At 65.7% G+C, this 115,343-nt stretch carries 108 protein-coding genes and 4 tRNA genes (1 of these 112 only partly in view); 34 read left to right on the top strand and 78 right to left on the bottom strand.

Going from position 1 to position 115,343, the window contains the following annotated elements; all coding sequences use genetic code 11:
• Positions 1 to 50: 50 nt before the first annotated feature.
• Both AB0J47_RS03720 and AB0J47_RS03715 read right to left on the bottom strand, forming a co-directional pair.
• Positions 51 to 1,652 carry a hypothetical protein gene (locus AB0J47_RS03720; protein ID WP_364340136.1) on the bottom strand — a complete coding sequence of 534 codons (1,602 nt, stop codon included), beginning with the start codon at positions 1,650 to 1,652 and terminating at the stop codon, positions 51 to 53.
• On the bottom strand, positions 1,649 to 1,978 hold the full coding sequence (locus AB0J47_RS03715; protein ID WP_364340134.1) for a type VII secretion target: 330 nt from the start codon (positions 1,976 to 1,978) through the stop codon (positions 1,649 to 1,651). The genes AB0J47_RS03720 and AB0J47_RS03715 overlap by 4 nt, the downstream gene beginning before the upstream one ends.
• Positions 1,979 to 2,224: 246 nt before the next feature.
• Between AB0J47_RS03715 and AB0J47_RS03710 the strand changes: the two genes are divergently transcribed.
• The 4 genes from AB0J47_RS03710 to AB0J47_RS03695 all read left to right on the top strand — a co-directional run bounded on the left by AB0J47_RS03710 (position 2,225) and on the right by AB0J47_RS03695 (position 7,365).
• Positions 2,225 to 3,229, top strand: a complete 1,005-nt coding sequence (locus AB0J47_RS03710) for an NAD-dependent epimerase/dehydratase family protein (RefSeq protein ID WP_364340132.1) — start codon at positions 2,225 to 2,227, stop codon at positions 3,227 to 3,229.
• A gap of 31 nt (positions 3,230 to 3,260) precedes the next feature.
• On the top strand, positions 3,261 to 4,277 hold the full coding sequence (locus AB0J47_RS03705) for an Rv2578c family radical SAM protein (RefSeq protein ID WP_364340129.1): 1,017 nt from the start codon (positions 3,261 to 3,263) through the stop codon (positions 4,275 to 4,277).
• Positions 4,278 to 4,360: 83 nt separating this feature from the next.
• A complete protein-coding gene (locus AB0J47_RS03700; RefSeq protein WP_364340126.1) occupies positions 4,361 to 6,286 on the top strand; it encodes a 2-oxoacid:acceptor oxidoreductase subunit alpha in 1,926 nt (641 codons plus the stop codon).
• A complete protein-coding gene (locus AB0J47_RS03695) occupies positions 6,286 to 7,365 on the top strand; it encodes a 2-oxoacid:ferredoxin oxidoreductase subunit beta (protein WP_364340124.1) in 1,080 nt (359 codons plus the stop codon). The genes AB0J47_RS03700 and AB0J47_RS03695 overlap by 1 nt, the downstream gene beginning before the upstream one ends.
• Here AB0J47_RS03695 and AB0J47_RS03690 read toward each other — a convergent pair.
• A complete protein-coding gene (locus AB0J47_RS03690) occupies positions 7,358 to 7,804 on the bottom strand; it encodes a MarR family transcriptional regulator (protein WP_364340122.1) in 447 nt (148 codons plus the stop codon). The genes AB0J47_RS03695 and AB0J47_RS03690 overlap by 8 nt on opposite strands.
• A gap of 58 nt (positions 7,805 to 7,862) precedes the next feature.
• On the opposite strand from AB0J47_RS03690, the gene AB0J47_RS03685 reads away from it, so the two are divergent.
• A complete protein-coding gene (locus AB0J47_RS03685; RefSeq protein WP_364340120.1) occupies positions 7,863 to 8,258 on the top strand; it encodes a hypothetical protein in 396 nt (131 codons plus the stop codon).
• Between the two features lie 20 nt (positions 8,259 to 8,278).
• Here AB0J47_RS03685 and AB0J47_RS03680 read toward each other — a convergent pair whose 3' ends face one another.
• The 3 genes from AB0J47_RS03680 to hisS all read right to left on the bottom strand — a co-directional run bounded on the left by AB0J47_RS03680 (position 8,279) and on the right by hisS (position 11,612).
• Positions 8,279 to 9,286: a malate dehydrogenase gene (locus tag AB0J47_RS03680; RefSeq protein ID WP_364340118.1), complete on the bottom strand. Its 1,008-nt coding sequence runs from the start codon at positions 9,284 to 9,286 to the stop codon at positions 8,279 to 8,281.
• A gap of 349 nt (positions 9,287 to 9,635) precedes the next feature.
• Positions 9,636 to 10,292 carry a hypothetical protein gene (locus AB0J47_RS03675; RefSeq protein ID WP_364340116.1) on the bottom strand — a complete coding sequence of 219 codons (657 nt, stop codon included), beginning with the start codon at positions 10,290 to 10,292 and terminating at the stop codon, positions 9,636 to 9,638.
• A 42-nt stretch (positions 10,293 to 10,334) separates the two neighbouring features.
• The gene (gene hisS, locus AB0J47_RS03670) at positions 10,335 to 11,612 is read right to left on the bottom strand and encodes a histidine--tRNA ligase (protein ID WP_364340114.1); all 1,278 of its coding nucleotides are present in this window, start codon (positions 11,610 to 11,612) and stop codon (positions 10,335 to 10,337) included.
• A 195-nt stretch (positions 11,613 to 11,807) separates the two neighbouring features.
• On the opposite strand from hisS, the gene AB0J47_RS03665 reads away from it, so the two are divergent.
• On the top strand, positions 11,808 to 12,623 hold the full coding sequence (locus AB0J47_RS03665; RefSeq protein WP_364340112.1) for a peptidylprolyl isomerase: 816 nt from the start codon (positions 11,808 to 11,810) through the stop codon (positions 12,621 to 12,623).
• 415 nt (positions 12,624 to 13,038) lie between these two features.
• Positions 13,039 to 13,593 (top strand): hypothetical protein, encoded by a 555-nt coding sequence (locus tag AB0J47_RS03660; RefSeq protein WP_364340110.1) that lies wholly within the window; start codon positions 13,039 to 13,041, stop codon positions 13,591 to 13,593.
• Between the two features lie 63 nt (positions 13,594 to 13,656).
• On the opposite strand, the gene AB0J47_RS03655 is transcribed toward AB0J47_RS03660, so the two are convergent.
• The 19 genes from AB0J47_RS03655 to AB0J47_RS03565 all read right to left on the bottom strand — a co-directional run bounded on the left by AB0J47_RS03655 (position 13,657) and on the right by AB0J47_RS03565 (position 35,231).
• Positions 13,657 to 14,043, bottom strand: coding sequence for a DUF4913 domain-containing protein (locus AB0J47_RS03655; protein WP_364340108.1), 387 nt, complete (start codon positions 14,041 to 14,043; stop codon positions 13,657 to 13,659).
• A 73-nt stretch (positions 14,044 to 14,116) separates the two neighbouring features.
• Positions 14,117 to 15,940, bottom strand: coding sequence for a TraM recognition domain-containing protein (locus tag AB0J47_RS03650; protein WP_364340106.1), 1,824 nt, complete (start codon positions 15,938 to 15,940; stop codon positions 14,117 to 14,119).
• Between the two features lie 48 nt (positions 15,941 to 15,988).
• Positions 15,989 to 16,711: a hypothetical protein gene (locus AB0J47_RS03645; protein WP_364340104.1), complete on the bottom strand. Its 723-nt coding sequence runs from the start codon at positions 16,709 to 16,711 to the stop codon at positions 15,989 to 15,991.
• On the bottom strand, positions 16,708 to 18,366 hold the full coding sequence (locus AB0J47_RS03640) for a peptidoglycan DD-metalloendopeptidase family protein (RefSeq protein ID WP_364340102.1): 1,659 nt from the start codon (positions 18,364 to 18,366) through the stop codon (positions 16,708 to 16,710). Before AB0J47_RS03640 ends, AB0J47_RS03645 begins: the two co-directional genes overlap by 4 nt.
• A 70-nt stretch (positions 18,367 to 18,436) precedes the next feature.
• A complete protein-coding gene (locus tag AB0J47_RS03635) occupies positions 18,437 to 18,745 on the bottom strand; it encodes a transposase (protein ID WP_364340100.1) in 309 nt (102 codons plus the stop codon).
• A 124-nt stretch (positions 18,746 to 18,869) separates the two neighbouring features.
• Entirely contained in the window at positions 18,870 to 21,176 is a 2,307-nt protein-coding gene (locus tag AB0J47_RS03630; RefSeq protein WP_364340098.1) for a hypothetical protein, read from the bottom strand.
• Positions 21,177 to 21,183: 7 nt separating this feature from the next.
• A complete protein-coding gene (locus AB0J47_RS03625) occupies positions 21,184 to 22,680 on the bottom strand; it encodes an SCO6880 family protein (protein WP_364340096.1) in 1,497 nt (498 codons plus the stop codon).
• Positions 22,677 to 24,158, bottom strand: coding sequence for a hypothetical protein (locus AB0J47_RS03620; protein ID WP_364340094.1), 1,482 nt, complete (start codon positions 24,156 to 24,158; stop codon positions 22,677 to 22,679). Before AB0J47_RS03620 ends, AB0J47_RS03625 begins: the two co-directional genes overlap by 4 nt.
• Positions 24,152 to 25,009 (bottom strand): hypothetical protein, encoded by an 858-nt coding sequence (locus AB0J47_RS03615; protein ID WP_364340092.1) that lies wholly within the window; start codon positions 25,007 to 25,009, stop codon positions 24,152 to 24,154. The genes AB0J47_RS03620 and AB0J47_RS03615 overlap by 7 nt, the downstream gene beginning before the upstream one ends.
• Positions 25,003 to 25,818: a hypothetical protein gene (locus AB0J47_RS03610; protein ID WP_364340090.1), complete on the bottom strand. Its 816-nt coding sequence runs from the start codon at positions 25,816 to 25,818 to the stop codon at positions 25,003 to 25,005. The genes AB0J47_RS03615 and AB0J47_RS03610 overlap by 7 nt, the downstream gene beginning before the upstream one ends.
• Positions 25,819 to 25,891: 73 nt before the next feature.
• A complete protein-coding gene (locus AB0J47_RS03605) occupies positions 25,892 to 26,551 on the bottom strand; it encodes a hypothetical protein (RefSeq protein WP_364340088.1) in 660 nt (219 codons plus the stop codon).
• Positions 26,552 to 26,574: 23 nt separating this feature from the next.
• Entirely contained in the window at positions 26,575 to 26,850 is a 276-nt protein-coding gene (locus tag AB0J47_RS03600; protein ID WP_245567243.1) for a hypothetical protein, read from the bottom strand.
• 8 nt (positions 26,851 to 26,858) lie between these two features.
• Complete coding sequence (locus AB0J47_RS03595; RefSeq protein WP_040692318.1) at positions 26,859 to 27,155, bottom strand: hypothetical protein; 297 nt, start codon at positions 27,153 to 27,155, stop codon at positions 26,859 to 26,861.
• Positions 27,156 to 27,180: 25 nt separating this feature from the next.
• Complete coding sequence (locus tag AB0J47_RS03590) at positions 27,181 to 27,822, bottom strand: DUF6668 family protein (protein ID WP_364340085.1); 642 nt, start codon at positions 27,820 to 27,822, stop codon at positions 27,181 to 27,183.
• Entirely contained in the window at positions 27,819 to 28,694 is an 876-nt protein-coding gene (locus AB0J47_RS03585; protein ID WP_364340083.1) for a hypothetical protein, read from the bottom strand. Before AB0J47_RS03585 ends, AB0J47_RS03590 begins: the two co-directional genes overlap by 4 nt.
• A gap of 19 nt (positions 28,695 to 28,713) precedes the next feature.
• Positions 28,714 to 29,652 (bottom strand): hypothetical protein, encoded by a 939-nt coding sequence (locus AB0J47_RS03580; protein WP_364340082.1) that lies wholly within the window; start codon positions 29,650 to 29,652, stop codon positions 28,714 to 28,716.
• Positions 29,653 to 29,702: 50 nt separating this feature from the next.
• Positions 29,703 to 31,328 (bottom strand): cutinase family protein, encoded by a 1,626-nt coding sequence (locus tag AB0J47_RS03575; RefSeq protein WP_364340080.1) that lies wholly within the window; start codon positions 31,326 to 31,328, stop codon positions 29,703 to 29,705.
• A gap of 331 nt (positions 31,329 to 31,659) precedes the next feature.
• Positions 31,660 to 34,065, bottom strand: a complete 2,406-nt coding sequence (locus AB0J47_RS03570) for a RelA/SpoT family protein (RefSeq protein ID WP_364340078.1) — start codon at positions 34,063 to 34,065, stop codon at positions 31,660 to 31,662.
• Between the two features lie 194 nt (positions 34,066 to 34,259).
• Positions 34,260 to 35,231 (bottom strand): alkaline phosphatase family protein, encoded by a 972-nt coding sequence (locus AB0J47_RS03565; RefSeq protein ID WP_364340076.1) that lies wholly within the window; start codon positions 35,229 to 35,231, stop codon positions 34,260 to 34,262.
• Positions 35,232 to 35,451: 220 nt separating this feature from the next.
• On the opposite strand from AB0J47_RS03565, the gene AB0J47_RS03560 reads away from it, so the two are divergent.
• Entirely contained in the window at positions 35,452 to 35,784 is a 333-nt protein-coding gene (locus tag AB0J47_RS03560; protein WP_364340074.1) for a YnfA family protein, read from the top strand.
• A 33-nt stretch (positions 35,785 to 35,817) separates the two neighbouring features.
• Here AB0J47_RS03560 and AB0J47_RS03555 read toward each other — a convergent pair whose 3' ends face one another.
• The 5 genes from AB0J47_RS03555 to AB0J47_RS03535 all read right to left on the bottom strand — a co-directional run bounded on the left by AB0J47_RS03555 (position 35,818) and on the right by AB0J47_RS03535 (position 41,585).
• On the bottom strand, positions 35,818 to 36,444 hold the full coding sequence (locus tag AB0J47_RS03555; protein WP_364340072.1) for an NUDIX hydrolase: 627 nt from the start codon (positions 36,442 to 36,444) through the stop codon (positions 35,818 to 35,820).
• A gap of 229 nt (positions 36,445 to 36,673) precedes the next feature.
• Positions 36,674 to 37,927, bottom strand: coding sequence for an adenylosuccinate synthetase (locus AB0J47_RS03550; RefSeq protein ID WP_364340070.1), 1,254 nt, complete (start codon positions 37,925 to 37,927; stop codon positions 36,674 to 36,676).
• A gap of 213 nt (positions 37,928 to 38,140) precedes the next feature.
• Positions 38,141 to 39,091 carry a hypothetical protein gene (locus AB0J47_RS03545; RefSeq protein WP_364340068.1) on the bottom strand — a complete coding sequence of 317 codons (951 nt, stop codon included), beginning with the start codon at positions 39,089 to 39,091 and terminating at the stop codon, positions 38,141 to 38,143.
• A 102-nt stretch (positions 39,092 to 39,193) separates the two neighbouring features.
• Positions 39,194 to 40,153, bottom strand: coding sequence for an acyl-ACP desaturase (locus AB0J47_RS03540; RefSeq protein WP_364340066.1), 960 nt, complete (start codon positions 40,151 to 40,153; stop codon positions 39,194 to 39,196).
• Positions 40,154 to 40,334: 181 nt separating this feature from the next.
• Positions 40,335 to 41,585: an alpha/beta fold hydrolase gene (locus AB0J47_RS03535; protein ID WP_364340064.1), complete on the bottom strand. Its 1,251-nt coding sequence runs from the start codon at positions 41,583 to 41,585 to the stop codon at positions 40,335 to 40,337.
• A gap of 81 nt (positions 41,586 to 41,666) precedes the next feature.
• Here AB0J47_RS03535 and AB0J47_RS03530 point away from each other — a divergent pair, with 81 nt between their 5' ends.
• Positions 41,667 to 42,206 (top strand): helix-turn-helix domain-containing protein, encoded by a 540-nt coding sequence (locus AB0J47_RS03530; RefSeq protein WP_364340062.1) that lies wholly within the window; start codon positions 41,667 to 41,669, stop codon positions 42,204 to 42,206.
• 34 nt (positions 42,207 to 42,240) lie between these two features.
• Here the strand turns inward: AB0J47_RS03530 and AB0J47_RS03525 are convergent, their stop codons facing one another.
• The 4 genes from AB0J47_RS03525 to AB0J47_RS03510 all read right to left on the bottom strand — a co-directional run bounded on the left by AB0J47_RS03525 (position 42,241) and on the right by AB0J47_RS03510 (position 45,864).
• Complete coding sequence (locus AB0J47_RS03525; protein WP_364340702.1) at positions 42,241 to 42,600, bottom strand: DUF4345 domain-containing protein; 360 nt, start codon at positions 42,598 to 42,600, stop codon at positions 42,241 to 42,243.
• A gap of 78 nt (positions 42,601 to 42,678) precedes the next feature.
• Entirely contained in the window at positions 42,679 to 43,950 is a 1,272-nt protein-coding gene (locus AB0J47_RS03520; protein WP_364340060.1) for a hypothetical protein, read from the bottom strand.
• Positions 43,951 to 44,029: 79 nt separating this feature from the next.
• Positions 44,030 to 45,328, bottom strand: a complete 1,299-nt coding sequence (locus tag AB0J47_RS03515; RefSeq protein WP_364340058.1) for a hypothetical protein — start codon at positions 45,326 to 45,328, stop codon at positions 44,030 to 44,032.
• A gap of 35 nt (positions 45,329 to 45,363) precedes the next feature.
• Positions 45,364 to 45,864 (bottom strand): helix-turn-helix domain-containing protein, encoded by a 501-nt coding sequence (locus AB0J47_RS03510; protein WP_364340056.1) that lies wholly within the window; start codon positions 45,862 to 45,864, stop codon positions 45,364 to 45,366.
• 80 nt (positions 45,865 to 45,944) lie between these two features.
• On the opposite strand from AB0J47_RS03510, the gene AB0J47_RS03505 reads away from it, so the two are divergent.
• Positions 45,945 to 46,376, top strand: a complete 432-nt coding sequence (locus AB0J47_RS03505; protein WP_364340054.1) for a nuclear transport factor 2 family protein — start codon at positions 45,945 to 45,947, stop codon at positions 46,374 to 46,376.
• On the opposite strand, the gene AB0J47_RS03500 is transcribed toward AB0J47_RS03505, so the two are convergent.
• The 7 genes from AB0J47_RS03500 to AB0J47_RS03470 form a co-directional block, all read right to left on the bottom strand.
• Positions 46,347 to 47,927, bottom strand: coding sequence for an ABC-F family ATP-binding cassette domain-containing protein (locus tag AB0J47_RS03500; protein ID WP_364340052.1), 1,581 nt, complete (start codon positions 47,925 to 47,927; stop codon positions 46,347 to 46,349). The genes AB0J47_RS03505 and AB0J47_RS03500 overlap by 30 nt on opposite strands.
• 227 nt (positions 47,928 to 48,154) lie before the next feature.
• Complete coding sequence (locus tag AB0J47_RS03495) at positions 48,155 to 48,727, bottom strand: adenine phosphoribosyltransferase (RefSeq protein WP_364340050.1); 573 nt, start codon at positions 48,725 to 48,727, stop codon at positions 48,155 to 48,157.
• A gap of 37 nt (positions 48,728 to 48,764) precedes the next feature.
• Positions 48,765 to 50,468 carry an ABC transporter substrate-binding protein gene (locus AB0J47_RS03490; protein ID WP_364340048.1) on the bottom strand — a complete coding sequence of 568 codons (1,704 nt, stop codon included), beginning with the start codon at positions 50,466 to 50,468 and terminating at the stop codon, positions 48,765 to 48,767.
• 24 nt (positions 50,469 to 50,492) lie between these two features.
• Positions 50,493 to 51,743: a protein translocase subunit SecF gene (gene secF, locus AB0J47_RS03485; protein ID WP_364340046.1), complete on the bottom strand. Its 1,251-nt coding sequence runs from the start codon at positions 51,741 to 51,743 to the stop codon at positions 50,493 to 50,495.
• Positions 51,740 to 53,473 (bottom strand): protein translocase subunit SecD, encoded by a 1,734-nt coding sequence (gene secD / locus AB0J47_RS03480; protein WP_364340044.1) that lies wholly within the window; start codon positions 53,471 to 53,473, stop codon positions 51,740 to 51,742. Before secD ends, secF begins: the two co-directional genes overlap by 4 nt.
• Before the next feature lie 151 nt (positions 53,474 to 53,624).
• Positions 53,625 to 53,972 carry a preprotein translocase subunit YajC gene (gene yajC / locus AB0J47_RS03475; protein WP_364340042.1) on the bottom strand — a complete coding sequence of 116 codons (348 nt, stop codon included), beginning with the start codon at positions 53,970 to 53,972 and terminating at the stop codon, positions 53,625 to 53,627.
• Positions 53,973 to 54,153: 181 nt separating this feature from the next.
• Entirely contained in the window at positions 54,154 to 55,644 is a 1,491-nt protein-coding gene (locus AB0J47_RS03470) for an NAD(P)/FAD-dependent oxidoreductase (protein WP_364340040.1), read from the bottom strand.
• Between the two features lie 97 nt (positions 55,645 to 55,741).
• Between AB0J47_RS03470 and AB0J47_RS03465 the strand changes: the two genes are divergently transcribed.
• Both AB0J47_RS03465 and AB0J47_RS03460 read left to right on the top strand, forming a co-directional pair.
• Positions 55,742 to 56,392, top strand: coding sequence for a TetR/AcrR family transcriptional regulator (locus tag AB0J47_RS03465; RefSeq protein ID WP_364340038.1), 651 nt, complete (start codon positions 55,742 to 55,744; stop codon positions 56,390 to 56,392).
• A 150-nt stretch (positions 56,393 to 56,542) separates the two neighbouring features.
• Positions 56,543 to 57,115 carry a DivIVA domain-containing protein gene (locus AB0J47_RS03460; RefSeq protein ID WP_364340035.1) on the top strand — a complete coding sequence of 191 codons (573 nt, stop codon included), beginning with the start codon at positions 56,543 to 56,545 and terminating at the stop codon, positions 57,113 to 57,115.
• A gap of 113 nt (positions 57,116 to 57,228) precedes the next feature.
• On the opposite strand, the gene ruvB is transcribed toward AB0J47_RS03460, so the two are convergent.
• From ruvB to AB0J47_RS03440, 4 genes are all read right to left on the bottom strand, one after another.
• A complete protein-coding gene (ruvB, locus tag AB0J47_RS03455; RefSeq protein WP_364340032.1) occupies positions 57,229 to 58,314 on the bottom strand; it encodes a Holliday junction branch migration DNA helicase RuvB in 1,086 nt (361 codons plus the stop codon).
• A 6-nt stretch (positions 58,315 to 58,320) separates the two neighbouring features.
• A complete protein-coding gene (gene ruvA / locus AB0J47_RS03450; protein WP_364340029.1) occupies positions 58,321 to 58,926 on the bottom strand; it encodes a Holliday junction branch migration protein RuvA in 606 nt (201 codons plus the stop codon).
• Positions 58,923 to 59,492, bottom strand: coding sequence for a crossover junction endodeoxyribonuclease RuvC (ruvC, locus tag AB0J47_RS03445; protein ID WP_364340027.1), 570 nt, complete (start codon positions 59,490 to 59,492; stop codon positions 58,923 to 58,925). Before ruvC ends, ruvA begins: the two co-directional genes overlap by 4 nt.
• A gap of 94 nt (positions 59,493 to 59,586) precedes the next feature.
• Positions 59,587 to 60,072, bottom strand: coding sequence for an MmpS family transport accessory protein (locus AB0J47_RS03440; protein WP_364340025.1), 486 nt, complete (start codon positions 60,070 to 60,072; stop codon positions 59,587 to 59,589).
• 177 nt (positions 60,073 to 60,249) lie between these two features.
• Between AB0J47_RS03440 and AB0J47_RS03435 the strand changes: the two genes are divergently transcribed.
• A complete protein-coding gene (locus AB0J47_RS03435) occupies positions 60,250 to 61,719 on the top strand; it encodes an alpha/beta hydrolase-fold protein (protein ID WP_364340022.1) in 1,470 nt (489 codons plus the stop codon).
• Positions 61,720 to 61,753: 34 nt separating this feature from the next.
• On the opposite strand, the gene AB0J47_RS03430 is transcribed toward AB0J47_RS03435, so the two are convergent.
• Positions 61,754 to 62,749 carry a helix-turn-helix domain-containing protein gene (locus AB0J47_RS03430; protein ID WP_364340020.1) on the bottom strand — a complete coding sequence of 332 codons (996 nt, stop codon included), beginning with the start codon at positions 62,747 to 62,749 and terminating at the stop codon, positions 61,754 to 61,756.
• A 28-nt stretch (positions 62,750 to 62,777) separates the two neighbouring features.
• Here AB0J47_RS03430 and AB0J47_RS03425 point away from each other — a divergent pair, with 28 nt between their 5' ends.
• Positions 62,778 to 63,770 (top strand): NADP-dependent oxidoreductase, encoded by a 993-nt coding sequence (locus AB0J47_RS03425; RefSeq protein ID WP_364340018.1) that lies wholly within the window; start codon positions 62,778 to 62,780, stop codon positions 63,768 to 63,770.
• Positions 63,771 to 63,777: 7 nt separating this feature from the next.
• On the opposite strand, the gene AB0J47_RS03420 is transcribed toward AB0J47_RS03425, so the two are convergent.
• Entirely contained in the window at positions 63,778 to 64,029 is a 252-nt protein-coding gene (locus AB0J47_RS03420) for a hypothetical protein (protein ID WP_364340016.1), read from the bottom strand.
• 316 nt (positions 64,030 to 64,345) lie between these two features.
• On the opposite strand from AB0J47_RS03420, the gene AB0J47_RS03415 reads away from it, so the two are divergent.
• Positions 64,346 to 64,552: a DUF5988 family protein gene (locus AB0J47_RS03415; RefSeq protein ID WP_364340014.1), complete on the top strand. Its 207-nt coding sequence runs from the start codon at positions 64,346 to 64,348 to the stop codon at positions 64,550 to 64,552.
• A gap of 184 nt (positions 64,553 to 64,736) precedes the next feature.
• On the opposite strand, the gene AB0J47_RS03410 is transcribed toward AB0J47_RS03415, so the two are convergent.
• The 4 genes from AB0J47_RS03410 to AB0J47_RS03395 form a co-directional block, all read right to left on the bottom strand.
• Positions 64,737 to 65,492: a YebC/PmpR family DNA-binding transcriptional regulator gene (locus AB0J47_RS03410; protein WP_364340011.1), complete on the bottom strand. Its 756-nt coding sequence runs from the start codon at positions 65,490 to 65,492 to the stop codon at positions 64,737 to 64,739.
• 113 nt (positions 65,493 to 65,605) lie between these two features.
• Entirely contained in the window at positions 65,606 to 66,256 is a 651-nt protein-coding gene (gene pdxT / locus AB0J47_RS03405) for a pyridoxal 5'-phosphate synthase glutaminase subunit PdxT (RefSeq protein ID WP_364340009.1), read from the bottom strand.
• A gap of 203 nt (positions 66,257 to 66,459) precedes the next feature.
• Positions 66,460 to 66,696 (bottom strand): hypothetical protein, encoded by a 237-nt coding sequence (locus tag AB0J47_RS03400; protein WP_364340007.1) that lies wholly within the window; start codon positions 66,694 to 66,696, stop codon positions 66,460 to 66,462.
• Between the two features lie 139 nt (positions 66,697 to 66,835).
• Positions 66,836 to 67,657, bottom strand: coding sequence for an acyl-CoA thioesterase II (locus tag AB0J47_RS03395; protein WP_364340005.1), 822 nt, complete (start codon positions 67,655 to 67,657; stop codon positions 66,836 to 66,838).
• 110 nt (positions 67,658 to 67,767) lie between these two features.
• On the opposite strand from AB0J47_RS03395, the gene AB0J47_RS03390 reads away from it, so the two are divergent.
• A complete protein-coding gene (locus AB0J47_RS03390) occupies positions 67,768 to 68,394 on the top strand; it encodes a hypothetical protein (protein ID WP_364340003.1) in 627 nt (208 codons plus the stop codon).
• A gap of 288 nt (positions 68,395 to 68,682) precedes the next feature.
• Here the strand turns inward: AB0J47_RS03390 and AB0J47_RS03385 are convergent, their stop codons facing one another.
• The 14 genes from AB0J47_RS03385 to AB0J47_RS03320 form a co-directional block, all read right to left on the bottom strand.
• The gene (locus AB0J47_RS03385; RefSeq protein WP_364340001.1) at positions 68,683 to 69,177 is read right to left on the bottom strand and encodes a hypothetical protein; all 495 of its coding nucleotides are present in this window, start codon (positions 69,175 to 69,177) and stop codon (positions 68,683 to 68,685) included.
• A 233-nt stretch (positions 69,178 to 69,410) separates the two neighbouring features.
• Complete coding sequence (pdxS, locus tag AB0J47_RS03380; RefSeq protein ID WP_040692437.1) at positions 69,411 to 70,313, bottom strand: pyridoxal 5'-phosphate synthase lyase subunit PdxS; 903 nt, start codon at positions 70,311 to 70,313, stop codon at positions 69,411 to 69,413.
• Between the two features lie 218 nt (positions 70,314 to 70,531).
• The gene (locus tag AB0J47_RS03375; protein ID WP_364339999.1) at positions 70,532 to 70,705 is read right to left on the bottom strand and encodes a hypothetical protein; all 174 of its coding nucleotides are present in this window, start codon (positions 70,703 to 70,705) and stop codon (positions 70,532 to 70,534) included.
• Positions 70,706 to 70,896: 191 nt separating this feature from the next.
• On the bottom strand, positions 70,897 to 71,940 hold the full coding sequence (locus AB0J47_RS03370; RefSeq protein ID WP_364340700.1) for an NUDIX domain-containing protein: 1,044 nt from the start codon (positions 71,938 to 71,940) through the stop codon (positions 70,897 to 70,899).
• 28 nt (positions 71,941 to 71,968) lie between these two features.
• Positions 71,969 to 73,093: a glycosyltransferase family 4 protein gene (locus AB0J47_RS03365; RefSeq protein ID WP_364339997.1), complete on the bottom strand. Its 1,125-nt coding sequence runs from the start codon at positions 73,091 to 73,093 to the stop codon at positions 71,969 to 71,971.
• Entirely contained in the window at positions 73,090 to 74,088 is a 999-nt protein-coding gene (locus AB0J47_RS03360; RefSeq protein ID WP_364339995.1) for a phosphatidylinositol mannoside acyltransferase, read from the bottom strand. Before AB0J47_RS03360 ends, AB0J47_RS03365 begins: the two co-directional genes overlap by 4 nt.
• A gap of 76 nt (positions 74,089 to 74,164) precedes the next feature.
• Positions 74,165 to 74,848: a phosphatidylinositol phosphate synthase gene (gene pgsA, locus AB0J47_RS03355; RefSeq protein WP_364339993.1), complete on the bottom strand. Its 684-nt coding sequence runs from the start codon at positions 74,846 to 74,848 to the stop codon at positions 74,165 to 74,167.
• Between the two features lies 1 nt (position 74,849).
• Positions 74,850 to 75,449, bottom strand: coding sequence for an HIT domain-containing protein (locus AB0J47_RS03350; RefSeq protein ID WP_364339991.1), 600 nt, complete (start codon positions 75,447 to 75,449; stop codon positions 74,850 to 74,852).
• Positions 75,450 to 75,520: 71 nt separating this feature from the next.
• On the bottom strand, positions 75,521 to 77,572 hold the full coding sequence (thrS, locus tag AB0J47_RS03345) for a threonine--tRNA ligase (protein WP_364339989.1): 2,052 nt from the start codon (positions 77,570 to 77,572) through the stop codon (positions 75,521 to 75,523).
• 296 nt (positions 77,573 to 77,868) lie between these two features.
• Positions 77,869 to 78,540, bottom strand: a complete 672-nt coding sequence (locus tag AB0J47_RS03340; RefSeq protein WP_364339987.1) for a (2Fe-2S)-binding protein — start codon at positions 78,538 to 78,540, stop codon at positions 77,869 to 77,871.
• Complete coding sequence (locus AB0J47_RS03335; protein WP_364339984.1) at positions 78,537 to 78,962, bottom strand: TIGR02611 family protein; 426 nt, start codon at positions 78,960 to 78,962, stop codon at positions 78,537 to 78,539. Before AB0J47_RS03335 ends, AB0J47_RS03340 begins: the two co-directional genes overlap by 4 nt.
• Positions 78,963 to 79,032: 70 nt before the next feature.
• Positions 79,033 to 81,288 carry a bifunctional SulP family inorganic anion transporter/carbonic anhydrase gene (locus AB0J47_RS03330; protein ID WP_364339982.1) on the bottom strand — a complete coding sequence of 752 codons (2,256 nt, stop codon included), beginning with the start codon at positions 81,286 to 81,288 and terminating at the stop codon, positions 79,033 to 79,035.
• 280 nt (positions 81,289 to 81,568) lie between these two features.
• Complete coding sequence (locus AB0J47_RS03325; RefSeq protein WP_364339981.1) at positions 81,569 to 83,833, bottom strand: bifunctional SulP family inorganic anion transporter/carbonic anhydrase; 2,265 nt, start codon at positions 83,831 to 83,833, stop codon at positions 81,569 to 81,571.
• Between the two features lie 355 nt (positions 83,834 to 84,188).
• Positions 84,189 to 84,260: transfer RNA gene (locus AB0J47_RS03320), tRNA-Val, on the bottom strand.
• Positions 84,261 to 84,707: 447 nt separating this feature from the next.
• Between AB0J47_RS03320 and AB0J47_RS03315 the strand changes: the two genes are divergently transcribed.
• The 3 genes from AB0J47_RS03315 to AB0J47_RS03305 all read left to right on the top strand — a co-directional run bounded on the left by AB0J47_RS03315 (position 84,708) and on the right by AB0J47_RS03305 (position 84,971).
• A tRNA-Gly gene (locus AB0J47_RS03315) sits at positions 84,708 to 84,780 on the top strand.
• 44 nt (positions 84,781 to 84,824) lie between these two features.
• Positions 84,825 to 84,895, top strand: a tRNA-Cys gene (locus AB0J47_RS03310).
• 1 nt (position 84,896) lies between these two features.
• Positions 84,897 to 84,971: transfer RNA gene (locus tag AB0J47_RS03305), tRNA-Val, on the top strand.
• Positions 84,972 to 85,023: 52 nt separating this feature from the next.
• On the opposite strand, the gene AB0J47_RS03300 is transcribed toward AB0J47_RS03305, so the two are convergent.
• Positions 85,024 to 85,698, bottom strand: a complete 675-nt coding sequence (locus AB0J47_RS03300) for a phosphodiesterase (RefSeq protein WP_364339979.1) — start codon at positions 85,696 to 85,698, stop codon at positions 85,024 to 85,026.
• Positions 85,699 to 85,899: 201 nt separating this feature from the next.
• Positions 85,900 to 86,511, bottom strand: coding sequence for a TetR/AcrR family transcriptional regulator (locus AB0J47_RS03295; RefSeq protein ID WP_364339977.1), 612 nt, complete (start codon positions 86,509 to 86,511; stop codon positions 85,900 to 85,902).
• Positions 86,512 to 86,589: 78 nt separating this feature from the next.
• Between AB0J47_RS03295 and AB0J47_RS03290 the strand changes: the two genes are divergently transcribed.
• The 5 genes from AB0J47_RS03290 (at position 86,590) to AB0J47_RS03270 (ending at position 91,597) form a co-directional block, all read left to right on the top strand.
• Entirely contained in the window at positions 86,590 to 87,600 is a 1,011-nt protein-coding gene (locus tag AB0J47_RS03290) for a GlxA family transcriptional regulator (protein WP_364339975.1), read from the top strand.
• 93 nt (positions 87,601 to 87,693) lie between these two features.
• Positions 87,694 to 88,416 (top strand): alpha/beta hydrolase, encoded by a 723-nt coding sequence (locus AB0J47_RS03285; RefSeq protein WP_364339973.1) that lies wholly within the window; start codon positions 87,694 to 87,696, stop codon positions 88,414 to 88,416.
• Between the two features lie 27 nt (positions 88,417 to 88,443).
• The gene (locus AB0J47_RS03280; RefSeq protein ID WP_364339971.1) at positions 88,444 to 89,409 is read left to right on the top strand and encodes an alpha/beta hydrolase; all 966 of its coding nucleotides are present in this window, start codon (positions 88,444 to 88,446) and stop codon (positions 89,407 to 89,409) included.
• Between the two features lie 35 nt (positions 89,410 to 89,444).
• Positions 89,445 to 90,152, top strand: a complete 708-nt coding sequence (locus AB0J47_RS03275) for an alpha/beta hydrolase (protein WP_364339969.1) — start codon at positions 89,445 to 89,447, stop codon at positions 90,150 to 90,152.
• Between the two features lie 233 nt (positions 90,153 to 90,385).
• Entirely contained in the window at positions 90,386 to 91,597 is a 1,212-nt protein-coding gene (locus AB0J47_RS03270; protein WP_364339966.1) for a sigma factor-like helix-turn-helix DNA-binding protein, read from the top strand.
• Between the two features lie 6 nt (positions 91,598 to 91,603).
• On the opposite strand, the gene AB0J47_RS03265 is transcribed toward AB0J47_RS03270, so the two are convergent.
• A complete protein-coding gene (locus AB0J47_RS03265) occupies positions 91,604 to 92,587 on the bottom strand; it encodes a hypothetical protein (RefSeq protein WP_364339964.1) in 984 nt (327 codons plus the stop codon).
• A gap of 389 nt (positions 92,588 to 92,976) precedes the next feature.
• Here AB0J47_RS03265 and AB0J47_RS03260 point away from each other — a divergent pair, with 389 nt between their 5' ends.
• A complete protein-coding gene (locus AB0J47_RS03260; RefSeq protein WP_364339962.1) occupies positions 92,977 to 94,176 on the top strand; it encodes a hypothetical protein in 1,200 nt (399 codons plus the stop codon).
• Positions 94,177 to 94,181: 5 nt separating this feature from the next.
• On the opposite strand, the gene AB0J47_RS03255 is transcribed toward AB0J47_RS03260, so the two are convergent.
• The 4 genes from AB0J47_RS03255 to AB0J47_RS03240 form a co-directional block, all read right to left on the bottom strand.
• Positions 94,182 to 95,132, bottom strand: a complete 951-nt coding sequence (locus tag AB0J47_RS03255; RefSeq protein WP_364339960.1) for a LysR family transcriptional regulator — start codon at positions 95,130 to 95,132, stop codon at positions 94,182 to 94,184.
• Between the two features lie 368 nt (positions 95,133 to 95,500).
• Positions 95,501 to 97,024, bottom strand: a complete 1,524-nt coding sequence (locus tag AB0J47_RS03250) for an NAD(P)/FAD-dependent oxidoreductase (RefSeq protein WP_364339958.1) — start codon at positions 97,022 to 97,024, stop codon at positions 95,501 to 95,503.
• 51 nt (positions 97,025 to 97,075) lie between these two features.
• Complete coding sequence (locus tag AB0J47_RS03245) at positions 97,076 to 98,392, bottom strand: cytochrome P450 (RefSeq protein ID WP_364339956.1); 1,317 nt, start codon at positions 98,390 to 98,392, stop codon at positions 97,076 to 97,078.
• A 144-nt stretch (positions 98,393 to 98,536) separates the two neighbouring features.
• Positions 98,537 to 99,766 carry a cytochrome P450 gene (locus tag AB0J47_RS03240; protein ID WP_364339954.1) on the bottom strand — a complete coding sequence of 410 codons (1,230 nt, stop codon included), beginning with the start codon at positions 99,764 to 99,766 and terminating at the stop codon, positions 98,537 to 98,539.
• 197 nt (positions 99,767 to 99,963) lie between these two features.
• On the opposite strand from AB0J47_RS03240, the gene AB0J47_RS03235 reads away from it, so the two are divergent.
• Entirely contained in the window at positions 99,964 to 101,190 is a 1,227-nt protein-coding gene (locus AB0J47_RS03235; RefSeq protein WP_364339952.1) for an MFS transporter, read from the top strand.
• Between the two features lie 5 nt (positions 101,191 to 101,195).
• Complete coding sequence (locus AB0J47_RS03230; protein ID WP_364340698.1) at positions 101,196 to 101,726, top strand: GNAT family N-acetyltransferase; 531 nt, start codon at positions 101,196 to 101,198, stop codon at positions 101,724 to 101,726.
• 5 nt (positions 101,727 to 101,731) lie between these two features.
• Here the strand turns inward: AB0J47_RS03230 and AB0J47_RS03225 are convergent, their stop codons facing one another.
• Positions 101,732 to 102,484, bottom strand: a complete 753-nt coding sequence (locus AB0J47_RS03225) for an alpha/beta fold hydrolase (protein WP_364339950.1) — start codon at positions 102,482 to 102,484, stop codon at positions 101,732 to 101,734.
• Positions 102,485 to 102,597: 113 nt separating this feature from the next.
• Here AB0J47_RS03225 and AB0J47_RS03220 point away from each other — a divergent pair, with 113 nt between their 5' ends.
• The 3 genes from AB0J47_RS03220 to AB0J47_RS03210 all read left to right on the top strand — a co-directional run bounded on the left by AB0J47_RS03220 (position 102,598) and on the right by AB0J47_RS03210 (position 104,855).
• Complete coding sequence (locus AB0J47_RS03220) at positions 102,598 to 103,485, top strand: ABC transporter ATP-binding protein (protein WP_364339948.1); 888 nt, start codon at positions 102,598 to 102,600, stop codon at positions 103,483 to 103,485.
• Between the two features lie 41 nt (positions 103,486 to 103,526).
• Entirely contained in the window at positions 103,527 to 104,291 is a 765-nt protein-coding gene (locus AB0J47_RS03215) for an ABC transporter permease subunit (RefSeq protein ID WP_364339946.1), read from the top strand.
• 75 nt (positions 104,292 to 104,366) lie between these two features.
• Entirely contained in the window at positions 104,367 to 104,855 is a 489-nt protein-coding gene (locus AB0J47_RS03210; RefSeq protein WP_364339944.1) for a MarR family transcriptional regulator, read from the top strand.
• Here AB0J47_RS03210 and AB0J47_RS03205 read toward each other — a convergent pair.
• Entirely contained in the window at positions 104,852 to 105,646 is a 795-nt protein-coding gene (locus AB0J47_RS03205) for a tyrosine-protein phosphatase (protein ID WP_364339943.1), read from the bottom strand. The two genes, AB0J47_RS03210 and AB0J47_RS03205, sit on opposite strands and share 4 nt — an antisense overlap.
• A 105-nt stretch (positions 105,647 to 105,751) precedes the next feature.
• Positions 105,752 to 106,768 carry a cell division protein ZapE gene (zapE, locus tag AB0J47_RS03200; RefSeq protein ID WP_364339941.1) on the bottom strand — a complete coding sequence of 339 codons (1,017 nt, stop codon included), beginning with the start codon at positions 106,766 to 106,768 and terminating at the stop codon, positions 105,752 to 105,754.
• A 35-nt stretch (positions 106,769 to 106,803) separates the two neighbouring features.
• Between zapE and AB0J47_RS03195 the strand changes: the two genes are divergently transcribed.
• The 4 genes from AB0J47_RS03195 (at position 106,804) to msrB (ending at position 111,129) form a co-directional block, all read left to right on the top strand.
• Positions 106,804 to 107,565 (top strand): pyrimidine reductase family protein, encoded by a 762-nt coding sequence (locus AB0J47_RS03195; RefSeq protein ID WP_364339939.1) that lies wholly within the window; start codon positions 106,804 to 106,806, stop codon positions 107,563 to 107,565.
• A 32-nt stretch (positions 107,566 to 107,597) separates the two neighbouring features.
• Entirely contained in the window at positions 107,598 to 109,154 is a 1,557-nt protein-coding gene (locus AB0J47_RS03190; protein WP_364339937.1) for an alpha/beta hydrolase, read from the top strand.
• 137 nt (positions 109,155 to 109,291) lie between these two features.
• Positions 109,292 to 110,638: a glycosyltransferase family 87 protein gene (locus AB0J47_RS03185; protein WP_364339935.1), complete on the top strand. Its 1,347-nt coding sequence runs from the start codon at positions 109,292 to 109,294 to the stop codon at positions 110,636 to 110,638.
• A 47-nt stretch (positions 110,639 to 110,685) separates the two neighbouring features.
• A complete protein-coding gene (msrB, locus tag AB0J47_RS03180) occupies positions 110,686 to 111,129 on the top strand; it encodes a peptide-methionine (R)-S-oxide reductase MsrB (RefSeq protein WP_364339933.1) in 444 nt (147 codons plus the stop codon).
• Positions 111,130 to 111,218: 89 nt separating this feature from the next.
• On the opposite strand, the gene hemQ is transcribed toward msrB, so the two are convergent.
• The 3 genes from hemQ to AB0J47_RS03165 all read right to left on the bottom strand — a co-directional run.
• Positions 111,219 to 111,914: a hydrogen peroxide-dependent heme synthase gene (gene hemQ / locus AB0J47_RS03175; protein ID WP_364339931.1), complete on the bottom strand. Its 696-nt coding sequence runs from the start codon at positions 111,912 to 111,914 to the stop codon at positions 111,219 to 111,221.
• A gap of 608 nt (positions 111,915 to 112,522) precedes the next feature.
• Positions 112,523 to 113,884: a protoporphyrinogen oxidase gene (locus AB0J47_RS03170; RefSeq protein ID WP_364339929.1), complete on the bottom strand. Its 1,362-nt coding sequence runs from the start codon at positions 113,882 to 113,884 to the stop codon at positions 112,523 to 112,525.
• A 90-nt stretch (positions 113,885 to 113,974) separates the two neighbouring features.
• Positions 113,975 to 115,343, bottom strand: the 3' portion of a protein-coding gene (locus AB0J47_RS03165) for a long-chain fatty acid--CoA ligase (RefSeq protein ID WP_364339927.1). 167 nt of this gene lie beyond the right edge of the window; 1,369 of the gene's 1,536 nt are visible here — the last part of the coding sequence; its start codon lies beyond the right edge, outside the window; its stop codon occupies positions 113,975 to 113,977.

Raw genomic sequence — 115,343 nt, 5'->3', positions numbered from 1 at the left:
ACCAGTGCCCCCACTCGAAGACGAGCGGGGGCACTGGAGAACGTTGTCGACTAGAACTGGTCCTGTTCGTAGTCCGAGCTGACCAGCTCATCCGGGTGAGTCGCGCCGATGACATCCGGGGTGGACTCACCGAGCGGGCCAGTGAGGTCGTCGTTGCCGGTGCGGCTGTGGTACGGGTCCACATTCCGCGAGTGCTCGTCGTCACTGCCGCCGCGTTGGCCGGTGGCACCGGGGCTGCCGCCCATGAAGGAGTTCCCGGTGCCCGCCGCGCCGGTCGAGGTACCCGTGCCCACGGATGTGCCGGACAGGCCCGAGACCCGGCTGATGGGCGAAACAGAGCTGCCCGGCGTGCCGGTCACCTTCTGCGTCGATGGCGAGCCCGAGGAGCTCGGCGAGCCGGAATGGCTTCCGATGCCGGTGATGCCCGAACTCCCCGAGGTGGTGTGCCCGGTATTGAACGATGCCGCCGTGGTGGACGTGCTCGGCGAACCGGAGGTGCTGGAACCGTCCAACAGGCCGGCAGCATTGGTCGACGCATCCTGCGCGACCGACTGCGCCTGTTCCATGATCGGCTCACCGATGTTCTGCATGACCGCCTGAGCGACCTCCTGCGGCGCGGGCAAACCGCTGGCCCCGAGCAACTGATTCACCAGACCGGTCAGCTCGGCCGTCTTCCCCGCCAGATCACCACGGGTGGCATTGGCGACCGCGACGGCCGAGCCCAGATGTTCGGTCGCCGTCGCGATGAGTGCGGCCTGACCGGGCGGCGTCAGCGCCACCGGCACGAGTGCGGTTGCCTGCGTGGCGAATTCGCTCGCGATGCCGAGCAGCTGCGCATTGCCCTGCTGCACCACCGCGGCGGCGCGCTGGGTGAGTTCGGAGATATCGATACCGCGCTGACTGGTGTCCTGTCCCTGGGTCTGCGCGGTATTGCTCGCGGCCTGCGCCTCCCGGGAGGATTGGCCTTGCCAGAGCTGCTCGACGGTCTGCAGGCCGCCCTTGCCGACCGATACCGCGGCCTCGATGATCTTCGATGATTGACTGAGAATCGCGGTCGGGTCGAAGGCTCCGATGACGCCGGTGCCGAAGCTGTTGAGCAGCTCGAGGATCGGCTGGAACAGCGTGTCGATGCCGGGAATTCCGGGAATCGACAGCCCCTGCATCAGAGCCGCGACCGGATCGGATGGAATATTCGTCGCCGCCGCGGCCGCGGCCGCCCCCTGGTTACTCGCCCCGCCGAGCGCACTGCTCACCGCACTCTGCGCCTGCTGCGCCGCCTGCAACACCGGAGCGGCCGCATGGCTGATCGCGGCCTGTGCATCGGTAAGTGCCTGCGACACATCGGGCGGCACCGCACCGGACAGAATCGCGCTCGCGTCCGGCGTCGAATTGCCGTTGAGCCCCGGCATGCCCGTAGGTATGGTCCCCAGCTGCGGCGATTCCTCGGTGATCTTGCGTGCGAGCACGAATTCGGGCGCCTCGATCGGCGGCAGATCCGCGGGCAACTGCGGTAGCGACAGATCGCTCAATCCCTGCGACGCGTTCTGCAGCGCGTCGACCGCGGTGTTCTGCGTCGCGATCACGGCCTCTTCGATCGCCACGCTCTGGTCGGGTGCGATCACGCCGGTCGAGCCGGTATCCATCGGCTTCATACCCCGCCCCCGACCTGGTTGGTGATCGCGCTCAGTACGCCCGCATTGCCGGAGTCGGTGGTGTCGAATGCGGCGGCCGCGGTGAACGCGGACTTCGAGAGCTTGTCGTATTTGGCCGACAGCTCATTGATGTCCTTGGCCTGCAATACCTGCGCAGCGGCGAACGCCAACAGATAGTCGGCGCCGATCAGACCGAATACCGGCGTGAGCGCGGCAACGTTCTGCACGGCATCGAAATCGGCCGCACCCGCGATCTCGCCAGCGACCCCGGCATTAGTCGCCGCGAATGCTCGGACCGCATCGGTTTCCACCGAGAGATCAGCCATCGAGTTGCACCCCCCAAATCGTCGTGAACTGCAGTTCAGTGTTCATAGCGTCGATCAACATCTACTCCCTGCCCGCCCCGGCAGCTCGGCTGCGATCGGGCCCCTGCGCAGCTGCGAGGTGGTACTTGCGCCGCTGCGGTTGCGCTCAATATAGCCGACCCCACCGGCAAGTTTCGAGCCCAACGCAGCCACCCGACGGAACTGGAACATGTTGCAAATTAGAACAAGTTCTATATTCTCGATCGCATGAAGGTCGCAGTGACCGGCGCAGCCGGCTACCTTGGCACGAATCTGCTCAGCCTGCTGGTCGAACGAGGACACGAGGTCACAGCAATCGATCGCGTCGTTCCGCAGCAACGGACGGACCCGAACGTCACCTGGGTCTCCGGCAATGTGCTCGATCCGGAATCCATGCGCTCCGTGCTCGCGGGCGCGGAGATCGTCTACCACCTCGTCGCCGTGATCACCCTGGCCGAGCAGCACGACCTCGCCTGGAAGGTCAATACCGAAGGCGTTCGCGTCGTCGCCGAGGCGGCACTGGATCTGGGCGTGCGCCGCATGGTGCACGCGAGTTCCATCCACGCCTTTAACCAGTACACCTGCGGCGGTCGCATCGATGAGTCCTCGGTGCGCTCGACCGATCCCAGCCTGCCGGTCTACGACCGCTCCAAATGGGCGGGCGAGATCGAACTGCGCAAGGTGATCGAGCAGGGCCTGGACGCGGTGATCTGCAATCCCACCGGCGTCTTCGGGCCGCTCGACTACGGCACCCCACTGTCCAGGATCAACCGCACCCTCAAGGACGCAGCGCGCGGCCGGGTGCCCGCGATGATCGGCGGCGGCTTCGACCTGGTCGACGTCCGCGATGTCGCGAAAGGCCTGATCCTGGCCGGGGAGCGGGGCCGGACCGGCGAGAACTACCTGCTCGGCGGTTCGATGATCTCCATGCTCGACCTGTGCCGCATCGCGGCGGAATGCGGCGGCAAGAAGGGGCCGAAGTTCTCGATCTCCCCCAAGGTGGTCAACGGTTTGATTCCGGTGTTGGCACCGATGGGCAAACTGTTCAAGACCGACATCGTTTCCAAGGCCGCACTCGGCGCGCTGGTCTCCGCCCCGATCGTCGACCACGGCAAGGCGGAGCGCGAAATCGGTTATCAGCCAAGGCCCATCGAGGAGACCGTGCGCGATCTGGTGACCTTCTTCGCCGATCCGAAGCAGCTCACCGCACCCGACGCCCGACAGATTGCTTGACACCGCTTAGAACACATGTTCGACTGATGGGGTGCGGTGGCAAAGCCAAACCCTGGATGCCGACGACGGCGCCCTGCCCGGTCTCGACCGGGCAGGTTTCGTGCGCACCGTGCAGACCCCCGAATTCGAGGGCATCACGTTTCACGAGGTGCTGTGCAAGAGCGCGCTGAACAAGATGCCGGAGGCGTCGAATCTACCGTTCCATTGGACGATCAATCCGATGCGCGGCTGTTCACACGCCTGCCGCTACTGTTTCGCGCGACCCACCCATGAGTATCTGGATCTGGACGCAGGGCGGGATTTCGATTCCCAGATCGTGGTGAAGACCAATATCGCCGCGGTGCTACGCAAGGAACTCGGCCGCCGGTCCTGGCATCATGAACCAGTCGCGCTGGGCACCAATACCGATCCGTATCAACGTGCCGAGGGCCGATATCGATTGATGCCCGGCATCATTCGCGCGCTGACCGATTCCGGCACATCGTTCTCCATTCTCACCAAGGGCACGCTGCTGCGCCGGGATCTGCCGCTGCTCACCGCGGCGGCGCGCCAGGTCCGGGTGGGCATCGCCGTCTCCATCGCCATCCTGGACATGGATCTACACCGCAGCCTGGAATCCGGTACGCCATCGCCCAAGGCGCGGCTGGAGATGGTGCGGGCGCTGGCCGATGCCGGGTTCGAGGTGAATGTGATGGTCGCGCCGGTGATTCCATATCTCACCGACAGCCGCGCCCACCTGGACGCGCTGTTCGGTGCGATCGCCGAGGCCGGGGCGGTATCGGTGGTCGCATTCCCGATGCATCTGCGCGGGGCCACCCGTGGCTGGTTCCTGAGCTGGCTGGCCGAGGCGCATCCCGCTCTGGTGCGGCGGTATCGCCAGCTCTATGGCCGCGGCGCCTATGTGACGCCGGAATATGCGTCCTGGCTACGCGAGCGGGTGCAGCCACTGCTCCAGCGACACGGCCTCATCCGCGAGCACACCCCGGAACCGCAGACACAACTGTCGACGCCGCTGCCCAACGACACGCAGCTGGCGCTCTTCGCGTAAAGCATTTCACAAACAATTCCCGCACACGGCGGAGTAGGTTGGCCAATGGCACCTCCCATCGGACGAGGAAGTGAAGCAGGCATATGGTTTCCGACCAAAGTGATGTCGGCACAGCGAAATTGGAAAAGGTCGTAATTCGGTTCGCCGGGGACTCCGGTGACGGAATGCAGCTCACCGGTGATCGCTTCACGCATGAGGCGGCCGCATTCGGCAACGACCTCGCCACCCAGCCCAACTTCCCGGCCGAAATCCGGGCGCCACAGGGCACGCTGCCCGGCGTCTCGTCCTTCCAGATCCAGATCGCCGACTATGACATCTTGACCGCGGGCGATCAGCCCGACGTACTGGTCGCGATGAATCCGGCCGCGCTGAAGTCCAATCTGGAGGATCTGCCGCGCGGCGCCACGGTGATCGTGAACACCGACGAGTTCACCAAACGCAATCTCGGCAAGGTCGGCTACACGACCGATCCGCTCGACGACGACACGCTGAGCGATTTCGTGGTCCACCGCGTGCCGATGACCTCGATCACCCTGGGCGCGACCGAGCCGACCGGTGTCGGCAAAAAGGACGGTCAGCGCGCGAAGAATATGTTCGCACTCGGCCTGCTGTCCTGGATGTACGGTCGGCCGATCGGCGGCACCGAACGCTTCCTGCGCGAGAAGTTCGCCGCGAAGCCCGATATCGCCGAGGCGAATCTGCTCGCCTTCCGCGCTGGCTGGAACTATGGCGAGACCACCGAAAGCTTCGCAACCACCTTCGAGGTGGCCCCGGCCAAACTGCCGCCCGGCACCTACCGCCAGATAACCGGCAATACCGCGCTCGCCTACGGCCTCGTCGCCGCGGGACAATTGTCCGGGTTGCCGGTGTTTCTCGGCACCTATCCGATCACGCCCGCCTCCGACATCCTGCACGAACTCAGTAAGCACAAGAACTTCGGCGTCACCACCTTCCAGGCCGAGGACGAGATCGCGGGCATCGGCGCGGCCCTCGGCGCTTCGCTCGGCGGCGCGCTCGGCGTCACGAGTACCTCTGGCCCCGGGCTGGCGCTCAAGAGCGAAACCATCGGGCTCGCGGTGATGACGGAACTGCCGTTAGTGATCGTCGACGTACAGCGCGGCGGCCCCTCCACCGGACTACCGACCAAGACCGAACAGGCCGATCTGCTGCAGGCGCTCTACGGCCGCAACGGGGAATCACCGGTCGCCGTACTCGCGCCGCGCTCGCCCGCCGACTGCTTCGCCACCGCGGTGGAGGCGGCGCGCATCGCCCTCACCTATCGCACACCGGTGCTGTTGCTCTCCGACGGCTCGATCGCCAATGGTTCTGAGCCATGGTCGATTCCGCGGGTGGCCGAACTGGAGCCGATCGATCCGCGCTTCGAACCCGAGGCCGAAGAGGGCACACCGTTCCAGCCCTACTCCCGTGACCCCGACACTCTCGCCAGGCCGCTCGCCGTGCCAGGCACCGCCGGTCGCGCGCATCGGATCGGCGGACTGGAGAAAGCCGACGGCAGCGGCAATATCTCCTATGAGCCGGGCAATCACGAATTGATGGTTCGCCTGCGGCAGGCCAAGATCGACGGCATCACCGTCCCCGATCTCGAGGTCGACGATCCGGACGGGCGGGCCGACTTGCTGCTGATCGGCTGGGGCAGTTCCTTCGGCCCGATCGGCGAGGCGTGTCGGCGCGCCCGCCGGCGCGGTGTCCCGGTCGCGCAGGCGCATCTGCGATATCTGAATCCATTGCCCGCCAATCTCGGTGCCGTACTGCGCAGCTACCCGACGGTGATCGCGCCGGAAATGAACGGCGGCCAGCTCGCCATGCTGCTGCGGGCGAAGTATCTGGTGGATGTGCAACCGTGGACGAAGATCGCGGGCACGGCATTCTCCGCGCAGGAACTCGTCGGGGTCATCGATGCGGCACTGGACGGGTCGATCGGGGATATGGAACACGATAAGGCCTTCGCGGCACGGGCGCGGGCCACGTACTCGACTGGGGGTAACTGATGACCATCGTCGAAACCTCGCTCGTCGGAACCGATCTGGGTCTCACCGGACTCTCCGGGGTGCCGTCCGCGGACGGGCCGCAGAAGGTCAAGGACTTCACCTCCGACCAGGAGGTGCGCTGGTGCCCCGGCTGCGGTGACTACGTGATCCTGGCGACCGTGCGCGGCTTCCTCGCTGAACTCGGGTTGCGCAGGGAAAACCTGATGTTCGTCTCCGGGATCGGCTGCTCGAGCCGGTTCCCGTACTACCTCGAGGCCTACGGCATCCACTCCATCCACGGCCGTGCGCCCGCCATCGCGACCGGACTCGCGGTGACCCGGCCGGATCTGTCGGTGTGGGTGGTGACCGGTGACGGTGACGCGCTGTCGATCGGCGGCAACCACCTGATCCATGCCCTGCGCCGCAATGTGAATATGACGATCCTGCTGTTCAACAATCGGATCTACGGACTCACCAAGGGCCAGTACTCCCCCACTTCGGAAGAGGGCAAGATCACCAAGTCGACACCGATGGGCTCGGTCGACCATCCGTTCAACACGCTCTCGGTCGCGCTCGGCGCGGAAGCCAGCTTCGCAGCGCGCGCACTGGATTCCGATCGCGCGGGTCTCACCGAGGTGCTACGCGCCGCGGCCGAACATCGCGGGACCTCGTTCGTGGAGATTCTGCAGGACTGCCCGATCTTCAACGACGGTTCCTTCGATGTGCTGCGCAAGGGTGATGCCGAATCCCGCCTCATCCCGCTGCACCAGGGTGAGCCGATCCGTTTCGGCGCTGATGGCGAATTCGCCGTGGTGCGTGCCGGTTTCGGGCTCGAGGTGGTGCGCACCGACGAGGTCGACGAGTCCGAGATCATCGTGCACGACGCCTACACCGACAATCCCGAGTACGCCTACGCGCTCTCGCGCCTGTCCGACCAGGACCTCGGGCACGTGGTCACCGGCATCTTCCGTAATGTCACCCGTCCCACCTATGACGATGCCGTCCGCACCCAAACCGCGATGGCGCGGGAACGCAAACCGGTACAAGCGGATTCGCTGCAATCCCTTCTCAACGGTTCGGAAACCTGGACCATCAGCTAGGCAAACCCAGCCGATCGGCGAGCGTGCCGAGGACACGATGTAGGTCGGCACGCTCGGCCGCGGTGAGGTCCGCGGTGGTCTCGGCGTCGATCGCCTGCGCGACGTCGAGGCATTTGCGTAGTAGTGCGCGGCCGTGGGAGGTCATGCTCAGGTTCTGACGGCGGCGATCCTCCGGGTCCCGTAACCGTTCGATAGCTCCGAGGGACTCGAGGTGGTCGGCCAGCGCGACGACCAGACTCGGCGCGACGCGCAGTATCCGTGCCATCTCCATCTGCGATGTCGGTCCGTTGGCCGCCAACACATTCAGCATCCCGGCATGCTTCGGCTTCAGCCCGAGTCTCGACACATCGGCGCTGAAGCGATCGGTCAGGAACGCACCCAGCAGGCCGAGCCGGAAGGTGATGGTCTCCGGCAGCTTTTCCGCCTTGACGTTCTTCATAGCCAGCATAATACTGTTCCTGAACCATTCAGAGTGTGAATGATTTAGGGAGTGAAAGATGCAGTACCAGAATCTCAGCAGATCCGCGATCATTGTCAATGCGATCGGCGCGGGCGCCGCCGTGGCATTCAGCGTCGCGGCACTTGTCGATCCGACCCTCGCGATATCCGGCAGCGCGGACTCGCCCGGTCTCGATCTCTATGCCCAGGCCTACGCGGCCCGCGCGATCCCGCTGGGTGCCGCGCTGCTGTTCAGCCTGGCCAGCCGCAGCAAGCGGGCTCTCCTACCGCTGCTGACCGTCTCCGGCGCGGTACAGCTCAGTGACCTCGCCATCGGAGCCACGCAGGGAATTCCGGGCATGGTGGTCGGCGGCAGCGTGCTTGCGCTCATTCATCTCGCCACCGCGGGTCAGTTGGCCCTCGACAGGAGTCGCTCCGCCCCAGTCGCAGCCTGAGCTAGGAGTTCGGGCATGAGTCAGACGTGCTTGGCGAATCCGAGGTCGATGACGGCATCGCGTTCCTGTTCGAGTTCGGCGACGTTGGCGTCGATGCGGGCCCGGGAGAATTCGTCGAGCTCCAGGCCCTGGACGATCGAGTATTCGCCGCCCGCGCAGGTGACGGGAAACGAGGTGATGAGACCTTCGGGGGCACCGTAGGAGCCGTCGGAGGGGACGGCCATGGAGGTCCAGTCGTCGGCGTGGGTGCCGAGGGACCAGTCGTGGATGTGGTCTATGGCGGCGCTGGCCGCGCTGGCGGCCGAAGAGGCGCCGCGGGCCTGGATGATGGCGGTGCCACGCTGTTGGACGGTGGGGATGAAGTCCTGGCGCACCCAGGCCTGGTCAACGAGGTCGAGGGCGGGGCGGCCCGCGATGGTGGCGTGGGCGATATCCGGATACTGGGTCGCGGAGTGGTTGCCCCAGATGGCGACGCGGGCGATATCGGCGGCGGGCGCGCCGGTCTTCTTGGCCAGCTGCGCGATGGCGCGGTTGTGGTCGAGGCGGGTCATCGCGGTGAAACGCTCGGCCGGGACGTCCGGGGCATTGCTCATGGCGATGAAGGCGTTGGTATTGGCCGGATTTCCGACCACGAGCACCTTGACGTCGTCGGCTGCGCTGGCGTTGATCGCCTGGCCCTGTTCGGTGAAGATCGGGCCATTGGCGGCCAGCAGGTCCGAACGCTCCATCCCCGCGGTGCGCGGCCGGGCACCGACCAGCAGCGCGACATTCGCGCCCGCGAACCCGACCCACGGATCGTCACTGATATCGATCGACTCGAGCAGCGGGAACGCACCGTCCTCGAGCTCCATCGCCACACCCTCCAGCGATGCCACCGCAGCCGGAATCTCCAGCAACCGCAGCCGTACCGGCGTCTCGGATCCCAGCAGCGCCCCGGACGCGATTCGGAACAGCAGACCGTAGGCGATCTGCCCCGCACCTCCGGTCACGGCTACGGTCACGGGCGCGGTCCGAGCAGCGGTGCTCACCAGAAACTCCTTGCGATAGACGGACACTCGATCCCCACCCTAACGACTCTCACGGCCCCCGAACCGCAGTGGTGAGCTACGCGACAATCACCTCGCCATACCCATCCAACCACCCCAGCTAACGACAAGCTTCCCGTCAGCACCGCGGCCCCGACCGACCATCCCCACCTGGGAGCCCCTGACCGTTGGGCGCTGAGCCGCCACATCGAAGTCCGTACCGAGATTCGGGCATCCACAACGGGTACGATCCCGACAGCGGGCGCGAATGTTCAGCGCAGCACGCAACCGCGCATCGCATGCGATCTCACATTGCACGCCGATTCACGTGTCGCGCAACGCGTCTCGCGCATCAGCACAGCCCCGCGACTTCCTGATCGGTCAGGACGATGGGCGAAATGTAGTCCTTCGCCCGGGCCAGCCGAACCGCGCGGTACAAAGGTCGCTCCTCCAGTCCGGCATCTCGGGCTTCGGCGCGCAGTTGATGGACGAGCATGGTCGAAACCGCTACGGCCGCGGCGAGTTCGCTCGCGGCCAGTGCGTCGGCCAGTTTGCGGAGGCCGAGGAGGTGGAGTTCGCGGCCGCTGCCCGCGTCGGTGTACATCGCCAGCGGGATGACCTGTGAGTCTGCGCCTGCGGTCACCCGCACGACGATGCGGCTCAAACGGGCCGGATAAATGAGGATTTCGACGCCGTTGGCGGCCGCGATATCGACCCGACGCTCGCCGATCACCCGCCGCGCGTGAATCGTGGTCCCGGCCAACCACATCCGTCGCCGCCGCAGCGCTATGGCATAGGCGACGGTGGGTGCACCGACGACGAGACCGATCGCGATCGCGATCGACCACGGCACCAGCAGCGCCGCGAGCAATGCGGCACCGATACCCACGCCTGCCGCGGCGAGGGCCAGTCGCCGCAGCATGGGTGCGTAGGTTTCTGGTGCGACGAGATCGAGTCCGACCGTCGGAACCGGTTGGGCTGCGCCGGGATTCGTGGGTTCTACAGGCACGGCTGCCCGTTCGTCTTGGTGCGGGTGTACCCCGGCACCGTACTACTCGCCCGTGCGCAACGCGGCGGCGACGGCGGCCACCGTCTCGTCCAGTGGGATCTGACGCTGGTCACCGGTGGCCATATCCTTCAGGCCGATGGTGCTCTCGGCCAGGTCACGGTCACCGAGGACCAGAGTGAATCTGGCACCGGACTTATCCGCGGCCTTCAGCGACCCCTTGACGCCCCGACCGCCATAGGCCAGATCGACCCGAATGCCCGCCGCCCGCAGCTGTGCCGCGAGTACGACCAAACGCTGCTTGGCCGCATCGCCCAGTGATACGCCGTAGACCTCGCATCGCGCCGGATCGCCCGCCGACTTGCCCTCGGCCCGCAGCGCCAGAATGGTGCGGTCAACTCCGAGCCCGAATCCGATGCCGGACAACGGTTGTCCGCCCAACTCGGCCATCAACCCGTCATAGCGTCCGCCGCCGCCGATACCCGACTGCGCCCCGAGCCCGTCGTGCACGAATTCGAAGGTCGTCTTCGTGTAGTAGTCCAGGCCGCGCACCATCCGCGGGTTCACTACATAAGCCACGCCGAGCGCGTCCAGATATCCGAGCACCTGCTCGAAGTGCGTCTTCGCCGACTCCGACAGGTGATCGATCATCAGCGGCGCATTCGCGGTCATCTCGCGGACCTCGGGTCGCTTGTCGTCGAGCACCCGCAGCGGATTCAGCTGTGCCCGCCGTTTGGTCTCCTCATCTAGCGGCAGCCCGAAAAGAAACTCCTGCAACAGCTCTCGATACTGCGGGCGACAGGTCTCGTCACCGAGCGAGGTGATCTCCAGCCGGAAACCATCGAGCCCGAGTCCGCGATATCCGGCGTCGGCGATCGCGATCACCTCGGCATCCAACGCCGGATCATCGATACCGATCGCCTCGACGCCGACCTGCTGCAGCTGTCGGTACCGACCGGCCTGCGGGCGCTCATAGCGAAAGAACGGACCCGAGTACACGAGCTTCACCGGCAGTTGGCCCCGGTCGAGTCCGTGTTCGATGACCGCGCGCATGACGCCCGCAGTGCCCTCCGGTCGCAACGTGACACTACGATCGCCGCGGTCGGCGAAGGTATACATCTCCTTGGTCACCACATCGGTGGATTCACCGACGCCCCGCGCGAACAACGCGGTGTCCTCGAAGATCGGCAGCTCCACATGCCCGTACCCGGCGAGTCGGGCGGCGCGGATCAAGCCGTCGCGCACCGCGACGAACTCGGCCGAACCGGGTGGCACGTAATCCGGAACCCCCTTCGGGGCGGAGAAGCTGCTGGTCTTGGTCACGATGGTCCAGTTTCCACCACTATGACCCGTCAAGTCCAACCGGTTTGCCGCCGCTCGCGGCTGCATGTAGGTCGCTCGAAAGGATCAGCCGGTTTTGTACAGCGTCACGACTGGTCGAAATGGCCTGCTGAGCAGTCTCAGGAATAGATGGCACAATCCTGTGCCGTACGTAACGGATACGGGAGGAACGTGGTAGTGCCGAGCAACGAACAGCGACGGGCAGCGGCGAAACGCAAGCTGGAACGCCAGCTGGCCAACCGGGCCGATCAGGCGCGCAAGCGCAAGCGACTCATGATCGCCGGATCGGCGCTCGGCGTGGTGGTCGTGGCGGCGGCTGCCGTCGGCGTCTACTTCTTGACCAAGAGTGACGACAAGCCCGCGGCCATCAGCTGCGACTATCGCGATAGTCAGAAGCCCGCCGATAAGCAGGTGAACAAGCCGCGTACCAGCGGCATCGAGAACACCGGCGACAACGCGAGCCTCAGCGTCAGTATGGAGACCACTCAGGGCCCCATCGGCCTGACCCTGGACAACGCCAAGGCGCCGTGCACCGTGAACAGCTTCGCCAGCCTGGGCGGTCAGGGCTACTTCGACAACACCATCTGCCACCGCATGACCGCGGACGAGGGCCTGAAAGTGCTGCAGTGCGGTGACCCGACCGGCACCGGCACGGGCGGTCCGGGCTACCAGTTCGACAACGAGTACCCGACCAATCGCTACAACCCCGCCGACCCCGCATTGCAGCAGCCCATGGATTACAAGCGCGGCGCGCTCGCCATGGCCAATGCGGGACCGGATCCCGTCACCGGCGGCGGCACCAACGGTAGTCAGTTCTTCATCGTCTACGGAGATTCGCAGCTGCCGCCGAACTACACCATCTTCGGCACCGTCGATCCGGACAGCATGGGCACGCTGGACAAGATCGCCGCTGGCGGTCAGGACAACTCCAATGGCCAGGGCGACGGCAAGCCCAACCTCCCGGTAACCATCCAGTCGGTCCGTATCGACTGAAGCGACACGCCCGATCCGGATACTCGTTTCGTTCGAACCCACTGCGCACAATGAGCCCGGGCCCATTCCGGAACAAGCGAGGGTAGGCGACCCTAATCGTTCGGTAAGGTTGCGCTAAGACCGGAGATCCTCCGAAGCTTTCCCCTACCCGCCGGAATTGTGCGATATATGCTGTTAAGCGGCACGGCCACACGGTTGGTGCCGAGCTTTCTCGGGTAATCTCGAATGAAGGAGAACGCGTAGCGTAGTCATCCCTGACCGGACGATCCCCACCGGGAATGCCACGAGACGAGTCCTCTGGGTGTCCACGTTTGCAGGCGGGGCACCGCCATGGCGCACTACAGTTCGCCGTGGCGGCGTCCGTGACGAAGCACCACAACAACCATAGTGATCACTGCAGCATCGGGGAGCAGCCATGTCCGAGGAACTGGACGACATCGGCCGGGAAACCGCGGCCATGATGAGGACAATGTTGCAGCTAGCGACCCTTGTCGCACTGCGGACCCGCGAGCGTGGTCAGAAAGAAGCCGAAGCCCGCGTCAAGATCACCGAGGCCCGCATCAAGGAAGCCCGGGAACTTCAGATCCGTGAGGCTCGTGACGCCAAGGCGAAAGACCCACGCAATCTCGAACTGGCTCGCATGGTCGAGAAATCGGTTCCGGCCAAAGGTATTTCGTTGGAGAAGGATCGGTTCTCGGCACAGGCCGAAGCGAGCCGAATGGCCGCGACGGCGTCGGCTCAATCCAAACCGCTCGTTCGTTACGACTCCCAGGAACGTCGGCAGGCGATCGCGGCGCATCTCGCCCGGATCGGTATCGCACCGGAACTGGCGGCGGTGCGAATGCTCATCGAGGTAGGCCAGGGGCAACCGCCCGAAGAAGCGGTACGCATTCGCGACGAAGCCGCCCGCGCGGCCGCCGGCCGAGGTCGGGAACAAGACGCACGCGGTTTGGAACGCGTCCGACAGTAGCCGAAGCCCCGAACCGAAAACGCCCGCTGAAATCAGCGGGCGTTTCGACGTTTTCGGCTCTTCTCAGATGCGGAAGTCGCCGACGGTCGGATCGCCGAACAGCCCCTGGGCCGGGGACTTCAGCGGCAGCGGGCTCAGCATGTCCTTGTGACCGTTGCGGACACTGCAGTACTTGAACGGTCCACGGGGATCGAAGAGTTTGGTCATATGCGGATCGGCGTGATCGAGGAACCAGATGCTCAATCCGGTGCTCGGCTCGAGTCGGTAATGCTCCCATGCGCGCCAGAGCGCATCTAGTCGCGCCACCGCCTCGGCATGCTTCCACCACTCCGGGCACCACACCGTTTCACTGATGTCGGTGACCTGACGCCGGTACACCAGGCTGAGATAGTTCTCGACGAACTCCACCACATTGGTGTAGATCATGGGCTGTTCCTGCTGTTCGGTCACAGCTGCACCTCACTGGCGCTCGGCTCCGCTGCGACCGATGGTGCTGTGCTCATGGCTCGCTCGCTCCGCTCGCTCACAGTGGCCGGACCTCCTCGATTTGACCGTATTCGGGTGGCGGAGCAGCCTTGGTCAGGTTTGGCGAGCCGAGCAGGTCGGCGATCTCGGTCTTACGCCCCGGAAGATGGTGCGAGATCGACTTCTTCACATCGTCAGCGTAGTCGCCCTCCCACCAGGGGACGGTACGCACGAGCACCGCGGGCTGGCCGGAGGTGAACACGATCGCGCGGCCCTGCGGCAGCGTCGCCAGCGCGTTCACGGTGAACGTCTTGGACGAGCCGAGTGAACGCGAATAGCTCTTGCCGCCTTTGGATTCCGAGACCGAGGACGAGATCGCGTCGTATTCGCCGATCGCCTCGGAGCGGTCGCGCAGGAAGTTCATATCGTCGACGCCCGGACCGAGCACCTTGATATTGGCCGCCGACCACAGCGCCAGCATGCCGTCATCACCCCAACAGCGCGCACCCTGTGCCCAGGACTGCAGCACGGTCATTACCACGATGCCGCGCGAGCCGAAGTGGCTGTACTGCTTGGGCAAATCCTTCCAGCGCACCACATTCGCCGCCTCGTCCAGGACCGCGAGCATCGGGATCGGCAGCCGTCCGCCGGGCGAATGCGTGGCCTTGCGCATCGCCACATCGACTACCGCCTCGGTGAGCGCACTGACCAGCGGCGCCGCCGAACCGCGGCCCTCCAGCGAGAGGCTGTACAGCGTGCCGTTGTTCTCGATGAATTCGAGTTCGTCGAACTGCATGCGGTTGTCGCCCGGCAGGATCCACGGGTGCACATTGGACAGCTGCAGGCAGCGGATCATTTTCTTCGCGGTGCCGAAAATGCCGCTCTTGGTGCGCGGATCGGCGTTGTACTGCATTGCCAGACCCGAGGCGGTGTAATGCTTGCTCGCATTGCGCAGCAGCTCGATGGGCTCGGCGTCGTTGGGGTTGGTCACCCAATCCCAGACCTGGACGATCGGGCGGCCACCGAGCGCTGCCGCCAGGAACAGTCCGGCGAGCAGATCCTCGGCCTCCGGATCGAAGAACACATCGCCCTTGGCATCGGAACCGTTGTCCGCGTCGGCGAAGTGTCCGGCCAGCCGCGCGGCCCGCATCTCCGCACCGTCGTGGTAGGCGTCCACCCACGTCAGTGGATCCCAGAACCAGGTGGGCTCCTCCCCCGCGACACCCTGCGGATCGAAGACGAAGGTGCGACTTCCCTTGGCCTCGCGCACATCTCGGGTCGCGTCCACCACATCGCGCTTATTCGAGGTAGCCAGTACCGGGCCGATCGCGGTCAGGATGGCCGGAATCACCCGGGAGGTCGATTTGCCCTGTCGCGGACCCCAGATGTCCAGGTGCAGATCCTCATAGGAGCCGTAGAGCATCACCCCGTCGGCGATGCCGATGCCGATCGGCACGCCCGGGCTGTCGTTATAGCCGAGGCGCACTCCGAGCATTTCGGCCTTCGCCCGCACCCCCGCCTCGGTGAGCGATTTGATGGCACTGCCGCTTCCCATCACGTCGGCCTTGTCGTCCACGGCGAGCCGACCGACCGACCGGCGTGCGGCGAGCCGCTTGCGCACCACCACATAGGCCACGATCGCCGCGATCACGACAAGCACGATCACCGTGGAAGCGCGCGGCCAGTGCAATTTTCCCCTGACCAGATCGGCGACGATCGCGATCGGGTTGATGGGAATGTCCTGCGGGGTGACAGCCATCGCGTTGCCGAGATGCAAGGCGATCCACAGGGTTCCGAGAGTCGCGAAACCGGCGTAGATCATGTAGAGGGCGATATCGGGTCCGACCACGGCCGGATCCTGCACCTTCTTCTTTTTCGCCATGTCTGCCTCCTGTTAGGACCTAGCTATGTGATTGTCGCTGGTGCGAGATCAGCGGAAGGCGTCGAGCCGCCAACCTTCCGATGTGCGCACCACGGTCGCGATGACCGTCGCGGGCGGCAGGGATTCCTTGCGCCCGTTCGGGTAAACGACCGTTTGCTCGATCCCGATCTTGAACTGTTGCACATTCGGATCGGCGCTCGCGGGCGGACGCTCCCCCGATGCGAAGGCGAAGGCATCGATATGTGCCTGCGCTTTGGCCCAGTCCGCCCACTGCAGAGTCGCTTTCGGTGTCTCGATCCCGGCCGGCGTGCTGTCCAGCATGCGGACCAGACTGGGGCCCAGCCATTTCCGCGCACGCGACAGCGATGCACCCTGCGCCTCGGTAGCGGGCTGCCAGGAATAGATCTCCTTCAGCGCGGCCACCGCGACGCCGTCGGGCGTCACCGGATCGGGTGCGGGCACACCCTCCAGCAATCGGGTCGTGGACGTGGGCGGCTGCGGCGCACCGGAACCCGACTCCCGATCCGAGCTGGCGCACCCCGCACCCGACATCGCGACGCTCACCACCAGCATCACCACCAGTTTCGCGCGTGCAGTGTTCGATTTGCGGCGTTCGCGGGCCCCTTGGTGCTCACGCTCCGCTACCGCCTCCGGGTCCGTCGCTCGCGCCGCCGTGTTATTCCAGGCTAGCCGCCGGGACCGACACTTGTGCGGTCCAATCACCGCACATGCTTCGGCGTGTTCGTCCGCCGGGGTATCGGTTGTCCTCACAGCACCCTCCTCCCGCGGCCGTCACCCGGCACCGCGACCTCGGTCACGCCACTGGAACGGCCGGACGCGGCGGGCACGGATTGGACCATTCTGCCGTTGCCTGAATAGATTCCGACCTCGGAGGGGCCGCGCGGGCCGAATGAGCTGAACACCAGATCACCCGGTTGCAGCTTGCTCAGTGAGACCTCGACGCCCGCCTCCCACTGCTGTTCGGCCGTACGCGGCAACGTCACGGTGCCCGACGATGCCGCGAACACCGCCGCCGAAGTGAGGCCGGGACCGTCCATACCGCCGCCGCTCGGTCCCTGCGGGCCACCGCCACCCCAGACGTACGGCGTGCCGATCCATTGCTGGGCCGCCTGGAGGACCTGGACGCCGCCCGCACCCTCCTGCGGGGTGAAGCGGCCATTGGAACCCTGCGCGCGGTATTGCGGTTCCATCGCAAGGATATTCGCGACGTAGGGCTGGGTCTCGGCGTAGTGCGCGGCCACCCGGTTCGGCATACCGCCGGAGGCGAGCACCGCGCCCTCACCGGCGTTGTAGGCGGCCAGGGTCAGTGCGACCACATCGCCCTGCACGCGGCCCTCGGACTCCCACGCCATGATCTTGTGCGCGATCGCGCACATATAGCGGCCCTGACCGATGATCGCGTCGCCGTCGTCCCATACGCTCGCGACACCATTGCCGTCGGCATCGATGACATAGGGCTGACCGTCATCGGGATCGATGCTGGCCGCGGTGCCGGGCAGGAACTGGGCCAGACCCTGCGCGCCAGCGGGCGAGGCGGCCCCGCGCCGGAATCCGGACTCCTGCCTGCCCTGCGCGGCCAGCAGCGACGGGGTGATCTGCGGGCAGATGGAACCCGCACGGCGATACCAGATTTCGAGTTCCTGCGGCACCTTGCCTGCGGCCAGCGCACCGCCCGCGGTACCGAAGCCACGACTGCACCGCGGATCGGACGAAAAGGCCTGCGCACCACCGACATCCGGAGTCGGCGCGCCATCGAGCCAGGGCAGCGGGTCGATTTGCCGACCGCCGGTGAAGCGTCCGCCGGGCACGATCTCGAAATGCAGGTGGGGGCCGCTGGATTCGCCCGCCGAGCCGACCTGCGCGATGGGCTGACCGGCCACGACGCTATCGCCGACGTGCACATGCACGCCGCTGTCCCACATATGGCCGTACACGGCCGAATAGGATCGGCCGTTGGTATCGACGGAATCGACGACGATCCAGTTGCCGAAACCCGAAGCGGGACCGGCCGCTACGACACGTCCGTCGGAGACCGAGTAGATGGTGGTGCCGTCGGCCGCGGCGAAGTCGACGCCCTTATGGCTGCCGCCGCGCGCGCCGAATACGTCCGACACGGTGAAGGTGCCTGCGACCAGCGGCAGTGTGCGGCGGATCGGGCCGACGCCTGCGGCCAGCGACGGTGCACCGGTAGCCGTCGAATGGGCTTGGGTGGCAGTCGGATTGCCGGTCGTACGCATGGGAGTCGGCGAGCCCGCGACCCGGGAATTACCCGGCGTGTATCCGCCGAGCGGCGCCAACACACTCGACGATACGATCACCGAGGTGCCCTCACAGGCGTCGTCCACGGCGGGCATCACGATCACCACCACCAGCGTCATCAGCGCGAGTACGCTCCCCAGCGCCACGTACAGGAGGGTCCGCCCGTTCACCGCATCCCCGGCAGCGCCGAACAACCGCGGACCGAACCGAACACGTTCACCTCTGCCGCCGAGATTCGTTGAGCGTGTCGGCCAGGGTGCGGTTCATCTCCGCGGCGGCGGCCAATTGTTGTTGTAGCAGTGCGACTTTGCGGCGCAGCGCCGTCGCGTCCAGGCGCTCCAGACTCGGTCCCTCGGCGGCACGCACCCAGTTGCGCACCGAGTTGGTATGCACGCCGATCTGCTCGGCGACCACCCGGCAGGCCTCCGATTCGCTGCTTAGTTTGCCGGTAAGTGCGATCACCTGCTCGACCGCGGCCCTGCGCACTTCCGGCGACACTCTCCGATAGGACCGGTGCGGCATCATGCGCCCCACCTCCCGCAGCCGTCCGCCGTTGTCGAAAGCTGTGCTGTTTCGAGCGACCTGCGAGCAGTCGCAAGCGGCGTTGTTTCGAGCGACCTGCCAGCAGTCGCAAGCGGTGCGAGCCCCCTCATGCGGCACTCCCACTGGGGGAATCGCCACCACGCGAAGTCGACTCGGTGAACTCGGAGAAGCGCTGGTTGGTTTCGTGGATCCCACTCTCCTTCTCGGACAAGGTGAATTCCATATGGAACGGGATACCGGGGCGACGATCCTCACCGATCTTCAGCAGGAATTTGCCGGTACCCGGCGGTGACGGCCGCAGCTGACCGGGTTTGAGCGCCTCGCCCGTCAGCGCTTGCGGTGCGGACCATCCGGTCACCATCTCCTCCTCGGCGGATGTGAACGGAACCACGCTGTCCAGGCGTTTGATCTCCTCGCCGGGCAGCGCGCCGAATATCTTGGCGCGCGCGCGTTCGAGGAAGCCGAGCGCCTTCGCGATGGCGGCTTCCGATCCCAGTGCTTGCAGGTCCTTGATGGTGTGGCTGATCATGATCAGCGCGGTGGCGATGGTGCGCTGCAGACGGGTCAGCTCATCGACCCGGTCGACCATGAAGTCGCCGAGACCGAGCACCTGCCACAGCTCGTCCATCACCACCTGGAAATAGCGCTGCGGGCCGAGTTTCGCATCGGCGAGCACATGCGCGGCCTCCACCGAGGCGAAACCGTCGGCCCAGCAGGCCAGCATCACGGCGGCCTTGAGTTTCTTATCGCCGGTGGGGATGTGGGATACGTCGATGCAGACCGCGACCGCGCTGGTATCGATCGGAACGGTGGTCTGCCCGTTGAAGATCGCGCCGAACGGGCCCTGGGTCAACGCGCGCAGCGAGCGGCGCAGGCCCTTGATGGCGACCTGGTATTCGTTCGGATCGTCGGCGCCCGCATCGAGCTGCAATTCGTCACCACCGGCGACGATTACCTCGAGCAGATTCTCCATGATGGGCGGTTGGTCGGGCGTGTAGCCGCTGCCCGGTCGGTAGAGGATGCGCAGTGCGGTGGCGATCAGCGTCTCCTCGTAGTCGCGCACCCGCGCGCCGCGCACGAGCTCGACCAGACCGGCGATGAGCGTGACCTGGCGAGCGCGCAGATCCTGCAGCACCTGAAGTTGCAGTGCCGGAAGCTCGTCCAACATCGGCACGACCGAACCGAGCACACCAGCGGCGAGCGGGTTGAGCTTGCCATGACCGTAACCGAGGTCGATTACCTGGCCGCCGACCAGTTCGACCAACTTGCGGTAGTCCGGTTTCACGTCGGCCAGGATCAGCGGGGTGATGCCCTGTGCGATACCGCCGAGCACGATCCGGCGCACCAGCGAGGACTTACCGAAACCGTTGAGCCCCAGAACGAAAAGGCTGGGCGCGGTGATGAAGCTGCCGCGCAGAAACCAGTTCATCGGGTCGAAGCAGACCGGGGCACCGGTATGCAGATGAGAACCGAGCGGGGTGCCGATCAACGGCGCACCCGCGCCGACCGACCATGGCCACAGACCGGCCACCTGGGCGGTGGTGGCCCGGTATTCGACCGGGCGACCGACGACGTTCATCCGCCCGCCGCCGGGACCCATATAGCCGCGATCGGTGAGTTGGGCTGTGCTGCGATCGAATCCGTCCTCGAAGACCTGTTCGGCGCGGGCGGCGTAATTGCGGCGGCGGATATCGTCGGTACGGATCCTAAAGGTTGCGAAGGCCGCCCGCAGACCGGTGCCCTCCCGGCTGATCTGCTCGAGTTTGGCCCTCGTCGCATCGTCGAGTAGCGGTGGACCGGACTGTTTACGCTTGTCCGACCTGGCCTTCGCGCGACGCGCGGCCTTGTCCCTCTGCGGGGTGCCCATGGCGCGATCGGCGGTGTAGTCGATCTTGGCCGCGCGCTGTGCCTCGCGACTCGTCCGCGAGCCATTGCGTTCCGGTCGTGCCACGCGTTCCCCCCGTACCGATCGTTGCGGTGCGCCATCGCGCGGGCGAGCGGTCCTGGCGCCGTCGAGACGGCCACGCTCGGCCGAATTCCGTTCACTGCGGCTGTTTTCGGACCTGGTGCGTCCGCGATCAGGGTGCGGCCGATCGGCACGGCCACCGTCCGCGGTTGCGGCGCCGGGCCGCGCCCGTCGTTCGGCCGCATCGCGCGACGATCGCCGCTCCCGATCGGACGTTTCGCCGAAACCGGTCCGCTCGCCGCCGCTCACTCGCGCCGGGTCCCGCGCGGATCGCCGATCCCGGTCGGGCATCTCCTCGATGCCCGAGCGCTCGCCCCGGCCCCCGGTGGGCCGCTGAGCGCCTCCGTCCGCGGGCCGCTCCCACGCCGCGTCCTCGGGGCGCCGCTTGCGCCGCACCGGCGTATCGTCCCGTTCTCGCACGGGTGGTGGCTCGTACTCACCTGCCATGTATTGCTCACCCCGCCAAGGCTTTCGGAATTGTCGCGTGCTCCGGCAGGATCACCCCGCAGCCGAGCGAGGCCGCGAAGGCCGCCGCCTGGTAGCGGTAGCACCGCCGGATCTTCAACCGCGCCTGTGTGGACAGGTCGCGGGTAATGGCTTCGATGCGCGGCAGATCGCCGCGCAGGGGCTCGGTGATGGTCACCAGCGCCCCGAAGCGGGTCACACCGTGACCCCGGGCTTGTTCCTCACGGGCCTGCTGGGTGGCACCCACCCGCAGGGTCGCGGCCGCCGAGACGACACCGCGTTCACTCTGCTGGGCCACCAGCGCGTTCTTGAAATCGTCGTCGACGATTTCGGCGGCGTCGGCGGCCGAATGCGGACGGTACACGATAGCGATACGCTTGCGCGGCACTTCGGGATTCGGCGCGAGCAACCGCTGCAGTACCCGCTCGTCCACCGCGCCCTCGGGTGCGGCGTCCATCTCCCAGGTGACCGAGCGGCCGCCATCGTGCACCAGATGATCCCACTTCTCGTCGTGCGAGACCGGCCCGGCATCGGCCCAATCCAGCCCGTGCCCTTCGGGTTCGCCCGCGGCGACCTCGAGATCGGCCTGCGAGGCCGGATCGTAGCTGCGCCGGATGAACGAAATGACCTCATCGGCCGACATCGGCTGGGCGCGCACCCCGGCCTCGGCCATCGCGGCACAGATACCGGGGAGCCTGCGCCCGATCTCGACGGCCTCCTCGGCCGGATTCTTGCGGCGCTCGGCGGTGGTCGCCTTGAAGGTGATCGCGACGCGCGGCAGCAGCTGCACCCGTTCCTGCGGCAGCTCGGTGGCGAGTTCGTACATCACCTGCTGCGCCAGCTCCGGCGCTTCCGGGCGGGTGATCGTGGAAACCTCGGTGAGCAGCCGGTTACCCGTCTCGGGCACGGTATCGATCACCGGGACGACGGCGACGATGTCACTGGTCTGGCCGACCGAGGCGAGGAAGGTGCCCCAGGCCGAGACCCAGCGGTCGATGACCGGCTGATCCACCGCCTCGTGCCCCTGCGGCCAGGCCCGCAAAACCACTGTGTACTGGGCGAATTGCGGTAGGTGGATCATGCCGAAGCTGTAGCCGCCCGCGTCGATGCCCTCGTAGAGCTTCGAGGGCGCGAGCAGACCGGGTAGCCGCGTGACACCGCCAGGAATCCGCGAGAACCGGCCACCGCGGTACACATGCTCACCGCGGTTGCGTGAGCGCATCCAGTTGAACATCATCAATCCGTTCTCATATCCGGAGCGGCCCCCCGTCCGCCACACCAGAGGAACCATCACGACCACTCCGGTGCCGCCCACGATCAGACCCCACTTGAAACCGCCGACCATGGCACAGATCAGGGCCGTGATCACGACGACAAAGCCGATGACGGTCTCTTCCCAGCGCAGACCGAAAAGGCCTGCGCTGCGCGGCTTCTGCCACAGTCCGTACGAGCGCCGCTCGTAGGTATCGCTCGTCGTCATCGTCATCGCGGAATGGTGCTCCTCCCGAGGTCGGGCGAACGGTTCGCCCAACGGTCGCCCGCCACATCGCCCATGGCGTCATCGGCACGGTTCAGCGGGGACGTCGCGGCGCGGGCCGCACCGATCGCACCCACCGCCCTCGACGCACCGGACGGTACTCCCGAGCCGCCCTGTGGGACGGAGGCGCGCGGTGGTGCGCCCGCCGCGCCGCCGCCACCACCGCCGCCGCGTGGCGGCGCCGGACGCGGAGCGCCGCCACCACCGCCGCGGCCACCGGAGCCGCCAGGCGGGCGTGGTCCCGCGGATGTGCCGCTGACGTACCCCGCCGAACCCGGTGCGGCTCCCCTGACCGAGACTGCCTTGGTGCCCACCGCGCCGAGCGCCATGGCGCCGACGACTGCGCCACCGGCCGCGGTGAGACCGGAACCACCGCTACCCACGATCGCGACCGCGGGCGTGACCAACCGCATCAGCGCGGGCAGCACGAAGGCGACACTGCACAGCAGCACGATTGCGACCAACATCCGTTGTGCCTGTTCGCCTTCCGGCAGCCCGCCGGTATCGGTCAGCGAATCCACATGGCCCGCGGTGGTGAACGCGATCATGTAGACGATGGCGGCCACCGGCTTCCAGAGCATGAACGCGATGATCCAGCCGATCAGCTTCTGATACGACTGCTTGCCGATATTCATCCCGGATGCGGCCGCGGCCAACGGCAGCACACCCGCCGCGATGATCAGCAGACCCTGACGCACGATGGCGAGCACGATCTGTGCCAGCGAGCCGAGCAGTCCGACGATCGCGATGATCAACACCAGCCCCGGCGAGAATGCCTGCAGCTTACTGGTTTTCACCATCAACTCGGCCAGATCCTTGGCATTGCCATTGGTCGAATCGTTGATGATCCACTCGGAGAAGCGATCCGAGGCCTGTGTGCCCGCGACGATGACGGCGCCGAGCATCCAGGAGCTGAAAACCACCCGCGTGAACATGCGGAACGATTCGGCCGCCTCGTTCATGACGGCGCCGCGTCTGGCCTCGGCCAATCTGGCGCCGGACAAGATCACCGAGGCTATGAGCAGCAATATCTGCGCTTGGTAGGTGTAGTCGTTGATCTTGACGAACAATGAACCCGAATCGCTGGCCGCCTCATTGGGGACCTTCATCCAGAAGGTCAGCGCAAGCATGATCGCCTCGCCGAGGCCGTTCATCAGCGAATCCACGACCTTGCCGAAGGTCGAATCCCAGGCCTTGTCCTTGACCGCGTTCGCGGCGCTGCCCGGGTGCGAGGCGGCATTGCCCGCCTTGCACGCGGCCGATGCGGCGTCACCGAGCGAGAAGCCGGGCAGACCGACGTTGTCGAGCGTGTCGTGCAATTCGTTGCACGTATCGTCGAATCCGTAAGTCTGACCGTATGCCACCGTCGGTGTCGCGATCATGACAGTGAAGATGACCGCGAGGATCGTGACAACGCGCCTCACCATTTTGTCCACCCATCGATCGAGTCGATCGTCTCGAGTGGCTGTGCATCACTCGTGGACGACTTGAGTTTCCAACCACCATCGAGCCAGAGCACATTCAGTCTCATGGCTACCCAGCTGCGCCCGCCGTGCAGGAAATCACGGGTCTTGCGGGCGATACGTACCACAGCGAAATCGTCACCATAGCTTTCGATTCGGAATGCGTCGGAGGCGAACAACAACGGTTTGATGTTGTCGGGTAGTTCATTGGGGATCTTGCCGTCGGCGATCTTTCGGTCGCGATCGGCCTGCTCCTGGTCGGACAGGATCACCAACTGCTGCCACAGGGCCCGGTCCGTCGGACGTGCCACGGTGCGCCAGTAGATCTGCTCGGCCGCGAGCGCGGCACCCTGCGGGGTTCGACTGAATCCGGTCGGAATGTCGTTGTCGATGCGGGTCGGGCCGTCGGTGGTCGAGAACGGGATCACCGGGCCGCTGTACACACGCTGCCAACCGCCCTGCTGACCCGTGCCGGCCGGAGTGCCGGTCAGCCAGTCGCCGTCGGCGGGCTGACGCGGCGTCACGGAATCCGAAAGTGGTTGTCCGGCAGGAATGTTCGGAATATCGAAACGATGGCCGAACGAATCCACATCGGAGCCGCTGAATCCGGCGCCGCCCGCGGAGTCGGAGGCACTGACCGGCGCACCGCCCGAACTCGTGCCGGTCTTCGATACCTGGTCACCCCCGGCAGCGTTGTCTCGCATCGCGACCACGGTCACAGCGACCGCGACGACCACGGCAAGCACTGCTCCGACGCCCAGCAGCGCGAGCGGCGAACGTTTGCCTGGACCGGATCCGGGCCCCGTGGTCACCATTTGGTCCACCCGTTCAACGACTCGACATATTCGGTCTGCGGGTTGTTCGAGGTTGCCGGCTTCAGCCGCCAGTCCCCCGCGTCCCAGATCATCACCAATCGCAAGGCCGCCCACAGCTGTTTGCCATCGACCACCTGGCCACGGGTGGCCAGCTGGATGATCGCCAGATCATCCGCATAGTTCTCGACCTTGAACGCATCCGAGGCGACGAAGTACTTGGTCACCTTCTCCGGCTGCTGTTCGGGGAGTTTATCCTGGGACAGGGCCTTGTCGTAGGCCGCGATCTGCTGGGCCGAGACGCGGACCTGGCGGACGTAGAGGTCACGGTCGGCGGGTCGGGCGTTGAGACGGTAGGTGATCTGGGCCGCCGCGAGCACCGCGCCCTGCGGGGTGTGCGAATAGCCCACGGCCAGACCGTCTTCGATGCGAGTCGGTCCGTCCGAGGTGGAGAACGGGACCGAGGCGCCGTAGACCCGCTGCCATCCATGCGGTGCGGTGGTGCCCTCGGGCGCCGCGGTCAACCAGTCCGCGTCCGTTGGCCTGCGCTGCCGGGTCGGATCCTGCGGAAGTGGTTGTCCGGCAGGGTTGTTCGGGATATCGACGCGCCTGCCGAGAATATCGACCTCGGGAGTTGCGAAGCCCTCACCGCCGGAATTGGCTGCGGCAGCGGCCTTGTCGCCACCCGAACCCGAGTCGTCCCGGCTCACGTACACGAATACGCCGACGACCACGATGAGCACCAGCACGGCAGCCGACGCGATGACACCGAAGGAGACGCGATCGCGCGCGTACGACTCCTTCTCGCTCATGACTCCGCCTCGCTGGCGCTCGGTTCCATCATGAGCGAAGCACGCTGCGACAGGATTCGCTCGCTGCGCTCGCTCATGCCGGTGCCTCCAATTTCACTATGTCCGTGGGCAATCCATCGACCGCCTCGATGGGCCGGGCGGTCGAGTCGGGATCCGGCAGTCGTAATCTCCAGTCGTTGCCGAACCATTCGACAGTGGTGTGGTTCACCGCCTTCGAGTTGTCCGAATATTCGGTATAGACGTCGACGGCGGAGGCCGCATCGGTATAGCCGGTGATCTTGTACCCGAGCACTCTGGGCGCGTATTCGGGCGCGGCCGGACCGGTGATCGCCAGTTGCACCCGGTTGACCGCCCACTCGTCTCTGGCCTTGTTCGGCACCACCTCTTGGCGGACGATATCGGCCCATTGACTATCGGCGGCCACCGACAAGCGCACCGTGTGCACGATCGCCGCCAGCGCCGCACCGGCTGGCGAATGCTCGAAACCCGTTGCGGCACCATCGGATACCTGCTTCGGCCCCTGGTCGGCACTCGGCAGTGCCACACCCTGGAACGGCTGCCACCGCATATGGGTCGGCGCGGCCGTCAGGTTGGGGCCGGAATTGCCGCCACCGCCACCGCCGCCGCAGCCGGCCGCCGCCAGCAGCAGAGCAGCACCGACCGCACCGGCGGCGGGCTTGCGGATGCCGCGCCGCCACACGCCGGATTGCTCCCGCACAACTGTGGAAATCATCCCAGGGCCGTCCCCATCCCCGTTCACGTCGGCAGGAACGCCAACGCGATCCCCGAGGCCGTGCTCGCCACCGCCGCCCCGAGCAGACTCATCAATACACCGTGCGAGGCGTCGTTCATCGCCAGATCGCTCCGGAACGCGATCCACAGGCGGCCCGCGGACACGATCATCCACGCCAGGCACACCAGCAGCACGAACCAGAGCAGCCAGTTCAGCAGCTGCATCAGCGGTTGCAACACTTCGGCGGGCATCTGCTTGTAGGCAAGCAGTTCCGCCGCCGACATTCGCACGGTAGCCATCGCGTACATCAGGTTCCGATGACGGCGTTCATGATGGTGCCCGCGCTCGTCGCGACGACGCCGCCGATCATGGCTCCGGCCACCATCTTCGGCGATTCGAGCCCACCACCGGTCCACTTCTCCCACGCGAATTTGCCACCCGCGTAGGTGATTCCGCAGATACCGGAGAGCAACACGAACCAGGTGAGGTAGCGGACCAGCTGCAGGATCTTCTCCGAGCCGGGAGGCGCTTCCGGTGTCGGGTTACCGACCTGAGCCAGCACAGTGCCGTACGTGTCCTGCACGGCAAGCAGAATCATGCTCATCGGCTGCCTTTCTTGGTTGTGATGGTCAACGCGGGCCCTCTTCGAAAGATGCACTGCTATCCAGGTTTTCGCGCACGACCGCAACAATATCGGCCCCGAGTTCCCGGATCTCGAGCGGAACTTCCTCGAGCGGGTCGATCCTCTTCTTCTTCTGCGGTATCTCATCGCCCGGGGTCCAGATCGGCAGGGACTCCGGTTCGACGAGGGTCCATTCCTCGTACCACGGAACCTGCCAGACTTGACCGGCCAGGGAGCCGACCACATCGCGATAGCGGCGGATTTCGGCGGGCATCCGGCCGGGGCGGGCCGCGACGGTGACCAGTCCGAGGACCTCGCTGGACCCGGCGAAACCCGAATGATGTTGGCGCAGCAAATCATGTGCGCGGGTAAGCCCGGCTATGGTCTCGCGGGCCACCAGGACAACGAAGGGCGATTCGCGGTCGAAGACGCCGGGCCAGCGGCGGCCCGAATCCGCCGCGGGCGCAAGCACACGCGCGAGGCTGCTGGCTCCGGCACCGCCGTGCACACCTAGCAGCCACCACAGCGGTGCCCGGCCGACGCCGGGTACGGGACGGTCCCAAATGGGGGCGCGACGGGACTCCGGTGGGGCGACCACACCGGCCTGGGCGGCTTCGGACTGGCGACGAAGTTTCATGGCGGCCGTCATGATGCCACTCCGGCGAGCAGCCGCCCATAAGCCCGGCGCGTCTCCGAAGCCAGCGATGCGTGGCGAACGAGTTCACCGCGCGCCAGATGCGGATCGTAGGGAATCTCCCTGATGTCGCGAACCCAGCCCGAAAGATGTTCGCGCAAATGGTCAGCAACATGGGAATCGGCGCCGGGAAGTTGGTGCGAGACAACGATTGTGGTATCGCCGACGATGCCACCGCCCTGCCCCTCGGCCGAATCGCCGAACTGGTCGTCGAGCCATTCCAGGGTCACCCGCAGCCGATTCGCGGCATCGGCGCGCGCGGGAATGGCAAGTACCAGAGCAACATCCGCGTCATCCAGCAGCGGCCGCAGTTGCCGCCCGGCAATCGGGTTGCCGCCGTCGTAGACCGCAGTGTACCCGGCGTCATAGATCGCGCGCGCGACTGTGAGATATGTGGCACGCCGACGCAACGGCGCGGCGTCGCGCCATAGCAGTCCGATGCCCGAACTCGCCTGCGACAGACACTCCTTCAACGGCGCCGGTTCATCGTTGCCACGCCCGTACAACCACGATTGCAGGCTGATCGGATGCAGATGCTCATCGGCCCCGCGCAGCGCCAGATCGCTGCCCGCCGCCGTGGCGTCCACCGCCACCGTCGAGGTGCCCGTCGTGCCGAGTTCACCGGCCAAGCCCAACGCTGTGGTCGTGGTTCCCGCACCACCGCAGCCACCGACCACCAGAATCGAACGCTGCGCCGGTTCCGCGGATTCGCTGTCTCCGCCCTTACGTCGCAGACGCACCACCGGAGCCTTCGAAGGCGCATGCCGGTCCGACGAATCACCCTCATCGGGCGCCTCGTCGAGCCAGCGGCTCCAGTCGTCTCCCATCGCTATCAGCTCTCCCTATTCATCCGGCCGCGACGCCCGCGATGAGCGTGCGACCGTCGACCACCACCGTGGTGACGGTCTGCTTGTTGTACGTGGCGGGCGCGCCGCCGGGTCGGTATTCGGTGACCTCGACCGAATACCGGTCTTCGGTGATCGTCTGGATTCGCACGCAGTGCGTGGTGCCCAGCGGAATGGTGTCGATGCCGTGCTGGATGACGGTGGCCGAGGAGATATTCGAATCCGGTGCCACCACCGCCCGGACCCGCTCGCCGGAACGTTCCACGTAGTAGGCGTATTGGAACGCCAGGATCGCACCCGGTCCGGAGTCGGCGCCGCCGGGTTCGGCACTGCGCACGATGCGGTCACCGCGTTCGGTCGGGCAATCGGCGATGCCACGGGATTGGACACTGCCCGCGGTGAATTGCATCGAGGGCACAACCGGCGCGGCGGCCCGATCACCGGAGGAGCGTAGGAGGAACAATGCGCCCGCGGCGGCCGCGGCCAACAGCAGCACAGCCACTACGAGTACCGCGAGCACCCGGGCCCGGCGCGCGGCCGGATGATTGCGCGCCTCCTGGCGCAATGCGCGCGTCACGTGGGTCGACCGTTCGCGCGGCGCATCGTCGTGGTCGTCGTCGTCCTCCGGCCACGGGAACTGTACAAGTTCGCCATCGCGCGGGCCGATGTAGTCGTCGTCGGGACCGGGGGCGCGCCCGGCCACCCAATCCGACCACCCGCCGGTGAATTCGCTGCGATTGGAGGCCAGATCGGCGGGCACTTCGTTACGCGCGCGCACCTCGTCGGGATCCTCTTCGCGGATGTAGTGCGGAAACCGGGGCGCACCGTCTTCGTCACCGGGTTCCCGCAATCCCGGCTCATCGGGGTGCGCGGCAGCTACCCCCGTCTCCGGCTCCAGCGCGCCGTACCAGCGCGACAGCTGTTTGTACGACTTCAACATTCCCCCATTCCCGCAGAGCAAGGCACAGGCATATCGGACCCTCTCTGCGATCAGTTCGTTGAGAACGGGTAGGTGTTGTTTACGGTGCCGGGTACCACGGTGGGCGGAGTCGACGTCGCGCCGCCGGATGAGGCGCCATCGGCTCCTGTCCCGAACGGAAATTGTCCCGTACCGGACGAATTCGGCGTAGTCGACGCGCCGGAACTTTCTCCGAAGAATCCGGTGTTCGATTTTGTGCTGCCACCGATAGGCACAGCTCCGCTGCCGAATTTGTCGGCCAGATCATGTGCCGCCGCGGCGAACCAGTCCGCGACGAATCGGGTGGGCGCAGCACCGGTCGCGGTGATCGCCGCGGTGCTGTAGGCGCCGTGGCGCTGCACGGTATCCCAATACCGCACCCAAGTCGTCACATTGAGCAGTTCACTGTTATCGGTGATGTTCTGTACAACCGCGTCGAATGCCTGGGTAACCAATCGGGCACCGGTCGTCGGCGGCACCAGCTGCGGAATCGCGCCCAGCAATTTCGTGCCGAACAGCAGGATTCCGGAGACCGGATCGGTTAGCCCCGCGGTCGCCAGTTGGCTGATATTGGCAGCATTGATGACCGACTTGACCACTGTCACGACCGAATTCAGTCCGATCATGCCGACCTTCAGCAGCGCCTGAAGTGCTGCGGGAATATTCAACGGCGTGCGCGGATCTGCGGCATCGGCCAGGCGCTGCGAAATCGACTTCTGCGGTGAAATAGATAAATTCGCGAGGGAGTTGCCCTGGACATCCTCGTTGACGACTTTGGCGGCAGTCTTGATCGACGTGTACGCCAGTGCCTGGGAAATCGACACCAATGACGTGATCGGGTCGCCACCACTCAACTTGGACTGTCCCGCAATAGAGGCGACTGCCTTCAGGATCGGCGCGCCCTCCGGTGCATCGCACGCGAGATCGCCTGCGGCACAGAAACTCGCGACCCGCCCGGTGAGCGCGGCGAAATTCGGGGCCTTATCGCGTTCCGGCCCGATACCGCCGCCACTCACGGGCTCCAGCGGCAGGGCCGCGATGGATGCCATCCGGTCCCCCGAAGTGCCAGGCGCGGGATCCGGGGTCGCCTTGCCCGGCGAGCCGGGAAATAGCGGCGCACCGGGATTGCGGGTCGGATCGGCGAACAAGGCGACCGCGGCGATCTTCTCGGGCGGGATCACACCGTGGCCCTGACCGACCTCCTGGGCGAACATCGAGGCCACATGCGCGCCTTGCGAATAGCCAACGATCGCCAACCGGGTCTCGGCGCAGCGGGCCGCGACATCCTGGGCCATCGAGCGCAACCGGAGCAGTCCGCCGATCACCGACTCCGCATACGACACCGTGCCACCGGCGGTCGCGCCGCCGAAGCCGGATTCGTATGGGACGTAAGCGCGGTCGACCAGACCAGGATCGGCCTCGGCCAGCATCGGCATGAAGACCGTGGACAGCATGCCGGTATCGGTGGTCGGCGCGGCATCCGGTGACGATTCGCCTGTGCCCTGAATTCCCAAGGCGTACAGTGCCGGACACGTACCGATGGTGATGTTCGTCGTCGGTCCCGCGGAATCGGATGGCTCCGCTACGGCGGCCCCTGCGGTCGCCACAGCAACGGCGAATGCGATCAGCATTCCCGAGATCCGTGCCGTGTAGTTCATCATAGCGATCCGCAATCAATTCGTGTTGCCGCTGCTAACCTAAACGCCATGAAACGCAATAGACCGTAACAGATTCCGGCTCTTACTGCGGCTCCGACGAAAGGTTTGCGCGAACCGCCGAGTGGCGCATGGCAGTTCACCGCGTGCCGTCCAGGATTCTCCGACAAGTTTCCGACGAAGGAAATCACCCCGCAACCCACCGGCGACCCTTCGATGATTCGAATCATCAACCTGGACTTCGCATTCCAGCGAACGCTGCGCCGCGCAGGCACGCAGCCGCAACCTTCCATACGGGTACGCCGGCTACGTCCAGCGAGGTTGACGCAGCGTTCTAGGTGGCCGAGGTCACCCGGTAGACGTCGTAGACGCCCTCCACATTGCGCACCACATTCAGCAAGTGGCCGAGGTGTTTCGGATCGCCCATCTCGAAGGTGAACTTGCTGATCGCGACCCGGTCACCGTGTGTGGCGACCGAGGCGGACAGGATATTCACCTTCTCGTCGGCGAGCACCTTGGTCACATCCGAGAGCAGACGGGTGCGGTCGAGTGCTTCGATCTGGATGGCGACCAGGAAGACCGAGGACGGCGACGGCGCCCACTCCACGTCGATGATGCGCTCGGCCTGTTCGCGCAGCGAACCGGCATTGGTGCAGTCGGTTCGGTGCACGCTCACCGCGCCGCCGCGGGTCACGAAGCCCATGATCTCGTCACCGGGGACCGGCGTGCAGCACTTGGCGAGCTTGGCCACCGTGCCCGATGCGCCGGGAATCAGCACCCCCGCGTCACCGGTCACGCGCTGACGGCTCGGCGTCGTCGACGGGGTGGAGCGCTCGGCGAGCTCGTTCTCGACATCACCGATGCCGCCGAGTTGCGCCATCAACCGCTGCACGACGTGATGCGCGGACACCTGATGCTCGCCGACGGCGGTGTAAAGCGTGGAGATGTCGGTGTAGTGCAGTTCGTGCGCGACGGCGGTCATCGCGTCCACGCTCATCAATCGCTGCAACGGCAGCCCGACGCGGCGGACCTCCTTGGAGATCTGCTCCTTACCGCTTTCCAGGGCCTCCTCGCGGCGTTCCTTGGCGAACCACTGCCGGATCTTGGCCTTGGCGCGCGGAGAGACCACGAAGTTCTGCCAGTCGCGGCTGGGTCCGGCGTTCTGCGCCTTCGAGGTGAATACCTCGACGACCTCACCGTTTTCGAGCTGACGTTCCAGTGCGACCAGGCGGCCGTTGACCCGCGCGCCGATGCAGCGATGCCCGACTTCGGTGTGCACGGCGTACGCGAAATCCACCGGAGTCGACTTCTGCGGCAACGTGATCACATCACCCTTCGGGGTGAAGACGAAGATTTCCGGCGACTTCAGGTCGAAGCGCAGCGACTCCAGGAATTCGGCCGGGTCGGCGGCCTCACGCTGCCAGTCGAGCAGCTGCCGCATCCACGCCATATCGTCGACTTCGGTGGAGTCGTTGGAATGCTTGCCGCGGGTCTCCTTGTAGCGCCAGTGCGCGGCGATGCCGAATTCGGCGGTGCGATGCATGTCCTGGGTGCGGATCTGCACTTCCAGCGGCTTACCGTCCGGGCCGACGACTGTGGTGTGCAGCGACTGGTAAACGCCGTAGCGCGGCTGGGCGATGTAGTCCTTGAACCGGCCCGCCATCGGCTGCCACAGCGAATGCACCACACCGACCGCCGCATAGCAGTCGCGCACCTCGTCGCACAGGATGCGGATGCCGACCAGGTCGTGGATGTCGTCGAAGTCCTTACCCTTGACGATCATCTTCTGGTAGATCGACCAGTAGTGCTTGGGGCGACCCTCGACGATCGCGTTGATCCGCGACGCCGCAAGGGTATTCACGATCTCCGCGCGCACCCGCGCCAGGTAGGTATCGCGCGAAGGTGCGCGGTCGGCGACCAAGCGCACGATCTCGTCGTACTTCTTCGGATGCAGAATCGCGAACGCGAGATCCTCGAGTTCCCATTTGACCGTGGCCATCCCCAGGCGGTGCGCCAGCGGCGCGATCACCTCCAGGGTTTCCTTGGCCTTCTTGGCCTGCTTCTCCGGTGGCAGGAAACGCATGGTGCGCATGTTGTGCAGGCGGTCGGCCACCTTGATCACCAGGACGCGAGGGTCGCGCGCCATGGCGATGATCATCTTGCGGATGGTCTCGGCCTCGGCGGCCGCGCCCAGGTTGACCTTGTCGAGTTTGGTGACGCCATCGACCAGATGCGCGACCTCGGCACCGAAGTCCTCGGTCAGCTGCTCGAGCGAGTAGCCGGTGTCCTCCACGGTGTCGTGCAGCAGTGCCGCGACCAGCGTGGTGGTGTCCATGCCGAGTTCGGCGAGGATATTCGCGACCGCGAGCGGGTGGGTGATGTACGGGTCACCGGATTTGCGGAACTGGTGGGCGTGGCGCTCGTCGGCGACGTCGAAGGCGCGCTGCAGCAGCGTGAGATTCGCCTTCGGATAGAGCTCGCGGTGCACGCTGGCCAGCGGCTCGAGCACCGGTTTGACCGCCGCGATACCGCGCTGGCCGGTCATGCGCCGGGCCAGCCGGGCGCGCACCCGCCGCGAGGCGGAGGTCGGCACCGCGGCCGCGGTCCCGGGCTGACGCGACGGTGTGGCATTGCCACTCACCTGCGGTTGCGGCGTAGTCACAGCGGGGGTGGCCGCACCATTCGACTGCGGGGCGCCTGCCGATTGCTCGACATTCGCCTCGCCCAGATGCTGAGTCATGCCACCACCTCTCCACGCCGCGATCGGACCACAGTATCCGACCGCTGCAACCGCCCAGACCACAACTTTAGTCCGCGCGCAGGTCACCTGCCCGTTCCGAGGTTGCCGAGTCGGAAATGCCCCGGTTGCGCGGGTGAATTGCGGCGCTGGCGATCGTATGCGGCGACAACGAGCGAAGCGTGCGAAAGGTGCCCCTATCGGCTGGTGAAGGGTTCGACGGGCAGGCGGATACGCGATTGTCCGTCGAAGTCCGGGTCGAGCGGGGCGTGGAAGATATCCAGCACGGTAGGGGTGATATCGGCCAGGGAGAAGCTGGAACTGATCGCGCCCGCGAGGAAGTTCGGGCCGCGGGCGATGACGAAACTGCTTGTCTCGTCGGGGGTTTGACCGCCGTGACCGCCCTTGGGCCGGTGGCCATGGTCGGTGGTGACCAGGATGGTCCAGCGTTCGGCGAGGTTGGCGCGGGCGCGGGCATCCACGGCGGCGACTATGCGGCCGACGAGGGCGTCGATGCGGGTGACGGCCTCGCGGTATTCGCTGGACGCGCCGCCGTGCTGGTGACCGGCCCGGTCGACCTGGTCGAGGTGGGTGAAGAGGAAGTCCGGGGCGTATTTGGTGATGGCGGTGACGACGCTGTCGGTGGTGGCGGCGTCGGTGGCGCTTTCGTTGTCGTCATCGGGGACGAGCGGAGTGGAGATGACGACGTCGGCGCGTGGATCGCCGCTGGCCGTCATGGTGGCGATCTGATCCCAGGTGGCGATGGACTGAGTTTTGAGGGTCGGATCGTGACGTTCGAGTCGGGTGAAAACCGTCGGATACTTCGCGAACGGGGTCGCGTCGAAATTATTGTCCACAATGCCGTGTTTGCTGCCCCAGACGCCGGTGAGCACAGTGGCCCAGGATGGGCCGGAGATGGAGATATGCGGGGCGATGGAGCTGCGGGCGAGGGTGCCTTCGGCGCTGAGCCGCAACAGGTTCGGCGCCCGCACCTCCTCGATCTTGCGGTACATCGTGCCGTCGAGCCCGATGAGGACGACCTTGTCGGCTTGGGTGGCGGCTTGCGTGCGGCCGGTGGCGAGGACGGTAGAAACGGCCGCGGCGGCAATGGCGCCGGACAACAGTTGCCTGCGTGCGAGGGGCGTGGTGGCTACGATTCGCGCGCTCATATCCCCGAACGATCCAGTACGACAGTGCCTTTCGGTAGCGCACCGAGTGGGTGTTCATGGACGTTTCATCGGTCTCGCCATCGCCGGTCGCCTTGCTGAACAACGACTGAACTTGCGATAGCCAATAACTATTCACCCTGCTCACCGGTACGTATCGGGGAGATGAACAGCAGGAACCCGGTTTACGAGGTGTAGCGGACCTGGCGGTAGGTTCTACCGCATGACGATCGCCCGGTCGCTGCTGCTGTTCGCCCTTGCCGCACTCGCCGAGATCGGCGGCGCCTGGCTGATCTGGCAGGGTTGGCGGGAACACCGCGGGCTGCTCTGGATCGCGGCGGGCGTACTCGCACTCGGTGCCTACGGCTTCGCCGCCACCTTCCAACCGGACCCGAACTTCGGCCGCATCCTGGCCGCCTACGGTGGCGTGTTCGTGGCGGGCTCCCTCGCCTGGGGCATGATCGTCGACAAATTCCACCCGGACCGCTGGGACTACCTCGGCGCCACCCTCTGCCTGCTCGGCGTAGCCGTCATCATGTACGTCCCACGCGACTGAACACCGTTGCGTGGAAGTCGTTGCAGCGGTGCGCTAATCGTCGGGGGTGAAGGCCCAGACGGCGGCGGGGCGGCCGGTGGCTTTGACGCGGCGGCGTTCGGTGGTGCGTGCCAGGCCGGGGATGGCGGCCAGGGTCCGATTCAGGTTCGCTGGGTCGGGGCGGGCGCCGAGGACGGAGGAGCTGAGTTCCACCGCGCGGGTCGCCGGGAATTCGTCGCCGGTCAGTGCTCTGGTGAAAGCCATATCCTTCCAGAGCAGACTGGCCAGCAGGCTCCGGGCGGCATCGACGATGCGGTTGTGGTCGAAGGCCAAATCGGGCACCGCATCGAACGAAACCCATTGCGCGGGCCCCTCATGCGGCTCGACCACGGCCCACATGGCAATGGACAACGTCGGCCCGCGCGGATCGCGATTCGGTTCGTCGAAGGTCACCAACTGCCCGACCGCCCCGATGGCCGCCGCTGGCACGCCCAACTTGGTATGCACCGCCCGCCGCGCCGCCGCGACCAACCGCTCGCCCCGCCCGAGCAGCACGCCCGGCAATGCCAAATGCCCGGTGAACGGCTCCATCTCCCGCGCCGCGATACCCACACTCACCTCGGCATCGTCGGCCCAGAACCGCAATGCCACCACATCGACCGAAACCACGGATTGCTCCACGCGACCCCATCCTGCCGCACTCCGGCCAGCTCGCGCGGAGTGACACTATCGAGCCGCCGTCTCGAGGTTCCCCGCAACCGAGTGCCACTCGATGCGCCATGACTCGGCGCGGACGCGAGAGCGCACGCCAGTCGCCGACTGCAACGCGTCGGGTGCCTGTGCCGCGGCGCGAGCGCAAGATTGCGCGCCGGTCACCAGCTGCCGCGCCGACAGAGCCAGCTCCCGATTGCTAGGCGGCGGCGACAACTCGGGTCGGAGTGCGGTCGCGACGGTCCGGGCCGTGGGCGGTCAGGACTATCGGGGCACCGAGTTGGCGTTCCAGCCACGGCACCGGCTCGGCTGGCACGGCTGTCAGGATCGGGTCGGCCATGGTCAATAGAGCGGTGAGGTCCCGCTGGTGGTCGAGGTTTTGCCAGCGGCCCGGTTCCAGCCGGTCGAGCATCCCGCCCGCAGTCGCGTATCCCGTTGCGGCGTAGCCGGTTCCGGGTGCGTCGAGGTGGGTGAGTGCGAGCCCGTCGATACCGCCGGAGACCTCGATGGCATAGCGGAGCAGGATGGGGTCGAGGTGGCCTCGACGGAAGTGGCCCTGGTAGGGGCCGGTGGCGTTGTGAGGCTCGGGGAAGGTCATAGTGGGGTCTTCGGTCGGGAACGGGCCTGCGCCGTGGCGGGTCATGTAGGTGCGGGTGACGCCGAGTGTGTAAGCGGGGGCGTCGATTTCGGTGAGTAGGGCGCGGGCGTTGCGCGGTTCGACGGTGGACCAGGTGGTGTGCGGATGGAAGCCGCGCCATTCGTCGAGGAGAACACCTTGTGCCCCTTCGAAAATCAGGCGACCGCGTTCCGCGAGGCGGGCGAGTTCGGTGCCGTCGACTATGCGCACGGCGGCGGCGAATTCACGGTACATATCGACCAGATCGCGGATCGCTTCATAGCGGTGGGCGCTGGGCGCGATCAACGGTCCGAAGTATGCCGCCATCGCCTGCAGCTTGGGGTACAGGACGTCGGGACGCAGGCAATCCGAGACGGTCGGTGCATCGTATTCTATTGCGTAACTGGCAGTTTCGCCGATGCCACGGCCGCAGGAACCGTGCCGCGAGGAACCCCGCGCATCTTCGCGGGCACGGTTGGCAGCGATATGGATCGGCGTCGTGAGCAATGCGCGACCGTCGATCCGCAAGAGCGACAGCGGATCCGGCACACCGAGTGCGGCCAGCTGCCGCGATTCACCGGCCAGCGCGATCGGCTCGACCAGCATGTGCCGCGAGAGCAGCGTGGGCACTCCGGAAAAAGTTCCGGACCCGAACTGTGCGAAGGTGTGATGGCGACCGTCTGCGATCACATTGTGCGCCGCCTGCGCACCGCCGTTGAACCGCACGACCGCCGATACGTCCAGTCCTGCCTCCGGCGAGCACAGCCAATCGACGGTCGCCCCCTTCCCCGCATCTCCGAATCCGAGGTCGAGCACGATGATGTGCGACTGAAGCACCTTTCGCCCCTTACCTTTCCAGTGATTCATCCGCAAGCGCAGACAGTCCGCCCCGGTGGCTCGCAGCACGGTTCGGCCTTGTGCACCGCCATCCGCGTGCCACTGCGGCGTCGGTCACCGGCCTCAACGCTGCAGATCAGCAGCGTGCCCGCGCGGTAGCCGCCCAGGGCCGAACTCGACATCGGAGCCGCAGCACTCCAACACTTGCCGGATTCAGCTCCGCCCCCGCGACAGGGCACGAATATTCGGTCCCGCCTTGACTCTCAACGCCTTTCCGACCGAATCGGCCTCCGCCACCGACCCCACATCACGCAGGTCCGCCAGTCCGGCGTGCACGTCGATGCGGTCTTCCTCCAGTCCGATGGTGAGCGCGATGAGCTCACAGACCGCGGCGGGATCGTCGAGCTTCATGAAGTTCTGGCCGAGCAATCCCCGCCAGTGCTCGGCGATCTCGGGATCGTCGAAGTAGCTCGACTGGTTCGGCAGGATGTAGTACACATGCCAGCGCTGGGCCAGTTCCCGATAGATCGATGCGACCTCGATATCGGTGCGCACGTGATCGCCGATGACGGCGCGGATATGCCGACCCGCCAGTTTCGCCTTGTTCAGTTCGTCGCCGATGATGAACAGGTAACCGCGCTTACCGCGCCGCTCCCATGCGTCGGTCGCGACATGGGTGGCCATGAAATACGCGGCTAGTTCATAGCTTTCGGACTTCTGTCCGCCGCCGCCACCCTCGAGTAGGATATTGCGCAACTGCTCGTCCATCCGGTTGTCGGATTCGAACTGCCCCACTTGCAGTGGCACGCGGTCGGTATCGGCATCGCCGATGGCGCCGAACATGATCTGTGGATCTTCCGCATAGCCCTTGCGCTGCAGGAGTCCGTGCAATTTGCCGAGCTTGTCCTGCATGATCCGCGGCACCCGTCCCATCGATCCGGTGACGTCGAACAGCACCGCGATCGGGAGCGAGTTGCCGTGCTCGGCCGAATCCCGACATTCGCGCACGGTGACGCCGAGTGGTTCGAGCGCGGGATGCGCCCGCCAATCCGAATACGGCTGCCCCCGCATCTCGGCGGTGTATCCGAAGTCGTCCAGGCCTCGACTGGCGCGGAAGGTCTTGGCCGCGCGGTAGGCGGTGTCGTCCCAGTGTCCGTATCCCATGTCATCGCTTCCTCTCGAGCTTAGTTTTAGTGTAGGAGACTAAAACTAAAATCGTCAAGAGTCCGCTGGTCGGACCAAGATCATCGATTCAGCGGAAGCCGCTCAGGCGTCCTGCCACTCGCGCTTGCGCGCCTCGCGTGCCAGTGCCCGGTCACGCTGCTCCTCGAACCTGAGCACGTCCTTGCCGAGCTGCTCCAGGAATAGGCCGAGTTCCTCGCGCGCCTGTTCACCGCGGGCACCGAAGTCATTGCGCTCGAAGATATTCCACTTGCGCAGCACCGGCGTGATGACGTCCTCGAGGTGCTGGCGCAGATCGTAGATGCCGTGTTTGGCCATCAGCACGCTATTGCGACGCCAGTCCGGCATGCCCGCACCGGGCATCTGGAAGTTGCGGATGATCGCGGAGATCGCTGCCAGCGCTTGGTCGGGCGCCAGATCGATGGCCGCACCGCAGAGGTTGCGGTAGAAGACCATGTGCAGATTCTCGTCGGCGGAAATACGCTGCAGCATCCGGTCGGCGACCGCATCGTTGCAGACCCGGCCGGTATTGCGGTGACTGACCCTGGTCGCCAGTTCTTGGAAGGTCACATAAGCGATACCAGGCAGGAATCCGTTCTCGTCCACCCCGGTCGGGTGCTGCACCCCGGCTGTCATGCAGACCATTCGCGCCTGTTCCAGCGCCACCGGGTCCACGCCTCGGGTAACAACGAGATAGTCGCGCATGACGGTTCCGTGCCGGTTCTCCTCGGCGGTCCACCGCCCCACCCAGGTGCCCCAGGCGCCGTCCTGGGAGAAGGATTCGGCGATCAGTCGGTGATAGGACGGCAGATTGTCCTCGGTCAGCAGATTGGTCACCATCGCAGCCCTGGCCAGTTCACTCAATTGGGATTGCGCTGGCTCCCAATCGATTCCGCCCATCTCGGCGAAATTGCGGCCTTGGTCCCACGGCACGTAGTCGTGCGGATGCCAGTCCTTGGCCATCGATAGGTGACGGTTGAGATTTTGTTCGGCAACGGGTTCGAGTTCGGTCAGCAACTCCAGCTGGGTCAAGGCATGTGTCACGATCTGGGTCCTGTCATCGGATCAGAGGTTCTCTTCCAGAGTGCCCCGATTGCCGGGCCGCCGAAATCCCCTACGGCGAATTCGTTTCGTCACAGGCACGAATGCTCACTACTGGTTGATCGCGAAGTCAGGCCGACACGGTATCGCCGAAGACGGCGTGTCGGGTCTGCTGTGGGCCGATCTATACCGAGGCCTCGAGCCAGCTGGCGATATCGACAATCACTTTCGGATCAACATGTTGCGCCGCCGCGTACTCCGCCGGAGTCGAGGGTCCCGCACCCGGAAAGAACAAGTGGTTATCCGAGTCGTACACCCGGATCGTCACCTCTGCCCGATCAGCCAGACCAGCCCGCCACAGCGACAAGTCGTCATCGATGGTGACCTGATAGTCCCGTCCGCCCTGCAGAATGAACATCGGCTTGCCCAATATCGCGGCGACAGCGACCGGATCGTAGTCCCGCGAATCCAACCAATACGACGCGGGCAGCCCGAGGGGTAGTTCACTGACTGGAGTCGACACCGTCAACGCACTGTCCACCAATTGCGCCTGCCGAACGATCGCCTCGATCGCGGCCTGCGCACCGGCACCACCATCGGGCTCCAACGCGGCGAGATAACGCGTGACCCGCACCGCGGACCAGTGCATCGGCGAGGCGTCACCGGCCAAGACGATCACCCCTGCCACCGTCGGTGCCGCGGCCGCGACCCGTGGCGCGACCTTCCCACCCATACTGTGCCCGAGCACGAAAACCCGATCCGTATCGACGGCCGGGTGCTCGCGCAGGACATTTACAGCCGCGACTGCATGGGGCACGTATTCATCGGTCATGGTGAAGGACGCGAGTCCCGCGACCACACCGGCATGCGCGTGGGTGATCTTGTCGAAACGCAACACCGCGATACCTCGGCTGGCCAACCCCCAGGCGATATCCGCGAGCGGCTTATTCGAACCCGTTGTCATATCGCGGTCGAAAGGTCCCCCGCCCGCCAGCAGCACAACCGCCGGACACGGCCGCGGCCGCCGCGGCAGGCTGATGGTGCCATGAACGACGAAAGGCGCCTGCCCGATCGCGACCTGCTCCTCGTCGAAGGACTCCGGGTCGGCGTAGTCGGGTGGCTGCCACGGTGCCGTGGGCGGCATCAGTTGCAGGCCGGTGAGGCGATCGGCGTCGTCGATCGTCATCCCGACCACCACCTCGCCGCGTTCGAGCCGCACGGGCACCCGCACCGCGCCGGCCTCGCTCACCGCGGCTCCCACCTCGGCCACCAATCCGTACCGATCGAGGACCGATTCCCAAGCCGCGCCCAGTTTTTCGGCCGACACCAGCGCTTGCAGTTGCGCCGCGAACATCTCGTGCACCTGCGCATACCGACCCGAGCACAAGTGCTCGACCACCTCGATGCCGGTGCGAGTAGGTGCGATCGACGACATCGAATCCTCCTGCGCTCAGGGCAATCAGCCCGGCATTGATCTCAACTTTGCGAACAATATCAGAGATGAGAACATTGCTCCATGGACCCGATGGAGCTACTCGCCCACCCGGTGCGACTGCGGATCGTGCATGCCATGTCGGGGGGCAGCGTGCTGACGACCGCCCAGCTCAGCGCCCGCATGCCCGACATCTCGAAGGCCACCGTGTACAGACACGTCGACCTGCTGGCCGAGCACGGCATCCTCGAAGTGGCCCGCGCGCAACGAGTGCGCGGCGTGGTGGAACGCGGCTATCGCCTGCGCCGCGAACGCGCCGTGGTCGATGCCGAAACCGCAACCACCGCCGACCATCGCCGGATCTTCCCGATCGCCATGGCCATCTTGCTGACCGAATTCCAGGCGTACCTGCAAAGCGATGACGCAGACCCGACCGGCGATCTGGTCGGCTATCGCCAGCATGCGGTATGGCTCAGCCACGACGAACTCACCGAGCTCATCACCGATCTGCGGGCAGCGATCCTGCCCCGACTCTCCAACGCGGCGACAGGAGACCGCGCGCCATACCTGCTGAGTCCGATCCTGTTTCCGCTGGCACAGTCACCCGAGGGCGATGCAACGTGACCGGAACGGACGATTCGGTGACGACGCCGCGAGCTCAGGAGGCCGATACCAGAGCCGCCGCGGCGACCGTCTCGACAATGCAGTAGAACCAGTTGGGGTAGAAGGCGATTCGGTCATCGAGCACCGCAGATACGATGCGGCCGAATGCCATTCCGCCGAGTGCGACACCAATGGTGATCATGATTGCGGTGCGTAGGGTTCCGTCGTGGGTTGCCGCCACCGCCAGCATCGCCGCCATAGCCAGACCGAATCCGCCGTAGACGGCCCGGATCTCGTAGCGCGCTTCGGGTTGCTCCAGGCGGATGCCGAAGGGACGGGTGAGCGCCGCAGGGGCCGCGAGGGCATAGACACCCATCGCGAAGAAGAACACGCCGACAATGGTGTTGACAGCGATGGCCAAGGGAACCTCCTGTTCGAGTCGGAAGGCCAGCATGCTCGACCGGGGCGCGCGCCCGCTTCCACAAACGTGCGGTCAGGCCCCGTTGTACTGCAGCGAGCGCCAGGCCTCGATCGCCCAATCCAATTGCTTTCCGGGCACACTGATCGTGACCAGCAGCAACTCACCATTGCGGCGGCTGGCGATCCCCTGCACTCCGACCTCCGCACCGTCCTCGGAGGGCAGCCACCATCCGTCACCGGGTCCGCCGGTCACCGGTTCGCCGCGATGTCCCGCGGTGGCGTTGGCACCGTATTGCAGCATCGCGGCTGGTGGCGGCCCGGTTTTCGGGTCGCCCACGCGCAGGATGGTGATCTCGATCTGGCGGGTGCCGTCCCAGGCCCACCACCGATCGCCGTCCCAGCCGTAGGTGAATTCGCCGGGAATCCGCAGACTCCACCCGGATACCGGTGTGGTGTGCACCGGGCGGCGGCGGTAGCCGAGCGGCTGCTGGTCCGCCGCGGCGGCGCGCTCGGGCAGATCGGCGGGCGCACCCGCCGCAAGGGTGGCCGAATCCGCAAGCAACAGTCGCAATTCGTGCCAGGCGGCCCACGGCAGCTCCAGCTCCGCGTCGAGCCGGTGCGCCTCGGCGAGCAATGCATCGGCCTGGTGTAGTGCGGGCGTGTCATCGGCGTCCGATGGTGCGCGCCATCGCACGTCGTTCCACATGATGCCCATCGCGGTATTGCGAATCGTCGGCGCGGTCCAGCGGTCCTCCCACCATGGGAAGAACGCGCGCGCCGCGGCCTCGTCACCATCGCGGACCGCCTGGAACCAGTCGCGATCGCGCGGCCCCAACCAGCTCGCGGCCAGCCCGTCGTAGTCGAAACGGTCACTGCCCAGCGACAATCCGATCGAAACCCAGGCGTCTTCCGCAGGAACCTCGGTCAGCACCGTCTCCGCGAGACCGCGGATCCACATCAGATAGTCACTTTCGACCTCGGCGCGGTCATCGCCCAATCCGAGCGGATCCTCGGTCCCCTCGTCCCACACGATGTCGAATCGCCGACCCATTTCGTGCAGCACGGCCGCCACGTGCCGGTGATAGCCCGGCCCGGCCGACGCACAACCCGCGCTCACCACCACCTGACCGTGCGCCGCACGCAGGTCGACTGGTTCGGCCGCCGGATGCAGCACGGCAAGCAGGCGATCTCCGGAGACCTCCACCGATTTCCGCAGTGGCGCGGATGTGGCGGTCCAGTCGACCCGCGCACCGGCGGGGCCGGTCCGCAACCACTCCCCCACCTGACCGAGGAAGTCCGCGGTGGGCGCGCGGCATACCCCCGCCGCGTGCAACTCGATTCCCATGGATACACATCCTTGTGTCCGCGTTCCGGCCGCGAAAGTCAGGACCCTACACCTACACTGCGGCTGTGGGACCGAATGGCTACTGCTCGACGAGCCGACGACAGCCGTCCCGCCCGCCGGGCAGACCCACCGTATCGAGCCAGCGTTCGAGTTGACCGAGCTGCCACAGATCATCGATCTCCACCAGCACCGCGAGGAACGACAGCTGGGCGGCGGTCAGCTCCGAACCGATTCCGATCGGATCCGGAAAGGCTCTGTGTAGAAAGGAAATACAGTCGTAGTGCACGGTGCTGGGATTCGCGGCCCAGGCCGCTTCGATCGCGGCGGGTAGCAGCGTCTCGAAATCAGCAACACGACCGACGAGTTCCCGGATGACATCGTGGCGCAGCCACCCGTCCTGTCCGGGCAGATGACGATCGAACCACCGGTCGATGACTTCCGGATGCTCCAGCGCGGCGAGCAATTCGTCGGTAGCGCGCTGCTCGCCGGCGAATGCTGGCGCGAGAGCGGCGCAGGTGCGCACACCGGGATGGACATCGGCGAGCAGTTGCTCCGGCCGGCCGCCGTTGAGACCGGAAATCCTTGCGGCAGTGGCGCGTTCGGCCGGATCCGACATGGTCGGCGCGATCTCGTCCACCCGCCGCAGCAACGCGACCCGCTTTTCGGCATAGGCCGGATGCGCGGTGAGTTCGATCAACGCCCGCAGCGCGGCCATGCGCACCGTCACCTCCGGATCGTCGACCAGGGGCTCGACGGCCTCGATCACGCCGGGAATAACAGCGCGACAGGCAATCTCGTCCCTGGCCCGCATAGCCGCACGGAATACGTGATCATCGATGGCCGCCAACAAGCCCGGTGGCGTCGGAACATGCTCCACCAGAAGGGCATTCGCCGGATCCGGTCCCAATTCCAGCAACCCGGCACGCCGATTCGCTTTGACGCGCTGCAGATCCTCTTCGGTTCGCCCGGGTGGATATGCCTCGGTATACAGCTGCTCATCGGAGATTCCCGAACAACATCCCTGTGCGAAGACCTCGAGGTAGTCCAGTAGCGCGACGCGCAACGGTCGCGGCCCCGGATCCCACGGCAGTATGCCCTCGACCTTCATCTCGGTGTGCGGACGAGCCAGCAGTTCGGCCACGATCGCGACGAACGGCGCGGTCGCGGAGTACACGCTGCCCTGATGCAATAGCGCGGCGTCGAGATAGCCGACCGCGTCGACACACGCCTCGGCGTCACCGTCGATCAGAGCCCGCAGGTGCGCCGGAGCATCCGCCGCCGGGCCGTAAGCATGTTCCAGCTCGACCCAATCGATATCGGCTATCGCCCGCAACACCGGATCCATCGGATTGATCATGCTGCAGCCGAGCACGTCCATCAACTCGAGCGAAACACTTGCGTTACCCGACGGATCTACGGTGCCGGTTCCAGATGATCGCCGATCAGCATGGTTCCCGGTCCGCGCCGCGCGCCGGGACCGTGCCGCCAGTAGACGTTGTCGGCGGTGAGCGGTGCGCCGCAGTCGCGGCAGACCACTACACCGGACGTCGGATGTCCGCAATCACGATGCACGACCAGCGCGGGCGGCCCCGCGGGTCCGGCGAGCCATTTATCGCCCCATGAGATGAGCATCGTGAGCACCGGATACAGATCGCGGCCCTGCTCGGTGAGCACATATTCGTGGCGCACCGGATTGGTCTGGTAGGCCCTGGCCTCGACGATCCCGTACTGCCGCAACACGTCCAGACGCGCGGTCAGGACATTGGTGGCGATTCCCAGATCGCGGCGGATGTCCTCGAACCGGTTCACCCCGACGAACAGGTCGCGCAGGATCAGCGGCGTCCACCGCTCCCCGACCACGTCGAGGGTTCGCGCGATCGAGCACACAATGTCGGACATGGCAGCTTTGGGCACCCGCCCATGGTAGTCCATTGCTTTTTGCAAGTCACTCCGATACGTTGCGAAACGACCAACTGTGAAGGGGTGATCGAAACATGTCGGATACTGTGGCGCGGTTTCGCGAGGCAACGGAGGCCAGCGATTTCGATGCGCTGATGACGACCCTGGCCCCCGATGCCGAGCTGACTTCGCCGGTCTCGGGCCGGTTGGTCTTCCGAGGTCACGACGATCTGCGCATTCTGTTGACCGCGGCGTACGGCAGCCTGGGCCGACTGCGCTGGACCGAGCACATCGGCGACGGTGCCCGCCGAGTTCTGCTCGCCGAGGCCGCCGTCGGACCATTCCGGATGACCGAGGCCATGATCCTCGAATTGGCCGCCGACGGCCGCATTCGCCGACTCGAACCGCACCTGCGGCCCTGGCTCCCACTGACCCTGCTAGCGGTGAAGCTCGGACCGCGCCTACTTCGTCATCCGGGCGTCATGCGGCGGGCACTATCACGTTTCGACCAGCCCGTCTCCAGTTAACTCGAGACGTCGGGTCACCCCGATGTCGTCGAGGAAACGGGAATCGTGGCTGACGACGATCAGTGCGCCCTCGTAGTTGGCCAGCGCCTGGGTGAGGTGGTCGAGGCTGGGCAGGTCGAGGTTATTAGTGGGCTCGTCCAGCAGTAGGAGCTTCGGGGCCGGATCGGCGATCAGGAGCATGGCCAGGGCCGCGCGCAGGCGTTCACCGCCGGACAGGGCCGCCGCCGCGACATCGGCATCGGTGCCGCGGAACAGGAAGCGGGCGAGTTGGGCTCGGATCTGTTCGGCGGCCGCGTGCGGTGCGGTCGCGGCGACATTGTCGAAGACCGTGCGCTGCTCGTCGAAGATATCGAGACGTTGCGGCAGTATGCGCCACGGCACCAGCGGCGGTTCGGCGGCGATGCGATGCAGCAGTGTGGTTTTCCCCGCGCCGTTGCGCCCGGTCAGCGCGATCCGCTCAGGACCTGAGACCCGCAATGTCACGGTCGGACCGCAAGCCAGTTCGACCTCCTCGAGATCGATGACGTCCTGGCCCGGGTAGAGCCGGGTGCCCGGTAGGTCGATCCGGATCTGTCGATCGTCGCGCAACAGATCCTCGGCCTGTTGCAGCTGTTCCTTCGCGGTGTCCAGCTTTTCGATGTGGTTATTGCGCAGCTTGCCCGCCGATACTTGCGCCGCCCGCTTGCGTGCGCCCATGACGATCTTCGGCTCGCGTTTGTTCTCGAACATCTTCTGCCCGTAGCGCGCTCGGCGATCGAGTTTGATCCGGGTCTCGACCAGTTCGCGCGCCTGTTTGCGAACATCGCTGCGGGCGTCCCGGATCGCGGCGCGCGCCACCTCCTGCTCCGATTCGATGATCCGCTCGTATTCGCTGAAATTGCCGCCGAACAAACGTAATTCACCCTGCCGCAGTTCGGCGATGGTGGACATTCGCTCCAGCAGCTCGCGGTCATGGCTGACGGTGAGTACGGTGCCGGAGAACTGGGCGACGACCTCGTAGAGGCGTTGGCGGGCAACGTGATCCAGGTTATTGGTCGGCTCGTCGAGCAGCAGCACGTCCGGATCGCGCAACAGCTCGGCGACCAGGCCGAGCAGCACCGTCTCGCCGCCGGAGAGGGTTTCCAGGCGGCGGTCCAGCTGTTCGGTCGAGTCGGCGAGGTAGTGCAGGCCAAGGCGACCGAGCAGCGCGATGGCACTCTCCTCGACATCCCACTGCGCGCCGACGATATCGAAATCGGACTCGTCGCCGATGCCGGATTCGATGCGATGCAGTGCCTTTCGCGTCTCAGCGATGCCCAGCACCGCGTCGACACGTTGACCGTCGCCGAGGCCGAGATCCTGGCGCAGATAGCCAAGCCGCCCGGTGGGCGTGATCGAACCACGCGCCGGTGTCAGCTCACCCGCGATCAGCCGCAACAGGGTGGACTTGCCCGCGCCATTGCCGCCGACCAAGCCGAGGTGGCCGGGTCCGAGCACCGCGTCCAGACCGTCGAAGACAGGGGTGCCATCGGGCCAGGAGAAAGTAAGATCGGAAAGAGACAGATTGGTCATGTAGACCCCAGAGGTTGCGCGGGAATGCGGCGCACAGGATGCGGGCCGCCCGGGTGGCTACCTCATGAGAGCAACGACATGACTCCGATCAACGGGGATAAGACCCGTCTAGATTAAACACATCCGCGGCTGTCGCGCCACTGATATTCCGATCACATGTTCTGTCCGCAACGCCGAGGCGACCGAGTAACCCACCTCGACTACCCGGTCCGCCACTAACGAGCGATCTAGACTCGCACGACCGAGCTCAATGGGTAATCGCCCTGGCGATCGCGGCCATTGAGGAAGCCCAACTCCAGAACGACTGCGGCCGCGACGATTTCGGCACCGGCGGTCTGGAACAGTTCCGCGGCGGCAGCCAAAGTGCCGCCCGTGGCCAGCACATCGTCGAGCAGCAGAATGCGCCGCCCTTTCAGATCGACACCGTCGGCCGGAATCTCGAGCGATGCGGTGCCGTACTCGAGGCTGTACTCACGCGAGATGACCGGCGGCGGCAACTTCCCGGCCTTGCGCACCGCCATGACACCGGTTCCCAGCGTCGCGGCAACGCCGGCGCCGATGATGAATCCGCGAGCATCGACGCCCGCAACCAGATCGGCATCGGGTGCGCACGCCGCGAGGCAGTCGATGACGGCCCGGAAGCCCTCCGGATCGGCGAATACCGGCGTGAGATCGGCGAAGCGGATGCCGGGAGAGGGGAAATCGTCACACCAGCGGGTCAGGCGTTCGACCAGTTCGGCCGCCTTGCCTGTCCGCTCGGCTAGGACGTCGTCCGATTCCACCGCCGCATGCTTGCTCATCGACACCTCTCCATGGTTACTCACCCACCAACACCTGTCACCGCTTCAACACCCAGCGGTCCATGTTCCAGCCAGTGCCCGCCTGGGTGGGCCCGGCTATGCCGTTGCGCAGACCGTCGCCGAACGCGATGGTGCGGGGCGTGACGAACAACGGAATGCTCGGCATCTCCGCCCACAGCAGGTTCTCGGCCTCGGTGCGCAGATTCAGCGTTGCGGTCGAGTTGTCGTCGCCCGCAAGCTGATCGGTGATCGAATCGTAGCGGCCGTTACCGAAGCGACCGAAATTGAGCCCGCTACCGGTGCGCAACGCACTGGTAGCCGCCACTCCGGTCCCGGATCCGGCCGGACCCGGGGCCGATGCGGTGCCGCCGAGGACGGCATCGACTTTGCCCTCGGTGAGCTGGGACGCAGTGAAATCGGCGGATCCGGCATCCACCACATTGATACCGGCCGGTTTGCACGCGTCCGCGATCATCTGCACGGTCTGCGTGCGCCGGTCGTCCGGCTTCACATATCCGATCCGAATTGTCGGCTTGGCCGCACCGGCGGCCGCGGCCGCCGTCGCATCACCGCCACGGTACTTGTCGGCCGCGCCGATGACGTTCGGGTAATACAGCGAATCCTGCTGCGTGATACGAGAATTCAGCACCGCGGTGCCTAGTCCGGTCTTCGGTGCGTCCTTGGCCTTGCCGAGTTTGTCGAACAGATCTTGGCGCGGCACACAAAATGCGAAACCGCGCCGCGCGTCGGCCGAGGCGAAGACTCCCGACGTACCCAGCACCAACTGCTCGACACCGCGCCCCGGCACGGTCCGAACCGAAAACCCGCCCAGATTGATGTCTTTCACCGATCCGGCGCCTATATCGACAACCCCGACCGCATTGTCACCGACCTTCGCTTTCAGATCGGCGGTCTTCGGATACACCACGATCCGCCCGGTCTCGGGCTTATTGCCCCACCAGCGCTCGTTGGCGACCAGCACCAGACCGTCCTCGGCGGAGTAGGAATCGATCCGATACGGCCCCGATGACGGGAACCGCGAAAGATCCACCTTGTCCGTGCCGATCGTCCACCCGTTGTTCCAGAAGTCGGCGATCCGCTGCAGCGACGCCTGATCACCGGATTGCACCGCCGTCACCACATTCGGCACATTCGCCACCCGAGCCGCCACATGCGCGGGCATCAACTCCCCCGCGGTGAACAGATCGCGCCACGGCAAGTAGTGATGGTCCGCGCGGAACACGACGGTGGCGTCCTTGGACCCGGGCTGACAGTCCACCCGCTCGATATCGGCGTATCCGGCGGTGCTCGCGGCATCGAAGAGCGGAACCTGGCCGCGGTCACCGGGTTTGGTATAGCGGCCACTGCGCGCGGCCCAGGCGAGCACCAGATCGTCACATGACGTCGGCACCCCGTCGGAGTACACCCCGTCCGCATTGAGCCGGTACTGCACCGTCTGCGCCTCGCCAGGCACCTCTTTCGCGGTGCCGACGTCGGTGTCGGCGACCTGCTGACCGTCCGGTCCGGTATAGAAGAACCCCGTCAACACCCGCGCGAATACCGCAGCCGAACCGCTGCTCGCACCGAGCGTGCTGCCGCCGTTATAGCTGGCGATCACCGAGTCGACGGCATAGCCGATGGAGGGCACCTGGTTCTGGCTGGAGCATCCGGCCATCACCGTGGCGGCCACGGTGCCCGCAGCCACCGCTCCGATCAGACGTGCCGCTAGCGACTGCTTCATATATGCAAACCCCTGCCGTCGGTGTCAGTGCCTGCGCTTGTTCCGCTTTCCGCTAGGACGGGCGCCCGGACGCGGAGCCTGTCCGACTTCCCGAACCGGTCGCGCACCCAATTCCCGACCGGTAGCCGCGACCGCGCGCCGCTCCGCCTCGGCTCCCGCGCGCGCCGAGGCCAGCCCGGCCCGCTTGTTGTGCACCTTCTTGCTGTGCGCCGCGACCGGCCCCCACCGCTCCTTGATCGACACCAGCAGCGGCACCGCGAAGAAGATCGACGAATACGCACCCACGATCATGCCGACCAGCTGTACCAGCGCGAGATCCTTCAGCGTGCCGACACCGAGCAGCCATACCGCGATCACGAGCATGCCGACAATCGGCAGGATGCCGATGACCGTGGTGTTGATCGATCGCATCAACGTCTGGTTCGCCGCGAGATTCGCCTGTTCGGCATAGGTGCGCCGGGTCGTATTGACCACACCGCGGGTGTTCTCCTCGACCTTGTCGAAGACGACGACATTGTCGTAGAGCACATAACCGAGGATGGTCAACAGACCGATTACCGCCGCGGGTGTCACCTCGAAGCCGACCAGGGAGTAGATGCCCGCCGTGACGATCATGTTGAAGAACAGCGAGGCGATCGCCGCGATCGACATATCCCGTTCGAAGCGGATCGCGATATAGACCATGGTGAGCGCGATGAACACGACCAGCGCGATCAACGCCTTCTTGGTGATCTGGCTACCCCAGGTCTCGCTGATCTCGGCGATGCTGATCGCATTGCGGGAAACGTTGCCGTCCTTGTCCTTCGGCTGGAAGGCGTTGAACAGCGCGGTCTGCAGCGCGTCGGTCTGAGTGGCGCTCAGTGTGTCCGAGCGCACCTGGATGGTCTCCGCAGCGCCGGATCCGACCTTCTGCACCGTCACCGGCGCGTGGCCGATGGCCTGGTTGTAGATGTCCTCGACCTTCTGCGTGGTGGCCGTGCCCGCCGCGGGCAACTGGATGCGCGATCCGCCCGCGAAGTCGATGCCGAGGGTGAATCCGCGAAGTCCGATACTCAGCAACGAGATCAGCACGAAGGCCGCGGTCAGCCCGTAGTAGAAACGCCGCCGACTGACGATCTTGAATCCGCCGGTACCGGTGTAGAGACGCTCGAAAACGCTGTGCTTGGGCGTCTCGAAATCGTTCACCTCATCGGCGAACGGCTCCAGGGTCGAGTCGGGCCCACCCGTCGCCGGCCCGCCACCCCGCATGGAATCGCTACGCGATGCTGTCCTCATCGTGCCGTCTCCTTAACCAGCGCCTCGCCGGCCCTGCGCTCCCTGGCCACTTCCTGAATCGCACCGAGCCCGTTGACCGACGGCTTCGCCCAGAACGATGAGCGGGAGGCCAGCATCATCAGCGGCGCGGTCACCAGGTACAGCACGATCACGTCGAGGACGGTGGTGATACCGAGGGTGAACGCGAAGCCCTTCACCTGACCGGCGGCCAGGATGTAGAGCACCACCGAGGCGATGAGGCTGACGGTCTTACCGGATAGGTTGGTGCGCTGGGCCCGCTGCCAACCGCGCGGCACAGCCGAACGGAAGCTGCGCCCCTCGCGCATTTCATCCTTGATGCGTTCGAAGAACACCACGAAGGAATCCGCGGTCAGACCGATACCGATGATCAGACCGGCAATACCCGCCAGGTCCAGCGTGAATCCGATCCACCTGCCGAGCAGCACGATGATGCCGTACACCGCGACACCCGAGGCGATCAGCGAGAATCCGGCCAGGAAACCGAGCATCCGGTAGTAGAGCAGGCAGTACAGCAGCACCACCGCGAGGCCGATCGCACCCGCGAGCAGACCCGCGCGCAGCGAGGACAGACCCAGCGTCGCCGAAACCGTCTCGGCCTCGGAGGTCTGGAACGACAGCGGTAGCGAACCGTACTTCAGGGTGTTCGCGAGTTCCTTGGCGCTGGCGGCGGTGAAGCTGCCGGAGATGGTGGTGCGTCCGCCCTGCTGCGGACCCGACTGCACGACCGGCGCGCTGACCACCTTCGAGTCGAGTACGAATGCGACCCGCTTGTTGATGTATTCACCCGTCAGCGTGGCCCAGGCATCGCTACCACCAGATTTGAATTCGAGGTTCACCTCATGGCGCGCCTGCTGCTGGTTGAGTCCGGAGGTGGCGTCCTTGATCTCCTGGCCATCGATGCGGCTCTTGTCCAGCAGGAAGATTTCCTTGCCGTCGGTGGAGCAGGTGACCAGCGGCAGATTCGGATCGTCGTTACCGGCGAGCGGATCGGACTTATTGCAGTCCATCGCGGCCATCGCGGCCTGCTGCACCGTGGAATCGGTGCTCTGCCTGGTCGCCTTGGCGTCGGCGATCTCCTTCTTCGCCTGTTCCTGCGGCGTCAGACCGCCGGGCGGTGCCGGCGGCGAGGTCGGGGCCTGTGCAGGGAACACGCGCGGCTGCGGGGTCGACTCCGCGGCGGGTGCGGACTCCGTGGTCGGCGCCGGCTCGGTGGTGGGCGCGGACTGGGTCGGCACGGTGCCATCCGGGTTGAGCTGGGTGGTGTCCGGAACCGTGCCCGGCGTCGCCGTCCCCGCGGTACCCGTCTGTGGCGTGGCCTTGCCGCCGACCGCGGGCACCGCCGACAGCACCGGACGGATGTAGAGCTTGGCGGTCGTCGCCAGCGCCTTGGCCTGACCACCGTCGTCACCCGGAACCGTGATCACCAGGTTGTCGCCGTCGATGACGACCTCGGAACCCGAGACACCGAGGCCGTTGACGCGGTTCTCGATGATCGTCTGCGCCCTGCGCAGGCTGTCCTGGCTGGGCTTGCTGCCGTCGGGGGTGCGCGCGGTCAACGTGACTCGGGTACCACCCTGCAGGTCGATGCCGAGCTTGGGGGTCGGGGAATGGTCACCGGCGAAGAACACCAGCGCATAGATCACGGCCAGCAGCACGGCGTAGACGCCGAGCAACCGGAGCGGATGCGCCGATCCCTGGGAAGGTGGCACAGTTCGTCATCTCCTAGGCGGAAGTCGAGGGTGGAACAGGCGGGCGCGCACGGCTGGGCACCCGGACGGATGGCCCGCGGCGATCTGGAGCGCGCGGGCTGGCCCTTTCGAGCGAGCTGCAAGAAATCGCTACGAGAGCCAGTAAAACCGATCAGTCCTTGGTCAGCCGGGTCTCGGTCTGCTGCGCGGACTCCTCGACGGAACCGGCCTCGGCCTCGTCGGTCACGGTCTCATCCGTGGTCTCGTCCTGGGTGCGCACATCGCGGATGGCCTGACGCAACCACGTGGTGATGACGTCCTCGGCGATCTCGAGATCGACCGTGGTGTCGTCGAGATCGACCACGGTTCCGTACAGACCCGACGTGGTGGTGACCTGATCGCCGACCTTCAGGCTTTCCTGCATGGTCGTGACCTTCTCGGCCTCGCGCTTCTGGCGGCGCACACCGAGGAACATGGGCACGAGCAGGGCTACCAGTAGGAGCGGAAACAGAAGTTCCATCGTCGAAGTCAGTCCCTAGTCTGTGGGTGGGAATGGGCTATTACCCCCAACAGTCTGCCAGCTCATGTCGTCACCACCACACCGGCACACCCTTGACGTCCCGGAATCCGGATCTCGAGGCATCCGAGACAGCATGAGCCCCGCGACCGAGCGACGGTCGCGGGGCTGCGCAACGGCCGTCCTAGGCGATCTTGCCGTAGGTGTAGTCGTCGAGCGGGAAGCTCACCGCCTCGCGGTGGGCATTGACGGTGCTGGTCGGGCGCAGTAGTGCGGCCTCGCCGTGCTGGTTGAAGTAGTAGCTGCGCGCGCTCGCGCAGTCGCCGCCGTAGAACACCGAGGAACCCAACTTCTCGGTGACGCGGTCCAGGAACCGAGTGTTGGCCTGCTCGGTCACCTCGAAGGTGGTCGCGCCGCGCCGGAACATCTCACCGAGCAGTCGGCCCATGTGCTTCATCTGGGCCTCGATGGTGGTGAAGTAGGACAGACCGCTGTAGGAGTACGGGCTGTTGAGGCTGAGGAAGTTCGGGAACTTCGGCACGGTGATGCCCTCGTAGGCCTGGAACCGGTTGTCGCGCCAGAACTTTCCGAGATTCACGCCGTCGCGGCCGATGATCTCGATGGCCGGGAAGTTCACATCCCAGAGGTTGAATCCGGTGGCCAGGATCAGCGTATCGATCTCGGTCTTGTGCCCGTCGGCGGTGACGATGCCGTCGGCCTCGATGTGATCGATCGAATTGGTCTCCAGCCGGACATTGGGCTGGTTGAACGTCTTGAAGTACTGATTGGAGAAGGTGGGGCGCTTGCAGCCGAAGTCGTAGTGCGGGGTGAGTTGCTTGCGAATCTTCTTATCGCGCACCTGCGCACGCAGATGCGCCTTGGCGAGTAGGCCCGCGGCCGAATTCAGCGGCTTGGCCTGCTTGAAGTGCAGCACCCCGACCACCATGAGCGCCTCGAGCAGACTGGTGTTGACCAGCCGCGCGGCCTTCTGAGTGGCGGGCACCCGCGCGAACAGCCGCTGCACCGGATCGGGAATCGCGGTGTCGATCTTCGGCACCACCCAGATCGGGGTGCGCTGGAAGACGGTGAGTTTCTCGGTCTTCTTCGCGGCCTCGGGTATCAACTGCACGGCGGTGGCGCCGGTGCCGATGATGGCGGCCTTGCGGCCGGTCAGGTCGAAATCGTCCTGCCACGCGGTGGTGTGGATGATCTTGCCCGCGAACGAATCGATGCCGGGAAACGGCGGTGTGTAGGGCTGGGAGAGGAAGCCGGTCGCGGTGAGGAGGTAACGGCCGGTGAGGGTTTCACCACCGGCGATGGAGACGACCCAGTGCTGGCGCTCCTCGTCCCAGCGGGCGCCGTCCACCACCGTTGCGAAACGCATACGGCGACGCAGGCCGTACTTGTCGGCGACGTGGGCGGCGTACTTCTTGAGCTCCTTGCCCGGCGCGAACAGACGCGTCCAATAGGGGTTGGGCTCGAAGGAATACGAGTAGGTCACCGAGGCGATATCGACCGCGAGACCCGGGTAGTGATTGACATGCCAGGTGCCGCCGAGGTCGTCCTCGCGCTCCAGAATGATGAAATTGCTCAGACCCAGCCGGTCGAGCTCGATACCCGCTCCCATGCCGCCGAATCCCGCACCGACCACGACCGCGTCGTATTGAGGCGCCACGTCGAACCTCCTACTTAAACATTCCATCGAGAATGTAGGAACCATCTCTCACAGAATGACATCTCATTCCGTTTGTGAACACCGTATCATCGGACAGGTGACGAAGCCATCCACCCGTGCGCCCCGCCCAGCGGCCGGAAATGCAATCCAGCGACGCAAGGCCGAACTGCGGCAGGAGATCATCGATACCGCCTTCGTCTGCTTCGCCGAGAAGGGCTATCACGCCACCGGAATCGCCGATATCGCCGGCGAATTGGGTATCGGCCATGGCACCTTCTACCGGTACTTCAGCAATAAGCGCGAGATCATCGACGTGGTCATCGACGATCTGGCCACCCGGATCATCGAGGCGCTCGGCACCGATAACGCGCCCGACGCCGCCACCTCCCTCGACGAATATCGCGCCCAGATAGATCGCATCGGCACCGCGCTCACCCGGATCCTGGTGGACGACCGACGGGTCGCCCAACTGCTGCTGTTCCATGCCACCGGTATCGATGACGAACTCACCGCCAGGCTCTACGGCCTGCTCGATATGGCCGATGCGCTCACCGCGGGCTATCTGTCGCACGGCGTCGAACTCGGTTATCTGCGTGCGGATCTCGATACCAAGTACACCGCCAAGGCGGTGACCGGCATGCTGCTCGCGGGCATCGTGCACGGGCTGCGCAATCCGGACGAGGCCGCAGTCCAGGCATTGAACGAGGCGATTCGACGGCTGCTGATCGACGGCGTGCGCAAAGACTGAAGTCCGGCAAATCTCCTGCGGCTACGTGAGCCGATTCCGGCTAGGGTGGGACCCGGATCGACCGGCCAACGGGGGCAACACGTGTTCGGCAGAGACCGCCTAGTTCGAAAAAACCGCATTCGACGCGAGCAGGGCAGCGACCCTGGAACAATGTCGCGGGTGACCCCCGACGACGTGAGCCGAATGCACTTCGCCATGCCACCTATGGGGCACCGCGGCTACCACGCCGATGAGGTGGACGCGTTCCTGGAACTGGTGTCGGCGACACTGGCCGGTCGGGGTGTGCTGACCGCCGACGATATCCGGCACGTCGCCTTCGATGCTCCGCGCTTCGGCGGACGCGGCTATCAGGCCGATCAGGTCGACGAATTCCTCGATCGGGTCCGCGTGGAACTGGAGTTCCGCCAGCGCGGCTCCCGCCCGGTCCCCGCCGGTGGCAACGGTTCCGGCCCCGCCGCGCTGCTCACCCCCGACGATGTGCACCGCATGCAGTTCACCCAGGCCGCTGTCGGCCGCCGCGGCTATGACACCGAAGAAGTGGATGCGTTCCTGGATCTGGTCGCCGCCACCCTCGCGCACGGCAGTCCCGGCAGTTTGACCGTCGCCGACGTCCGCGCTGTCCGCTTCACCGAGGCCCGCCTGGGCACCCGCGGCTACACCCGCGACGAAGTCGACGCCTTCCTGGATCTCGTCGTCACCGCCCTCGAAGCCAATCACCGCTGAACCGCGCTCGCGCCACAACGCAGATCAAGATCAGGTGGAATTCATGGCGGCATCGCCAAGCGACTAGCCGCCGCCACCAGTTCCACCTGATCTTGATCCGGGATTGATCCAGCTCAGTCGAAGAGGTCGAGGGTGGGGTGAGGTTCGCGGCCGCGGACTTCAATGGAACCGAAGACGAGATCGGGCGGCGGCACGAGGCCCAGGTGTTCCCAGGCGGCGGCGGTCGCGACGCGGCCGCGCGGTGTGCGCGCCACCATGCCCGCCCGGACGAGGAACGGCTCGCACACCTCTTCGACGGTCGCGGCCTCCTCCCCCACAGCGACCGCGAGGGTCGAAACACCAACGGGCCCACCACCGAAGCTGCGGACCAGCGCGCCGAGGACGGCGCGGTCGAGTCGGTCGAGGCCGAGGACATCCACGTCGTAGACCTCGAGTGCAGCCTGGGCGATGGGACGGGTGATCACGCCGTCGGCGCGAACCTCGGCATAGTCGCGGACGCGGCGCAGCAGGCGGTTGGCGATGCGGGGAGTGCCGCGGGAGCGACCCGCGATCTCGGCGGCGGCATCGCGATCGATGGTGACACCGAGAATATGGGCCGAGCGCTGCAGAATGCGCAGGAGTTCTTCGGGATCGTAGAAATCCATGTGGCCGGTGAAGCCGAAGCGGTCGCGCAGCGGTCCGGTGAGCGCACCGGAGCGGGTGGTCGCGCCGACCAGGGTGAACGGCGCGATATCGAGCGGAATCGAGGTTGCCCCAGGGCCTTTCCCGACGACCACGTCGACGCGGAAATCCTCCATGGCGAGGTAGAGCATCTCCTCGGCGGGCCGGGCGATCCGGTGGATCTCATCGATGAACAGCACATCGCCCTCGACCAGATTGCTCAGCATCGCAGCGAGATCACCCGCGCGTTCCAGCGCCGGACCGGATGTAATACGCAGTGCCGTACCGAGTTCGGCAGCAATGATCATCGCCATACTGGTCTTGCCGAGCCCGGGCGGGCCGGACAGCAGCACATGGTCCGGGGTGCCGCCACGCTGTTTGGCGCCGCGCAGCACCAGCGCGAGCTGTTCACGCACGCGCGGCTGGCCGATGAAATCGTCCAGGGACTTCGGGCGCAGATTGGCCTCGATCTCCCCGTCGGACTTCAGATAGCTCGCGCTGACCTGGGATTCGGTGTCCTGCTCGGGATCCTGATCCATCACATCTTACCGATTCTTCCCCAGCGAGCCGAGCGCCGCCCGCAGCGCCTTCGACGTATCGGCGGCGGGATTCTCGGCGAGCACCGCATCGACCGCGGGCTCGGCCTGTTTGATCGGGAATCCGAGTCCGACCAGCGCCTCGACGACCTGCTCGCGCACCGGCGTGAGCACCGGCGTCGGTGTGCTGCCGGGCGGACCGGCCTGCACCGGAACGAGATTCACCTTGTCACGCAACTCGACAACCATGCGCTCGGCGCCACGCTTACCGATGCCGGGAACCCGGGTCAGCGCCGCGACATTGCTCTCCGCCAGCGCCTTGCGCAACGCCTCGGGCTCGAGCACCGCGAGCACCGCCATGGCCAGCCGGGGGCCGACTCCGGAGACGGTCTGCAAAAGGCCGAACAGATCACGGGATTCGGTATCGGCGAATCCGAACAGCGTCATCGAATCCTCACGCACGATCATCGCCGTGAACAGCCGGGATTCCTCGCCGCGGGTCAGCGTGGACAGCGTCGCGGGGGTGACATTGAGCCGGTAGCCAACGCCCGCCGCCTCGATCACCACATGATCGAGCGCGATCTCGAGCACCTCACCGCGTACCGACGCGATCACCCGCGCACCACCTTCCGTTGTTCGGCAAGCCGCTGTGCATACCGCCGCTGGGCTTCGGCGGCACGCGCCTCGGCCTCGGCCATCCGCGCCATCAGCGGCGCCCGCCAACAATGACAGATCGCCAGGGCCAGCGCATCGGCCGCATCCGCCGGTTTCGGCGCGACCTGGAGGCCGAGAATACGCGTCACCATCGCGGTCACCTGAGCCTTGTCCGCGGTGCCGTTGCCGGTGACCGCGGCCTTCACCTCGCTGGGGGTGTGGAAGGCCACCGATATCCCCCGGCGCGCGGCCGCCAGCGCGATCACTCCGCCCGCCTGCGCGGTTCCCATCGCGGTGCGCACATTGTGCTGCGCGAATACCCGCTCGATCGCGACCGCGTCGGGTTTATGGGTATCCATCCAGTGTTCGGCGACGTCGGCGACACCCATCAGCCGGTGTGCCAGGTCCATATCCGCTGGTGTGCGCACCACGTCGACGTCGAGCGCCGTCACCTTCCGCCCCAGCCCGCCCTCGACGATGCTGAGGCCGCACCGGGTGAGTCCCGGGTCGACGCCCATCACCCGCACACGATCCCCTCTCGAAGGCACGAACAACTGTTCGAGAGTCTAGTGGACGGGCACCTACCATTCACCAACGACACGGTGGCCGTCCGGGATTCGGCTAGTTGAACGAGTGGTAGCAGCTCACATACGCGTAGGTGCCGGAGTCCGAATCCTCGACGACTACCTTGCCGTCCTGCAGGATTCGGCAGGTCACCGTGCCGCCGTTGGATCCGCTGACAGTCGCCGACACCCGGCCCGTGCGGACATATCCGGTGACGGTCACGCCCTTCGTCCACGGCAGCGGCGAATCATCCGCCTGGTTGGTGTCGAAATCGCCAGTGTTGTAGGAGATATCGGCGGTGCCGGAGCCGATGACCTCATAGGTGATCGAAGTTTCCTTCTTGGACTCCTTGTCGATCCGATAGATGACGGATCCGAATACCGCGACGCAGCCGCCGACGGTGAGCACGATCGCCAGGAAGACGCCGCCGAGGACCCATGGCCACACCGGCTTGCCCTTGGGCGGCTGCGGCGGATATCCCGGGTAGCCCGGATACCCCTGCCCCGGATAACCCGGGTACTGCGGCGGTGGTTGATAAGTCATGTGCCCCCTCCTGAATCCCTGCACGACCGGCTACTGGACTTTACCGGACACGACTGTTCGGAGACCGGTTCACCTGTGCGGTTATCGACCTGCCATCGACCAGCGTTTCCGGGGCGCCCAGGTTCATCGGAGCGAATTCACAGGCTTTCTCGAGGAACGGTCTCGACAATGCCCTAGGTGCCCGTAGTCCGTGCCCCGCTCGCCGCACCCGCGACCCCTGTGACACCGCCACCACCACCGCGGTTGCCTTCGGCGAATCTGAATCCGAACTATCAGAACGGTTTTCACCACGGCATCTCGCTGCTGCACGGCTGGCTGCCGGTGACCGTCGAATTGGTCGCGGTGGCCGCATTGATCCTGGCGGTCGGCTGGCGGACCCGGCGCTGGCGGCTGGTGCTGCTGCCGGTCTGCGTTGCACTCGGTGCGGGGGGCGCGGTGGCCGCGTGGGCATATGTGAATGATCAGGGGCTGGCCTCGGATCCGGCGCCGGTCGAGTTGTGGGCCTGTGTCGGCGTCGCGGTGGCGGCCATCGCGGTCGCCGCGCTCGGCTGGCGCAGTGCCAGGTGGTGGCGGCGCGGCGTCTCGGTGCTCGCCATTCCGTTGGCACTGTTGAGCACCGGCATCGTGCTCAATCAGTGGGTGGGCTACTACACCACCGTGCAGTCGGCGTGGAATGCGCTCACCGCGGGTCCGCTGCCGAACCAGACCGATATCGATGCGCTGCCCGGACTGCGCAATACCAATGTCAGCACCGGCAAGATCGTGCCGGTGCAAATTCCGGACGCGGCCAGCGGTTTTCCGCATCGAACCGAATATGTGTACCTGCCGCCGGCCTGGTTCGCCGGTCCGACGCCACCGACACTTCCGGTCGTGATGATGATCGGCGGCGAATTCAATACGCCCGCCGACTGGATCCGCAGCGGCCAGATCATGCCCGAGGTCGACAAGTTCACCGCCGCCAACGGCGGGCGCGCGCCGATTCTCGTCTTCGTCGATTCCAGCGGCAGTTTCAACAATGACACCGAATGCGTGAACGGTCCGCGCGGTGATGCCGCAGATCATCTGACCCGAGATGTGCCCAGTTATATCGAATCTCGGTTCGGCGCCTCCGCGGATCCGGCGAACTGGGCGGTGGTCGGCTGGTCCATGGGTGGCACCTGCGCGGTCGATCTGGCGGTCATGCATCCCGAATTGGTGCGCACCTTCGTTGATATCGCAGGCGACCTCGGTCCGGCCTCGGGCAATAAGGAACAAACGATCCGAAGGCTTTTCGGCGGCGACGCCGACCGCTGGGCCGCGTTCGATCCGCTCACCGTCATGGCCGAACACGGCCCCTACACCGGCACGGCAGGTCTGTTCGACGATCTCACCCCGCCCAAGTCCGGTCCGGGATCCCATGGCGCACATCAGCAGTCCGCAGTCGCAGAAGATGACAACGTCGGCATGGGCGGCCACGACGGAGTTTTCGACACCGGTGAGGTCGGCGCCGCCGAAAAGCTGTGCGACGCAGGGCATGCAGTCGGCATCGATTGCACCATCCACACCACCCAGGGCGGCCACACCTGGCAATTCGCCTCGGCCGCGTTCATCTCGTCGTTCCCCTGGATCGTCGCCCGCGTCGGTCTTCCGGTACCCGACGCGACCTGAAACCTGTTGCGGGGTTGATGAATCGAGTCGCCGCTCAGCCCAGCGCTTCGGCTGGCACGACCGACTCGGCGCGGAAGGTTCGGCGATAAGCCAACGGGGATATGCCGATGGAATCGTGCAGGTGTTGGCGCAGTGAGCTGCCGGTGGCGAAGCCGACTTCGCCCGCGATGCGGTCCACGGTCAAATCGGTCGATTCGAGGAGGTGGCGGGCCCGGAAGACGCGCTGTTGGATGAGCCAGCGCCCGGGGCTCATGCCGACCTCGTCACGGAAGCGGCGGGCGAAGGTGCGCTTGCTCATTCGGGCCTGGACGGCGAGATCGTCCATGGTCAAAGGCAATCGGAGGTTCTCGAGTGCCCAGTGCCGGGCGGCCGCGGTGCCCGCCGAGGTCGATGGCGGCACCGGCTGTTCGATGTATTGCGCCTGGCCGCCATCGCGCCACGGCGGCACGACGCAGCGGCGCGCCACCGTATTCGCGACCGCACTGCCGTGGTCGCGGCGCACCAAGTGCAGGCAAAGGTCGATGCCTGCCGCCGCGCCTGCCGAAGTGAGCACGTCATCGTCGTCGACGTAGAGCACATCGGTATTCAGCCGCACCCGCGGAAAGGTGCGCCGGAACAGTTCGGCCACATTCCAGTGCGTCGTCGCGGGACGACCGTCGAGCAATCCGGCGGCGGCGGTCACGAATGCCCCGGTACAGATCGACACGATGCGGGTGCCGGGACGGATGTGCGTGAACGCCGCGGCCACCGCGGGCGGCAGCGTGCCATCGAGCGTCATATCGATATCGCAGGCCGGTATCACCACGGTATCGGCGGTCGCCAGCGCCCGGCTGTCATGCTGGACGGCAATGGCGAAATCGGACCGGCTCGGCACCGGTGCGCCATCGATCGAGCAGGTGCTCACGTCGTACAGCTGCGCGACAGTACTGAAGACCCGGCTCGCAATCCCGAGCTCGAACGGATAAACCCCGTCCAATGCGAGCACGACCACCCGGTGTCGCGCCGCCTGCACATTCGAGGTAGCGACCATGGCACGATCATATCGAATATTGGCAATCATGCCATTTTCTGTGGCCGGCGTCGACGGCAGGCTGAACAACATGAACGACACCACCATGTGGGCGATCAGCCAAGACGTGATCGGCGGCCCCGAGGTCCTGACCGAAGTCGAACTGCCCATCCCGACGCCCGGGCCCGGCGAGATCCTCGTCCGGGTGCGGGCAGCCGGTCTCAACCCGACCGATTGGCGGCATCGCGGCGTCTCGGGACTCTTCCTCGGCGAACCACCCTTCGTGTTGGGTTGGGATGTATCGGGTGAAGTGGCGGCCACGGGTATCGGTGTCACCCTGTTCGAGCCGGGCGACGAGGTCTTCGGCATGCTCCCCTATCCGTACGGACACGGCGCCTTCGCCGAATACGTCGTCGGCCCCGCTCGCGCCTTCGCCCCGAAGCCGGTGAACCTGGACCACATTCAGGCCGCAGCCATACCGTTGGCCGCCCTAACCGCCTGGCAGGCCATCGTAGATACCGCGAACCTGCAAGCTGGACAACGCATCCTGATCCATGCTGCGGCGGGCGGCGTCGGACACTTCGCCGTTCAGATCGCCAAGGCGCGCGGCGCACACGTCATCGGAACTGCGAGCGCGGCCAACCACGAATTCCTCCGCGAAATCGGCGCGGACGAGACAATCGATTATCGCACAACCGATTTCACCGAGACGGTGCACGGTGTCGACGTCGTGCTGGATTCGATCGATGACCAGAACAGCCTGCGCTCCCTGCGCACGCTCCGTCCCGGCGGTCTGCTGGTCTCGCTGCGCGCCTTCGGCGCAGTCGAATTAGCTACCGAGGCAAAGCAATTGGGAGTCCGGGCAGTACGCATGCTGGTGCAGGACGATCACGCCGGAATGATCGCGCTCGCAAAACTCGCCGAATCCGGGGCATTGCGTCCGGCCGTCGCCGGGGTCTACCCGTTCGAAGAGGTGGCGAAAGCGCACGCACTCGGCGAAACCAGCCGCACTGTAGGCAAATTGGTCCTCACGGCGCCGTGAACGCGGATCAGCGCTTCTTACCGTGGTCGATCAGAATTTCGGCGCCCCACCACGTCAGGCGTCCGGCAATCGCCACGTATAGGAAGATCGCGAAGTACACCAGACTGGCGCCATAGTCGGCAGCCCAGCCGGGCATCCGGTTCACCGTGGCGAATGCGGGGATGAGCAGGATCAGTCCAGTCGCGACCGCGAGCGGGGCGAGGGTGATATTCAGGTCGGTTGAATCGCCGGGATGCTCGTCGGCAAGGGATCGACGCATGATGGCTGGTCTCTTTCTGGGCGGGACAAGTTCTCGGTGCGCAGAGCCTGATCGGGTGGCCGCGGCATTGTGTCGCAGCACTCGATTCTGTTATCAGCAATCTGACCGCAACCGTTACACCACCGCGATCGGCCCCTATGATCAGATTGCCGCACATCCAGGAAATGCCATCAGCTAATCAATAGCAATCATTGGCCGGTCAGCGAGGCGATATCAGCTACCGCCCCGGGCCGGGGCCTCGGAATCCACCCGAGACAATGCGGGCATTCGGCCACGTTCGTGGCGTGCATCACATTCGAGACATACCATCCGAAGGATGAGCAATGTTTCGAAGGCTGTCCTAGAAGGTGGGCCGAAAGACTTGCCCGCTCGCATCGTTGCGATCACGCCGCCCGGCGTCGAGCTCAAAGTCGAATACCGTGGCGGATACGAGCACTTCAAGGTCACCAATCGGGAGGCCGATACGCCCGAGGGGCGGCTGCGGGTCTACGAGTGGTCCGATCGGACACGAATCGCGGAATAACCGCCGCGCTCCGGATGCGAAAGGCACTCGGGGCGGTCCGCATCTCTGCGAACCGCCCCGCGGCGCCGATCATTGATGTCCCGCCGTCAGTCCTGTTCCAACTGGGCATCAACCTCGTCGGAGATGTCTACCATCGGATGCAGTGACGTTCTGTACGTCAAAGTGACCGATGCACCGACAAACGTCAGTCCTGCTCCAACTGGGCGCCGACCTCGTCGGAGATGTCTACGTTGGTGTAGACGTTCTGTACGTCGTCGCTGTCCTCGAGCGCGTCGACCAACTTGAATACCTTGCGCGCGCCATCGACGTCGACGGCGACCGATACCGACGGCTGGAAGCCGGATTCGGCGGAGTCGTAATCGATTCCGGCATCCTGCAGCGCCTTGCGCACCGGGAACAAATCCGATGGCTCACTGATGACCTCGAAGGACTCACCGAGGTCGTTGACCTCCTCGGCGCCAGCGTCGAGCACGGCCACCAGCACGTCGTCCTCGGACAGCCCGTTCTTCTCCAGGGTCACGATGCCCTTGCGGTGGAACAGATAGGAAACCGAACCCGGATCGGCCATATTGCCGCCATTGCGAGTCATCGCCACGCGCACCTCGCCAGCGGCGCGGTTGCGGTTGTCGGTGAGGCATTCGATCAGCACCGCGACACCATTGGGGCCGTAGCCCTCGTACATGATGGTCTGCCAGTCGGCGCCGCCGGCCTCTTCACCGCCGCCGCGCTTGCGAGCACGCTCGATGTTGTCGTTCGGAACCGACGACTTCTTCGCCTTCTGGATGGCGTCGTACAGCGTCGGATTTCCCGCGGGGTCACTGCCACCAGTGCGGGCCGCCACCTCGATGTTCTTGATCAACTTGGCGAAGAGCTTGCCGCGCTTCGCGTCGATCCCCGCCTTCTTGTGCTTGGTGGTGGCCCATTTGGAGTGGCCGCTCATTCCCTACTTCCTCCAGTCGACAGCACGTTTGATCGTGCGCACGGTACCCGCACCGGCCGGGTAGACAACTCTCTCAGCCTACTCGTCCGGTTACGGCGAGTTCCTATGGGCGACTACTGGACGTCGCGAACCAGATCGACGAACATCTGGTGCACCCGCAAATCGCCGGTGACCTCCGGATGGAACGACGTCGCGACTACCTTTCCCTGTCGCACTGCGACAATGCGCCCGGCGGCCGGGCCACTGGGAACCGTCGCAAGCACCTCGACACCCGCGCCCACCCGCTCCACCCACGGCGCCCGGATGAACACCGCGCGCACCGGGCCGTCGGTCAGCCCGGCGAAGTCCAGATCGGTCTCGAACGAATCGACCTGACGTCCGAATGCATTGCGCCGCACCGTCATATCGATACCGGACAGATGCTTGGCATCCGGGCGGGTGTCGAGCACTTCGGAGGCGAGCAGGATCATCCCGGCGCAGGATCCGAAGGCGGGCATACCTTCCCGCAGTCGCGCGCGCACCGGTTCGAGGAGTTCGAAGACCTCCAGCAGCTTGCTGATCGCGGTCGATTCGCCACCGGGCAGCACCAGCGCATCCACCGCGGCCAGCTCGGAGATGCGACGCACCAGCACCGGTTGCGCACCGCATTCCGCGAGTGCGGCGACATGTTCGCGCACGTCACCCTGCAAGGCCAGCACGCCGATGGTGGGCCGGTCGGGACTGCGCTGCGCGCCCGTTGCGGGCGAGGCGACCGATGCGTTCACGCCATGAGCTTACGAGGCGCGCTACTGTGGCCCTGCTCACGGTGGTAATCGGCGTCGCATTCACCATCGCGCAGACCGGCATTGAGTCCGGGCGCTGCCCAGTCAGCGACGAACTCGAACGCGAACTACGTCGGATGACCGAAACCGTGGCGTGCCACCCGTGCATCCATGTGGCCAGCGCCCGACGAGACGCATCCGGCCGGTCAGCTGGTGAATTTGCAGCTCTGGTAGCCGGAGCTCACGTAGGTGCTGGCACCCGGATCGAGGTAGATCGAATCCCCTTGACCGTCCGTCCTGGCGTACAGCCAGACCGTCGCATTCGTCTGGTTGTCCGCCGCTCCCCGGCCGATGGCTATGTTGTAGGTCCGGTACTCGTCCGGATTATCGATCCGGTCCGAATAGCCAGATCCGTTCTGGTAGGAAAAGCTCCCGACAGCCACATTCCTGCCTCCATTCTTGACGCATTGAAACCGTCGTTCCTGGTCGGCGACTTCTTTGCGCGGCAGTCTACGAGCCGCCCGAGCAAAATACAGACCGTTCGGCATTTCCCGACACTGGGAAAACTGAGCGTTTCGGCGCTCACTCCCCGCGTAAGGTGCGAATCAAGCCCTCTTGCACAACCGCGGCAACCAACTCGCCCGCGCGGTTGAAAATCTTGCCGCCGGTCAGTGCACGACCGAAGCCCGCGGACGGCGAGGACTGGTCGTAGAGCAGCCACTCGTCGGCACGGAACGGGCGCAGGAACCACATGGCGTGATCGAGCGAGGCGTTCTGGGTCGGCTCATCGGGGTGAGTGACCTTGGAGGAGCCGAGCAGGGTCATATCGCTCATGTAGGCGAGGGTGCACACGTGCACGACCGGGTCGTCGGGCAGCGGATGCCGGTAGCGGAACCACACCTGCTGCGGGGAGACGACGCCGTCACGGCGGGTCACCACATCCTGGGGCACGGTGCGGATATCCCAGTGCTCCCATTCGCGCATCGCCCACAGTCGCTCGGGACTCATCGTGGTGCTGGCATCGGGAAGCTCATCCGGCCCCTGCACCTGCGGCATCTCGTCCTGGTGTTCCGGACCCGAGTCACCGACATGGAACGACGCCGACATGGTGAATATCGCGGCGCCGTCCTGTACGCCGGTGACCCGGCGGGTGCAGAAGGACCGGCCGTCGCGGATGCGCTCCACGAGGTACACGGTCCGCTCTTCCGGATTGCCCGGCCGCAAGAAGTATCCGTGCAGCGAATGCACCTGGAACCGCGGCTCCACCGTCCGCACCGCCGACACCAGCGCCTGGCCGGCAACCTGTCCGCCGAATGTGCGCACGAGCTGGGTCTTGGTGGACGCGCCACGGAAGATGTCCCGCTCGAGCCGCTCGATCTCCAGCGCCTCTTCGATTGTCGCCATGAGGCCGAGATTATCCCGAGCGCTGATGCGGCCTGTCGGTGACCTCTCGGCAATGTCCGTGTCCGCCGCCCAGAACGGGGTTCGACAGCATCGTTTGATGGAATGGATCGGTGCCGCATTTCGATCCGATCACCCTGGACGGCCTCGTCGAACTCGTCGTCGACCGTATCCGCGAGCTGGGCGGGCGGGTGCTGATCGCCATCGACGGTGCCGACGCCGCCGAACCCGTCACGATCGCGGACCGAATCGCCACCGCACTGCGTGACACCGGACGCACCGCCGAGGTCGTCGCGCTGCACGATTACATCCGCCCCGCCTCGCTCCGCATGGAATTCGGCCGCACCGACGAAATGTCTTATCGCACTGCCTGGTTCGATTACGCCGCACTCGACCGCGAAGTCATCCGAGCGCTACGCCACGACACCCGTTGGCTCCCGGCACTATGGGACGAGGCACGCGACCGCTCGGCCCGCTCTCCCATCCGCACTGCCGCCCCTGACACCGTCCTGTTCGTCGCGGGCCCCATGCTGTTGGGCCGCGGCCTCGACTTCGATCTGACCGTCCACCTCGACATGTCCCAACCGGCCCTACACCGCCGCACCCCACCCGATGACCGGTGGACCATCCCCGCCCTCCTCCGCCACGACCGCGACAACCCCAGCATCCCAAGCTTTTTCATCCGCTGGGACCACCCGGATCGTCCGGCACTCCGAATAGACGACACCACTCGTCGGTAGTCGTACAATCCCAGAACACTGGCCGCCCCTCCTTGCAATTTTGTTCGGTGACAGACATTTCCGCTATCCATATTTAGATGCGCATATCTACGTATCAATATGTCTGTACACCAGGAGTCGATTCCCTTCTGGGGATCCGTTCCCCTGCGGGAGCCCGTAAGGGGCGCGAAACCCTAGGAAGAGTGCGAATATTCGCGATGGAAGACGCAGTGAGGCGGTGAGCAGGATGCTCACCGCCTCGAATCACCTACTCCCCCGGCCGAACCCACCCGCGGCCGGGATCAGGGACTAACCGCAGGCCGTCGACTGCTGACCGAGATTGGTCAACATGGTGCAGGCCCAACTCTTTTCGACCTTCCACTTACCATCCTCGGCTACGAAGGGCACATCGACGATGTTCTCCTGGCCGTTGATGGTGAACTTCGACTTGGCATTGAGTGCGTCGCCGAAGGCGCTCACCTCGATAACCTCGGCTTTGGCGCCCGCCTGCTGGTAGGCCTGCGCCAAGCGGTTCGGCAGTTCCGGATCCGCGGTCGCGCCTTGCACCAGATCCAGCTTTTCCGAACTCGGTACCGACGGGTCCAGCGCACGGAGCAACTGAGCGTTGAGGTCGGCGACGCTCGGGGTCGGCGGGACGTTCGCATTCGACCTCGTGACGCTGGTCGAGGATTTGGTCGGCGTGGTCGCGGTCTTCGAGTCATCGCTGCCACACGCCGACAGGCTGAGCGCGGCCACGGCGGCCAGACCCGCGATCGCGATACGTCCGGTCTTACGAAGCTTCAACTGATCATCCTTTGCCGTTCGGACAGTCCGTGACCCTGGCGGTGCCGCGCGAACTGCCCGCACGGCCGTCGACGTACACCGAATTCCGAAGCTAGCCACCAACTCTGTGGCGGGCATAAGACAACTGTGAGGGCCGCGACAGCTTCTCCCCCCCTCGCACAGAACGAGCAACGCCCGCGGCAGTGGATCAAGCAATCCCGGTGCCGCGGGCGTCGATTCGATTCAGCGGTCGATCACCAACCGCGCTCGGCCAGCCGGTGATCGACCGGCAGCTCCTCGACATTGATGCCGACCATGGCCTCGCCCAGACCGCGCGAAACCTTCGCCAGCACATCCGGGTCGTCGTAGAAGGTGGTCGCCTTGACAATGGCGGCGGCGCGTTCGGCCGGATTGCCGGACTTGAAGATGCCCGAGCCGACGAAGACACCCTCGGCGCCGAGCTGCATCATCATCGCGGCGTCGGCGGGGGTGGCGATGCCGCCCGCGGTGAACAGCACCACCGGCAGCTTGCCGGTCTGGGCGACCTCCCGCACCAGCTCGTACGGCGCCTGCAGCTCCTTGGCGGCGACGAACAGCTCGTCCTCCGGCAGCGACGACAGCTTGCGGATCTCGGCGCGAATCTTGCGCATGTGGGTGGTGGCATTGGAGACGTCGCCAGTGCCGGCCTCACCCTTCGAGCGAATCATGGCCGCACCCTCGGTGATCCGGCGCAGCGCCTCGCCCAGGTTGGTGGCACCGCACACGAACGGCACGGTGAAGTTCCACTTATCGATGTGGTTGGCGTAGTCGGCGGGGGTCAGCACCTCGGATTCGTCGATGTAGTCGACGCCGAGGCTCTGCAGGATCTGCGCCTCCACGAAGTGGCCGATACGCGCCTTGGCCATGACCGGAATGGAGACGGCGGAGATGATGCCGTCGATCATGTCCGGATCGCTCATCCGGGAGACGCCGCCCTGTGCGCGGATATCGGCCGGAACACGCTCCAAGGCCATCACCGCGACCGCGCCGGCGTCCTCGGCGATCTTGGCCTGCTCGGGGGTGACGACATCCATGATCACCCCGCCCTTGAGCATCTCGGCCATCCCGCGCTTCACGCGGGCGGTGCCGATGGTGTTGGTGGTCTCGGGCGTGGTCACGGCAAACTCCTGAGTCATGTGCGCCAATCGGGTCGCTTGGAACTAACGCCACCGATTCTAGGCGGGCCGATCAGGCCACTTGATAGCCAGTTGGACAGCACTGGCCTTGCCCCGACCAGCGAGTCTACGTCCGGCCCGCAGCCACTGGACCCGTCACGAGACGGATCCGTCGGGCCGACGCAAGTATTGCGCCGCCCCGGACGAACACCCGACAAGAACTACAGCGGGCCGACTACCAGCAACTGGGCCCAATACCCCGCGGCATCAGAACCCAACAACGGCAATAAGAAATCGAACAACAGGTAGGACATGTACTGCATACCTTCCACACGCCAACGGACCATCTCACTGCAGTGGAAGTACCACCAGAACTTCCGGTAGCGCTCCCCCACCAGCACTACCCATGCGGCAGCAATCCAGTCGCGACGCTATCACGATCGTGAAACACATCACAGCCGAAAGATCCAGGCGCGCACGCTGATCGCGCACCGGCGGCGGTAACCGACCCGAGCCCGGTGCTCGCGCCGATGCGGCGGGAAGCCGCGCAGTCGAGGCAGGAATGGGCGCTCGGGGCAATCCCCGATCACCGGATAGACCGCACCTGAGGATCGGAATCGGCCAGCGCAGCTGCGGCAGCTTCGGGAAGCAGCTGGTCCAAGTGGTACGGATAGACGGTCTCGCCGGTGTGATCCAAGGCGACGATATCCGCCCCGGTGCACCACTTGTTGTCGGTAATGCTGCGCCGCTCGACCGCGGTCAGATTGCCCGGTTCGGGGTCGAAGGCGGGGACGCGCAGGGCGAAGAACAGCTCCTCGGCGCGGATAAGTTCACCGTCGAACGGAAATACCGCGACCCGCCGCCAGATGGGACCGCGCAGACTGGTCGGATCCGCGGTATATCCAGTCTCCTCCCAGAGCTCGCGCACCGCGGCACTGCGCAGGGTTTCCCCCGGTTCCACACCGCCGCCGATCGTGAACCAGAAGAAGACGTCGGGGGTTTTCGGGTCGTTGCCGCGCATGAGCAGCACGCGGTCCTGTTCGTCGAGCAGCACTACACGCGCCGAGGTGCGCACCGTATCGACAGCCAAGCCGGTCGAGGCCGCCGGGGTGGCGCGTTCGCTGATCTCGAAGTACGTCGGGAGCGGCGCGGTGCCGCCCAGGTGCAAGATGCGTACCGGGCGGCGGGTGCGCAGGGCGAGGGTGTCGCGGACCGCGTCGTTGTGGAAGCGGCGCGCGATGAGCACCCGGGCCTCGGCATCGGCGAGTTCGGCGACCTGCTGTGGGCGCAACTGGGCGATATCGACCGTGGAAAGTGCTGCGGAAAGCTGATTTTCGATGGTTTCGCGGTCGGCGCGGCCCGCACGCTCGGCCCGATCGGCAAGTGCGGTCAGCCGTTTGGCCTGCTCGACCAGCGCGGAATCGGCGCTCGGGCCCGCTATGGCCACGGCGACCGACCTGGCCACCACCGCCCGCCGCGCCAGTGCACCGTCGAGGGCCTGCCAGGACTGATCCGACCGCACGTGCAGCCGGTCGAGCCGGTTCGCCGTCGAGGCAGCCCACAGACCGATCGCCACGACCACCGCCGCGATGAGCGCGAGTACGAGAACCGTTGTGGCGGAGAACGTAATCATGGAGCGGCCCTCACCGTGCAATCGATCATCCGGCGGCCCGCACGCGCGTATCCCCCACCGTGACGGTTTCGTAGACCCGCAGGATCTGTTCGGCGACCACGGGCCAGTCGTATTCGCTGACCACTTGGTTGGCGGTATGGATCAGGGCTTCGCGGCGCACATCATCGGTGAGCAGGGTATCCAGCGCCGCGGCGAGCAGAGTCGAATCCCCCACCGGGACAAGCATTCCCGCGGTGCCATCGCGCAATACTCGACGGAAGGCATCCAATTCGCTTGCCACCACGGCAGTTCCGGCCGCCATCGCCTCGATCAGAATGATGCCGAAGCTCTCCCCACCGAGATTCGGCGCGACGTACACATCCGCGCTGCGCATTGCCGAGGCCTTGTCCTCGTCCGATACCTGGCCGAGGAAGCGCAGGTGGCGGGCGAGCGGCCCGGCCTCGCGGCGCAGTCGGTCCTCGTCACCGCGCCCGACGATGAGGATCTCGACATCCGAGTGTCTGCGCACCAATTCGGGCAGCGCGCCGAGCAGGACTTCCATCCCCTTGCGTGGTTCGTCATAGCGACCGAGGAACAGCACCGTCCCGCCCGCGCGCGGATATCCGGGCAGCATCGGGGCCCGCGCGAACGCGGGCACATCGACACCGTTGGGGATCTCCACCGCATCCGAACCGAGCGCCTCCACCTGCCAGCGCCGCGCCAACTCGGAGACCGCGATCCGGCCGCTGATCTTCTCGTGATAGGGACGCAGCACACCCTGAAAAGTGCTCAGCACCAACGATTTCGTGGTCGAGGTGTGGAAGGTCGCGACGATCGGCCCCTCGGCGATCTTCAGCGCGAGCATGGACAGGCTCGGCGCATTCGGTTCGTGGATGTGCAGTACATCGAAGTCGTTGCCGTCGATCCAACGCCGAATCCTAGTGTAGGCCATGGGGCCGAAGGACAACCGGGCCACCGAACCGTTGTACGGAATCGCCACCGCACGACCGGCTGACACCACGAAATCCGGCAGCGGCGTGTCCTCCGATGCGGGCGCGAGCACGCTCACCTTGTGGCCGCGTTCGATGAATACCCGCGCCAATTCCACGACATGGGCCTGCACACCACCGGGGACATCGAACGAATAGGGGCAGACCATGCCGATTTTCATGGTGTCTTCTCCCCTTTGGCGCTTTCCATCCCGGCTTGTGCCGCGGCGATCCTGGCCCGCCGCTGCGCCGAAAGGTCCTGCTCCCATTGTGGCTGCAACATATGCCAATCGGCCGGGTGCTCGGCGATATTGGCCGCGAACCGGTCGGCCAGCGCCTGGGTGGCCGCCGCAACGCCGCCCGAAACATCCAGCGGCGTTTCGGTCTTCATTCCCCATCCTTCGCGACCATCGGCATCGACGGTGAACCAGAGGTGCACCGGAATCAGCGCCGCGCCGGTCTCGATGGCCAGCTTCGCCGCGCCCGCGGGCAGCCAAGTGCGCTCGCCGTACATGGTCACCGGGACGCCCTTATCGGTCAGGTCCCGCTCACCCATCAGGCATACGACATTGTTCGCGCGCAGGCGGGCGGCCAGCGCGGTGAACGGCGGCTGCTCACCACCGGTCAGCGGGAATACCTCGAACCCGAGGCTCTCCCGGTAGGCAACAAACCGCTCGAACAGCGATTCCGGCTTCAGCCGTTCAGCGACGGTCGCGAGGGTACCGCTGTGGTTGACCAACCAGACCCCGGCCGCATCCCAGTTCCCGGAGTGCGGCAGCGCCAGCACTACACCACGTCCCCGCGCCAGTGCGGCATCCAGATTCTCCACGCCCGCCACCGGCGAACCGGTCAATGAGGAGTGGTCCATCGTCGGCAGTCGGAAGGCTTCGCGCCAGTAGCGGGCGTAGGACCGCATGCTCGCGCGGATGAGTTCGTCGGGCACCTCGGCCGGGCTCACACTGAGCACGCGAGCGAGATTGCGCCGCAACTGATTGGGCCCGCCACCGGCACGGAATGCGCGATTCGCCTTGTCCGCGACCCGATTACCGCCCCAATCGAAGGCCCGCCGCGCCGTCGACTCGGGCAGCGCGCGCACCACCCGCCAACCCGCCGCATACGCCCAATCCGTCAGTCCGGACTTGATCCGTGAGCCGACGCCTTCGGACTCGGAACTCACGACCGCGCCTCGCTGGCTTTCGGCTCCGTCGTGCGCGAGAGCGCACTGTGTTGATGGTGCATTCGCTGGCGCTCGCTCACGAGGGCAACTCCGTCGCGTCCGCCGGATTCTGTGGCGGCGCGGGCGGAATCACGTCCCGCGCGCCCGGCGAATTCCGGACCGCCAGCACCCGCTGGAATACCGTGATAATGCTCAACACCGCCAGAATCCACATCGCCACGTGTACGGCCCAGGTCAGCCATTCGATCCCCCAATACCCACCGATACCGGTGAGCCCGGCGCCGACCAAAACGATGATCAGCCGATCCGGCCGCTCGATGAGTCCACCGTCCGCGGATAGGCCACTCGCCTCGGCGCGCGCCTTCGCGTACGAAATCACCTGGGAGGTAACCAGAACCACCAGGGTCGCCAGGAACAGCGGCTTACTGTTCTCGTGATACACCGCCCACCAGGCCAACCCGGCGAAAATAGCGCCGTCGGCGACCCGGTCGCAGGTGGCATCCAGTACCGCACCGTATTTCGTGCCGCCGCCACGGGCTCTGGCCATGGCGCCGTCGAGCATGTCGAACATGACGAACAGCCAGATCACCATGGTTCCCCAGAACAGATGTCCGGTCGGGAACAAGGTGACCGCGGCCGTGATCGAGGCGACGGTGCCGATCACCGTGATCGCGTCGGGAGTGAGTCCGGTACTGACAAGCGCTCTGCCCAGCGGCGCAGTCGCTTTGGAGAACGTCTCGCGGCCGAAGAAGCTGAGCACCCTACTCGACTTCCTTCCACGCCGCCGAAAGCAGCGCCCGAGTTTCCCGCAACAACTGCGGCATGACCTTCACACCGCCGACGATGGTGATGAAGTTGGCGTCCCCGCCCCAGCGCGGCACGATGTGCTGATGCAGGTGATCGGCGAGTGAGCCACCGGCCACCCCACCGAGATTCAGACCGACATTGAAACCGTGCGGCCGCGAGACCCGCTTCATCACCCGAATCGCTTGCTGGGTGAAAGACATCAGTTCGGCGCTCTCCTCGAGCGTCAGATCCTCGAGGTTGGCCACCTTACGGTAGGGCACGACCATCATGTGCCCCGGGTTGTACGGATAGAGATTCAGTACCGCGTAGACGTGTTCGCCACGAGCGATGACCAATCCGTCCTCATCCGTCATCTTCGGAATATCCGTGAACGGATGGCCCGTGGTGTCTTTCGGATTGGACGTGGCCGCCTCTGCGATATAGGACATCCGGTACGGAGTCCACAACCGCTGCAACCGATCCGGCTCCCCTGCCCCGCTATCCACGATGCTCCCGTGCTCGTCCGAGTCCGCGTTCAAATCCGCGAGCCCGTCCGGCGCCGTGCGCTCAGTCATGCTCTGTCCGTTCTGGTTTGAGCGGGGCCCCTCCGTGGTTACGCAAGCTTCTTCCTCCGGGCCCTGACCACTCATACCGTGCCCTTCACCACAAAACCCTCGGCGGTCGGCGAGGCGTTCTCCCGGTTCGCGATCCATTCCACGATCGTGGCCACCGCGGCGGCGACCGGCACGCCGTTGACCTGGGTGCCGTCGCGGAAGCGGAAGCTGACCGCACCCGCGTTCACATCGCGCTCACCGGCGAGCAACATGAAGGGGATCTTCTGCGCGGTGTTGTTGAAGATCTTCTTCTGCATCCGGTCGTCGCTGCGATCGACCTGCGCGCGAATGCCCGCGTCCCGCAGCTGTTCGATCACCGAATCCAGATGCGGCGCAAAGGTTTCCGCAACCGGGATGCCCACCACCTGGACCGGCGAGAGCCAGGCCGGGAAGGCGCCCGCGTAATGCTCGGTGAGCACGCCGAAGAAGCGCTCGATGGAACCGAACAGGGCGCGGTGGATCATTACCGGCCGCTGCTTGGTGCCGTCGGAGGCGGTGTATTCCAGGTTGAAGCGCTCGGGCAGGTTGAAGTCGAGCTGGATGGTCGACATCTGCCAGGTGCGACCGAGCGCATCCTTGGCCTGCACGGAGATCTTCGGACCGTAGAAGGCGGCGCCACCCGGATCCGGGACCAGCTCGAGTCCGGAAGCCTCGGCCACCTCGGCGAGGGTTTCGGTGGCCTCGTCCCAGATCTCGTCGGAGCCGACGAACTTCTTCGGATCCTTGGTGGACAGCTCGAGGTAGAAGTCGTCGAGGCCGTAGTCAGCGAGCAGGCCGAGCACGAATTGCAGCGTGCTGGTCAGCTCGGCGTGCATCTGCTCCTTGGTGCAGTAGATGTGCGCGTCGTCCTGGGTCATACCGCGCACCCGGGTCAGGCCGTGCACGACACCGGACTTCTCATAGCGGTAGACCGAGCCGAATTCGAACATCCGCAGCGGCAGTTCCCGATAAGACCGGCCGCGCGAGCGGAAGATCAGGTTGTGCATCGGGCAGTTCATCGGCTTGACGTAGTAGTCCTGGCCGGGCTTGCGGACGGTGCCATCCTCGTTGAGTTCGGCGTCCAGGTGCATGGCCGGGAACATGCCGTCCTTGTACCAGTCCAGGTGACCGGAGACCTCGAACAGATGTCCCTTGGTGATGTGCGGCGTATTGACGAATTCATAGCCCGCGGCGACGTGGCGACGGCGCGAGTACTCCTCGAGCTCCTTGCGGATGATGCCGCCCTTGGGATGGAAGACCGGCAGGCCGGAGCCGAGTTCGTCCGGGAAGCTGAACAGGTCCAGCTCCAGACCGAGTTTGCGGTGGTCGCGGCGCTCTGCCTCCTCGAGCAGGTGCAGATGCTCGTCGAGAGCCTCCTGCGATTCCCACGCGGTGCCGTAGATGCGCTGCAGATCCTCGCGGTTCTGGTCACCGCGCCAGTAGGCGGCGGAGCTGCGGGTCAGCTTGAAGGCGGGAATGAATTTGGTGGTCGGTATGTGCGGGCCGCGACACAGATCGCCCCAGACCTTTTCGCCGGTGCGGGGGTCCAGGTTGTCGTAGATGGTCAGCTCTTTACCGCCGACCTCCATGACCTCCGGATCGTCGATACCGGACTTATCACCGATCAGCTCGAGTTTGAACGGCTCCTTGGCCAGTTCGACGCGCGCGTCGTCGACCTCCACCACCCGGCGCGAAAACCGCTGCGCGCCTTTGACTATCTTCTTCATCCGGGATTCCAGCTTGGCCAGATCCTCGGGGGTGAACGGCCGGTCGACCTGGAAGTCGTAGTAGAAGCCGTCCTTGATGGGCGGACCGATGCCGAGCTTGGCCTCCGGGAACTCCTGCTGTACGGCCTGGGCCAGCACATGCGCGGCCGAATGCCGGATCACGCTGCGCCCGTCCTCGGTATTGGCGGCGACCGGCTCGACCTCGACATCGGTGTCCGGGGACCAGGACAGATCCTTGAGCCCCTCCGCATCGCGCACCACGACGATGGTGTCCGGCCCCTTCGTCGGCAGCCCCGCCTCGCGCACCGCGGCACCCGCCGTCGTCCCGGCCGGCACCCGAACGAGGGCGACAGGGCTGATAGGTGCTGAGGTGGTCACGGCGAGAGACTCCTTGGCGTTCGCTGGCGGGCGTGTTCCCGCGCTGGTGCGGGCGGTCGCCCACAGGTCATCGTCGGAGGCGAAATTGCTCCGGCGCGACCATGCTATCGGCACCATGGCGGCCCCGCGTCGATGGACTCGGATCGCCGCGTCGTGGGCCGGCCGGCGCCGTTGCGCGAGACCCGAACGTGACATCGAGCATTCGGTTCCGTCACATGACCGCCGCCGGTTCGATGCGGTAAGCCCGGCGGCTCGACGCGCCCGAACGTGTTCGGATCCGACGCCTGGGCGAGCGATCAGCTTTCAGCGGCGAGCCGAGCCAGGAGCAGCTTGCGTTCGGCGGCGGGCCGCTTCGGGCAACTGGTGCACATTTCGCAGCTCGGCACCTCGAAGACCAGGCAGCACGAGATCCGGCGGACAAAGGCCCGCCCGTCGACATCCACGAACCGCGGTACCGGCAGTTTCCCTCCGACTTCGCTCGCAAGCCGCACCCCAGCTTCGGGCTGCCCCGCATCCAGGGCCCGATTCCCGATGGCATCGGCGGCAATCGCCCAGAGTGACGGCACTCCCGCACCAGAGACCGCCGCTACGGGGCCGATCACGGCCGCCAAGGTCTCCTGCAACGCCTTCGCGCAGGCATGGCCCAGGGCGGCGTCGGTCTCTTGCGGTGTGCCGCTCTCATCCGGCGCGGCTACGAGACCTTGACCTGCGACGGAGTGAATGCGGATGCGTTCTATGCCGCCGTCCGGGCGGACCTCGCAGTCGAGGCGGTCCAAGAACGGCTCCGGCGCGGGTCTGTCGTTCGCGTAGGCGCAGGCGAGCTGTTCGACCAGTGCCGATGCGACCATGCACCACCAGAGCGTGCCGGAGACGCGGGGTTCGGTGGTGCCCCAGGAGCGGCCCATTTCCGCGATGCGCGCCGACAGCCAGTCCGGTTCGGTCAGGGTTCGGCCGGGGACCGTGTTCACCACTGCAGGGGACCGCGCAACCACTGCCATTCGACTCCGATCCAGCCGCCGACCAACCCGAATGTTCCCAATACCCATAGTGTCGCGAGGACCAACGCGAAGGCCGCCACCGCCGCGAACACGCGCATGGCCGGCCCTCGTGCGGAGTACCACGCCATACCCTGCCGATACTTGTCACGCAGCCAGCCGAGCACCCGGCGCGCCCAGGCGAATTCGGTGGCGAGAATGCCAAGTCCGGCGAATACGATCGCCCAGCCGGGCCCGGGATAGGGAATCGCCAGGATTCCGATTGCGAGCACCGCGATACCGACCATCGCGACCCCGATCCGGTAGGCGAGGTTCAGCGTAGGTCGCGCGGCCAGCCGGGTACGGAAGGCGCGCCATCCGGTGCGCGCGGGTTCTGATTCCAACTCGACACTCATCTCCACCAGCCTACGAGCGACATGCGTGGATCCGCCCGAGCGAGGTCGGGCGGATCCAGCTGTCATCGACTCAGACGAGTTCCGGCGTGACCCGCGCGCCGTTGTCGTCGATATGGGCGACGCCGTTCACGGTCACCTCGATAACACGCGCGCTGGCGATATCGAAGAACAGGCCCGATACCGTCACATCACGCTCGCCCATCGCCGCGCGCACCGCGGGATGCCGGTGCAGCGTCTCCAACTGCACGGCCACATTCACCATGCTCAGCTGGTCGACCTCGCCGAATCCAGCGGCCGCGGCCGCCTGTGCCACCGGGTGCCCGAACTGGAACTGCTCCAGGCTCGGATGGGCATGGGCGAGCCAGGGTTCGATACCCGGTCCAGTGTCGGCGCCGGAATGCAGCGCCTTCATCGCTCCGCACGACGAATGCCCGCACACGACGATGGACCGCACATTCAATTCGTTCAGCGCGAAGACCAGTGCGGCCTCCACCGACGCGTCTCCGCTGTCCGGCACCAGATTGCCCACATTGCGCACCGTGAACATGTCACCGGGTCCGCTGTTGGTGATGACGTTCGGAACCACTCGGGAGTCCGCGCAGGTCAGGAAGAAGGTATCGGGATCCTGACGGTCACGCAGTTCGTCCAGATGCGGCCGCACCACATGGGCGTGGCTGCGATGGTAGGCGGCGACACCCGAGGTCACCCGGTCGGCATTCGCGTCGTCACCGCGCCACGGGCCGAGGATCTCGTCGAGCACCGCACGCCCGAATCCGCGGGCGGGCGGACCCGCGGTCGCGTGCGCCATCCGCGCACTGCCGATTTCCACGAAATCGACTGCGCCGCCGGTGCTTTCCTGCTGCCGCACCCAGTCTTCGATGGCTTCGAAGGCGGCATGGTCGAGGAAGTCGACCGTCATCTCGACGGTGACGTCCACGCCTGCGGGCACTTTCGCGAATTCCGCGGACAGCTTCGGCAGCGCGAGGAAGGTGCAGGAGCCGTCGATGGTCAGCAGCCAGCGCTGCGAACCGGGAATCTGCGTGGCCGCCACGGCAACTCGCACGACGCGCCACAGCAGCAGACCGAAAGCCAGTGCCAGACCGATGATTACGCCTTCCAGCAGATTAAGGAAGACCACGCTGACGATGGTGACGGCATAGATGAGCAGATCGCCGGTGCGCCTGGCCATCTTGATGTGGGCCAGCTTCACCAGCTGAATACCGATGACGATCAGCAGACCAGCGAGCGCGGACTTCGGAATCTGCTGCACCACCCCGGCCAGGACGACCGAGAACAGCAGAATCCAGCAGCCGTGCAGTATCGCCGAAGCGCGGCTGCGGGCACCCGCCTGCACATTGGTGGCACTGCGCACGATCACGCCGGTAACCGGCAGACCGCCTAGTAGACCCGAGAGCACATTGGCCGAGCCCTGACCGATCAGCTCACGGTCGAAATTGGTGCGCTTACCGGTATGCATCTTGTCCACGGCCACCGCCGATAGCAGACTCTCGACGCTGGCGATGAGCGCGACGGTCAGAATCATCAGCGCCACCGCGGACCAGTTGCCGCTGGGGAGCTGCGGCAGTCCGATGGCGTCGGACAGCGAGCCGTTCAACACGATTCGCTCGGCCTCGAAGGGCAGCACCAGCGACAACACCGTGCCGACCAAGACCGCCACCAGCGGTCCCGGCACCACCCGCACCTTGGCGGGCACCCGGCGCCAGCCGAGCATGATCGCGATGACCACCGCGCCGATGATTGCGTCATCGCCGTGCAGCGACAACAGTTGCGACGGCAACTGGGTGATGTTGTTCCAGGCGGAACTATGCGAGGACCCACCGAGCAGCACGTGAACCTGTTGCAGCGCAATGGTTATGCCGATGCCCGCGAGCATCGCGTGCACCACCACCGGCGCGACGGCCAACGCGGCCCGCGCAATCCGGCTGAGCCCGAATAGGATTTGCAGCACACCGGCCGCGACGACAATGAACGTGGTTGTCCGCCAGCCGAATTGGTTGATGGATTCGGCGACGACCACGGTCAGACCCGCGGCGGGTCCGCTGACCTGCAGCATCGAACCGCCGAGCGTGCCCGCGACGATGCCGCCGATGACGGCGGCGATGAGCCCGGCGGCGACGGGCGCGCCGGAGGCGACGGCGATGCCGAGGGACAGCGGCAACGCGACCAGGAAGACCACGATAGAGGACGGCAGATCGTGGCGCAGGATCGACGTCAGACGATCCGACAGAGGTTCGGAACTGCGATGGCCCTTGCCCTGTTCAGTGGGCGGTAACGGTGGTGCGGCTACAGCGCTATCAATAGCCATTGACTTCTCCTTCGCCGACTCGGCGCGAACGCCGAGGTCGGTTGACGATCAAAATGTCCAGCAGGGCACAGACCGCGAACCGGCATATCGCGGTGAAGCAGTTCCCGACACGGCGATGGGTCGAGAGGTAAATCGCATCAAGGCTATTGGTAAAGACTTAGCAAAGCCTGAGAACTTGGCGAAAAATGCTCGAATCCATACCTCCGAATCGGTGTGAAACGCGACACATCCGTGCCGAGTTGTCCTGTCGGGCCGCATCATTCGGCCCGACAGCACGCGACTAGACGGGCTCGGCAGCCACGCCCCGCACATCGACCAACCCATCGAACGCCTCGACCGTCAGCTCGTCGTCGAACTCGGCGATGCCGTCCATGGTCACCTCGATGACCCGGGCGGTCGCGAGATCGAAGAACAGTCCGGAGACCGCCACGCCCCGCTCCTCCATCGCCCGCCGGACCACGGGATGGGCATGCAGCCGTTCCAGTTGCACCGCCACATTCACCATGCCGAGCTGGTCGACCGGGCCGAATCCGGCGAATGCCGCGGCATCGGCGACCGGATGTCCGAGCCGGAACCGGTCCAGGCTCGGCCGCGCGTAGGCGAGCCAGTCGCCGAGCCCCGGTCCCGTGTGCACCGCTTGATGCAGTGCGTCCATCGCGCCGCAACCGGAGTGCCCGCAGACCACCACCGCCCGCACATCCAGCTTCTCCAGCGCATAGACCAGCGCGGCCTCCACCGAGACATCACTGCCGCCGGCCGGGACCAGATTGCCCACATTGCGAACGGTGAACAGATCCCCCGGCCCGCTATTGGTGATGACATTCGGCACGATGCGGGCATCAGCACAGGTCAGGAAGAAGGTGTCAGCGTCGGGCCGGTTGCGCAATCCATGCAAATGGGGACGCATCAGATGGGCGTGGCCGCGGTGATAGGCGGCGATACCGGCCGCGATCGGATCGGCCCGATTACCCGTCCGCCGCCACGGTCCGATGACCTCATCGATAACCTGACGCGAGCGCCCACGCTCGGGCGGACCCGCAACCGCGGTCGCCATACGCGCGCTACCGATTTCGACGAAATCGACTGCGCCACCCGCGACTGCACGCAGACCGGCCCAGTCGGTGATCAGCTCATAGGAGGCGTGGTCGAGGAAGTCGACCGTCATCTCGATGGTCACGTCGACGTCCGCGGGGACCTTCGCCAGTTCCGCGGTCAGCTTGGGCAGCGCGAGGAAGGTGCAGGTGCCATCGATGGTGACCAGCCAGCGGTGGGCGTCGACCACCGGTTCGGCGTGGATGGTCACCCGCACCACGCGCCACAGCAGCAGGCCGAAGGCAAGTACGAGACCGATCACCATGCCCTGCAACAGATTCAGGAACACCACACCCAGCACCGTGACCACGTAGACGAACAGGTCGCCGTTGCGCCGGGCCAACCGGATATGGGCCAGCTTGACCAGTTGCACGCCGATGAGGATGAGCAGCCCCGCGAGCGCCGCCTTGGGAATCTGCTGCACCAGCCCGGCCAGCGCGACCGCGAACAGCAGGATCCACACGCCGTGCAGTACCGTCGCGGCCCTGGTACGCGCGCCGGCATGGGCATTGGTAATGCTGCGAACGATCACTGCCGCAATCGGCAGACCACCGAGCAGACCCGACACCACATTGGCCGAGCCCTGCCCGATCAGTTCGCGATCGAAATTGGTTCGATGGTCGGGCCGCGTCTTGTCCACCGCGACCGCCGAGAGCAGGCTCTCAACGCTGGCGATCAGCGCGATCGTCACCATCGCCATCGCGACGGCGAACCAACTGCCGGACGGGATCGCGGGCAAACCGATGGAATCGAGCAGCGACCCGTTCAGCACGACGCGCTCGACATGAGTCGGCCCCACCAGCGACAGGAGCGTGGCGACCAGCACGGCGACGAGCGGCCCCGGTACGACCCGGATGGAGCGCGGGAGGAACTTCCAGCCGGTCAGGATGACGATAACCACCAGGCCGACGAACAGATCGCCGCGATGGACCGACATCAACTGATGCGGTAGCTGAGTGAGGCTGGCGAACGAGGAACTCAGCGAATTGCCGCCGAGCAGAATATGGACCTGTTGCAGCGCGATGATGACGCCGATACCGGCCAGCATCGCATGGACCACCACTGGTGCGATGGCGAGTGCGCCGCGCGCAACGCGACTGAGTCCGAACAGGATCTGCAATAGGCCCGCACCAATGGTGATGAAACAGGTAGCGGCCCAGCCGAATTGGTGCACGCTCTCGGCGACGACGACGGCAAGACTCGCCGTCGGCCCGCTGACCTGCACAGCCGAGCCGCCAAGTAGCCCGGCGACGACACCGCCGACTACGGCGGCAATGAGGCCCGCGGCGACCGGCGCGCCGGAGGCGACCGCGATACCGAGCGAAAGTGGTAGTGCGACAAGGAAAACCACGACTGAAGCGGGTAGGTCATGGCGGCCGACGGCGGCAAGACTTGCTGGAAGACTTGCGCGAAGCGGCGACGTCCGTGGTGCGGGATCGGTGTCGGTGGACATTATTCTCCTTCGCCGAAACGGCGTGAAGCCGATCGGTTCATCGGTCGAACATGTACTGGCATCGAAAGCGAGCGGCGGGCGAAGCTTTCTGGAGAACGCTGGGTGCTACGTGTGCTCCGCATGGAGCAACTTCGTGGAGCAGTGACCCCATGGCACGAAGGTCAGGCGCAATAGTAAAGACTTCGCAAAGCACATGGAAAGGTTTATGGTGCGGATGTGGTCTACTGCTATCAAAATGTGACCCAAGTCACAGCAGGCAAGAGGATTCCGATTCACGGAGCGGAGACGTGGCGGGCACTGCGCCGATAAGAAATAAGGCCGGGCACCCTTGGCGCACCGACCCTGATCGAATGGGTGGTCCCAGCTGGTTTCGAACCAGCGACCTTCCGCGTGTGAGGCGGACGCTCTCCCGCTGAGCTATGGGACCGAACTCGGCGCTCGAGCGGCGGCAGAGCAGCCGTTCGAACGAGATGGAACCTTAGCACGCACTACCGGCGTCCCACCAAATCGCCACCCCGACAGCGATGATCGGCCGTCGAGCTTTGCGACTGGCATTGGTGCGGACTCGTGAATTGCGAAGTAGTGCAGCAGCTCCCGGAGGGGTCACATCGGGTGGGTAGCCATGGATCACCCCATCGACCGCGATGCCGCTTGCCTACGTTCCCGCCCCATGGCGGTCCGGATGTGGCGCAAACGAAGGTGCGCCCCCCTATCCGACACCTTCGCCCCGCGATGCGCCTTATCGCACCTCGCGAACAACACCGATGTAATTCAACTTCAGGCCTCTCTACCAGCGGATTTGTAGGTTGCGCCGAACGTCGGCTAATGTTCTGTCTCGCACCACGGCGGGCCGCAAGCCCCCGGAGATGCAAATGCGGATGTAGCGCAGCTGGTAGCGCATCACCTTGCCAAGGTGAGGGTCGCGGGTTCGAATCCCGTCATCCGCTCGAGGAGTAGGGCCAGGCAATAGTAAAGCCTTCCCCCTTCGCACGGTGGAGTGGCCGAGTGGTGAGGCAACGGCCTGCAAAGCCGTGCACACGGGTTCGATTCCCGTCTCCACCTCGCGCGATTAGCTCAGCGGGAGAGCGCTTCCCTGACACGGAAGAGGTCACTGGTTCAATCCCAGTATCGCGCACCACCGTTTTACCAGGTCAGCCCCGGTTCTTACCGGGGCTGACTTTGTTTGTGCCTCACGGCGCCTCACCACGCCCCTGGCGGCTACCCGAGTACGCGAACTCGCGAAGTTGCCGGATTACCTTCGGGACCATCTCGACCTCGGCGGGATGATTGATCATCGGGTCGAAGTAGTCGGTCCGCTGCTCGCCCTCGGCCAGGCGCAGGTTGATCTCGGCGAGTTTGCGGGTCCGGCCGCCGATGGCGCTGCCGATCAGATCGAAATGCACCTCGTGCTCGCGCAGATATTCTTCGAGTGCTTCGATGGAGGCGGATTTCGGTTGTGCCGCATCAGGTTCGGCGAATACCCAGGTAGGCATCGAATTGCCGAAACGGTACGGCATCAGGCCGCCGTACCTGGCGCGGGCCCAGCCGGTAGCGACGGTGATCACGAACCGACCGATTATGCCGCGGCCCGTGGTCGCAAGGGCGAAGTCCCATGGCTTGTCGTCGCGATCCAGCACGCGAAAGGCGAACCCGAGCACATCCGGTACAGCCCCCGGCAGCCCGGTGCCCTTCGACAGGCGGGCAATGACGGCCCGTTCACCGCTACCGAACAGGTTCTCGAACTCGTATTCGGCGTGCAGCCGACCCGACAGGTGCAGTCCGTCAGGATGGAAGACCCGCGCATGCCGGAGTCTGGCGCCGGCTGCGAACGCGCTTCGCACGACTGTGGCAGATAGATCGACCATGGCGAGTCCTCCGAGGTAGACGACGTTTCGTTACCCGGTTGCCCCGCGCGTAGCCGGATAAACGGTAGGCGCTCCCGAGTCCGCGATGGCACGGTCCGGAACCACCTTCGATGGCGCGCCGCCGAACGACGCATGACCGATGACAACGAGCCACGCGACCTCAGCGGCTCCCTGCACGCATGAGCGCAGGTCCTGCCGATGTCAATGGACCAGTTGGTCAGCCCACGGGGATGGCAGGGTTGCGCTGGATATGTCGGCGATTTCCCGTAGGCGGGAGGTGGGGATTCCTAAGCGGCTCAGTTGGATCAGGCCCTGGGAGATGACGATGATGTGGGCGCTGAGAGCCGAGACAATGGCGGGGTCGGCGGGGGCGCTATCGGGCAGGGCGGTTCGTAGGCGGTCGGCTACGCCTTCTTCCATGGCAGCGGTGGTGTGGGTGCCGATGATGGCGACTTCGGGAATGCGGGTGCCGAGTTGGGCGATGCTGTTGATCATCAGGCAACCGCGGCGGTCGGGCCGGGCGGCACAGTCGTCGATGACCGCTTGGAACAGGGCCCGGACGGCGGCGCGCGGTGAGCCGGACGCGGATGTGACGACCTCGCGGACGAAACGAGCCCGGCGTTCGCAATAGCGCTCGAAGGCAGTGAGGAACAGGCCGCGTTTATTGCCGAAGGCGCCGTAGATGCTGCCGTTCCCGACACCGGTCGCGCGGGATACGTCCTCCACCGACGTCTCGTCGAACCCCTTCGACCAGAACAGTTCCGTCGCGGCATCGAGCAGGTTCGATTCATCGAACTGTCGCGGCCGTCCCATGCGCTCACCGTACCAACCGGGTCGTGATGTCGAGCACCTCACTTGTTCTGGAGGCATACCTCCATAATACTGGTTGACATGTCCGTAAAATTCGGCGGTACGGCCCGCAGGCGAGTCGGTGTGCTGGTTTTCGACGGTGTCAAGATGCTCGACTTCGTCGGTCCCGCAGAGGTATTCGTGGAGGCGAACCAGTCGGTGGCGGGCTATGAGGTGGTACTCGTTTCGGCCGACGGCAAGGACGTGCACACCTCGATCGGCGCGCGCACGCAGGTGAGCTGCGCAGCGGCCGAGGCGGGTCGCTTCGACACAGTGGTGATTCCGGGCAGCGAGTTGCCCGTGGAAAAATTCGTGACTCCCGAGATGCTGGCGGCGGCGCGGTACCTGTCGTCGCATACCCGGCGGATTGCGTCGATCTGCAGTGGCGCGTTCGTCCTAGCCCAGCTCGGACTGCTCGACGGTAGGCGGGCGACGACCCATTGGAAGTTCACGGCCGACCTGGCGCGCCGGTTTCCGGCGGCGCTGGTGGAACCGGATGCGATTTTCGTGCGTGACGGCAACCTCTACAGTTCGGCCGGTGTCGCGGCCGGTGTGGATCTCGCGCTGGCGCTGGTCGAGGAGGATCATGGTGCCGATGTCGCCCGAAGGGTGGCACAGTCACTGGTGGTGTACATGCAACGTGCCGGTGGACAGTCGCAGTTCTCGGCATCACTGAGCGGGCCCGCGCCACGCAGTCCGCTGCTGCGCGGAGTCGTTGACCTGATCTGCGCGGACCCCGCGTACCCGCATACCGTGCAGAGCCTCGCCGCGCACGCGCGCATCAGCGTCCGGCACCTGACCCGGCTGTTCCGCACGGAGCTCGAACGTTCGCCCGGGGAGTATGTCGCGTTCATTCGGTTCGGGGTTGCCAGAGATATGCTGCACGCTGGACACAGCGTGACCGAGGCGGCGATGGCCGCCGGATACGGCAATAGCGAGGCATTGCGGCGGGCGTTCGTGGCGCGGCTCGGCATTTCGCCGCGCAAGTATCAGCAGCGTTTCCGGACAACCGGATCGACCATAGGCACCGAGTTCGCGGCGGCCGTGTCCTGATCGGGGGCATTTCCGGCCGGTAAAGGGGGGCGCGGGCGACAGGAGGCAGCGGAAACTGCTTTGGACACAGCGCCAGATCGAGAAAGGACCGCGATGTCCCCCGCGTCAACCCCAACCGTTGTACTCGTGCACGGCGCCTTCGCCGATGCGTCGAGTTGGTCGCCGGTCACCCAGCGGCTGCTCGACAAGGGCCACCGGGTCGCTGCACCGCCGGTGTTCAATCGCAGTCTGTCCGGCGACGCCGCCTACATCCGGGCGGTCGTCGAACAGATCGACGGTCCGGTGTTGTTGGCCGGGCATTCCTACGGCGGCGCGGTCATCACCGTCGCCGGCGTTGCCGAGAATGTCGTCGGCCTCGTCTATGTCTCCGGTTACGCGCTGGAGGAGGGCGAGAGCCTTGGCCAATTGCAGGGCCGGTTCCCGGATTCCGAGCTGGCGGCACATCTGGTCTACACCTCGTATCCGGTCGACGGCGAGACCACCGGAACCGATGTGTCCGTCGAAATCGACGCGTTCCCAGCTATTTTCGCAGCTGGAGTCGACGCCGCGAAGGCGCGGGTGCTGGCGGTGTCACAACGGCCGCTGTCGGCAACCGCGTTCGGTGAGGCCGCCACAGCCGCAGCCTGGAAGACCAAGCCGGCCTGGGGAATTGTGTCCAGCTCCGACCGCACCATCAATCCGGATGTCGAGCGTTACGGCTATCGACGGGCTGGGCTGCGGGCGGTGGTCGAGATCGACGCACCGCACCTGGTGATGCAGACCCATCCGGACCGGGTCGCGTCCGTCATCACCGACGCGATCACCGAATTGTCCTGATCCACAACACAAGAGAAAGGCACCACCATGTCAGGTAACCCGTTGGGTATCTCGCTCGAGCAGGCGGCGCAGGAGTTCGTCGACGCTACCTCGCAACCACCGTTCCTCTACCAGCTCGCCCCGGAAGAGGGACGCAAGGCGGTGGATTCGGTGCAGGACGCGGCGATTTTCAAGCCGGAGATCGATGAGCAGTGGGTCACGGTCGAGGGCGGTCCGACGGGGGCGGTGCGGGCGCGCATCGTCAAGCCGCAAGGTGTCACCGAGGTATTGCCGGTGATCATCTACACCCATGGCGCCGGTTGGGTGTTCGGCAACGCACACACCCATGACCGGCTCGTGCGCGATCTCGCCGTCGGGGTACGCGCGGCCGTTGTCTTTCCCGAATACGACCGGTCGCCGGAGGCGCGGTACCCGGTGGCCAACGAGCAGTCCTACCGGGTCGCCCAGTGGGTTACGACCGACGGCGCCGAGCACGGTCTCGACGCGTCTCGGATCGCGGTCGCGGGTGATTCGGTCGGCGGCAATATGGCCATCGCGCTGACGCTCATGGCGAAGGAGCGCGGCGACCTCTCGTTCGCGCAGCAGGTGCTGTTCTACCCGGTGACCGACGCCAACTTCGACACCGGTTCGTACCAGCAGTTCGCCGAGGGCTACTTCCTGACTCGCGCAGGGATGCAATGGTTCTGGGATCAGTACACCACCAGCGCGGAAGACCGTGCGCAGATCACCGTGTCGCCGCTGCGGGCCAGCACCGAGCAGTTGAGCGGACTGCCGCCCGCACTGGTCATCACCGCCGAGGCAGATGTGTTGCGCGATGAGGGCGAAGCCTTCGCCGGCAAGCTACGCGCGGCGGGCGTGCCGGTGACGCAGGCGCGCTACGGCGGGATCATCCACGACTTCGTCATGGTGAACGCGATGCACGATACCCACGCCGCCAAAGCCGCTGTCGCACAGGCGGTTGCGACGCTGAAGGCCGCCCTGCACACAGTGTGATCGCACCTCGTCCGCAAACAGATCAGGAGAAATCTATGACGGCTCCAACCATCGTGCTCGTCCACGGCGCGTTCGCCGATTCCTCCAGTTGGAACGGCGTCATCGAACGCCTACGCGCACAAGGACATTCCGTCATCGCCGCCGCAAATCCGCTGCGCGGCCTCGACAGTGACGCGGCTTACATCGCGTCGGTCGTCGACGGCATCGGGGGCCCATGTGTGCTCGTCGGACACTCGTACGGTGGCAGTGTCATCACCGTGGCGGCCGAGGGGAAGGCCGATGTCACCGCATTGGTTTATATTGCCGCGTTCATTCCCGACGAGAACGAGAGCGCGCTGGAGCTGACCGACAAGTTCCCCGGCTCCACCTTGGGGGCGGCCACCCGTCCGGCGAGCTACCCCCTGCCCGACGGGAGCACGGGAACCGAACTCTATATCCGCCACGAGGAGTTCCACCGGCAGTTCGCCGCCGACGTTCCGGCGGAAACGGCTGAGCTGATGGCCGCGACACAGCGGCCGGTCGCCCTTGCCGCGCTGCAGGAGACTGCTTCCGCGGCCGCATGGAAGTCGGTGTCCGCGTTCGCATTACTGACCACCGACGATAAGAACATCCCCATCGAGGTGCAGCGGTTCATGGCCGAACGCGCCGGTGCCGGCACCGTCGAAATCTCCGCCTCGCATGCGGTCTCGGTATCCGAGCCGCAGGCGGTCACCGACCTGATCGTCGGGGCGGTCGAGCGCTAGCTCGTCTCGAACCGGCTCGCGCCGCGGGGAATTGCGGCGTGAGCCGGGGTCAGGTCGGTGTGGTTTCGGGCGGCTGGGTTCGGCGGCGGGGCGGATGTCGATGACGCCTCGAGCCGGCGGACTCATATGGGCCCGATTCGGCGGCCGGTGGTGGGATGGGCCGGGTTGTCGGTGGTCGGCATTAGGCTTTGGCGCACATGTCGAGTGGAGCCGAGTCGTGGTCAGGGGTGCAGGTGACGGCAAACGAGCCCGATGGGCGCGATCGCGCCGCTGACGATGCCGAGGTGCTCGACGATATCGCCGCGGACGTGTCGTTCGATCTCGAGGAGATCAACGAACTTCTGGGGGAATTGATCGACATGCGCGGTGACCGCAAGCGGCGCGATGCCGAAATCGTGGGGTTTCGGCTGGGGGTGAATGGGCAGGCACCGGAGACGTTGGCGCGGATCGGTGCTCGATTCGATCTGTCGCGGGATCGGGTTCGACAGTTGCATACCCGGGCGGTGGCGCAGATTCTGCGGGAAGCGCAGTTGAGTGGACATCGAGCGGCCGAGGTCTTCGGGGCGCGGTATCCGGTAGGGACACGGGATCAGCAGTTGGTGCGGGCGCTGTTGGTGGAGACCTACGCGACCGATACCGATCTGGCCGCCAATGAGTTGGCTTACCTGAAGTTGCGGTTGGCAGGGCATGCGGGCGAGGATGCCAAGCGGGTCGCCGGATACGTCATGCAGCGGATCATGGCATGGCAGAAGAAGACGAACCGGCGGTTGGCGAAACTGCACGAGCCGCTGGCGACAAGTGAGCTGAATTCATGGCTGGGACAGGTCGATTGGCCCGCCGCCGCACCGGGCCCCGCTCCCCTGCCGCTCGCCTCGGCGCGGACAGTGGACGGCGATGACGAAGGACGCGGGCGGTTCTATCTCGACAAGGTCGGACGTGATATCGGGTTCGATTCCGGTCTGGAGGCCCGGCTGCTGCGGACGGTGAATGTCAGCGATCTGGTCGAGACGTTCCAGGAGCAACCGAGTGCGGTCGCCTACGAGGTAGACGGCGCGGACCGGATCTACTACCCCACCATCGTCGCACGACTTGCCGATGGCCGCGTGGTCCTGATCGATGTCGAACCGCTTGGACACGTCGGCTTCCATATCAATCGGATCAAGTCGGCGGCCGGTCGCGCCCATGCGCATGCAAACGGCTGGGGCTGGCTGGTGTGGACCGGCAGCAAGGTCGGGATTCCAGATCTGTTGCGGCGCAAGGTAGCTGCGCGGTCCGAAAGTCGGCTGCGCGAGCAGGTCGAGCGCGGACCGGTGGATTGGTCCGCGCTGCGACAGTTGCGCGCCGAGGTCGAGCTGGATCTGCTCGACCTGATCGCGGTGGTGCTGCGCAACGAATGGCGTTGGGACCGTGCGCCATTCCGCTTGAGCGGCACTCACCCGAACTGAACCGGCTCAGCGCACGAACATCGCTCCCGCGATGAATGTCACGATCAGCATCATCGCGCAGTAGGTGATCAGCTGCCAGTGACCGATCGCCTTCTGCATGCTCGCGATGGTGCCACGCAGGCTGGCGTCGATCCGGTGGTGATCGTCGAGCTTGCGCCTGACCTCGGCCAGCGAGTCCGCGTGTTCTTGCGCGGACTCCTCGGCGCGTTCCAGCCGGGTGGTAAGCTTCATGATCTGTTTCTGCTTGTCCCGCACGGTTTTTCGGGACACGGCCAGGGTGGTGCGTTGGTTGACCAACTCCTGGCGCTGCCGAGCGATGACGCTGGCCTGCGTCCTTGTGTGGTGTTCCCAGTCGGTCACGGTGGCCCAACCTCCTGTCATCACATCGCGGTAGCCCCACGCGATTTCACCCCGCACCCAGCCCTCCAGGAAATCGCGCAGTTCGTAGGGTTCCCGGCGCGGTACGACGAGCGCGCTGTTCGAGGCGTCCAACATGCCATCTTCGGCCCGGTAATCGCAGGCGGGCGGCGCGAAATCGGCGATGCCGAGCGCGGGCAGATGCCCGACCCAGTAACCCGGCGGGCACAGCCACAGCACCCCGTCACAGCCGGAGGTGCGCAGCCGCATCGTGTGGTGCTGCGCCGATTCCCGGTCCAGCGGCCCGGTGCGGACCTCGATGGCGTACTGCCGCTCGCCGCTGCGCCAGAGCACGTCCACCGGGACGTCACCCACCCGGCGATCCACCTCGGCCAGGTCCGCGCCGTAGGACGCGAGCCGACCGCACAGCCAATACTTGAGCCGCTGGATATCCCATTGCGCGGCGGCACATTCCGGACATGTGCAGCCGTACCCCCCAGCCCCCACCGCTGCGCGCACGGGTGCGCGACCATCCGGCACCCGGGTATCCGCGACGCGACCATCCGACAACCCCAATTCGGCGAGCATCGCCCGACGCCCGCACGCCCGCTCGACGCGCTGCTTCGTTCTCACGCAACCTCACCCCTGCCCAAAACCACCGCAGGTCAGGTACGACCTACGCCATAGATCAAGAGTGCGTCAGCTTTGGCCCGCCCGCCAGCCCCCTATACCCCGCGCTCGGGTGCGCCACAACCCGCGAATATGCTCCGACCAGCCGATGTGTGCTGTCTCACAAGCGATTTCACTGCGACACGCGAGAGCATCGCCACAGTTATTCCCATGATTGATAGTTGCGGCCATTCCTGGGATACGGACCGATACTCCGAACCAGCGGACGAAACCGGACGAAAAGTGCACAGCGCGGCCCCGGCCGGTACTCGAACCGGCGTCGGTACCGATCGACAGATAGAATCGGCCGGCCACGAGCGGAGTTTCGGGCAATACGGGGAAGAAGGTATGGGATGGACCACGACGAGCGGAGTGGCGAATCGATCGGCGCACTCTTGTCGAGTCTCGCGACGACCCTGCGCGAGGTGAGCAATAAACTCGACGCGGTTGCCGCGCACGTGGACGACGATCGTAATCTCGCCGGTCGCTTGGCCAAGCTGGAGGCGTGGGCTTTCCGTACGGGGGAGGATGTTTCCAAGATCGGGTCGCGGTTGGAGCAGGTCGTCACCGTCGAGCCGAGTGACGAACCGGCCGAGCCCGCGCTGCGGATCCATCCGGAGCCCGCTCCCGTGGCCAGGGAACGGCGCGAACCGATTCCATCGCGTCGCGACCGTCTCGATGCCGTCAACGGACGGGCCGACACCACGAGTGCGCGTGCCGAGACCGGACGCACCGACCTCCCGGATATCACGACCGTGCTCAGCGAGACGCCGACCGGACGCAACAACCGCTCCAATACCACCGGAACAAACGAGCGCCTCGAGCCCGCGACCGGCCGCAATGAACGCATCACGCCCGCCACCGGAACCAACGGGCGGCTAGGGAACACGACGGGACGTCAAGACGCCCCGACCGGACGCAACGAGCGACTTGAAGCGCCCGAAGACCCCGCGAACATCGCGCCCCGCCCCGCACGGACCGAGTTCACCGCGCCGATCGCCCGCACCGAACACCTCGAACCCTTCGGCCCCGCAACACCCAACGACTCCCTGCCCCTCCCTTCGCGGACACCGCAGCCCGTGCCGCCCGCGGTCCCTCCGACCTACCGCAGCGAACCGCTGTCCGCACCCACCGCCCGCCCCGATTGGCTCGACTCGGCCACACCGGCCAGCACCGAACCTGCCGCGCCGACCTACACCAACTCGCAGCCGGCGACCAGCGGCGACCGGCTCGAATACGGCTCGATCGGCACGAGCAACGGCCGCCTGGAGCCGCTCACCTCCCCGCCCCGCAACGGCTACGAACCCGCAACGCCCACAACCCGTCCCGATAACGGCATGACCGCGCCCCGCGCCGAGGACAAGGGCGCACTGACCCCTGGCGCGCACCGCGCGGACACCGGGGAGGATTCCTCCCACGTGGACAAGTTGCAGGCCATGCTCGACGAACTCAAGCGCAATCCCAACGGCCCGTTCGGCCGCCCCGAACCGACCTCCGCACCGAACGAGCTACCCGGCGTGGACCCGAACTTCGCGATCCGTACCGAGGGCTGAGCAACTCACCGGCCGGACGAGTCCAGACCGGCGAGGGTGCCGCGAATCAATTCGCGCAGCCATCGGTGGCCGTTGTCGGCGGTGTTACGGGGGTGCCATGCCATAGCGATGGCGATTTCGGGGAGGGGTAGGGGGATTTCGAAGGCGCACAGGCCGAGTGCGGTGCGAGTTGTCGCGGTGAGAGCGGCGGGGACAGGGCAGACCAGATCGCCGGAGCGGACCGCTAGCAGGGCGCTGGTCAGGTCGGGAACGGTGGCCACGACTCGACGGGTGCGGCCGTGCAGCGCCAAGCGATCGTCGATGGGACCGCGGGCGCGGCCGCGGCGGGAGATGCCGAGTTGGGCGGCCGCGGCGAACCGCGCCACGGTCACGCGGTCGGTGATCAGCGGATGTTGTGGTGCGGCAACGCCGATTACGCGGTCGCGCAGTACACGTTGCACAGTGGTCTCGGGATCGGTGTGCTCGATGACGCCGACCGCGATATCGACGCGGCCGTCGCGTATCGCGGCGGTGCCCTCGTCGCGGTCCGGGAGCAGGTGCATTGTCACTCCGGGCGCCTGCGCGCGGACGGCGGCCAGCAGCGGCGTCGCCAATTCGCCGAGAACCATATCGCCCGCTCGCACCGAGAAGTCGCGTTTCAACGTTGTCGGGTCGAGGGGGCCGCGCGGGGTGAGCAGCGTCCGTCCACGCTCCACCAGAACGCTTACCTCATAACGCAATTCGAGTGCGCGCGGCGTCGGCACCAGGTTACGGCCCGCGCGCACCAGCAGCGGATCGCCGAGCACGCGTCGCAACTTTGCCAGCGTTCGACTCATCGCGGGCGCCGAGGTGTGCAGCCGCTCGGCGGCCCGGGTGACGCTATTGGTCTCCAGCAGCGCATCCAGAGCAACCAGCAGATTCATGTCGAGGGCGTCCACTCCTGGATTATCCAGAATGGAATGACTGATAACCAACATTGCATTGGCGATAATCCGTCATGTCGGCCTCGACAGCACCGTCCCGCCCGATTGTCGACTCACGTCGAAAGGATCGCGCCCCCGTGCGGCGTCGGTCACACTCTGAGCTTCTTCGACTCGAAACCCATAGTCGCACTGCGAAAATCGACATGCCCCCCGACCTTCTTTCGATCCCGCTTCCTTCCGGCGACCGCTGTCACGCGGGCGATTGGCCGGGCGAGGACCGCGAGATCCCTCCTCTGCGATCGTCGACGCCGATCGAACCCGTAAATGGGCGTATGCATGCCCTCTCGATGCCGCAACCGAGATACAACGCGACAGCGTCGAGGAGCGCCCAGCCATCCCCGGGCGCATTGCGGGCAATCTACCTAGGGTGTCCGCTGTTCGACGGAGACCGCAGGGACGGCCTCCGGCGCGGGGGTCCGCACCGGTCCCTTCGACCGCTCCGCCAGCCCACGATACGAAGACGGCTTGATCATCCGGAACCATTGTGCCGCACGGGTTCTGCGCGGCAGCCGGAATTTCAGGTCGGCGAGCATCTCGTCGATATTGTGAATCGAGAACGGGGTGATGGCGCCGCCATGCGCGTGATGGCCGCCCGTGCGTTCGGCCATCCAACGCAGCCGCTCATCGACGTGCGTGGTCATCTCCTCCTGCGTCGGCAGGGCGAGGCGGCCGCGCAGCAGTGCCGCGGTCCAATGCGCGCCGACCTCGGCGCTGAGCGTGCTGATGACCGAGGAGTTGTACCCGACGAAGCTCAGGTTGGGCACGCCGATCGGCAGGATCTGCCGGTACAGGCGGAAATTGCCGTCGTCGTCGGTGAGCTGACGCTGTACGTACGGGGTGAGGAACGGCACCCGCTGGTGGAATCCGGTCGCGCAGATGACGATATCGGCCTGCAGGGTCGTCCCGTTGGACAGTCGCACCTGGTTCGCGGCCATCTCGGTGATGGTGCTGTCGCGGTGCACCGCGATCAGTCCCATTCCCACCCGCTCGAAGAAGTCCTCGGTGACCAGGCTGACCGTGCTCTCCGCGATGTCCTCGAAGCGCCCCTCCGGCACCAGACCCAGCTCGCGCAGATGCGACTTCTTGGTGGCGAGCTCCTGGATCACATCCAAATTGCTGTCGCGGAAGCTACGCCCGGAACCGTGCAGGAATCGCTCGATCCGCCCGAGTTCCTGATAGCGGAAGTGCGCCTCGCCCAGCCTGGTCAGCATCAGCCGCTCGTAATCCGCCAGCCCGCGCGCCAACTTGCGCGGCATCTTCCACAGCAGCCGCCGGGCGACCACATTCGTCGAGGCCGCGACATGACTGACCGCCTCAGCGATATCGCAGGCCGATTTGCCGTAGCCGACCACCACGACCGATTTACCGCGCGCCCAATCCACATCCAGGAACTCCGAGGCGTGCCCGATCTGCCCGCCCGCCTGCCGGAACCGCTCGACGCCCGGATAGTCGGGTATCGCGGGCTCATTGAAAATTCCGTTCGCGATGACCAGATGGTCGCAGGAGGTGCGGTGAACGCCGATATGGTCGCGGATCTCCAGCAGCCAGCCACTGTCCACCGGATCGGCCGCGACCACCTCGGTGCCCAGACGCAGGCTCTCGCCGAAGCCGAAGTGCCGCACGTACCCGTCGAGGTACTGCTGCATCTGCTGTCCATCCGGCACGCGCGGATAGTCGTCGGGCATCGGGAAGTCGGAGAAGTGATACGTGTGTTTGCTGTTCTGTGCGCGCAGACCGGGATACCGGCGCGTCGCACTCCATACGCCGCCGACGTCCGGGGTCCGATCGAATACCTCGACCGGAAATCCCTCTTGGCGCAACACTTTCGCGCAGGCAAGGCCTGCAATGCCCGCACCTACGATTGCGACGCGGTTCCCGCTCGTCATGGCACGGAGATTACGTCGCTCACGCGAATGCGGCAAAGCCTCGGTGCGATTTCACGAAGTTGAACGTGGGGTGACTACAATCCTGGCCTTCTCGCGCGGCACGGTGGTGATATTGCGCACCCGTGCGCGCTCGGATTTTGCCCCCTCGGGCGCGGCCAGGGTGTAGCGGGACAGGATCTCGCGCAGCACCGTGGTGCCCTCCATCAGCGAGAATCCGGCGCCGATACAGCGGCGTACCCCACCGCCGAAGGGCAGCCAGGTATTCGGTTCGACCTCCCCGTCCAGGAAGCGCGACGGACGGAAGCTCCAGGTGTCGGGATAGTTGGCCGGGCTGCGGTGCGCCAGCAGGATCGAACAGCTGACCACGGTGCCCGCGGGCAGCTCCCAGCCGCCGATGGTCATCTCCCTGGTGAGTTTGCGCACCGCTCCGGGTATGACAGTGCGCAGCCGCATCGCCTCCTTCACGACAGCCTCTAGCGCCTTGTCGTCATTGATGCGGACCGCTTCATGGGCGTCGCGTTGTACCTGCGGGTTGACCGACAGTTCGTGTAGCGCCCAGGACAGCGCCGCCGCGGTGGTTTCGTGACCGGCGAGCAGCAGGGTGATGAGTTGGTCGCGCAGTTCGGGGTCGGTGAGCGGCGGATCGGATTCGGTATCCCCGCCCACTTGCAGCAGCCGGGACAGGACATCGGTGCGTTCGGCGAGGTCGGGTGCGGTGCGCCGATCCGCGATCTCGGCGTACAGCAGATCATCGATGGCGGCCATATTGTCGTGGAAGGACTTCCACGGCGGAAACTTCTGCAGCGCCGGTTTCATCAGGCCGAGGTACTGCAGCGGGCCGACATCGACGATGCGGCCGAGGCGCGGTGCGAGCGAGGCCCGGGTGCGCTCATCGGTGACGCCGAAGACCACCCGCATGATCACCTCGAGGGTGAGCGCGTTCATCCGGTCGAGGGTGATCACCGTCGAACCGGGCCGCCAGCGGTCGACCTCCACGGCCGCGATCTCGGCGACCAGATCGCGGTAGCCGCGCAGGGCCGCGCCATTGAATGCGGGAATGAGCAAGCGGCGGGCCCTGGCGTGTTCGGCCTCATCGGTCAGCAGCACCGAATGCTCGCCCATGACCGGGCCGAGGATCTGGTTGCCTTCGCCCGCATGCAGGTCGCGTGGGTCGCCCGCGAAGATTTCCTTGATGTGTTCAGGGTGGGTGAATACGACGAGGTCCCGCGCGAACGGCGGCACACGCAGCGAGAACACATCGCCGTAGCGCCGCCGCAACGGTGGCAGCATTTGGGCGCGGTTACGGATGTACAGTATGCCCTGCAGAAATGCGGGGATAGGCGGACCGGGTGGATACGCCGCAGTCATCTTCCCTCCGCATCCGCCACCGGACGCATCGTTACGACCGGTTCTCTGCACTGTTGCACAGTTGTCCGGCATGACGGAAGCCCCTGGGGCACAACGCCTGATCAGCTGGGCCGTCCGCCGTTGGGCGCACAACCCACGCCGGACTCAACGCAGTGCGGGCGCTTCGGCCAATTCGACCGGAAGATCCTGCAATCCCCGAATGAGCATGCTCTCCCGCCAACGCAATTCCCCACCCTCGGCGGCCAGGCGCAGATCCGGGTACTGCTCGACCAAGCGTGTGATCGCGATGCGCGCCTCCAGCCGAGCCAGGCCCGCACCAAGGCAGTAGTGGATGCCGTGCCCGAACGCCAAATGACCGGAAGTGGAGCGCTGCGGATCGAACTCTGCGGCGTCGGCGAAGTGCCGTTCGTCGTGGTTGGCCGACCCCAGCGCGACGAGCACCATCTCGCCCGAGGGGATTTCGATGCCGCCCAACGTGACCGGTTCAGTCGTGTAACGCAACGTCGCGACATTCACCGGACCGTCGTAACGCAGCATCTCCTCGATCAGGGCGGGCACGGCCTCGGTATTGCCGTGCAGCGCACGGTAGCGCGCCGGATCCGACAACAGGGTGAGCACCGTATTACCGATCAGATTGACCGTGGTCTCATGACCCGCGACCAGGATGAGGAACACCATGGAGATCAGCTCGTCATCGGTGAGGCGGTCACCGTCGGCATTGGCGACGATCAGGTCCGAGACGAGATCCTCCCCCAGCCCCTCGGCCCGCCGTCGAGTGACCAGCCGCTCGAAATATTCGGCGATGGCATCGGTCGCTTGCCGGACCTCCTCGGGCGTCGCGGTGGACAGCTCGACGATGATGCGCGACCACTCCCGGAAATCCGCGCGATCGGCCACCGGCACACCGAGCAGTTCGCAGATGACGGTGATGGGCAGCGGAAATGCGTACTCCGACAACAGATCCACCCGGCCGGCGCCATCCGCGGCGATCCGGTCGAGGAGTTCGTCGGCGATCGCAAGCACGCGCGGGGTCAGCGCCTCGATCCGGGCGGGCGCGAATGCGGGCGCGACCAATCGGCGCAGCCGGGCGTGCCCCGGCGGATCGGTATTCAACAGGTGGTAGCTGATCCGGGCATTCACCGCACCGACGCCGGTGTCATCGATGGGCAGGCCGCGGGCCTTGCGGCTGGCGTCGGTGCGAGGGTCCTTGCGAATGGCCGGATGGCGCAGCACCTCACGCGCGACGTCCAGATCCACCACCAGCCAGGCGCGGACGCCGCTATTCAACTCGACCGGGTGCACGGGGCCTTCGGCGCGCAGCTCCTCATAGAAAGCATACGGTGTATGAAAGAAGTCCTGCGGCAGCTTTCTCATTCGACGGCCCTTCCCGTTCGCGAGTTGTCTTGCGCCCCTTCGATAGTGGCACGCGACACCGATCTCGACCACCCGCGCGCCGACCGTAGCCACCGAATCTGACCAGAGGATGACCTTCGCGCGCACCGCATCCGACGAAAGGATGACCGCGACAGATTCACCAGGCACGGCCACGACGGGGCCGATACTCTCCGCAGATGGGACCGATTTCTCCTGTCCTGCGCGGAGCCCGGATCGCGAATTCGTTCGCCTTCGGGTTGCAGGGCTTTTTCTTCGCGGTGGTGCTCACCGAACTGCCCCAGCAGAAGGATCGGTTCGGCCTGTCCGATGGCCTGATCGCCGGTTCGGTGGTGCTGGTTTCGATCCTCGCGGGCGTCGGCAGTGTGGCGGCCGAGCAGGTGGCCACGCGATGGTCGAGTCGAGTCACGGTGCGGATCGGATTGCTGGGCATCACGGTCACCGGATGCGCCATCGCGCTGGCACCCGATACGCCGGTGCTGCTGATCACCCTCGGGCTCTACGGAATCGCGGTCGGCATTGTCGACGCGAGCACCAATATGCAGGGTGTGTTCATTCAGCACGGGTACGGGACATTCATCCTGTCCTCGTTCTACGCGGTGTGGAGTGCCGGATCAATACTCGGCGCGCTGTTCGTATCCGCCTGCGAGGCATTGGATGTCACACTCCGCGAATCGCTGTTGACGGCGGCGGGCATAGTTCTCGCGATCGGATTGCTGATAGGCCCACGCCTGCTCGGGGCCGCGGCGGCCGAGTCCGGCCCGGCGGAGGTGGCCAACGGCGAATCCTCGGCATTCGGGATGGTTCCGCTGCGCATGTACCTCGCCTTCGGGATCGCGGCATCGCTCGTATTCGCCATCGATCTCGCCGTCAGCAACTGGTCGGCGTTGTATCTGAAGGAGGATCTGCTCGCCAGTTCGTCCACGGCGGCGTTGGCGTTGGCGGTCTATCAGTGCGCGTCGCTGGCGGCCCGACTCAGCGGTGATCTGTGGGTTCGGCGGCTCGGTGGACGCCGGGTGGTGCGCATCGCGGGGGCGGTCGGCGTGCTCGGACTGGCCGTCGCGGTGGTCGCGTCCGGGCCGGTTGTCGCGATCGTCGGCTTCCTGATCGGCGGTTTCGGTACCGGCGTCGTCGCACCGCTGTGCTTCAGCGAGGCCGGCCAGCTGACCAGTGGGCGCCGGCTCGACGCACTCATCGCACGCCTGAATCTGTTCAACTACGCGGGCACACTCGTCGGCGGCGGACTGGTCGGTGCGATCGCCGCCGGGTTCGGACATCGGATCGGTTTTGTGATTCCCGTTCTGTTCATGGCAATCGTTATCGGACTCGCGCGTGTATTCCATTCCCGTTCCGAACCGGATGAGCTTTCGGCCTCCAGCGATGGTCGTGCTGTACTGGACACATGAGCAACATCCCAGTCACCGTCGACCGGGCCGGATTATGGGACGCCGAGGCCCTCAGTGACGTTGCGGCCGCGACCTTTCCGCTCGCCTGTCCCCCGCACGCAACTGCGGACGATATCGAGATCTACATCGCCGAGGCGCTCTCCGGTGAACGCTTCGGCGAATATCTGACCGACCCCGCCCGGATCGTGCTCAAGGCGGTGGCGGCCGGCGATATCGTCGGCTATGCGATGTTGCACTACGGCGACCCGGCCGATCCCGACATCGCCAAGGCCGTCGACCTGCGGCCGGCCGTCGAGATCAGCAAGATGTACGTACTGCCCGGCCACCATGGCGCCGGTGTGTCGAAGGCGCTGATGAACGCGTCGCTGGAACTGGCCCGCGAGGAGGCGGTCGCCGGGGTCTGGCTCGGGGTCAACCAGGAGAATGAGCGCGCCCAGCGGTTCTATCTCAAGCACGGGTTCGAACGGGTCGCCACCAAGACGTTCATCGTGGGCAGCCAGTTGCACCACGATTTCGTAATGCGGCGGGTTTTCTGACCGGATCAGGCCACGAACTCGACCAACGCCGCATGGAAATTCGGATCCACCACGGCCATCAGGTGATCGCCGGGCACGATCCGCAGCGTCGCGTCGGGTAGTGCGGCCGCGAGCCGATCGGGCTCGGCGGCGAACGGGTCCTTATCGCCGGCCAGGAGCAGGCTCGGCACCGTGATATCGGCCAGGGTCTTTATCGGCTCGTCATCCAGGGCGGTCGCGACCGCCTCGATGGCATCGCGATCGGCGCGTACCGCGTCGGCGAGAATCCGGAACATCATCGCGATCGGTGGTGTGCCCGCGCCGTCACCACGCATGGCGGCGCGCAGATCGTCGATATCGATGACGCGCCGGTCGACGCCGCCGCAATCGAGCACACCCGAGCCGATGCCGCCCACAGCCAGCTTGCTCACCCGCTCGTCGGCACCCGCCACCAGCAGCGAGATGATCGCGCCCATCGAATAGCCCACCTGAACAACACGATCGAAGCCCAGTTCGTCGTAGAGCGCGCTGACATCGCGTGCCATCCCCGCCCACGAATACCGCGACGGATCATGGGGTTTCTCGGAACGACCGTGACCGCGCGCATCCAATGACACCACGGTGCGCCCGGCGGCCTGCAGGGCGCCGACCACGCCGGTGGCCATCCAGTTGGCATTCGTATCGGCAACCACGCCGTGTTGCAGAACGACCGGAGTGCCTGCGCCCTCCCACACGCGGTAGTTGAGCTCCAGTCCATCCCAGGTCTTGAACGTCGTCATGCCCGGATCGTAGCCCGACAGCGGAATTGACAAGTTCTGCTTGTTCAGTATGTACTGAACATCACAGTCATTTTTGAACTTGCAGGAACTAGAAGACTTCTCGAAGGAGCGTCATGACCACCGCCGCGATCCGCACCGAGGGCCTGACCAAGCACTACGGCAAGCATGTCGCACTCACCGAACTGAACCTCGAGGTCGACCAGGGCGAGGTGTTCGGGTTTCTCGGGCCCAACGGTGCGGGCAAATCCACCACCATCCGCATCCTGCTGGATCTGATCCGACCGACCGCGGGCCGGGTCGAGGTGCTCGGCGTCGAGCCGCGCCTCGCCGGCGCGCAATTGCGCAAGCGCATCGGTTACCTGCCGGGCGAACTCGAGATCGAGGGCCGAAATACCGCACGTGAGCTGCTCACCTTCCTCGGCGATCTGCGCGGCGATGTCGCACCGAGGCGGATCACCGACCTTGCCGATCTGCTCGATCTGGATCTGTCCAAGAAAGTCGGCGCGATGTCCAAGGGCAATAAGCAGAAGGTCGGCATTATCGCCGCCTTCATGCACAACCCGGATCTGCTGATCCTCGACGAACCCACCTCCGGACTGGATCCGCTACTGCAGCAACGCTTTCTGGATCTGGTCGGCGCGGCCAAGCGCAATGGGCAGACGGTGTTCATGTCCTCGCACATTCTCAGCGAGGTACAGCAGAGCGCCGATCGGGCGGTCATCATGCGCGCCGGTCAACTGCTCGGCACCGAGAATGTCGAGGATCTGCGCAGGCGTTCGCCGCGCTCGGTCGAATTGGTCTTCGGCGAAGACATTTTCGGCGACGACTTCGCCAAGCTGCCCGGCGTGCGCGATTTGTCCGTCGACGGAAAAACCTTGCGCTGCACCACCGAGGGCGAGGTCGACGGCCTGTTCAAGGTGGCCGCGAAATACCAACTGGTGAGTGTGCTGTCCACCGAGCCGGACCTCGAACAGATCTTCTTCAGCCGCTACGGCCGCTGATCCTGCATCACCCGAATCATTAGCGCATAGGAGAATTCGTCATGACTCGCTCGATCTTCACCCAGACGTTGAAGGAACAGCGGCGCGGCCTGATCGGCTGGTCGATCGGCTTCGCCATCATCCCGATGATGTACCTGCCGTCCTATCAGTCACTGAAGGAGCAGGGCTCGCTCGATCTCGAGCAGAACAAGATGTACGACGCCATGGGCGTCAGCGATTTCGCCAGCGCCAGTGGATATTTGAACGCGACGGTGTACTCGCTGATGGGGCTGGTCCTGATGCTGATCTTCGCGGTCACATTCGCGAGCCGTTCGGTGACGCAGGAGGAGAACGGGGTGCTGGATCTGCTTCTCGCACAACCGATCAACCGGATGAATCTGCTGCTGCAGCGGTTCGCCGCGCTGTCCGCGCAGACCGCGATCGCCACCACCGTGCTCACCCTGAGCGTGATTGCGGGGGCCGATCAGGGTGGGCTGGACGTACCCACCGGCAATATCGTGGCCGCAAGCGCCGGCCTCGGATTGCTGGCGCTGGTCGTCGGCGCGATCACGCTGCTGATCGGCGCGGCCACTGGAAAGCGTTCGGTGACACTGGGTTCGGCGTCGCTGATCGCGGTGGCGGGCTATTTGGCCAATAACCTCGGCGGTGACTTCGTGCGCAAGCTGTCGCCCTTCTACTGGGCCAATGGCGGCGCGCCGCTCGTGCACGGCTGGAACGGTATCCATCTGGTGGTGCTGGTCGTCGTGGCCGCGATCGCCCTGGTGCTGGCGCTCGGTGCCTTCGATCGCCGCGATCTGGCGGTCTGATCGACCGATCCGGGGCGGTCCGACACGGTCCGCCCCGTGTACCGCGACCCGGATTCTAGAAGGGATACTTCTCCGATGGGCACCACCGAAAACGAGCAGACAACCGAACCGAGCCCGGAAAAGTTGGCATTCGTCGAGGATTTCGCGCTCGTACTGGAGCGGATGGGCCTGGTCCGGATGACGGGTCGGGCCGCGGGGTGGTTGTTGGTCAGCGATCCGCCGGAGCAGACCTTCGGCCAGATCGCCGATGCGCTGCAGGCGTCCAAGGGTTCCATTTCATCGGCGTTGAAGACGCTGGTCACCATGCGCTGGGTGGACAAGATCTCCAAGCCGGGCGATCGCAAGGACTACTACTCGATCCGGCCCGGAATCCTGCCGGAGCTGACCCGTCAGCAGAGCGGTATGTACACCGACCTCACCAATATGACCGCGCGCGGGCTCGCACTATTCGACGATCCGAATGGTGCCGATGCCGAACGGGTTCGGGATATGCACGAGTTCTTCGTGTGGATGGGTAAGGAGCTACCCGCACTGATCGATCGGTGGTATGCGGAACACCCCTAGACGAGCAGCTTCGCCTTCAGTGCGGCGATATCGGTAGCCGACAGCTTCAATCCCTCGCGCACGTAGTTGTCGAAACTGCCGTAGCTCTGGTCTGTCTGATCGAAAGCGGCATCCAGCCAGGCGGCCGAAACACCGTTGAGCGGGTCGTTCGGGCTGGCGTTGCGGTACTGGTTGGACAGCAGGTAATCCTGCGTGACGGTGTCGCGGTCCACGCCGAGGACGCTCAGCAGGACGGCGGAAGTCCAGCCGGTGCGGTCCTTACCGGCAGTGCAGTGAAACAGCACGGCGCCGTCGGCGTCGATGATGTCGCGCAGCACCGAGGCGAAGGCCTCGTCCGCGCCGGGCGCGGTGATGAATGCGCGGTACAAATCGCTGCCGCCCGTGAGGGTGGTAACCAGCGTTTGCGGCGGGGCTTGCCCAATGACGTCGTTCCAGTTCGCGACCGCCTCCGCGGGCACGCGGTCGGCCGCGATGGTCCGCTCGTAGACGGTGCGCAGATCGTCGACCACGCGCACCTGACGGCCGGTCAGCACCGCCAGATCGGCCGGAGTCGCATTGTTGAGCTGGCCGGTGCGGTAGACCAGCCCGGTGCGCACCCAGTGCCCGTCGGTGGTGCGGTAGCCGCCCACGTCGCGTCCGTTCTGCACGCCTTGCAGGTTCAACGCGCGATCGAAGGTCACCGGATCGGCGACGCTGACCGGGTCGGCCAGCGCGAAGCCTGCCACCGGACCGAAGGCGACGGTGAGACCGGCGGCGAGCGCGACCGGAACCCGAACGGAACGACGGACCATGCCTGCTCCAATCATCGGTGTGAACGACCATCACACACAATCAAGTGAAGTATGAGTTGGTCAACTTTCCCGGGCGGATCGGCCGGGTAGGTCCGTCCTCGACAGTTACGCAGCAACCTCGAAGCGCGAAAGCGCCAGCAGACGCGAAATCGCGCGCAGGTACTTCTTGCGGTATCCGCCGTCGAGCATCTCCTTGGAGAAGATCTCGTCCAGCTTCGCACCCGAAACCGTCACCGGGACGCTCGCGTCGTACAGCCGGTCGGCGAGCACGACGATCCGCAGCGCGACCGCCTGATCGGTCACCGGATGCACATTCGAAATGAATACCGACGACACACCGGAGATCAGCGCGCCGTACTTGGACGGGTGCAGTGTGCTCAGATGCTTCAGCAGCGCATCGAATTCGTCGAGTGTGGAACCCGGTGTGGCAGAAGCACGTTCAGTGAGCAGCTCCGGCGAGGTGGGTTCCGGAGCGGGCGGCAGATCGCGGTGCCGGTAGTCCGGACCGTCGACGCGCACGGCCTCGAAGATCGAACCGAGCTTCTTGATCTCGCGCAGGAAATCCTGGGCGGCGAAGCGGCCCTCGCCAAGCTGGCCGGGCAGGGTGTTGGAGGTGGCGGCGATGGAGACGCCGCGCGCAGAAAGCTCGGTCAACAGCCGCGAGACCAGCATGGTGTCGCCGGGATCGTCGAGTTCGAATTCGTCGATGCACAGCACGCTGTTCGCCGCGAGCCGCTCGACGGCATTGTTGAAGCCGAGTGCGCCAACCAGATTGGTGAGTTCACCGAAGGTGCCGAAGGATTTCGGCGCGGGCGCGCTGTGGAAGATGGAGGCCAGCAGGTGGGTCTTGCCGACACCGAAGCCGCCATCGAGGTAGAGCCCCGCGCCGCTGACCGGCTTCTTCCTCCCGAACAGGCTCTTCTTGTTCGCAGCCTGATGGATCTTGGCGACCTGACCGGCAAAGCCCTCTGCCTTGCCGACCGCGGCCGCCTGGGACGGCTCCTTGGGATCGGGAATATAGGAGGCGAAACTGACCTCGTCGAACATAGGCGGTGGCACCATCTGGGCGACCAACTGGTCCGCCGGAACCTCCGGATGGCGATCGACAAGGCGCTCTTGCATGCTGGAAGCCTAATGACGTGGTGTGATCTTTGTTCATGCAGCGTATCCACAATGCGATCCAGCTCACAGGACTGAGCCGGGACGAGCTCGCCGACCTGTACGCCTACCCCACCGAACTCCAGGCCCCTTGGATCCGCGCCAATTTCGTCTCCAGCATCGATGGCTCCGCCACCAGCGACAATGTCTCCGAGGGCCTCGGGACCCCCGCCGACAAAACCGTCTTCATGCTGCTGCGTCAATTGGCCGATGTGATCGTGATCGGCGCGGGCACCGCGCGGGCGGAGAACTACGGCGGCGCCGCGACCGACCCCGTCTTCCGGCGGGCACTGTACGACCGCGGCATCGGCGGACATCGCGACGGCGCACCGCCACCGATCGCCGTGGTCACCGCGAGCGCTTCGCTGGAGCCGGGCGCGCGGCTGTTCACCGAGACCAAAATTCCGACGCTGATCATAACGACCAGCACCGCACCGGAGGATCGCAAACAACAGCTCGCCGATGCGGGCGCGCATGTCATCGAGGCGGGCGGTGTCGCGATCACCCCGCAGGGCCTGATCAACACACTCACCGACCTCGGACTGCGGCGTGTGCTGTGCGAGGGTGGCCCGCATCTGTTCGGTGAGCTGCTGGAGGCGGATGTGGTCGACGAACTGTGCATCACCACCGCGCCGATCCTGGTGGGCGGCACCGCGCGCCGAATCTCATTGTCCGCACACGAGTTCCGGGTACCGATGGTGCGCAGGCATATCCTGCTCGACGACGACGGCACCATGCTGACCCGCTGGACCCGTTCATGAACAACCCGCACGAACCTGGCAGGCTGTAGCGCATGCGCTGGACTCGGGCCGTCGTGCTGGCATCGACACTCTCGATCATGATCGCCGGATGCGGTGCGGGACCTTCCGATCGCCCCGGCGTCGCCGTCGAGCGCGCGCCGCAGGGCGGGGCGGGTCCGCACCCGACCACGGTCATCGCACCGCCACCGGATGCCGGTGTCCCCAAAACCGATCTGACCTGGCGCGATTGCACCACGCCCACGCTCGACCTACTCGGCCTCGGTCCCGCGCCGTCCGGCCTGGTCCTGGACTGCGCCGAATACACCACCCCGATCGATTCGACCGGCGGTGTGCTCGGCAACTTCCGCACCGGCGCCATGCGGGCCCGGCTGCCGCAGACCCCGACCGATGTCGCGCCGCTGGTCATTACCTCCGGCTCGGACCGCTCCTCCACCGCGACACTGGCCGGAATCGCCGTCGGCGCGGGCGGTGGGCTGCTGGCCAGTCGCCCGATCGTCGCGGTGGATCGGCGCGGCCTCGGTACCTCGCAACCGATCGACTGTATGACCGTGGAGGCCCGCCGCGGCCTGGCCGATAACGGGCAATTCGGGCCGGGCGCAAGCGATCCCGTCGAAGCGGTGACCGGATTCAGCCAGGACGCCACCATCGCCTGCCGCGACTTCCTGCAGCCCTATGAGGGCACCTTCGACGCACCGCACGCCGCCGACGACATCGAGCAGTTGCGCAGGCAGTGGCAGGTCGATCGGATCGACCTGCTCGGATCGGGCAACGGCGCGAAGGTCGCGCTCAGCTACGCGCGGAAATTCGGCGACCATCTGGCGCGTCTGGTGCTGGACTCGCCGGAGGCCGTGGGGGCCGATGCCGTCACTCGCACCGAACAGCGCGTCCAGGGCGCGGAGGCGGCGGTTACCGCATTCGCCCAGCGATGCACAGGAGTCAACTGCTCACTCGGCGCCGACCCGCGAGCGGCGATAATCGATCTGGTGCGCAAAGCCAGCAGCGGCGGACTCGGCGATATCTCCGCGAGTGCGCTGCTGACCGCGTTGTCCGGCTTCCTCGCCGGTCCGCGCGACCAGTCCGCGCATATCACCGAACTCGCCGACGCGCTCTCGGCCGCCGGGCGCGGCGATCGCGGCTCGCTCGGGACACTGATCCAGCGCGAAAGCGCCGCCACCGCGGCCGACGGTCAGTTCGTCAACCGCTGCACCGATAACCAGCTGCCACCGAGCCCCACCAAGGCCAAGGAGCTCGCCGACACATGGGGCACCAAATATCCGGTCTTCGGCAGGTCCGCCGCGATCGGGATGATGGAGTGCGTTGCCTGGCCGGTCAGTGCCGCGCCGCCGCTGCCGGAGAAGCTGGACCTGCCGGTTCTCGTCCTCGGCGGGGTCGCGGATCCACTGGTCGGCGACGGCGGTCAAGCCTCGGTGACCGGTGCGCTCGGCGCCGCGGGTGCGCGCAAGGCCGCCATCACCTGGCAGGGGTGGGGACATCCGGTTTTCGCCCATTCCGGTTGTGCGCAACGGGCTCTCACCGACTATCTGAAGGACGCCAAGCTACCTGCGGATGGCACTGCTTGCCCCGCATAAGCGAGCGAATCAAAAGGCACAGCCCTTAGGGGAATAACGGAGCAAAGCGCCAGCGAGGCACGGTCATTTCCCCTAATGTCGGCGCGCCAGGTAGGTCCCGGCAACCGTCGTATACGGATCCGGTGTACCGTGCCCCAGTGTTACTTCGACAGCTCGAGCCTCGCACCGCTCGCACCACCGCCGAGGTGATCAAGTTCGCACTCTGGCCCCTCGCGGTCATGACTGTGCTCAACCGGATCTTCATCAAGGCAGTCAACGGGTTCATCACCGATGACTTCAAACCGGTCTACAACGCGTCGCTGGCCTTCCTCAACCACCAACCGGTGTACACGGCGAATTACAACCTGGTGGATCCGCACTACCTGTATCCCCCGAGCGGCACGCTGCTGATCGCGCCCCTGGCGCTGATCGACCCGGAGAAGTCGCGCTGGTGCTTCATCCTGCTCAATGCCGCCGCCATCATCGTGGCCTGGTATCTGCTGCTCAAGCTGTTCAAGTTCACGCTGTCGTCGGTGGCCGCGCCAGTGCTGTTGCTGGCGATGTTCAGCTCCGAAACCGTGATCAACACACTGGTTTTCACCAATGTGAACGGATGCGTACTGCTGGCCGAGGTGGCGTTCATCATGCTGCTGCTCGCGCGACGGGATCTGTGGGCCGGTGCGATATTGGGTTTGAGTATCGCGGTGAAACCGACGCTCGCACCACTCGTGCTGATCGCGGCGGCGCGCGGGCAGTGGAAGGTGTTCTACACCGCTATCGGGGTCCCGGTGGCGCTCACCGCGATCGCCTGGCCGCTGTCGAAGGACGCGGACAAGTTCTTCACCCGTACCGCGCGCTACCTCTTCGAATCCCGGGACTACTTCAACAGCGCGATTGTCGGCAATGCGGCGTATTACGGTCTGCCGCTGTGGCTGACCTGGGGTATCCGGATCATTATGGGCATCGTCGTCGCCATCACGCTGTGGTTGCTGTATCGCTACTACCGCGAGGACGAACTGTTCTTCGTGACGACCTGCTCCGGTGTGCTGATGACCGCGTTCTTCCTGCTGTCCTCACTGGGGCAGATGTACTACTCGATGATGCTGTTCCCGCTGCTGATGTCGGTGGTGCTGCGCAATTCGGTGATGCGGAACTGGCCGGCGTGGCTGGCGGTCTTCGGATTCATGTCCTACGACAAGTGGCTCTCGGACCGCTGGCAGGGCTTCGGGCGCAACCTGGAGTATCTGCGGATCACTTTCGGCTGGGGTCTGCTGCTGATCGTCATCGCGTGTGTGCTGGTCGATCGGTATCTGGCGGCGCGACGGGAAGGTCGGCTGCCGTTCGGAATCGATCCGGAGTGGATGCGCTCGGCACCGGATTCGCGGGATGCCGCCGAGGACGCGCCGCGGGTGGCCGAGCCGGCGACGGCATACGAAAACACTCCCGACAAGGCGACGAACGGCAGCGAATTGCTCGATGAACCGCGGGCGAGTGCACTCAAGTAGCGATGAGGCAGTCGGCGCAGGCGTCGAAAACCTATTAGCGTGGAGCAATGAGTTCTGACGCCGACACGTCCCTGCCCGCACCCCGGATCCAGCTGACCCCACAGGAGTGGAAGGCCAAGCTGAATCCGGAGGAGTACGCGGTGCTGCGACAGGCCGCGACCGAACGTCCGTTCACCGGCGAGTACACCGACAACAAGACCGAGGGTGTTTATGTGTGCCGGGCGTGCGGGGCCGAATTGTTCCGCAGCACCCAGAAATTCGATTCCCATTGCGGTTGGCCGTCGTTCTTCGACCCGGCGAAGTCGGAGGCGGTAATTCTGCGTTCCGACGACACACTGGGCATGCACCGGGTCGAAGTGCTGTGCGCGAATTGCCACAGCCACCTCGGCCACGTCTTCGAGGGCGAGGGATACAACACGCCCACCGATAAGCGCTATTGCATCAACTCCATCGCCCTGCAACTGCACCCCTCGGGCAGTGCAGCGGAGTAGAACGAACGCGGCGCTGAGCGAAATATACAGACCGACCGGCTTGTTGCGCATGCCCCGAAAAACTGGGGCATGCGCGAACGGTTGGTGAATCAGGGCAGCGCGGCGATGAGTTTTTCGATTTCGACGCGAGGGCCGGTGAAGAAGGGCACCTCTTCGCGCACGTGCAGGCGGGCCTCGGTGGCACGCAGGTCTCGCATGAGGTCGACGATGCGGTGCAGTTCCGGGGCCTCGAAGGCAAGGATCCATTCGTAGTCGCCGAGAGCGAAGGAGCTGACGGTGTTGGCGCGCACATCCGGGTAGCCGCGTGCGGCCTTGCCATGGTCGGCGAGCATCTTGCGGCGCTCGTCGTCGGGCAGCAGGTACCACTCGTAGGAGCGCACGAACGGGTAGACGCAGATGTAGTTGCCCGGATCCTCACCGGCCAGGAACGCCGGAACGTGGCTCTTGTTGAATTCGGCGGGCCGATGCAGCGCCACATTGCTCCAGACCGGCGCGCTGGCCCGGCCCAGTTCGGTGGTGCGCCGGAAATCCGCGTACACCGACTGCAGATCCTCGACCCGCTCGGCATGCGACCAGATCATGAAGTCGGCATCGGCGCGCATCCCCGCGACGTCGTAGATTCCGCGCACCACGACCTCGCGCTCGGCGAGCCCATCGAAGAATGCCCGCGCCTCCTTGATGGCGGCCTCACGGTCGTCCCCGAGCACCCCCGGCTGCACCTGGAACACCGAGAACATCAGGTAGCGGATGGTGGAATTGAGTGCTTGATAGTCGAGTCGCGCCATGATTCCTATCGTGCCACTGCGGCGGATCAGGGTATCCGCGCGGGCCGGTCCCAGCGCGGGTGCTCGCGCCGTGTTTGCGGCGCGAGCAGACTGCCCGCATCGGGCCGGTGTCCAGTCGCCAGTCGGTCGGGGTGAACTGTTCGATGTGAACACGTTCCTCGGGTACGGCCGCGGCGAGCAACCTGGGCGCGGACCGCCTGCAGGAATCCGGTACCGCCGCAGACGTAGATATCGGCGTCGGCAGGCAGCGCAACCCGCGACAAGTCGAGCATTCCGAGGTGCGCGCCCTCGATTTCCTGTTCGTACGGCCGGCCGCCTCGTCACTCACCGCCAACCGCATGATGGCCCGCAGGCCGATATCGGTGAACCGTGAGAGCTGCATGAACCCGCCGCCACCGGCGAGCAACCGCTGCCACGGCGATGGTGTCCTTAATTACGCGATACGGTGCGGTTTTTGACCCACCGACAATGCCGGGGATACCGGAACCGTCACCATCCGACGGGATGCACATCACATGGTCGGCTATCCCGGCCGGCCACACCGGTCTACATTCCGGTATCCGTCATTGCTATCGCGTGGCGGCAATTCGCGGTGTCGCGGGACCCGATCAGGGTCTGGTGGTATGGGTCAAAGTGGTGGCTATGCGATGGGCGGCGGCGGTGCCGGAGGCTACGCAGGCAGGGACGCCGACGCCGTGGAGGTAGGCGCCTGCTATCGCGAGGCCATCGAAATCGGCTGTGGTGGATTCGATTTCGGCTATGCGGTCGAGGTGGCCGGGAGCGTATTGGGCGAGGCCGCCCGGCCAGCGTTGCACCACGGCGGAGATCGGTTCGATGGCGGCCCCGGTGACGGTGGCGAGGTCTTCGGTGGCGGCTGCGATCAGGTCGGCGTCGGACCAGGTCTGGGAGGAGTCGTCGCCGAATTTGCCGAATGAGGCTCGGACGGCGGCGGTTTCGCGTTCAGCGAGGTGGGTCCACTTACGGCTCGACAATGTGAAGGCCTTGGCACGCAAGGGTTCTCCGGTGGCGACCAGAACGCCGGAGTTCTGCGGCAGCGCGGTGTCACGTGGGAGGGCAAGGGCCACAACGACGGACGAGGACAGCTCGACACCCGCGGCAGCTGCTGCGGCGCCGGGCGCGAAGGGGCGCAGCAGGTTCGCGGTCACCGGAGCGGGGGTAGCGAGCACCACCGCGTCGACCGCGCCGATCGGTTCCAGTACCCAGCCGTGGGTCGCGCGGATCAGATGGCTGGCCGAGGTCGCGGTGACGAATTTCGCCTCGGACTTGGTGGCCAACGCGTCGAGGAGCACCCGATAGCCGTCGCGAAGGCCGCCGAAAACCGGCGCGTTCGAGGGCGGCGGCATGGCGGCGGCCACCGCCTGAGTGAGGCTCGACGCACCATCGTCGAGTGCGGCGGCCAGGGTCGGCAGTGCGGCGCGCACCCCGATGGACCGCGAACTGCCCGCATAGACGCCACCGAGCAGCGGATCGACGCTGCGTTCGGCGACCTGCGCACCGAACCGGTCGGCGACCAGGCTGTAGACGTCGATATCGGCGTCCGGGTACCAGGCCAGCGGCCGGCGCGCCTCCGCATCGATCCGCTCGAGCGTCTCGGCATCGACCAACCCGCGCATCGACTCGGCATCCGACGGAATGCCCATCAGTGTGCGTTCCGGCAGCGGATGCGCGCTCCCCTGCGCCCAGACCAGCGGACGCAGCCCCGCGGGCACCACCAACTGCGACTCCAGACCGAGCTCGCGCAGCAATGCGGGCATCTCCGGCCGCCGCCCGACGAACGCCTCGGCCCCGAGATCCAAAGGCTCCCCGGCCAATTCGCCGGTATAGAGAATGCCACCCAATCGCGCGCCCCGATCGATGACCACGATCTCCGCCTGCGCCCCCAGCAGCCCCCGTAATCGGTACGCCGCGACAAGTCCGCTGATCCCGCCACCGACCACCGCGATTCTCATGTCGCGACCGTAGCCCTTCCGCGGATTCGCACCGTCCACACCCCTCACCTTCGTGACCGCGCACACGGTCGGGACCCAGGAGGGGTGTTTTCAACGGTCGCCGCGCAGCTGCGCCCGGATCTCCGGCTTGAGCACCTTGCCGATTTTCGAGCGCGGCAGATCGGGCCAGATCTCCACCTGTTTAGGAGTTTTCACCCCACCGAGGCGCGCCTTGGTGTGCTCGCGCAGTTCTTCGACGGTCACGGTATGGCCGAGATGCAATTGCACGACGGCGGTGACCCGCTCGCCCCACTTATCGTCCGGAAGTCCGATAACCGCGCAGTCCTGGACCGCTGGATGAGTCAGCAGCGCCTGCTCGACCTCGGCGGAGTACACATTGAATCCCCCGGTGATGATCATGTCTTTGGCGCGGTCGACGATATAGAGGTAGTTGTCGGCATCGAGGTAGCCGATGTCCCCAGTGTGATGCCAGTCGTACCGCGACACCTCGGCGGTCGCATCCGGATTCTTGTGGTACCCGGCCATTACCAGCGGACCCCTGACCACGATTTCGCCGCGCTCCCCCGCGGCAAGCAGCTGACCATCGGCGGCCATGATGGCCACCTGGGTGAGCGGGGTCGGCCGTCCGGCCGATGACAGTCGTTCGGTGGCGATCGAGCCGTCGGGACGGAAGTGTTCTTTCGGCGCCAGCGTGGCAACCATCATGGGCGCTTCGGACTGCCCGAACAGCTGCCCCATGACCGGTCCGATCCGATCCAGCGCCGCCGCCAGCCGGGCGGTCGACATCGGCGCAGCGCCGTACCAAAGACACTGCAGCGAGCCGAGATCGGCTTCCGACAGAGCCGGATGATCCAGCAGCATGTAGATGAGTGTCGGAGGCAGGAAGGTGTGGGTGATCCGGTGTCGTTCGATCAGTGTGAGGAATTCACCGAGATCTGGGGCGGGCATCACCACGATCTCACCGCCGAGGGTCAGGATCGGAAAGCACAGCACGCCCGCCGCGTGGGTCAGGGGTGCCAGTGCCAGGTAGCGGGGCCGGGGTTCGAACGGATAACTCATCAGGGTCAGTGCGGTCATCGTCTCGATATTGTGGCCGGTGAGCCGGACCCCCTTCGGCCGTCCGGTCGTGCCACCGGTGCCGACAAGCATGGCGAGTTCATCGAGCGGCTCGACCTGCCACGGATCATCAGGACATTCCCGCACCCAGTCGTCGAAAGATGATGCGTCGGAGGCATTTCCGTCCAAACAGACCAGTGTCCGCAGCCCGGGTAGGCGCGGTGCGACGGCGGATACCAGTGGCGCGAAGGCGGATTGGAATATCAGGCAGGTGCAGTCGAAGAGGTCGAGCAGTTCGTGATTCTCCGCCGCCTCGTTGCGCGGATTGATCGGACACCACACCGCACCGGCGCGCGCGATGCCGAAAACGCAGGCGAAGGCCAGTGTGTCGTTCGCTGACAGG

Origin of the sequence: Nocardia sp. NPDC049737, assembly GCF_040674755.1 — a bacterium.
Taxonomy (GTDB): Bacteria; Actinomycetota; Actinomycetes; order Mycobacteriales; family Mycobacteriaceae; genus Nocardia.
The sequence above is the reverse complement of the archived record's forward strand: the minus strand, read 5'-3'. Positions and strand labels throughout refer to the sequence as shown.

Bases quoted from the DNA above. Each gene is read 5' to 3' on its own strand.
- AB0J47_RS03720 (WP_364340136.1), bottom strand. From the start codon at position 1,652: ATGAAGCCGATGGATACCGGCTCGACCGGCGTGATCGCACCCGACCAG.
- AB0J47_RS03715 (WP_364340134.1), bottom strand. From the start codon at position 1,978: ATGGCTGATCTCTCGGTGGAAACCGATGCGGTCCGAGCATTCGCGGCG.
- AB0J47_RS03710 (WP_364340132.1), top strand. From the start codon at position 2,225: ATGAAGGTCGCAGTGACCGGCGCAGCCGGCTACCTTGGCACGAATCTG.
- AB0J47_RS03700 (WP_364340126.1), top strand. From the start codon at position 4,361: ATGGTTTCCGACCAAAGTGATGTCGGCACAGCGAAATTGGAAAAGGTC.
- AB0J47_RS03695 (WP_364340124.1), top strand. From the start codon at position 6,286: ATGACCATCGTCGAAACCTCGCTCGTCGGAACCGATCTGGGTCTCACC.
- AB0J47_RS03690 (WP_364340122.1), bottom strand. From the start codon at position 7,804: ATGAAGAACGTCAAGGCGGAAAAGCTGCCGGAGACCATCACCTTCCGG.
- AB0J47_RS03685 (WP_364340120.1), top strand. From the start codon at position 7,863: ATGCAGTACCAGAATCTCAGCAGATCCGCGATCATTGTCAATGCGATC.
- AB0J47_RS03660 (WP_364340110.1), top strand. From the start codon at position 13,039: ATGTCCGAGGAACTGGACGACATCGGCCGGGAAACCGCGGCCATGATG.
- AB0J47_RS03650 (WP_364340106.1), bottom strand. From the start codon at position 15,940: ATGGCGAAAAAGAAGAAGGTGCAGGATCCGGCCGTGGTCGGACCCGAT.
- AB0J47_RS03635 (WP_364340100.1), bottom strand. From the start codon at position 18,745: ATGATGCCGCACCGGTCCTATCGGAGAGTGTCGCCGGAAGTGCGCAGG.
- AB0J47_RS03630 (WP_364340098.1), bottom strand. From the start codon at position 21,176: ATGGCAGGTGAGTACGAGCCACCACCCGTGCGAGAACGGGACGATACG.
- AB0J47_RS03625 (WP_364340096.1), bottom strand. From the start codon at position 22,680: ATGACGATGACGACGAGCGATACCTACGAGCGGCGCTCGTACGGACTG.
- AB0J47_RS03620 (WP_364340094.1), bottom strand. From the start codon at position 24,158: ATGGTGAGGCGCGTTGTCACGATCCTCGCGGTCATCTTCACTGTCATG.
- AB0J47_RS03615 (WP_364340092.1), bottom strand. From the start codon at position 25,009: ATGGTGACCACGGGGCCCGGATCCGGTCCAGGCAAACGTTCGCCGCTC.
- AB0J47_RS03610 (WP_364340090.1), bottom strand. From the start codon at position 25,818: ATGAGCGAGAAGGAGTCGTACGCGCGCGATCGCGTCTCCTTCGGTGTC.
- AB0J47_RS03605 (WP_364340088.1), bottom strand. From the start codon at position 26,551: ATGATTTCCACAGTTGTGCGGGAGCAATCCGGCGTGTGGCGGCGCGGC.
- AB0J47_RS03600 (WP_245567243.1), bottom strand. From the start codon at position 26,850: ATGGCTACCGTGCGAATGTCGGCGGCGGAACTGCTTGCCTACAAGCAG.
- AB0J47_RS03595 (WP_040692318.1), bottom strand. From the start codon at position 27,155: ATGAGCATGATTCTGCTTGCCGTGCAGGACACGTACGGCACTGTGCTG.
- AB0J47_RS03590 (WP_364340085.1), bottom strand. From the start codon at position 27,822: ATGACGGCCGCCATGAAACTTCGTCGCCAGTCCGAAGCCGCCCAGGCC.
- AB0J47_RS03585 (WP_364340083.1), bottom strand. From the start codon at position 28,694: ATGGGAGACGACTGGAGCCGCTGGCTCGACGAGGCGCCCGATGAGGGT.
- AB0J47_RS03580 (WP_364340082.1), bottom strand. From the start codon at position 29,652: ATGTTGAAGTCGTACAAACAGCTGTCGCGCTGGTACGGCGCGCTGGAG.
- AB0J47_RS03575 (WP_364340080.1), bottom strand. From the start codon at position 31,328: ATGAACTACACGGCACGGATCTCGGGAATGCTGATCGCATTCGCCGTT.
- AB0J47_RS03570 (WP_364340078.1), bottom strand. From the start codon at position 34,065: ATGACTCAGCATCTGGGCGAGGCGAATGTCGAGCAATCGGCAGGCGCC.
- AB0J47_RS03565 (WP_364340076.1), bottom strand. From the start codon at position 35,231: ATGAGCGCGCGAATCGTAGCCACCACGCCCCTCGCACGCAGGCAACTG.
- AB0J47_RS03560 (WP_364340074.1), top strand. From the start codon at position 35,452: ATGACGATCGCCCGGTCGCTGCTGCTGTTCGCCCTTGCCGCACTCGCC.
- AB0J47_RS03545 (WP_364340068.1), bottom strand. From the start codon at position 39,091: ATGGGATACGGACACTGGGACGACACCGCCTACCGCGCGGCCAAGACC.
- AB0J47_RS03535 (WP_364340064.1), bottom strand. From the start codon at position 41,585: ATGTCGTCGATCGCACCTACTCGCACCGGCATCGAGGTGGTCGAGCAC.
- AB0J47_RS03530 (WP_364340062.1), top strand. From the start codon at position 41,667: ATGGACCCGATGGAGCTACTCGCCCACCCGGTGCGACTGCGGATCGTG.
- AB0J47_RS03520 (WP_364340060.1), bottom strand. From the start codon at position 43,950: ATGGGAATCGAGTTGCACGCGGCGGGGGTATGCCGCGCGCCCACCGCG.
- AB0J47_RS03515 (WP_364340058.1), bottom strand. From the start codon at position 45,328: ATGGACGTGCTCGGCTGCAGCATGATCAATCCGATGGATCCGGTGTTG.
- AB0J47_RS03505 (WP_364340054.1), top strand. From the start codon at position 45,945: ATGTCGGATACTGTGGCGCGGTTTCGCGAGGCAACGGAGGCCAGCGAT.
- AB0J47_RS03500 (WP_364340052.1), bottom strand. From the start codon at position 47,927: ATGACCAATCTGTCTCTTTCCGATCTTACTTTCTCCTGGCCCGATGGC.
- AB0J47_RS03495 (WP_364340050.1), bottom strand. From the start codon at position 48,727: ATGAGCAAGCATGCGGCGGTGGAATCGGACGACGTCCTAGCCGAGCGG.
- AB0J47_RS03490 (WP_364340048.1), bottom strand. From the start codon at position 50,468: ATGAAGCAGTCGCTAGCGGCACGTCTGATCGGAGCGGTGGCTGCGGGC.
- secF (WP_364340046.1), bottom strand. From the start codon at position 51,743: ATGAGGACAGCATCGCGTAGCGATTCCATGCGGGGTGGCGGGCCGGCG.
- yajC (WP_364340042.1), bottom strand. From the start codon at position 53,972: ATGGAACTTCTGTTTCCGCTCCTACTGGTAGCCCTGCTCGTGCCCATG.
- AB0J47_RS03460 (WP_364340035.1), top strand. From the start codon at position 56,543: ATGTCGCGGGTGACCCCCGACGACGTGAGCCGAATGCACTTCGCCATG.
- ruvB (WP_364340032.1), bottom strand. From the start codon at position 58,314: ATGGATCAGGATCCCGAGCAGGACACCGAATCCCAGGTCAGCGCGAGC.
- AB0J47_RS03440 (WP_364340025.1), bottom strand. From the start codon at position 60,072: ATGACTTATCAACCACCGCCGCAGTACCCGGGTTATCCGGGGCAGGGG.
- AB0J47_RS03430 (WP_364340020.1), bottom strand. From the start codon at position 62,749: ATGGTCGCTACCTCGAATGTGCAGGCGGCGCGACACCGGGTGGTCGTG.
- AB0J47_RS03425 (WP_364340018.1), top strand. From the start codon at position 62,778: ATGCCATTTTCTGTGGCCGGCGTCGACGGCAGGCTGAACAACATGAAC.
- AB0J47_RS03420 (WP_364340016.1), bottom strand. From the start codon at position 64,029: ATGCGTCGATCCCTTGCCGACGAGCATCCCGGCGATTCAACCGACCTG.
- AB0J47_RS03415 (WP_364340014.1), top strand. From the start codon at position 64,346: ATGAGCAATGTTTCGAAGGCTGTCCTAGAAGGTGGGCCGAAAGACTTG.
- AB0J47_RS03410 (WP_364340011.1), bottom strand. From the start codon at position 65,492: ATGAGCGGCCACTCCAAATGGGCCACCACCAAGCACAAGAAGGCGGGG.
- AB0J47_RS03395 (WP_364340005.1), bottom strand. From the start codon at position 67,657: ATGGCGACAATCGAAGAGGCGCTGGAGATCGAGCGGCTCGAGCGGGAC.
- AB0J47_RS03365 (WP_364339997.1), bottom strand. From the start codon at position 73,093: ATGAAAATCGGCATGGTCTGCCCCTATTCGTTCGATGTCCCCGGTGGT.
- AB0J47_RS03350 (WP_364339991.1), bottom strand. From the start codon at position 75,449: ATGACTGAGCGCACGGCGCCGGACGGGCTCGCGGATTTGAACGCGGAC.
- AB0J47_RS03335 (WP_364339984.1), bottom strand. From the start codon at position 78,962: ATGAGTGTCGAGTTGGAATCAGAACCCGCGCGCACCGGATGGCGCGCC.
- AB0J47_RS03330 (WP_364339982.1), bottom strand. From the start codon at position 81,288: ATGGCTATTGATAGCGCTGTAGCCGCACCACCGTTACCGCCCACTGAA.
- AB0J47_RS03325 (WP_364339981.1), bottom strand. From the start codon at position 83,833: ATGTCCACCGACACCGATCCCGCACCACGGACGTCGCCGCTTCGCGCA.
- AB0J47_RS03300 (WP_364339979.1), bottom strand. From the start codon at position 85,698: ATGGTCGATCTATCTGCCACAGTCGTGCGAAGCGCGTTCGCAGCCGGC.
- AB0J47_RS03295 (WP_364339977.1), bottom strand. From the start codon at position 86,511: ATGGGACGGCCGCGACAGTTCGATGAATCGAACCTGCTCGATGCCGCG.
- AB0J47_RS03290 (WP_364339975.1), top strand. From the start codon at position 86,590: ATGTCCGTAAAATTCGGCGGTACGGCCCGCAGGCGAGTCGGTGTGCTG.
- AB0J47_RS03285 (WP_364339973.1), top strand. From the start codon at position 87,694: ATGTCCCCCGCGTCAACCCCAACCGTTGTACTCGTGCACGGCGCCTTC.
- AB0J47_RS03280 (WP_364339971.1), top strand. From the start codon at position 88,444: ATGTCAGGTAACCCGTTGGGTATCTCGCTCGAGCAGGCGGCGCAGGAG.
- AB0J47_RS03275 (WP_364339969.1), top strand. From the start codon at position 89,445: ATGACGGCTCCAACCATCGTGCTCGTCCACGGCGCGTTCGCCGATTCC.
- AB0J47_RS03260 (WP_364339962.1), top strand. From the start codon at position 92,977: ATGGACCACGACGAGCGGAGTGGCGAATCGATCGGCGCACTCTTGTCG.
- AB0J47_RS03255 (WP_364339960.1), bottom strand. From the start codon at position 95,132: ATGTTGGTTATCAGTCATTCCATTCTGGATAATCCAGGAGTGGACGCC.
- AB0J47_RS03250 (WP_364339958.1), bottom strand. From the start codon at position 97,024: ATGACGAGCGGGAACCGCGTCGCAATCGTAGGTGCGGGCATTGCAGGC.
- AB0J47_RS03245 (WP_364339956.1), bottom strand. From the start codon at position 98,392: ATGACTGCGGCGTATCCACCCGGTCCGCCTATCCCCGCATTTCTGCAG.
- AB0J47_RS03240 (WP_364339954.1), bottom strand. From the start codon at position 99,766: ATGAGAAAGCTGCCGCAGGACTTCTTTCATACACCGTATGCTTTCTAT.
- AB0J47_RS03235 (WP_364339952.1), top strand. From the start codon at position 99,964: ATGGGACCGATTTCTCCTGTCCTGCGCGGAGCCCGGATCGCGAATTCG.
- AB0J47_RS03225 (WP_364339950.1), bottom strand. From the start codon at position 102,484: ATGACGACGTTCAAGACCTGGGATGGACTGGAGCTCAACTACCGCGTG.
- AB0J47_RS03220 (WP_364339948.1), top strand. From the start codon at position 102,598: ATGACCACCGCCGCGATCCGCACCGAGGGCCTGACCAAGCACTACGGC.
- AB0J47_RS03215 (WP_364339946.1), top strand. From the start codon at position 103,527: ATGACTCGCTCGATCTTCACCCAGACGTTGAAGGAACAGCGGCGCGGC.
- AB0J47_RS03210 (WP_364339944.1), top strand. From the start codon at position 104,367: ATGGGCACCACCGAAAACGAGCAGACAACCGAACCGAGCCCGGAAAAG.
- AB0J47_RS03205 (WP_364339943.1), bottom strand. From the start codon at position 105,646: ATGGTCCGTCGTTCCGTTCGGGTTCCGGTCGCGCTCGCCGCCGGTCTC.
- zapE (WP_364339941.1), bottom strand. From the start codon at position 106,768: ATGCAAGAGCGCCTTGTCGATCGCCATCCGGAGGTTCCGGCGGACCAG.
- AB0J47_RS03195 (WP_364339939.1), top strand. From the start codon at position 106,804: ATGCAGCGTATCCACAATGCGATCCAGCTCACAGGACTGAGCCGGGAC.
- AB0J47_RS03190 (WP_364339937.1), top strand. From the start codon at position 107,598: ATGCGCTGGACTCGGGCCGTCGTGCTGGCATCGACACTCTCGATCATG.
- msrB (WP_364339933.1), top strand. From the start codon at position 110,686: ATGAGTTCTGACGCCGACACGTCCCTGCCCGCACCCCGGATCCAGCTG.
- hemQ (WP_364339931.1), bottom strand. From the start codon at position 111,914: ATGGCGCGACTCGACTATCAAGCACTCAATTCCACCATCCGCTACCTG.
- AB0J47_RS03170 (WP_364339929.1), bottom strand. From the start codon at position 113,884: ATGAGAATCGCGGTGGTCGGTGGCGGGATCAGCGGACTTGTCGCGGCG.